The sequence below is a fragment of the Ferroplasma sp. Type II genome (assembly GCF_000496155.1).
Genome location: NZ_KI542699.1, coordinates 48,086 through 138,038, shown reverse-complemented (window position 1 = coordinate 138,038; position 89,953 = coordinate 48,086). Strand labels below are relative to the sequence as shown.

The 89,953-nt window shown below is 37.9% G+C and carries 97 protein-coding genes and 1 tRNA gene; 47 read left to right on the top strand and 51 right to left on the bottom strand.

Annotated elements, in window-relative coordinates; all coding sequences use genetic code 11:
• Positions 1–21: 21 nt before the first annotated feature.
• From AMDU4_RS04300 to AMDU4_RS04285, 4 genes are read left to right on the top strand one after another with little or no spacing between them, the layout of a single operon-like run.
• Positions 22–1,197, top strand: a complete 1,176-nt coding sequence (locus AMDU4_RS04300) for a proton-conducting transporter membrane subunit (RefSeq protein ID WP_021786758.1) — start codon at positions 22–24, stop codon at positions 1,195–1,197.
• Complete coding sequence (locus AMDU4_RS04295) at positions 1,184–2,338, top strand: hypothetical protein (RefSeq protein WP_021786757.1); 1,155 nt, start codon at positions 1,184–1,186, stop codon at positions 2,336–2,338. The genes AMDU4_RS04300 and AMDU4_RS04295 overlap by 14 nt, the downstream gene beginning before the upstream one ends.
• Complete coding sequence (locus AMDU4_RS04290) at positions 2,335–2,934, top strand: NADH-quinone oxidoreductase subunit B family protein (protein WP_021786756.1); 600 nt, start codon at positions 2,335–2,337, stop codon at positions 2,932–2,934. The genes AMDU4_RS04295 and AMDU4_RS04290 overlap by 4 nt, the downstream gene beginning before the upstream one ends.
• Complete coding sequence (locus AMDU4_RS04285; RefSeq protein ID WP_021786755.1) at positions 2,931–4,676, top strand: proton-conducting transporter membrane subunit; 1,746 nt, start codon at positions 2,931–2,933, stop codon at positions 4,674–4,676. The genes AMDU4_RS04290 and AMDU4_RS04285 overlap by 4 nt, the downstream gene beginning before the upstream one ends.
• A 317-nt stretch (positions 4,677–4,993) precedes the next feature.
• Here AMDU4_RS04285 and AMDU4_RS04280 read toward each other — a convergent pair whose 3' ends face one another.
• Positions 4,994–6,148: an alanine--glyoxylate aminotransferase family protein gene (locus tag AMDU4_RS04280; RefSeq protein WP_021786754.1), complete on the bottom strand. Its 1,155-nt coding sequence runs from the start codon at positions 6,146–6,148 to the stop codon at positions 4,994–4,996.
• Positions 6,149–6,276: 128 nt separating this feature from the next.
• On the opposite strand from AMDU4_RS04280, the gene AMDU4_RS04275 reads away from it, so the two are divergent.
• From AMDU4_RS04275 to AMDU4_RS04240, 8 genes are all read left to right on the top strand, one after another.
• Complete coding sequence (locus AMDU4_RS04275; RefSeq protein WP_290704161.1) at positions 6,277–6,471, top strand: hypothetical protein; 195 nt, start codon at positions 6,277–6,279, stop codon at positions 6,469–6,471.
• A gap of 87 nt (positions 6,472–6,558) precedes the next feature.
• Positions 6,559–7,920, top strand: a complete 1,362-nt coding sequence (locus AMDU4_RS04270) for an ATP-binding protein (RefSeq protein WP_021786752.1) — start codon at positions 6,559–6,561, stop codon at positions 7,918–7,920.
• 33 nt (positions 7,921–7,953) lie between these two features.
• On the top strand, positions 7,954–9,999 hold the full coding sequence (locus AMDU4_RS04265; protein ID WP_021786751.1) for an ATP-dependent DNA helicase: 2,046 nt from the start codon (positions 7,954–7,956) through the stop codon (positions 9,997–9,999).
• Between the two features lie 5 nt (positions 10,000–10,004).
• A complete protein-coding gene (locus AMDU4_RS04260; protein WP_021786750.1) occupies positions 10,005–10,934 on the top strand; it encodes a class I SAM-dependent methyltransferase family protein in 930 nt (309 codons plus the stop codon).
• Positions 10,935–10,962: 28 nt separating this feature from the next.
• Positions 10,963–11,739 carry a polyprenyl diphosphate synthase gene (uppS, locus tag AMDU4_RS04255; RefSeq protein WP_021786749.1) on the top strand — a complete coding sequence of 259 codons (777 nt, stop codon included), beginning with the start codon at positions 10,963–10,965 and terminating at the stop codon, positions 11,737–11,739.
• Positions 11,739–13,055, top strand: coding sequence for a tRNA(Ile)(2)-agmatinylcytidine synthase (locus tag AMDU4_RS04250; RefSeq protein WP_021786748.1), 1,317 nt, complete (start codon positions 11,739–11,741; stop codon positions 13,053–13,055). The genes uppS and AMDU4_RS04250 overlap by 1 nt, the downstream gene beginning before the upstream one ends.
• Position 13,056: 1 nt before the next feature.
• The gene (locus tag AMDU4_RS04245) at positions 13,057–13,509 is read left to right on the top strand and encodes an adenylate kinase family protein (protein ID WP_021786747.1); all 453 of its coding nucleotides are present in this window, start codon (positions 13,057–13,059) and stop codon (positions 13,507–13,509) included.
• 20 nt (positions 13,510–13,529) lie between these two features.
• Entirely contained in the window at positions 13,530–13,772 is a 243-nt protein-coding gene (locus AMDU4_RS04240; RefSeq protein ID WP_290704158.1) for a hypothetical protein, read from the top strand.
• Between the two features lie 45 nt (positions 13,773–13,817).
• On the opposite strand, the gene AMDU4_RS04235 is transcribed toward AMDU4_RS04240, so the two are convergent.
• The 3 genes from AMDU4_RS04235 to AMDU4_RS04225 form a co-directional block, all read right to left on the bottom strand.
• A complete protein-coding gene (locus AMDU4_RS04235; RefSeq protein WP_021786745.1) occupies positions 13,818–13,964 on the bottom strand; it encodes a hypothetical protein in 147 nt (48 codons plus the stop codon).
• Positions 13,965–14,050: 86 nt separating this feature from the next.
• The gene (locus AMDU4_RS04230) at positions 14,051–14,908 is read right to left on the bottom strand and encodes a thiamine pyrophosphate-dependent enzyme (protein ID WP_021786744.1); all 858 of its coding nucleotides are present in this window, start codon (positions 14,906–14,908) and stop codon (positions 14,051–14,053) included.
• 2 nt (positions 14,909–14,910) lie between these two features.
• The gene (locus AMDU4_RS04225; RefSeq protein WP_021786743.1) at positions 14,911–16,659 is read right to left on the bottom strand and encodes a 2-oxoacid:acceptor oxidoreductase subunit alpha; all 1,749 of its coding nucleotides are present in this window, start codon (positions 16,657–16,659) and stop codon (positions 14,911–14,913) included.
• A 223-nt stretch (positions 16,660–16,882) separates the two neighbouring features.
• Between AMDU4_RS04225 and AMDU4_RS04220 the strand changes: the two genes are divergently transcribed.
• Both AMDU4_RS04220 and AMDU4_RS04215 read left to right on the top strand, forming a co-directional pair.
• Positions 16,883–17,311 (top strand): MarR family winged helix-turn-helix transcriptional regulator, encoded by a 429-nt coding sequence (locus AMDU4_RS04220; protein WP_021786742.1) that lies wholly within the window; start codon positions 16,883–16,885, stop codon positions 17,309–17,311.
• A gap of 50 nt (positions 17,312–17,361) precedes the next feature.
• Entirely contained in the window at positions 17,362–18,921 is a 1,560-nt protein-coding gene (locus AMDU4_RS04215) for a site-2 protease family protein (protein WP_021786741.1), read from the top strand.
• A gap of 39 nt (positions 18,922–18,960) precedes the next feature.
• Here AMDU4_RS04215 and AMDU4_RS04210 read toward each other — a convergent pair whose 3' ends face one another.
• Positions 18,961–19,575, bottom strand: a complete 615-nt coding sequence (locus AMDU4_RS04210; RefSeq protein ID WP_021786740.1) for an alpha/beta fold hydrolase — start codon at positions 19,573–19,575, stop codon at positions 18,961–18,963.
• 501 nt (positions 19,576–20,076) lie between these two features.
• Between AMDU4_RS04210 and rqcH the strand changes: the two genes are divergently transcribed.
• Complete coding sequence (rqcH, locus tag AMDU4_RS04205) at positions 20,077–21,924, top strand: ribosome rescue protein RqcH (protein ID WP_021786738.1); 1,848 nt, start codon at positions 20,077–20,079, stop codon at positions 21,922–21,924.
• Here the strand turns inward: rqcH and AMDU4_RS04200 are convergent.
• The 3 genes from AMDU4_RS04200 to AMDU4_RS04190 all read right to left on the bottom strand — a co-directional run bounded on the left by AMDU4_RS04200 (position 21,916) and on the right by AMDU4_RS04190 (position 24,637).
• Positions 21,916–22,833, bottom strand: coding sequence for a bifunctional phosphoglucose/phosphomannose isomerase (locus AMDU4_RS04200; protein WP_021786737.1), 918 nt, complete (start codon positions 22,831–22,833; stop codon positions 21,916–21,918). The two genes, rqcH and AMDU4_RS04200, sit on opposite strands and share 9 nt — an antisense overlap.
• Positions 22,834–22,876: 43 nt before the next feature.
• Positions 22,877–24,097: an MFS transporter gene (locus AMDU4_RS04195; RefSeq protein WP_021786736.1), complete on the bottom strand. Its 1,221-nt coding sequence runs from the start codon at positions 24,095–24,097 to the stop codon at positions 22,877–22,879.
• 96 nt (positions 24,098–24,193) lie between these two features.
• Positions 24,194–24,637 (bottom strand): hypothetical protein, encoded by a 444-nt coding sequence (locus AMDU4_RS04190; protein WP_290704156.1) that lies wholly within the window; start codon positions 24,635–24,637, stop codon positions 24,194–24,196.
• 105 nt (positions 24,638–24,742) lie between these two features.
• On the opposite strand from AMDU4_RS04190, the gene radB reads away from it, so the two are divergent.
• Positions 24,743–25,453: a DNA repair and recombination protein RadB gene (gene radB / locus AMDU4_RS04185; protein WP_021786734.1), complete on the top strand. Its 711-nt coding sequence runs from the start codon at positions 24,743–24,745 to the stop codon at positions 25,451–25,453.
• 2 nt (positions 25,454–25,455) lie between these two features.
• Positions 25,456–26,475, top strand: a complete 1,020-nt coding sequence (gene fen, locus AMDU4_RS04180) for a flap endonuclease-1 (protein WP_021786733.1) — start codon at positions 25,456–25,458, stop codon at positions 26,473–26,475.
• On the opposite strand, the gene AMDU4_RS04175 is transcribed toward fen, so the two are convergent.
• From AMDU4_RS04175 to AMDU4_RS04160, 4 genes are read right to left on the bottom strand one after another with little or no spacing between them, the layout of a single operon-like run.
• The gene (locus AMDU4_RS04175) at positions 26,472–26,750 is read right to left on the bottom strand and encodes a hypothetical protein (protein WP_021786732.1); all 279 of its coding nucleotides are present in this window, start codon (positions 26,748–26,750) and stop codon (positions 26,472–26,474) included. The two genes, fen and AMDU4_RS04175, sit on opposite strands and share 4 nt — an antisense overlap.
• The gene (locus AMDU4_RS04170; RefSeq protein WP_021786731.1) at positions 26,751–27,740 is read right to left on the bottom strand and encodes a tyrosine--tRNA ligase; all 990 of its coding nucleotides are present in this window, start codon (positions 27,738–27,740) and stop codon (positions 26,751–26,753) included.
• A gap of 32 nt (positions 27,741–27,772) precedes the next feature.
• On the bottom strand, positions 27,773–27,955 hold the full coding sequence (locus AMDU4_RS04165) for a hypothetical protein (protein ID WP_021786730.1): 183 nt from the start codon (positions 27,953–27,955) through the stop codon (positions 27,773–27,775).
• A 30-nt stretch (positions 27,956–27,985) separates the two neighbouring features.
• Positions 27,986–28,114, bottom strand: coding sequence for a hypothetical protein (locus tag AMDU4_RS04160; protein WP_290704153.1), 129 nt, complete (start codon positions 28,112–28,114; stop codon positions 27,986–27,988).
• Positions 28,115–28,351: 237 nt separating this feature from the next.
• On the opposite strand from AMDU4_RS04160, the gene AMDU4_RS04155 reads away from it, so the two are divergent.
• From AMDU4_RS04155 to AMDU4_RS04140, 4 genes are all read left to right on the top strand, one after another.
• Entirely contained in the window at positions 28,352–29,158 is an 807-nt protein-coding gene (locus AMDU4_RS04155; protein ID WP_021786729.1) for an AAA family ATPase, read from the top strand.
• Positions 29,127–30,533 carry a chromosome partition protein smc gene (locus AMDU4_RS04150; RefSeq protein WP_021786728.1) on the top strand — a complete coding sequence of 469 codons (1,407 nt, stop codon included), beginning with the start codon at positions 29,127–29,129 and terminating at the stop codon, positions 30,531–30,533. Before AMDU4_RS04155 ends, AMDU4_RS04150 begins: the two co-directional genes overlap by 32 nt.
• Before the next feature lie 85 nt (positions 30,534–30,618).
• A complete protein-coding gene (locus tag AMDU4_RS04145) occupies positions 30,619–31,824 on the top strand; it encodes an AAA family ATPase (protein ID WP_021786727.1) in 1,206 nt (401 codons plus the stop codon).
• Positions 31,811–32,581 carry a hypothetical protein gene (locus AMDU4_RS04140; protein ID WP_021786726.1) on the top strand — a complete coding sequence of 257 codons (771 nt, stop codon included), beginning with the start codon at positions 31,811–31,813 and terminating at the stop codon, positions 32,579–32,581. Before AMDU4_RS04145 ends, AMDU4_RS04140 begins: the two co-directional genes overlap by 14 nt.
• On the opposite strand, the gene radA is transcribed toward AMDU4_RS04140, so the two are convergent.
• On the bottom strand, positions 32,578–33,573 hold the full coding sequence (gene radA, locus AMDU4_RS04135; RefSeq protein WP_021786725.1) for a DNA repair and recombination protein RadA: 996 nt from the start codon (positions 33,571–33,573) through the stop codon (positions 32,578–32,580). The two genes, AMDU4_RS04140 and radA, sit on opposite strands and share 4 nt — an antisense overlap.
• The gene (locus tag AMDU4_RS04130; protein WP_021786724.1) at positions 33,574–34,587 is read right to left on the bottom strand and encodes a type II glyceraldehyde-3-phosphate dehydrogenase; all 1,014 of its coding nucleotides are present in this window, start codon (positions 34,585–34,587) and stop codon (positions 33,574–33,576) included. It abuts the gene before it with no gap.
• 100 nt (positions 34,588–34,687) lie between these two features.
• Between AMDU4_RS04130 and priS the strand changes: the two genes are divergently transcribed.
• On the top strand, positions 34,688–35,830 hold the full coding sequence (gene priS, locus AMDU4_RS04125) for a DNA primase catalytic subunit PriS (protein ID WP_290704150.1): 1,143 nt from the start codon (positions 34,688–34,690) through the stop codon (positions 35,828–35,830).
• On the opposite strand, the gene AMDU4_RS04120 is transcribed toward priS, so the two are convergent.
• The 8 genes from AMDU4_RS04120 to AMDU4_RS04085 form a co-directional block, all read right to left on the bottom strand.
• A complete protein-coding gene (locus AMDU4_RS04120; RefSeq protein ID WP_290704148.1) occupies positions 35,827–36,006 on the bottom strand; it encodes a hypothetical protein in 180 nt (59 codons plus the stop codon). The genes priS and AMDU4_RS04120 overlap by 4 nt on opposite strands.
• A gap of 55 nt (positions 36,007–36,061) precedes the next feature.
• The gene (locus tag AMDU4_RS04115) at positions 36,062–36,805 is read right to left on the bottom strand and encodes an IS200/IS605 family accessory protein TnpB-related protein (protein WP_021786722.1); all 744 of its coding nucleotides are present in this window, start codon (positions 36,803–36,805) and stop codon (positions 36,062–36,064) included.
• Between the two features lie 190 nt (positions 36,806–36,995).
• Positions 36,996–37,469: a GNAT family N-acetyltransferase gene (locus tag AMDU4_RS04110; protein ID WP_021786721.1), complete on the bottom strand. Its 474-nt coding sequence runs from the start codon at positions 37,467–37,469 to the stop codon at positions 36,996–36,998.
• 128 nt (positions 37,470–37,597) lie between these two features.
• Positions 37,598–38,701, bottom strand: coding sequence for a molecular chaperone DnaJ (gene dnaJ, locus AMDU4_RS04105; RefSeq protein WP_021786720.1), 1,104 nt, complete (start codon positions 38,699–38,701; stop codon positions 37,598–37,600).
• A 6-nt stretch (positions 38,702–38,707) separates the two neighbouring features.
• Positions 38,708–40,588: a molecular chaperone DnaK gene (gene dnaK, locus AMDU4_RS04100; RefSeq protein WP_021786719.1), complete on the bottom strand. Its 1,881-nt coding sequence runs from the start codon at positions 40,586–40,588 to the stop codon at positions 38,708–38,710.
• 6 nt (positions 40,589–40,594) lie between these two features.
• Positions 40,595–41,107 carry a nucleotide exchange factor GrpE gene (locus AMDU4_RS04095; protein ID WP_021786718.1) on the bottom strand — a complete coding sequence of 171 codons (513 nt, stop codon included), beginning with the start codon at positions 41,105–41,107 and terminating at the stop codon, positions 40,595–40,597.
• A 1-nt stretch (position 41,108) separates the two neighbouring features.
• Positions 41,109–41,297, bottom strand: a complete 189-nt coding sequence (locus tag AMDU4_RS04090) for a hypothetical protein (protein ID WP_021786717.1) — start codon at positions 41,295–41,297, stop codon at positions 41,109–41,111.
• Between the two features lie 133 nt (positions 41,298–41,430).
• Positions 41,431–42,396, bottom strand: coding sequence for a thiamine-phosphate kinase (locus AMDU4_RS04085; RefSeq protein WP_021786716.1), 966 nt, complete (start codon positions 42,394–42,396; stop codon positions 41,431–41,433).
• A 94-nt stretch (positions 42,397–42,490) separates the two neighbouring features.
• Between AMDU4_RS04085 and AMDU4_RS04080 the strand changes: the two genes are divergently transcribed.
• Both AMDU4_RS04080 and AMDU4_RS04075 read left to right on the top strand, forming a co-directional pair.
• A complete protein-coding gene (locus AMDU4_RS04080; RefSeq protein ID WP_021786715.1) occupies positions 42,491–43,066 on the top strand; it encodes a chorismate mutase in 576 nt (191 codons plus the stop codon).
• A gap of 1 nt (position 43,067) precedes the next feature.
• Entirely contained in the window at positions 43,068–43,703 is a 636-nt protein-coding gene (locus AMDU4_RS04075) for a prephenate dehydrogenase/arogenate dehydrogenase family protein (RefSeq protein WP_290704146.1), read from the top strand.
• Here the strand turns inward: AMDU4_RS04075 and AMDU4_RS04070 are convergent.
• On the bottom strand, positions 43,689–44,744 hold the full coding sequence (locus AMDU4_RS04070; RefSeq protein WP_021786713.1) for an archaeosine biosynthesis radical SAM protein RaSEA: 1,056 nt from the start codon (positions 44,742–44,744) through the stop codon (positions 43,689–43,691). The two genes, AMDU4_RS04075 and AMDU4_RS04070, sit on opposite strands and share 15 nt — an antisense overlap.
• Before the next feature lie 536 nt (positions 44,745–45,280).
• Here AMDU4_RS04070 and AMDU4_RS04065 point away from each other — a divergent pair.
• Positions 45,281–45,838: a hypothetical protein gene (locus AMDU4_RS04065; RefSeq protein WP_290704143.1), complete on the top strand. Its 558-nt coding sequence runs from the start codon at positions 45,281–45,283 to the stop codon at positions 45,836–45,838.
• Between the two features lie 216 nt (positions 45,839–46,054).
• Here AMDU4_RS04065 and AMDU4_RS04060 read toward each other — a convergent pair whose 3' ends face one another.
• Complete coding sequence (locus tag AMDU4_RS04060; RefSeq protein ID WP_021786711.1) at positions 46,055–46,516, bottom strand: Lrp/AsnC family transcriptional regulator; 462 nt, start codon at positions 46,514–46,516, stop codon at positions 46,055–46,057.
• Positions 46,517–46,675: 159 nt separating this feature from the next.
• Between AMDU4_RS04060 and AMDU4_RS04055 the strand changes: the two genes are divergently transcribed.
• The 8 genes from AMDU4_RS04055 to AMDU4_RS04020 all read left to right on the top strand — a co-directional run bounded on the left by AMDU4_RS04055 (position 46,676) and on the right by AMDU4_RS04020 (position 52,748).
• Entirely contained in the window at positions 46,676–47,512 is an 837-nt protein-coding gene (locus AMDU4_RS04055; protein WP_021786710.1) for an APC family permease, read from the top strand.
• A 28-nt stretch (positions 47,513–47,540) separates the two neighbouring features.
• Complete coding sequence (locus AMDU4_RS04050; RefSeq protein WP_290704140.1) at positions 47,541–48,143, top strand: hypothetical protein; 603 nt, start codon at positions 47,541–47,543, stop codon at positions 48,141–48,143.
• A 15-nt stretch (positions 48,144–48,158) separates the two neighbouring features.
• The gene (locus AMDU4_RS04045) at positions 48,159–49,529 is read left to right on the top strand and encodes an aspartate aminotransferase family protein (protein WP_021786708.1); all 1,371 of its coding nucleotides are present in this window, start codon (positions 48,159–48,161) and stop codon (positions 49,527–49,529) included.
• A gap of 11 nt (positions 49,530–49,540) precedes the next feature.
• A complete protein-coding gene (locus tag AMDU4_RS04040) occupies positions 49,541–50,605 on the top strand; it encodes an iron-containing alcohol dehydrogenase (protein WP_290704137.1) in 1,065 nt (354 codons plus the stop codon).
• 12 nt (positions 50,606–50,617) lie between these two features.
• Positions 50,618–51,934, top strand: a complete 1,317-nt coding sequence (locus AMDU4_RS04035) for an aldehyde dehydrogenase family protein (RefSeq protein ID WP_021786706.1) — start codon at positions 50,618–50,620, stop codon at positions 51,932–51,934.
• Positions 51,935–52,008: 74 nt separating this feature from the next.
• Positions 52,009–52,080: transfer RNA gene (locus AMDU4_RS04030), tRNA-Val, on the top strand.
• A gap of 26 nt (positions 52,081–52,106) precedes the next feature.
• Positions 52,107–52,307 carry a hypothetical protein gene (locus tag AMDU4_RS04025; RefSeq protein ID WP_021786705.1) on the top strand — a complete coding sequence of 67 codons (201 nt, stop codon included), beginning with the start codon at positions 52,107–52,109 and terminating at the stop codon, positions 52,305–52,307.
• Between the two features lie 258 nt (positions 52,308–52,565).
• On the top strand, positions 52,566–52,748 hold the full coding sequence (locus AMDU4_RS04020; protein WP_021786703.1) for a hypothetical protein: 183 nt from the start codon (positions 52,566–52,568) through the stop codon (positions 52,746–52,748).
• Positions 52,749–52,990: 242 nt separating this feature from the next.
• Here AMDU4_RS04020 and AMDU4_RS04015 read toward each other — a convergent pair whose 3' ends face one another.
• From AMDU4_RS04015 to AMDU4_RS04005, 3 genes are all read right to left on the bottom strand, one after another.
• On the bottom strand, positions 52,991–53,413 hold the full coding sequence (locus AMDU4_RS04015; protein ID WP_021786702.1) for a hypothetical protein: 423 nt from the start codon (positions 53,411–53,413) through the stop codon (positions 52,991–52,993).
• Positions 53,414–53,523: 110 nt separating this feature from the next.
• The gene (locus AMDU4_RS04010) at positions 53,524–53,784 is read right to left on the bottom strand and encodes a type II toxin-antitoxin system RelE/ParE family toxin (RefSeq protein ID WP_021786701.1); all 261 of its coding nucleotides are present in this window, start codon (positions 53,782–53,784) and stop codon (positions 53,524–53,526) included.
• Positions 53,778–54,059 (bottom strand): AbrB/MazE/SpoVT family DNA-binding domain-containing protein, encoded by a 282-nt coding sequence (locus tag AMDU4_RS04005; protein ID WP_021786700.1) that lies wholly within the window; start codon positions 54,057–54,059, stop codon positions 53,778–53,780. The genes AMDU4_RS04010 and AMDU4_RS04005 overlap by 7 nt, the downstream gene beginning before the upstream one ends.
• Before the next feature lie 264 nt (positions 54,060–54,323).
• On the opposite strand from AMDU4_RS04005, the gene AMDU4_RS04000 reads away from it, so the two are divergent.
• Positions 54,324–54,806, top strand: coding sequence for a carboxymuconolactone decarboxylase family protein (locus AMDU4_RS04000; RefSeq protein WP_290704134.1), 483 nt, complete (start codon positions 54,324–54,326; stop codon positions 54,804–54,806).
• Positions 54,807–54,875: 69 nt separating this feature from the next.
• On the opposite strand, the gene AMDU4_RS14060 is transcribed toward AMDU4_RS04000, so the two are convergent.
• Together AMDU4_RS14060 and AMDU4_RS03995 are read right to left on the bottom strand one after the other, a co-directional pair.
• Complete coding sequence (locus AMDU4_RS14060) at positions 54,876–55,001, bottom strand: type II toxin-antitoxin system HicA family toxin (protein WP_342765601.1); 126 nt, start codon at positions 54,999–55,001, stop codon at positions 54,876–54,878.
• A gap of 87 nt (positions 55,002–55,088) precedes the next feature.
• On the bottom strand, positions 55,089–55,304 hold the full coding sequence (locus AMDU4_RS03995) for a type II toxin-antitoxin system HicB family antitoxin (RefSeq protein ID WP_021786698.1): 216 nt from the start codon (positions 55,302–55,304) through the stop codon (positions 55,089–55,091).
• Positions 55,305–55,495: 191 nt separating this feature from the next.
• Here AMDU4_RS03995 and AMDU4_RS03990 point away from each other — a divergent pair, with 191 nt between their 5' ends.
• Positions 55,496–56,011 carry an IS200/IS605 family accessory protein TnpB-related protein gene (locus tag AMDU4_RS03990; RefSeq protein ID WP_306766117.1) on the top strand — a complete coding sequence of 172 codons (516 nt, stop codon included), beginning with the start codon at positions 55,496–55,498 and terminating at the stop codon, positions 56,009–56,011.
• Positions 55,987–56,253, top strand: a complete 267-nt coding sequence (locus AMDU4_RS03985; RefSeq protein WP_021786696.1) for a hypothetical protein — start codon at positions 55,987–55,989, stop codon at positions 56,251–56,253. Before AMDU4_RS03990 ends, AMDU4_RS03985 begins: the two co-directional genes overlap by 25 nt.
• 81 nt (positions 56,254–56,334) lie before the next feature.
• Here AMDU4_RS03985 and AMDU4_RS03980 read toward each other — a convergent pair whose 3' ends face one another.
• The 4 genes from AMDU4_RS03980 to AMDU4_RS03965 form a co-directional block, all read right to left on the bottom strand.
• On the bottom strand, positions 56,335–57,135 hold the full coding sequence (locus AMDU4_RS03980) for a class I SAM-dependent methyltransferase (RefSeq protein WP_290704131.1): 801 nt from the start codon (positions 57,133–57,135) through the stop codon (positions 56,335–56,337).
• 326 nt (positions 57,136–57,461) lie between these two features.
• Positions 57,462–58,673: an MFS transporter gene (locus AMDU4_RS03975; RefSeq protein ID WP_021786694.1), complete on the bottom strand. Its 1,212-nt coding sequence runs from the start codon at positions 58,671–58,673 to the stop codon at positions 57,462–57,464.
• Between the two features lie 423 nt (positions 58,674–59,096).
• Positions 59,097–60,362: an alkaline phosphatase family protein gene (locus tag AMDU4_RS03970; protein WP_290704128.1), complete on the bottom strand. Its 1,266-nt coding sequence runs from the start codon at positions 60,360–60,362 to the stop codon at positions 59,097–59,099.
• 11 nt (positions 60,363–60,373) lie between these two features.
• On the bottom strand, positions 60,374–61,138 hold the full coding sequence (locus AMDU4_RS03965; RefSeq protein ID WP_021786691.1) for an HAD family hydrolase: 765 nt from the start codon (positions 61,136–61,138) through the stop codon (positions 60,374–60,376).
• Positions 61,139–61,272: 134 nt separating this feature from the next.
• Here AMDU4_RS03965 and AMDU4_RS03960 point away from each other — a divergent pair, with 134 nt between their 5' ends.
• Genes AMDU4_RS03960 through AMDU4_RS03950 form a run of 3 tightly spaced genes read left to right on the top strand, consistent with a single transcriptional unit; the run spans position 61,273 to position 64,585 of the window.
• On the top strand, positions 61,273–62,049 hold the full coding sequence (locus AMDU4_RS03960; protein ID WP_021786690.1) for a hypothetical protein: 777 nt from the start codon (positions 61,273–61,275) through the stop codon (positions 62,047–62,049).
• The gene (locus AMDU4_RS03955; protein WP_021786689.1) at positions 62,046–63,632 is read left to right on the top strand and encodes an ABC transporter ATP-binding protein; all 1,587 of its coding nucleotides are present in this window, start codon (positions 62,046–62,048) and stop codon (positions 63,630–63,632) included. The genes AMDU4_RS03960 and AMDU4_RS03955 overlap by 4 nt, the downstream gene beginning before the upstream one ends.
• Positions 63,629–64,585 carry an energy-coupling factor transporter transmembrane protein EcfT gene (locus tag AMDU4_RS03950; protein WP_021786688.1) on the top strand — a complete coding sequence of 319 codons (957 nt, stop codon included), beginning with the start codon at positions 63,629–63,631 and terminating at the stop codon, positions 64,583–64,585. Before AMDU4_RS03955 ends, AMDU4_RS03950 begins: the two co-directional genes overlap by 4 nt.
• A gap of 234 nt (positions 64,586–64,819) precedes the next feature.
• Here the strand turns inward: AMDU4_RS03950 and AMDU4_RS03945 are convergent, their stop codons facing one another.
• The 3 genes from AMDU4_RS03945 to AMDU4_RS03935 form a co-directional block, all read right to left on the bottom strand.
• Complete coding sequence (locus AMDU4_RS03945; RefSeq protein ID WP_021786687.1) at positions 64,820–65,275, bottom strand: hypothetical protein; 456 nt, start codon at positions 65,273–65,275, stop codon at positions 64,820–64,822.
• A gap of 136 nt (positions 65,276–65,411) precedes the next feature.
• A complete protein-coding gene (locus tag AMDU4_RS03940; RefSeq protein WP_021786686.1) occupies positions 65,412–65,741 on the bottom strand; it encodes a hypothetical protein in 330 nt (109 codons plus the stop codon).
• Positions 65,742–66,180: 439 nt separating this feature from the next.
• On the bottom strand, positions 66,181–66,681 hold the full coding sequence (locus AMDU4_RS03935) for a hypothetical protein (RefSeq protein WP_021786685.1): 501 nt from the start codon (positions 66,679–66,681) through the stop codon (positions 66,181–66,183).
• A 631-nt stretch (positions 66,682–67,312) separates the two neighbouring features.
• On the opposite strand from AMDU4_RS03935, the gene AMDU4_RS03930 reads away from it, so the two are divergent.
• On the top strand, positions 67,313–68,095 hold the full coding sequence (locus tag AMDU4_RS03930) for a carbon-nitrogen hydrolase family protein (RefSeq protein ID WP_290704125.1): 783 nt from the start codon (positions 67,313–67,315) through the stop codon (positions 68,093–68,095).
• A 7-nt stretch (positions 68,096–68,102) separates the two neighbouring features.
• On the top strand, positions 68,103–68,342 hold the full coding sequence (locus tag AMDU4_RS03925; RefSeq protein WP_021786683.1) for a hypothetical protein: 240 nt from the start codon (positions 68,103–68,105) through the stop codon (positions 68,340–68,342).
• 1 nt (position 68,343) lies between these two features.
• Here AMDU4_RS03925 and amrS read toward each other — a convergent pair whose 3' ends face one another.
• A complete protein-coding gene (amrS, locus tag AMDU4_RS03920; protein ID WP_394324940.1) occupies positions 68,344–69,351 on the bottom strand; it encodes an AmmeMemoRadiSam system radical SAM enzyme in 1,008 nt (335 codons plus the stop codon).
• Between the two features lie 109 nt (positions 69,352–69,460).
• A complete protein-coding gene (locus AMDU4_RS03915) occupies positions 69,461–70,276 on the bottom strand; it encodes an MEMO1 family protein (protein ID WP_021786681.1) in 816 nt (271 codons plus the stop codon).
• A gap of 71 nt (positions 70,277–70,347) precedes the next feature.
• Here AMDU4_RS03915 and amrA point away from each other — a divergent pair, with 71 nt between their 5' ends.
• Positions 70,348–70,902, top strand: coding sequence for an AmmeMemoRadiSam system protein A (gene amrA, locus AMDU4_RS03910; protein WP_021786680.1), 555 nt, complete (start codon positions 70,348–70,350; stop codon positions 70,900–70,902).
• Between the two features lie 38 nt (positions 70,903–70,940).
• Here the strand turns inward: amrA and AMDU4_RS03905 are convergent, their stop codons facing one another.
• Genes AMDU4_RS03905 through AMDU4_RS03890 form a run of 4 tightly spaced genes read right to left on the bottom strand, consistent with a single transcriptional unit; the run spans position 70,941 to position 75,769 of the window.
• Positions 70,941–71,927: an acyl-CoA dehydrogenase family protein gene (locus tag AMDU4_RS03905; protein WP_021786679.1), complete on the bottom strand. Its 987-nt coding sequence runs from the start codon at positions 71,925–71,927 to the stop codon at positions 70,941–70,943.
• A 2-nt stretch (positions 71,928–71,929) separates the two neighbouring features.
• On the bottom strand, positions 71,930–73,009 hold the full coding sequence (locus AMDU4_RS03900) for an acyl-CoA dehydrogenase family protein (protein WP_021786678.1): 1,080 nt from the start codon (positions 73,007–73,009) through the stop codon (positions 71,930–71,932).
• Positions 73,010–74,185 carry an acetyl-CoA C-acetyltransferase gene (locus tag AMDU4_RS03895; protein ID WP_021786677.1) on the bottom strand — a complete coding sequence of 392 codons (1,176 nt, stop codon included), beginning with the start codon at positions 74,183–74,185 and terminating at the stop codon, positions 73,010–73,012.
• Positions 74,186–74,191: 6 nt separating this feature from the next.
• Complete coding sequence (locus AMDU4_RS03890; protein WP_021786676.1) at positions 74,192–75,769, bottom strand: long-chain-fatty-acid--CoA ligase; 1,578 nt, start codon at positions 75,767–75,769, stop codon at positions 74,192–74,194.
• A 213-nt stretch (positions 75,770–75,982) separates the two neighbouring features.
• Between AMDU4_RS03890 and AMDU4_RS03885 the strand changes: the two genes are divergently transcribed.
• Together AMDU4_RS03885 and AMDU4_RS03880 are read left to right on the top strand one after the other, a co-directional pair.
• Positions 75,983–77,911 (top strand): 3-hydroxyacyl-CoA dehydrogenase/enoyl-CoA hydratase family protein, encoded by a 1,929-nt coding sequence (locus AMDU4_RS03885; RefSeq protein WP_021786675.1) that lies wholly within the window; start codon positions 75,983–75,985, stop codon positions 77,909–77,911.
• Between the two features lie 39 nt (positions 77,912–77,950).
• Positions 77,951–78,736, top strand: a complete 786-nt coding sequence (locus tag AMDU4_RS03880) for a hypothetical protein (RefSeq protein WP_021786674.1) — start codon at positions 77,951–77,953, stop codon at positions 78,734–78,736.
• On the opposite strand, the gene AMDU4_RS03875 is transcribed toward AMDU4_RS03880, so the two are convergent.
• From AMDU4_RS03875 to AMDU4_RS03835, 9 genes are all read right to left on the bottom strand, one after another.
• On the bottom strand, positions 78,704–79,771 hold the full coding sequence (locus AMDU4_RS03875; protein WP_021786673.1) for a M20/M25/M40 family metallo-hydrolase: 1,068 nt from the start codon (positions 79,769–79,771) through the stop codon (positions 78,704–78,706). The genes AMDU4_RS03880 and AMDU4_RS03875 overlap by 33 nt on opposite strands.
• Entirely contained in the window at positions 79,768–80,616 is an 849-nt protein-coding gene (gene lysX, locus AMDU4_RS03870) for a lysine biosynthesis protein LysX (protein WP_021786672.1), read from the bottom strand. The genes AMDU4_RS03875 and lysX overlap by 4 nt, the downstream gene beginning before the upstream one ends.
• On the bottom strand, positions 80,613–82,031 hold the full coding sequence (gene iscB / locus AMDU4_RS03865; protein ID WP_290704122.1) for an RNA-guided endonuclease IscB: 1,419 nt from the start codon (positions 82,029–82,031) through the stop codon (positions 80,613–80,615). Before iscB ends, lysX begins: the two co-directional genes overlap by 4 nt.
• A 30-nt stretch (positions 82,032–82,061) precedes the next feature.
• The gene (locus AMDU4_RS03860) at positions 82,062–83,258 is read right to left on the bottom strand and encodes an aspartate aminotransferase family protein (protein ID WP_021786670.1); all 1,197 of its coding nucleotides are present in this window, start codon (positions 83,256–83,258) and stop codon (positions 82,062–82,064) included.
• Positions 83,248–84,012, bottom strand: a complete 765-nt coding sequence (locus tag AMDU4_RS03855) for a [LysW]-aminoadipate/[LysW]-glutamate kinase (protein WP_021786669.1) — start codon at positions 84,010–84,012, stop codon at positions 83,248–83,250. Before AMDU4_RS03855 ends, AMDU4_RS03860 begins: the two co-directional genes overlap by 11 nt.
• A 4-nt stretch (positions 84,013–84,016) precedes the next feature.
• On the bottom strand, positions 84,017–85,090 hold the full coding sequence (gene argC / locus AMDU4_RS03850) for an N-acetyl-gamma-glutamyl-phosphate reductase (protein WP_021786668.1): 1,074 nt from the start codon (positions 85,088–85,090) through the stop codon (positions 84,017–84,019).
• On the bottom strand, positions 85,065–85,238 hold the full coding sequence (gene lysW/argW, locus AMDU4_RS03845; RefSeq protein ID WP_021786667.1) for an alpha-aminoadipate/glutamate carrier protein LysW: 174 nt from the start codon (positions 85,236–85,238) through the stop codon (positions 85,065–85,067). The genes argC and lysW/argW overlap by 26 nt, the downstream gene beginning before the upstream one ends.
• Before the next feature lie 294 nt (positions 85,239–85,532).
• Complete coding sequence (locus AMDU4_RS03840) at positions 85,533–85,889, bottom strand: cupin domain-containing protein (RefSeq protein ID WP_021786666.1); 357 nt, start codon at positions 85,887–85,889, stop codon at positions 85,533–85,535.
• Positions 85,890–85,931: 42 nt separating this feature from the next.
• Complete coding sequence (locus tag AMDU4_RS03835; protein ID WP_021786665.1) at positions 85,932–86,717, bottom strand: SDR family oxidoreductase; 786 nt, start codon at positions 86,715–86,717, stop codon at positions 85,932–85,934.
• Between the two features lie 191 nt (positions 86,718–86,908).
• On the opposite strand from AMDU4_RS03835, the gene AMDU4_RS03830 reads away from it, so the two are divergent.
• The 3 genes from AMDU4_RS03830 (at position 86,909) to AMDU4_RS03820 (ending at position 89,678) form a co-directional block, all read left to right on the top strand.
• A complete protein-coding gene (locus AMDU4_RS03830) occupies positions 86,909–87,766 on the top strand; it encodes a ParA family protein (protein ID WP_021786664.1) in 858 nt (285 codons plus the stop codon).
• On the top strand, positions 87,756–88,121 hold the full coding sequence (locus AMDU4_RS03825; protein WP_021786663.1) for a hypothetical protein: 366 nt from the start codon (positions 87,756–87,758) through the stop codon (positions 88,119–88,121). The genes AMDU4_RS03830 and AMDU4_RS03825 overlap by 11 nt, the downstream gene beginning before the upstream one ends.
• 186 nt (positions 88,122–88,307) lie before the next feature.
• The gene (locus AMDU4_RS03820; protein WP_021786662.1) at positions 88,308–89,678 is read left to right on the top strand and encodes a transposase; all 1,371 of its coding nucleotides are present in this window, start codon (positions 88,308–88,310) and stop codon (positions 89,676–89,678) included.
• Positions 89,679–89,953: the final 275 nt, after the last annotated feature.

Sequence of the window (89,953 nt, the reverse complement as noted above, 5' to 3'; positions counted from 1 at the left end):
ATCTAGAGGATCCCCTTCTTCGTGGACCATGTAACATACGTTTTCATATTAATGGTAAGCTCTGTGTATCTCATGTCTCTTATATATTCCATTAAATATATTCACAACATAAAAAACAAGGGAATTTCAGAAAATGTGTATTATATGCTCATGGCTTTCTTTTACGTTGCGATGGAGTTTGCTCTTATGGTAAATAATTACGGCTTCATGTGGGTTGGAATAGAAACCACAACCATATCTTCTGCACTGTTGCTTATCACAGAAAAATCTGATATTTCACTGGAAGCTACATGGAGATATATTATAATTGTTTCGGCAGGGGTTACGTTCGCTTTTATCTCAGTGATATTAATCTATTATTCATTCGGTACACTTACTGTTACCACAATAATTTCATATGGAGCAAGAGATACAATAGCAGTAAGGCTTGCTGTGGGCATAGCCCTTGTGGGATTTGGAACTAAGGTCGGAGTATTTCCTGTACACACATGGCTTCCTGATGCACATAGTGAGGCTCCAGCACCAGTAAGTGCAATGTTTTCTGGTGTCCTTCTTCCTGTTGCACTTTATGTTTTATACCGGATTTATGAGATATTTCCCATGAGAGAACTCTTTGTCTGGGCAGGCACCATATCAGTACTTTTTGCCGCCATATTCCTTGGGTATCAAAAAAATTACAAGAGAATGTTTGCCTATTCCACAATGGAGAATATGAATATAGCATTGATAGGATTGAGCACTTTCACAGTAACAGGGATTATAGGAGCTCTCCTGCTCTTGCTTGCCCACAGCTTTGGAAAAGCCGGTGCATTTTATTCCTCCGGAAACATTTATGAGATGTCTGGCACAAAATCCATAGACGGGGTTTCAGGGCTTATTAGAAACAGGGCAAGTGCTGCCTCCATGCTTCTTTCCTCCTTCGCGGTCACTGGAACACCTCCATTTGGAACATTCTTCGGTGAATTTCTTATACTATATTCAGTACTTTCAATTCATTTCTATGCCCAGTTTATAATCATAGTACTGTCGCTATTCCTTGCATTTGTCTCTATTAATTTCAATGTCTCGAAAATGATTTTCAGGGGAAAATCCGAGTATAGCCAGTCAGGAATCAATACGGCCTTGCCACTCATAGCCGCGATATTATCCATATTCATAGGAGTGGTATTTCTGGTGATGTATCATGCAATATTATAATTTCGGAGAAAGGTCAGGACGCTATATTGGCAGAAGCCAAAAATACGACATATATGCTTCCTCAATAACTAAAATAACGGAAATCCCAGATGAATTTGAGATAAAGAATTCAGGGGAAATATATTTCAATTATGGACCCTCGGCAGGTGGGCTCAGGGAATCGGTGAACTTTAAATTACTTACACCTGGAGAAAGCATAAGAGATGTGGTGATAAATCCGGAATATAAACAACGTGATATTAAGATTCTCGGTGATGATGTTGCCAGGGCATTGTTAAAGGTGGAAAGAATAAATGGATTCCACGGGGCATCTAATAGCATAGCATATATTCTGGCGGTTGAAGATGCCCTAAACATAGAAAATTCAGAATTGAACAAAATGAGGATAGTGGAGTTAGAACTGGAAAGGATAAGGTCAAATATAGATGTAATAAAGGGACTATGTGAATCTGCCGGCTTTGCAGTTCCAGAAAAACAGCTTCTTTATCTAAGGGAGGAAGTGGCGCGGATAATATCCAGGGCATTCAGCCACAGATATTATTTCTCAGCCAATGGGATAGGATCAATAAAGGGAGATTTTTCCACCATTAAATTGAATGGCATTGAAAAGAAATTCAGGAATATCTACGATGGGTTACTTTCCTCAAAGATATTCCTTGACAGGATTCAGGAAAATGGAATCGTTAAAAATGAACAGTCAACAGGCCCTGCGGCAAGGGCAGCAGGATTCAAATTTGATGCGAGAAAGGATTCTAAATCACTGGATTACGGGCACTTCATACCCATAACCGAAACTGGAGGGGACTCATTTTCAAGATTTGTTGTGAGGGCAGAGGAAATATTTGAATCAATAAATATAATAGATTCATATAATATAAAAAATGCAGAAACTGGAAAGAAAAAGGAAGTGTCAGGTTCTGGGGAGGGAACGGCCCGCATAGAATCCCCTGCAGGTGATATTTTTTATTATGTAAATATAGAAAATGGAAAATTAAGGGATATACAGACTGTGTCGCCAACATATCTGAATTTAAGGCTATTCAGGCAGGCACTAAAAAACAATAATATATTCACTGATTTCTTCTTTGTATGGGAAAGTTTTGGAATATGGATTTCTGAACTGGAGGTGAATTTTATATGAACTGGTTCATCAATGGTGTTAAAAACAGAATAAAAACCCAGGGGCTTGAGGATTATACAGTAGAACAGCCATCATTTCTCCAGGGCACAAGTAATTATGAATGCCCCACAAATGCACTGGAAAATGGCAAATGGATTATGAACAAATGCATTTTTTGCAGAGAGTGTGACCTCACTGCAACCGGAAAACAGAACATATTCACGGTTAACACTGAACTTCCGAACATGTTTAAAAAGTCCCTGTATCTGTATCCCATAGATTCTGGCACATGTGGTGCCTGCAATGTGGAATTTACAACACTGTTTTCTCCACAATATGATACAAACAGGTTCAAAATTTTCATGTCCAACACACCCAGGCACGCAGATGCCCTTGTTGTAATGGGTGTATACACAAAGGGAATGGAAAAGGTTCTTAAAGAAGCATATGAAGCGATGCCGGCACCAAAAGTTGTCATAGGTATAGGCGCATGTGCACTCTCTGGTGGAATAATAGGAACCAGTGCTATGGAAAAGTATGATATAGAGGTTGCAGGATGTCCTCCAACTCCCGCTTCAATAATAAAGGCAATAATAAAAGCAAGAGGTGTAAAATGATACTTTACTACCTTCCATTGATTCTGGTGTTCCTGTCAACTTTGATTTCCATTAAGTACAGAACAGTAGGGTATATACTCACTGCAATAGCCTCTGCAATATTCTTCCTTTTCACATTCAGGATATATGATTATATAACGTATTTCTATCTCATTGCCGCAATAGTATGGATAATTACTTCCATATATTCAATATCGTATTCCAGGAAATACGGCAAATGGCTGGCGCCTTTATTTATTCTTACTATAGCAGGAATGATGCTTATACTTTATTCTACAAATTTTCTCCTGTTTATCACAGGCTGGGAAATAATGTCCATACCTGCATATGTAACAGTGGCGGTAAACCGGAAAAATGATATTGAAGCGTATGTTTTCATGTTTTTCTCTGAAATAAGTACCATACTGATAATCACTGCTGCAGTCATTTCCTATTTTTATACCGGAACTTTCAATTTTTCAAGGCTTACAAACGATACAGTGCTACTCATATTTGCAATAGGTGCCATGTCAAAAATGGGTTTAACGCCCTTCATGATAAGCGAATGGCTCCCAATAGCACATGGCAGTGCACCGGCAAACTCTTCGGCTATATTCAGCGCAACCATGACATTGATGGGCGTATATGGGATTATCAAAATTGCATTGCTTTCAGTTGTTTCAATAGATATAGGTATTATATTCATAATAATAGGGGTAGTATCGGTTTTATTTGGGGCTTTATATGCTTACATATCTGAGAATATGAAATCACTTGGAGGTTTCAGCACCATAGAGAACAATGGTGCCATAATGGCTACAATAGGGCTATTTGTAGCCGTAGATAACAGTGTTTTCAGGGAGTTTATTCTTATATCAATAGCAATATTTGCCATGGCCCATTCAATAGCTAAAACTGGCTTGTTTATCACGGTTGGGCATACAGGTGTGGAATATTTCAGTGCAGTTAATGGTGGAAAGAGCACAATAAATCAAATAGGGAAATTTTTTGCACTTTCCTCCCTGTCTGGCTTATTTCCTTCTCTTGGGGGCCTTGGAACCTGGATGGTACTTGAATCCTTTTTTATGGGTGCATATTTATACGGACCACTGGGAATAACATCTATCATAGCCGGATCACTTATAGCTATGGGTGAAGGCTTTGCAACCGCTGCTATGCTGAAAGTATTTTACTTTACCGATAATCACCACAAATCCACGGGAAAGAATCTGGAAAATTATACTATTCTGGCTACAGGTTTGATTTTAATCATTCTTTTTGCCATATCATCCCTTATTATAGGTAAAGAATACATATCCGGAATACCCTCTATACTAGTGTTCAATGGATTAATGATAGAATCACGGCTCGGTCCTGCAGATTTCGGGCTTATAACACCGCTTTATATCTTTGCTTTTCTAATACTGTTCAGCCTGCTTGTATACTTTGTATTCGGAAAACCCAATGTAAGAGTTGCAAGAAGATGGAATGGGGGGATTGAGCATCAAGAATATTATAATTCATTTAACTATTCAAACAATATAAGGTTGATGCTTAAAAGGATACTGAGAACATCATATAGTAACCAAAACCAGTTAGAAACAGTAGATATTTTCTGGCTTGTAATGATAGACATAGCAAAGGAATATAGAAAATTTTCAAGATACGTAGCTTACAAAATTATGAACAGTTCCATATCATATTACATTATCTATATGATTACTGCATTTATTCTTGTGATTATAATCGTTTCTATAACATAAAATGTTTGTAAACAGGTAAAGGCGTATCCAAGTTGCACGTAGACATGGAATGCGTCCAAATGGAGCACTGATCCCCCTAAAGAGGCCACGCTGTAACCGGTAACGACCTTAAGACTTAGTAATAAGTTCTTGCAATTTATCCACTGAGATAATGACTTCCATGGAAAATATAACTGGAGTCAGATACACTTTTAGTGAAATTAAAAAGAAATTTATTGAAATATCATTAAAAAAATTTAACATATAAGCGGGAAGCCCCATGCGTTAGCTTGGAGAGGATGTCACTGCTGTTGACTATGAAATTAAGAAGGACATGATTATTTAAACTTTACAAGATATTTTTGTGTTGCGTTTAAACCGGAACCTAAATCTATTGGTTTACCGAATTTTATTAAAGCCCTTTCAATTACTGCAATTGTTGATATTGCATCATTTTCATTAATCCATCCCATATGTCCTATCCTCACATATTTACCAGCAAATTCCGGTATTATCCCAGTTGCCATTTCAATACCATTTTCTATACAATAGTTTAAAAAATCATTCATATTGATACCAGCAAGCATCATTGCAGTAACAGTATTACTTCTACAATTTTCCTTAGCCATGATTTCCATTCCAATCTTGGAAATGCCTTCTCTTATTGAACTGGCAACCATTTCATGTCTTTCAACTCTTTTTTCAATTGTTTCTTTTTTGATCAATTCAAAGGATTTCTCAAGGGAGAATATTAAATGCACCGGTAACGTAGTGAAATAACCCGATTTGTTATTTTCAAAATTATCCATAACCTTTAACCATGAATTAAGATTTGTATAAAATCCAGATACTGAATTGTCTGATAAATGAGAGATTGCATTGGGAGATAAAACTAGTAAAGCTGCTCCCGGGGGTGAGGCAAGGGCTTTCTGGCTGCCTGTCAGGCAAACATCAATACCCCAATCTTGTACCTTTAATTCTTCTGCAGCAGCACTGGCAACGGCATCAACAACAATTATATCGGTCTTATTTCTAATCTTCTCAGCTATTTTTTTTACTGGAAATCTTGCCCCTGTACTGGTTTCTACATGGGTCATTGTTACCATTTTATAATGCTTTTTTTCAAGTTCTTCCATAATTGCATATTCGTCTACTATTTCTCCTGGTGCGGAGCGTAATAACTTATAATTAACAGGATATCGTTCAAATATTGATTTCCATCTATCCCCAAAAACACCGGAACTTGTTATTAAAACATCATCCCCCTTTTTCAATAGTGAAGTTATACTTTCCATTCCTATTGTTCCGCTTCCTGGAAGAATAAAAGGTGTATAATCAGGAGCTTTCATGACATATTTCAATCCATTTAGGGAATTTCTCATGGCAGAAATAAATTCGGGCGATGCAAAACCCGTATTATTCCTAACCCCGGAAAGAAGAACGTCCAGATCTATCATTGTTGGACCCACATGCATCAATAACTTTCTGTCCATATAATTATAATGTAAAATATTATATAAATATATTTCAAATGAACATGGCAATGGTGTATTATGCCAAATCGAAGAACATTGATACCATTATCATAGGTCACATCAGTGCCTGGAAATAGGAAGTGAACATGGGAAAGAGAAATAACCAGAACTTTGTCCAGATACCTTTCAACACCATGATACATGCAGATCTCAATGCGGCTTATAACATCATAAAAAAAGCAATCCCCGAAGCATTTGCGAACAGGATAGGGGGTAGGGCTATACCCCCAAAGTTTAGGCATCAGGCAGATGATAACATGGCGACTCCTATTGTCATCTGATAAACAACTCTATTGGCAGGAGAAAATTTTTATTTATATGTCATCCATAATTCTTATATATTTTGTTGTAATAAAATTATAATAATTATGTTACAACAATTTATAAACAGAAAATATGAATTAGAATTCCTTAATGATAAATATAATGAGAATAAAAGGGAGTTAATAATTATTTATGGGCGCCGGAGAATTGGAAAAACCATGTTGATTAAACAGTTCATTGAGAATAAAAAATATATTTACCATTTATGCACACTGGATAGTATGGAAGACAACATAGATTCCCTAAAAAATCAATTTTCCATCATTACAGGAAAAGGTTATTTTAATGACTTAAAATCAAATTTTTATGAAGTTTTTAAGTATTTCATAAGGGAAATAGAATCAGATAAAATAATAATTGTTCTGGATGAATTTCCTAATTTAATAGCGCTGAACCATGGTATTATATCTATAATGCAGAAAATATTTGATGAATTAATGGATACTACAAGGCTATACATAATATTATCAGGTTCAAGCATAAGTATGATGGAGGATGAATTATTAAGCTATAAATCTCCATTATACGGAAGAAGAACCGGAAGCTTAGAAATCAATGGATTTAATATAAACAATATAAAATATTTTTATAATTCAAATATAGATGATCTAATAAAAATAAATGCCGTATTTGGGAATATTCCATTTTATCTTTCTTTAATAGATAAAAACAAAAGTATTGAAGAAAATATCAAACACAAAATATTAAAAAAAGGGGAAATATTATATGAGGAGCCCAAAATATTATTAAAAGAGGAATTTAAGGAGCCAAGAATATATGAAATGATTCTGAGGCACATTTCACTGGGACATAATACATATGGTGAGATTGTCAACGGAACGCATATGGACAGGGGAAATATATCAAAATATCTGGAAACCCTGGTTTCAGTTAAACTTATTAACTATATACTTCCCTTAAATCAGAAACGTCGTGGCATTTATGAAATAAATGACTATTTTTTGAATTTTTATTATAATTTTGTATATCCTAATTTGTCTGACCTGGAAATAAACAGGGTGAATGATGTTATGGAAATTATAAGTAGAGATATCAATACATATTATGGCCATGCGTTTGAGAGGATAATTATTGATATGATAAGGAATAATATAATAGAATTGCCATTTAAACCATTGTATGTAAACAGATTCTGGCATAAAGAAGTAGAAATAGACGCCATTGCAGCAAATGATGAGACAAAAGAAATGGCGTTTATTGAATGCAAATTTAAGGATAATATTGATGGCACCAGAATTTTTAATGATTTAAAATATAAATCCTTAAAGGTTGATTATAATAGAAATAAAGAATATTATATAATAATAGCAAAATCATTTAAAACAAAAAGTGATGGTGCAATTAACATTGATTTTAATGCTTTAAAGAATCTGGTCATTGCGTAGATACATATTTAAAACATATTATAATAATCTCCTATGAAGTTGAGTGAGATTACTCCGCCTGATTTCCTGAAAGTCACTAACAATAATGATTTTACACTATATGATCATCAGAAGGAGGCAGTTTTAAAGCTTAGGGATAACAAAAACGTCATAGTTTCTGTTCCTACTGCATCTGGTAAAACACTAATAGGATATATTTCAATTTATGATACATATTTAAAGGGAAGAAAGTCTATGTATATAGTTCCATTAAGATCACTGGCAATGGAAAAATTTACCGAGCTTTTATCCCTCAGGGATTTAGGATTAAAAGTAACAATGTCAATAGGAGACTATGATGTGCCACCATCCTTTGTCAAAAATTATGATGTTATAATAGCCACATCAGAAAGGGCTGATTCAATGCTTCACCGTGACCCTGACATACTGAACTATTTTGGGTTGGTAATAATTGATGAAATACACATGATATCTGACCCATCAAGAGGGCCACGGCTTGAAACTGTAATATCATCCATGTTGTACCTGAACCCTGAAATATTACTTTTAGGTCTTTCCGCAACGGTTTCAAATATTCACGAACTGGCAGAATGGATGAATGCCGATACAGTTATCTCAAATTTTCGCGCAGTTCCACTGGAAACGGGAATAGTATTTAAGAACAATCTTATAGTAAACGGTGAGAAAAAACACTTAGGCAGGGATGATGAAGTATCACTAATAAAAGAAAGTTTAGAATCTGGTGGGCAGGCACTAATATTCAGGAATTCCAGGAGAAATGCAGAAAAATATGCCCAGAGCATGGTTAACTTTTTTGACTTTCAAAATGATCTCGAAACTCTGGAAATCCCTCCAGATTTATTCAATGAAGCGCAGGCAAATATGATTTCCCATGGCGTAATGTTCCACCATGCCGGTCTTTCAAATGACCAGCGCACAGAAATAGAAAAACTTTTCAGAGAAGGATATATACATATTCTTGCGGCTACTCCAACACTTGCCGCAGGTGTGAACCTCCCTGCAAGAACTGTTATTATTCGGGATATAACAAGGTTTTCAGATGGCTATAGCAAACCAATCTCCGGAATTGAGATACAGCAGATGATAGGCAGAGCCGGTAGACCCAAATACGACAAAAAAGGATTTGGATATATTTATGCTGCATCGGCAGGGATGTTCCATGTAGCAGAGGGATATCTCACCGGGGAATTAGAACCTGTTATATCAAGAATGGACTCAAACAGTCTTATTAGATTCAATATACTGGCATTAATATCTTCCGGCATTGCCAGGGACCTGAAGGGCATAGAAGACTTTTACGGAAAAACACTTTTGGCTGTCCAGAATGATATAGATGATTATGGCCTTTCATTTGAAAGCGCCATATATTTTTTAACAGACAACGACTTTATAACAGAGGAAAACGGGGTTTACAATGCCACAAAATTTGGCAGGCTTACATCCGATCTTTATATAGATCCGGTTACATCCCTTATTCTGAGGAAATGCCTGGACCTTGAATTTTCAGAGGAGCTTTACCTCTATTATATTTCCAAAACACCTGATATGATAACTTTTAATTACCGTGCCAGTGATTATGAATACATGGAGGAATTTCTGGACAGGCATAATATAAATGATTTCAGTGAGGAATCCATGAAAGCTGCCAAGACTGCAATAATATTGAATGAATGGATCAGTGAAGTTCCCATAAATACTATAGCAGACAATTTCGGCATAGGTCCGGGCGATATTCAGGCAAAGGCATCATCCGCTGATTGGATATCATATTCACTTTACAGACTGGCAGGTATGTTTGACAAACTAAAGGAGAATAGCCTATTGCATCTTAATATCCGGGTAAAGGAGGGAATAAAGGAGGATATAATAAGAATAATAGAAATACCTCAGATAGGGCGTGTCCGTGGCCGCAGGCTATACAACAATGGCTTTACATCTGTAGAAGCAATAGCCGGTGCCAGAGTAGAAGATATTGCACGGATATTTGGATTTTCGACAAAGCTGGCGAGGGACATAATTGAAAATGCTGGTAAATTAAACAAAAGATATTACAGGTAAAAACCATGTTGCATGTCAGGGTGGAAAAGAGGAAGGGGCAGGAAACAATAGATACACTGAAGAATTCCGGTTTGATCAACAGGGAATACAAAATAATCAAAGACAATGAATATATATACATACCAGTAAAAGAAAATATTTTGAATTTTGATACTGTTAACATGGACGGTGTTCCGTCTGCAAGAATAGAACCGGAAAAGGTTTCTTTCTCATACGATATTATAGGAAGCATTGCCATAATAAAGGGAAAATCACTGGAAGAAGCGAAATATTTATCGGATTTCCTGAAAACAAGAAAGAATATAAAGACTGTATATCTTGATAAGGGCATATCTGGAGAATTCAGAACAAGACAATTGGTCCTAATTTATGGGGTTCCAGTATACAGCACACTATACCAGGAAAATGGCATCAGGCTCCGTGTCGATATTTCAAAGGCCTATTTTTCTCCCAGGCTGGCAAGTGAGAGGCTCAGAATAGCAAAAGAAGTTTCAGACGGTGAAACCATAGTAGATATGTTTGCAGGCACAGGTCCATTTTCATTGCTCATAGGGAAAAACCGGGAATGCAGAATAATGGCAATGGATAAAAATCCGGATGCCATTGCATTACTCAAAGAAAATCTAAAACTTAACAGATTAAAAGGCTCAATAATACCCATTGTGGGGGATTCTGGGCAGTTGATACAATCATACCACAATGTTGACCGGGTTATAATGAATTTGCCCCATGATGCATGGGAATTTATAGGAATGGCATATAAATCCCTGAAAACAGGCGGACTCATAAATTATTATGAGATATCTGATCTTACAACGCTCGAAAGCAGAATGGAATCTTTCAGAGATATGGGATTAGAAATAGTATACAAAAGGATAGTCCACGGATTTTCAAAATATCAGAACATGTATTCTATTGAAGTAAAAAAAATATAAATAAATACTTTATAATGATTATAAACGGATGAGTATTGCCCATAAGATAGGAGATATAGCCTCAGGGGTTTACGAGCAGGCTTTAATGGAGGAAATCAAAAAAAATAATGTGCCCCTTCATCTTGGAATTATAACAGATGGTAATAGGCGATATGCAAGAGAGGTCGGGTTATCTACAAATGAGGGGCATGTGAGGGGAAAAGATAAATTAGAAGAGGTCCTTGACTGGGCTATGGAGGTTGGAATCAAAATAGTTACAGTATACGGCTTTTCAACAGAAAATTTCAAAAGGGATACTGAGGAAGTAAGGTTTCTTTTTAATTTAATCAATGATTCCCTGCGGGGCCTGTTAACGGATGACAGGATATACAAAAATGAAATAAAGGTCAGGATAATAGGAGATTTCAAAGGACTTCCACAGTACCTTATCCAGACCATTAATGATGTGGAAAAATCCACGGCCAGATTCAGCAAATTCAAGTTCAACCTTGCAATAGGGTACGGCGGAAGGCAGGAAATAATCAATGCAGTGAGAAATATAGCATCAGATGTTGTTGCTGGAAATATTAAAATTGATGATATAAATGAAAAGCTGTTCCGGAATTACCTTTACGATAACACTCTTACCGATCCCGACCTCATTTTAAGGACAAGCGGTGAAGAAAGAATTTCAAATTTCCTGTTATGGCAATCGGCATACTCAGAACTGTATTTCTCAGATGTGAACTGGCCGGATCTTAAAAAAATTGACTTTTTAAGGGCGATATATTCTTATCAATCAAGGAAAAGGAGGTATGGTAAGTAATGTATGTGGCCATAGATGATACAGACAGCCAGGACAGGATGTGTACCACTTATCTAATCTATGAGATAATTTCAAAGTCAAAGTATGATGTTATAGGAGACCCTGAACTTGTACGGCTTAACCCTAATATAGGGTATAAAACACGTGGAAATGGTGCACTGAACATTAATCTGGGAAAAGGGACAGGAAAGAAATCCATAATTGGAAAGGTAAATGGAAAATATGCCTATTCCTATGAACACATCCTTGAGGAACCTGAAAAAAATGAGCTTATGGATTTTATTTCATCAATTGTCGAGGATTTCTATGTAAGGGATAATGATAAAACCAATCCAGGAATAGTAATCTCGGAAAATAGGTTCCATAAAGCTCTTTATGAAAAGGCCCTTCAGGAAGATATAGGAATTGATTTCATAGAAGATTACCTGACTGGCAGGGCACTGTACAGGAAGATCGGAACTGGGCGTGGAATTATAGGGTCATCTGCCTCTCTTGCATGGCCAGGAGAAAAATACTCATATGAATTGCTTGATTATAAATATCCTCACTATGGAAACATTAGCCATGGGGAGAAAATGGAAATATCCCTCGTTCCAGAGAATTATCGGTCAACGTTCAATAATATAGATATTAAAAATAGGTATCCTGCCATATTCCCCAAACCAAAAACCCCTGTTATATTCGGAATCAGAGGGGTGGTTAAATCTGACCTTGTGTCTATTTACGATAGAATACAAATGGATCATAAAATCGATGATCAGGGATATGTTATATACAGAACAAACCAGGGTACTGATGACCACATAATATCTGAACCGGATTATCTCTCCAACATGGGGTCATACTCCATAACTGGGATAATTTCAGGAAATCCATATACCATAAAGGGTGGTCACAGCTTTGTTGCCATTAAATATAAAAATATGGAAATGGAACTGGCCGCATTTGAACCCACAAAAGAATTCAGGAATGTTATAAATTCACTTATACCAGGAGATATTGTAAATGCATTTGGGTCATATATGAATGGAACAATAAAACTGGAAAAAATCGCAGTTATCAAAAAGGCGAAACTTTACAGAAAGGACCCGCCAATATGCCCGGAGTGCCATGTAAAAACGAAGTCTAAGGGGCAGATGGATTACCGCTGCCCAGTATGCAAAAAAAGATATAAAAATCCTGCATTTTTTGAGATAGACAGAGATATAGAGGAAAAGTTCTACGAGGTGCCTGTTATAGCTAGGCGTCATGTTTCCATGCCTCTGAAACTTGCTTCATATTTTTCAGGTCAGCCACAAATCAGCGGAGTCTCATAAAATGATATGCATAACAGGAATTCCTGGAACAGGAAAAACAACAATTTGCAAAATGCTCAATGAATATGGAATCAAATGCACTGAATTAAACAAAATTGCCGGTGAATACGGGGCAATTAAAGGGGATACCGTGGATGTTGACACCCTGATAAGTCAGCATATAAACTGTGACGTGATAGAATCACATTATTCACATTTGCTGGATTGCCAGTATGTCATTATTCTGGAGGATGATGAAAACAGATTAAGGGAGAGAATGGTATCAAGGGGATATATACAGTCCAAGATAGATGAAAATATCGATGCCCAGCGATCCGGAATAGTTTATTATGAGGCGGTTGATAGACTCCCCAGAAATCATATCTTCATTATAAAAGAAGATTCAAGAGGCATAGATGAGGTCTTCAAGGATGTTCTAAATATAGTATTACTGCTTCATAAGAAAGTTAATTAATGTATTTTCTTTTAACAAGTATGTACAGATGTAATGAAATAAAAGAAATTAGGATCCGTTATATGGATGATACGGACAGGGAACTAACCGCTGAAGAAATCACTGAAGTGTGCAAGAATTCGAACGAAAATCAGGATTCAATCGAAAGGGTTCTCAAGAAAAAAGAACAAAAGGAAGTGAGATATGTGGAAATAAATCCAAAAAAATACAAAACACTCATGAATGACGAGGGTACGGTTCTTAAGCCAATGCCACCCTACTAGTTTTAAAATTCTTAATTTTCCTAACCACATTATCTACAGGAGATATTATTTATCAAGTTTTTTCTTTAAGTCGTTTATTTCAGTCTGAATGGATTTATCCATAGGATTTTTTCTTGCTTTCTGCTCAAGTTCCTCAATCTTCATTTCAATGCTTTTTTTCTTTCTATTTAAATCTCTTTTTCCAAGCCCCATTATTTATGATATTAACATTGTATAAAAATATTGATTAAAATTAACTTTAGATTTTAAAATTAATAAAATAACGAAAAAAACAGATTTTAATAAAATTCTTCCAGGTCAGATTCTGTTAATTTATAGGGTGCTGTATCTTTTAGGTTGTATGCTGATAGTGTTTCATCTGCATCTTCATAAACAGGCGCATCAACATCATACAATATGCCTATGGGTATGGAATGTGGTTCATCTCCCCATTCAGATGCATGTTTAAATGCTTCAAAGAAATCCTTTCTATTGTTGTCTTTCAGTTCATATGTGTTTTTCCTGAAGAAATCATAACCTTCTATCTTGTTATATGTAACACATGGACTAAACACATCAATGAATGAAAAACCCTTATGCTGTATGGCTGCTTTTAATATTTCCGTCAGCTGTTTTATATCGCCAGAGAGTCCCCTTGCCACAAATGTTGCGCCCGCTGTCAAAGCATAATGCAGAGGATTGAAAGGCGGTTCAATATTCCCATCCGGTGTGCTTTTGGTGATTCTTCCTATTGGTGTTGTGGGCGAAGCCTGCCCAGTTGTCAGTCCGAAGACCTGGTTATCAGATACCATATAGGTCATATCCACGTTTCTTTTGGCTGCATGATAGAAATGCTGTGTTCCCTCAAAGAAACCGTCACCATCTCCACCATAGGCTATAACAGTCAATTTTTTGTTTGCCCATTTTATGCCCTCAGCAACTGGAAGCGATCTTCCGTGCAGCCCATGAAATCCATATGTGTTGATGTATTCAGGCATATTACTGGAACATCCTATTCCTGATGAAATCACAGTATTTTCGGGTTTTATGTCAAGTTCAGACAAGGCCATTGTAATTGCCCTCAACTGCGAGAAATTCCCGCAGCCCGGGCACCAGTCAGGAACTACTTTCCCTTTATATTCAGTTACAGGTATCATTTTTATTCCTCCACTCTAATTTTCTTTCCAAATATCATTTCTTCCACTGCCAAAGCCAAATCCACAGGGAAAAATGCCTCACCGTCATATTTTCCAAGGAACTGGGTTTCAACAAGGAATTCCTTTCTTATAAGTCCATTCAACTGCCCTGAATAGTTGTTTTCAACTACTATTATTTTCTTCTTCCCGGCCAGCAACTTTCCTATGTCATGATTCATCGGGAATACATGATTTATTTCTATTGCACCGATTTTCGTGCCATTCTTCCTCATGCAGTCAATGGCTTCTTCTACGGCACCTCTGGTTGATCCCCACTGGATAATTACATATTCCGCATCCTCCATCCTGTATGTTGGCGTAGGCGGCAATTCTTTTATATATGCATTAAGCTTTTTCATCCTCTTTTCCATGGATAGCTTTCTCTGTGTTGGGTCAGTTATGGCGTCGCTTACTACTGCACCATATTCATTGTGTTCATCTGAATCTTCATTGTGCATTAAACCGGGCTGGCCGGGAAATGCTCTCTTGGAGACTCCGTTTTCCGTGAATTCATATCTCTTGTAATCCGGTTCATTGTCCTTAGCCAGAAGTCCTCTGTCAATCTTGTATGAAAGGTCGAAATCAACAGTTTCATCATGTTCAGCCAGATACAAATCAGTAACAACGAACACAGGAAGCTGGAATCTTTCTGCAAGATTGAACGCCTCCTTTGTGAGATCAAATGCCTCCTTAACGGTTCCTGGAGCCAGGACTATCCTGGGCATATCTCCCTGTCCTGCTCCTAAAATCTGATTAAGGTCTCCCTGTTCTGTTTTTGTTGGAAGCCCTGTTGATGGGCCAGGTCTCTGAGCTTCGTATATGACCAGTGGTACTTCGGTCATTGCAGAAAGACCAACTCCCTCAGTCATCAGTGCAAAACCTCCTCCGGAAGAGCCTGTTGCGGCCCTTACTCCAGCATAATTGGCACCTATTGCTGCGTTTATTGCACTTATTTCATCCTCAGTCAGCTTCAGGAAAACATGGTATTTTTTGCCATGTGTGGCTATGAACTGCAGAAAAGATGATGCAGGGGTCATTGGATATGCAAAATACATCTGCATGCCTGCATTTATGGCACCCAGTGCAGCCGCATCTCCACCCCCTATTGTATATAATTTCCTGTCAAATGTCTTGAGTTTTCTGTACACCTCATAATTCTGAAGATAGTATTCATACCCTTCCTTTGCTGCGTTTATATTGGACTCCACAAGTTTTCCCTTTTTGTTGAATACTTTTTCTATAATGGCGGAAAATTCGTTGAAATCAAGTCCGAGAGATGCAATAACAGCTCCAAGTGCCACAGTGTTTTTCAATAATGGATTGGCATCATATTTCATTGCGATATCCCTCAATGGGACAGGGCAATATTTTACCTCTTCATATTTCTTAAAATTTTTTATGGTTCCCGGGTCATATATCGCTATTCCAGTAAGGGGAGATGCTCCCCCCTCATTTATATTTCTGTTTGTATGCCTTTCCAGTGCATCAGCATTCAGTGCAACAAGAACATCTAAGCCGCTTCCCTGATTCTTAACTTTTTCATCTGAAGCCCTTATCTGATACCAGCCTTCTCCTCCTCTTATAAGGCTCTGATAGTAATTATAAGTGCTAATGTATAAGCCGCTTCTTGAAAATGTTTTTTCCAAAGTTAAACCGGCGGACTGCACTCCATCTCCGGCTGCTCCTCCTATTCTTACAATTATTTCATCCATGTCCCTGCTATTTAGAAGTGCCGTATAAATTTTTTTATGAAAACGGAAATTAAAATTAGTCTTTTGTCGAAAAATAGTAAATTTTTGAAAATGCAAAATGATAAAACACATTGAACATTCGGATTCATGAAAGAGAAACATTTAACAATAAATGATTTAATAACTAATTATTTAGCTTATAGAAATCATAAAATACCTTTATATTATTAAACTAATGATATAAATGAACAAAATCAGCGGTTACGATGTCTGGAAAGAATTCCTTAGAACCTGGAAAACCTGGTACAGGGCTTCAGAAAAAAATCTTATTTCAATGGGTGTATCCACAGTTGAATACAGAATACTGAAAAATTTAACAGAAAGGGGCACCCTTCCCATGATTGAATTAGCAAATATAAATATGGTAACTCAGGGGTGGATTACTGGAGTTATAGATAAACTGGAGGAATCATCATATGTAAGGCGTGAAAGGAGCGAAACCGACCGCAGAGTAATCAATATAAATATCACACCAAAGGGGAAATCGTTCTTTAAGAAAATTGAAACGCTGCATCTGAAATTTATTGATTATACATTAAGAAATTTTACCGACGAAGAAAAATATAATATATTGAATTTCCTTAAAAAGATAGAGACAAATGTTGAATCATGAAAACAGGGCATGAAAAAGATTATTATTAATGTTTAACTATGAGTTTATCCATGAGTTATAATGAAATATTTCTGATAATACTTATCGTACTTTCCTGGACAATAATAATTATATCGCTGGCACCGGAAATTAACAAAACAAAACATTTTTCCACACTTGGTCCGGCCTTGATGATTAAATCTACAAAAAATGTGGGAATTCTTGATTCTATTGCAAAACGTCTTCCGGCAAAATTCATAGGAAAAATTTCAACTATACTGGTGATTTTTGGTGGTCTGCTGGCATTTGGAATGCTTTTATATGAAGCTATTTTGCTGACAATAATACATATTCCCACAAGTGCCGCACCGCCGTTGAATGAATACCTTGCCCTGCCTTTAATTAACCCATTCATACCACTGGGATATGGAACTGCAAGCCTCGTTTTTGCTGTTGTGATTCATGAGATGTTCCACGGAATTGTGGCCAGAAAGCAGGGTATAAAAGTAAACAGCGTAGGTGGCCTGTTTTTTATTATACCCATCGGAGCTTTTGTGGAGCCAGATGAAAAGGAAATCATGGCAGCGGATCCTGTAGTAAGAAGGAGGATTGTTGCAGCAGGTCCGGGAATTAATCTCATAATAGCTGCCATTTGCATAGCCTTACTTGTCTTTGTTATGATGCCGGTTTCGGCTCCATTGCATAATGGAATATATGTTGAGAATTCCACCACACTGTACAGTGGGCATGCAATACCAAAGGGCGTGGAAATCACGTCATACGGCAACTTAACCGGTAAACAGCTTAATAACCTGGGAACAACATCCATGATTACTCCGGGCATGGCAAACGTTACATTGTTTAATGGCAAAACAGAAAGTATTCAAAGTGTTCCCACGGGAGTTGCCATAATGGATCTAATTTCAGGGTGTCCGGCTGAAAACGCACATGTCCCTGCCAATTCTATAATATACAACATTAGCGATGCTGCAGGAAGCCATGTAATATACAACATAAATACCCTCGGAAATGTTCTTGATAATATTAAACCTGGAACACAGATAAATATGACTGTAATAACATTCAAGGGGGGAGAAACTTTCAAGACCTATTCTATGCACACCGTTTCAACATATGGCTATTATGCAAAGCACGATCCTACGGCAAACAGGGCCAGTTATAAGAATGAAAGTTTTATAGGCGTCCAGATAGGTTACTCAGGCATTGGATATGCATCCATTGACAGTATGCATAGCTTAGTTTTTGGAGGCCAGATAACAGGACCCGGGTTTTATGAAACTCTTGGGCTCCCCCTTCTTGGTCTTTCACCAATACCAGGGTCTCTCGCCCACATGTTTTCAACACCTTTCAATTCATATATATTCTTTGGAATAGCCAACACCCTTTACTGGATATTCTGGATAGATTTCCTTCTGGGAATTATGAATGCACTGCCATTATCCATACTGGATGGCGGGCAGTTCTTTAAGGATACTTTGAACATAGCATCCAGGAAGGAGAGATTAAAATTCCTGAGGGACGAGAACAATGTTAAGAAGATATACTATGCAATAGGCATATTCGTATTCATGCTTTTGATGTACATTATAATAGCGCCAAGGGTAATATAATATTCAATATGTGGCATAATAAGCCCAACTTTGAATTTATCAGAAATTCTTTATAAATTTTTTAACGTTATTAAAAAATATATCAGGTTTTTCCAGCTGAATGCAATGCCCGGCACCATCTATTTTAACAAAAGTCGAAGAGGGTATAAGATCATGATACTTTATTCCGTGATCCACTGGTACAACGTTGTCTTTCCCTCCCCAGAGAATTAGCACGGGCCTGTCTATACGGTTCATTTCATTGAGAATGCGATCAACACCAAGTCCTCCAATTATTATTACTGAATTTATTAATTCTGGATAGTCAATAATACTTTTTAAAGCCGTACCGGCAGAGATCGAGGGTCCTACAATGTTTATTGATGAAAGATACAGCTTTTCGGCAAAATCCCCGATAAAGGACGCACCCTTTGAGGGGGATGATCCAAAATTATAACTGTCATTTGATTCTGACTTGCCAAATCCGGGATAGTCGGGTGCATAGACATTGAAACCCCACTGGCCGATTTTCCGCAATGCATCTATACCAGCCCATGATGCTGAAGTCTGCCTTGAATCGTGAAGAAGAATGAAATTACGCATGTTCCCCCGTTCATATGAAAGATAATAAATTGATTTTCCACCTATGCATATTTTATTTTCCTTTACTTCCATAACCCATAATTTAACAATAGTTCTAAAAACATTCGGATTTTATAAATAGAAAATAAACGACTGAAATGGTGCTCGCTACCTGTGGAGTACATGGAATTTAAGCCTGATGGAGATAATATCTCTGCACTCGAAGGATGTAATACAAGTCCCTATGCAAGTGTAAGTTCTGTCAGTGAAACATGCAGCATCTGTGCATTGGCAGGAGGCAGCTTATCTGTATTGTGGCATGTAATCTACTTTAATTTTTTGGATCATAAGCATTCTTAAGTCCATATGGTATTGCTTTCAGATTTTATATAACAATGGGCAATCTGTATCTTAGCTCTGGCGTATATTCTTAATTCATCCAATCGTCCATAGTTTACACCTTTCTATATGATTTTATTATACTGTTCCCTATGATGATTTTTGCCCAGGCAAATAAAAATTTTCATCTTCACCATTACAGAAGACATTTTATTTTCAGTTAAGTTAAAATAAGAGCAATCATTAGATAAATCCATGAAACTTAAAGAATCGTCGCTGGATTTTCACGCTTTCGTTTCAATCTACGGTGACACCATATTAAACTCGTTTATCAAAAAAGTATACCAGGTAAACCAGAAAGAATTTGTGCTTCAACTTTACCGGTCCGATGTTAAAAAAAGGGATTTTTTCATATCTTTAAACAAAGGCATAGCATTTTATGATGCTGAAAAACCAGAAGAGGCAACCCAGCTGTCAATGCTGTTCAGGAAGCAGTTGTCAGAGAAGCGGATAGTAGGTATAGAACAGATCAACTTTGACAGGGTTGTAAAGATAACACTGCATACTGGCCAGGAGATAATACTGGAATTATTTGGTGGAGGAAACCTTATTCTTACAGACAATAGCAAGATTGTATTTGCAATGGACCAGCATGTATACAAAACGAGAAAGATACTAATAGGCGAGGAATATATACCCCCTGCAGTTATAAATCCTATAAGCGACCTTGAAACATTTTCAGGCATTCTTGACGCCAGTAAGGCATCAATTGTAAAGACACTTGCCACCCGTGCAAACCTGGGAGGAGAAATAGCTGAAGAGGCATTGCACAGAACAAATATGGATAAAGATAAAATGCCTGGGGAAATCAGAGAATATTACGGTGCATTATATGATAATATAATGGAAATAGTTCGGGAATCCGAAAAAAATAAAGCGTTTTATTACGAATCTGACGAACTCCTGTCACCAGTTCTATTGACTGCCTTAGGAAAAGACCCTGATGAGAAATTTGAGGATTTTAATGTGGGAATTGACTTTTATCTTAAGCATTATCCAGAAACCGATAAGAACAAATCCAGTGTTGAAAGAAGAATAGAGTCGCAGAGAAGGTCAATAGAAGAATTTAATAAACTAATGCTGGTATACAATGAATTTGGGAATTATCTTAAAATGAATTTTCAACAGCTCCAGAAATTGATTAACATAGTTTACAATAATGTAAGGAAAAGCAATTTGAATAATTTTGTTTTCATGGAACTGGAGATAAGTGATATAAACCCTGCAAAAAACACATTTGCAGTAAACTATAACGAAACAAAAATTGTCCTGAATTACAGGGATTCTGCAGGTAATAACATAAATCATGTGTTCAATACAGCAAAGGAATATAAGAGTAAGATCGAGGGTGCTGAAAAAGCAATTGAGGAAACAAAAAAGCTCATAGTTAAGGAGAAACAGAAAGCTGGCAAGAAGAAGCGTGTGAAACACTGGTTTGAATCCTACCACTGGTTTACATCTTCTGCAGGAAATATGGTCATGGCAGGGAGAGATGCTAAAACAAATGAAAAGCTTGTCAAAAAACACATGTCAGAAAATGACATATATGTCCATGCCGATATTTATGGAGCTCCAAGCACAGTAATAAAAAATGAGGGAATAGATATAACAGAAGATACAATAAGAGAAGCCTGTGAATTTGCCGTTTCACTTTCACGTGCATGGCCAGCAGGCATCGGTTCTGGAACAGCATACTGGGTATATCCATCACAGGTCAGCAAAACTCCAGAATCCGGCGAATTTGTGTCAAAGGGGTCATGGATTGTAAGAGGGAAAAGAAACTATGTTCTTAATCTTGCGCTGGAATTGAAAATATCGCTCATTGATTATAAGGGCAATACCATACCAATGATATCTCCTGCGGAAACTGCTACAGACTCAAAAAAATGGGTAATAATAAAACCTGGCAATGAAAAAAGGTCGGTAGCTGCAGAAAAAGTAGCAAAAATACTTGGTATTGAAAAATCAGAAATAGAATCAATTTTACCTCCAGGAGGTTCTATAATTGTGGAAAATTCAAAGGAAATAAAGGAATTAAGCTAATTTCTGTTTTAATTCCTCTATTGTTGAGACATCTGTTGGATCAACATTTCTTACCAGGGCCAGTTCATATGTTACGTAGTCCGCATAATGGATAAGGTAGAACAGTTTGGTGAAATAATCATTTGACGGTGATTGTATCACTGTGAATCGCTCTCCAGTAACCTCCTGCGTTATGCTTATTCTATGGTTAATCCTTGTATTGTCTGATTCGAATGCATAAAACATATACTCATTTCTCCTGTATGCCGATTTAAGTGGCATTGTGTCATTATGGTTAAGTTCAGGAAAGTAGCTGTAAAACGCAAAGGTTTTTGCATTTTCGTTAAACTGGGTTTTCCATCTGTATGCAACAGACTTGAATGGCTTGGAACCGTATATTATAGGAATGGAGCTGTTTTCATATATTTTAAACGCCTCAGATTTCATTTCTGCGTGATTTTTGTCCATGTCGCACAAGATATCGTATGTTTTATTTATTACTTCATCACTGAGTGGTGCAAATGTATTATAGAAAGGCATAAGCATGTATCCCAGTGCTGATCTTGGCTGGAGTCCTGATGGTATAATTATAGCATCATCAACAATTGTAGCAAGCTTGCCGCCTGATGTGATAGCTCTAATATGGGCGCCCTTCTTCTTTGCATCCTCCACATTGCTGATAGTTTCTTCGGTGTTTCCTGAATAACTAACAGCGATAAACAGTGTTTTTTCATTTACGAATGCGGGTATCCCGTAATCACCTATAGATATAACGGGCTTAGAAGTATAATATTCCTGGAATATACTTCCAACAATTCCAGATCCACCCATACCTGATATTACAATATTATCGAAGTTGAAGTTCACATCAAATTTATCCTTTGATTTTATTTGTTCCTTCAAATTTTTTAATTCGTCCAAAAAATTCATAAAACATTAGATAAAAATAGCATATTATTTTTTCTGTTTTCTTTCATTCTGAATTGCCAGAAAGGCCAGAGAGATACGATGTGGATTCTTTTATCTTTTTTATTGTGACGCTGGTTATAAAAACTGATAGCAGGCATACAAGGGTTGTTATATCGATAATTAATATAAACCGGCTAGTGCCCACTATTCCACCGATTATACCTAACAGAACGGACATGAGTCCACCGAATAATGCCCCAAAATTATATGATATCCCGGATATAACCCCTCTAACTGCTGGATTTATTCTGTTCATTAAAAGCAATGGTACTAATGGCATTGAACCGATACCGAAGGTAAACACCAGCATTCCTGGCAATGCAAGGAATCTGATCTGGTCAAAATATGGCATGGTAAGCCATGCAAATACCATGGCAATAATAGATCCTCCCATAATCAGGTGTTTTTTCCGGAAAATCGAGGCTAATCTTCCGAATATTATGAACCAGATAGCTATTGTAAGGCTTGAAATTATCATTATTATCCCAACTAGCGACCTTGACAGCCCGAATGATGGGGCTATTGTGGGATAAAAGGAGAGAACGGCAAAATATGCAGAGAAGAATCCAGACATCATTATCATAGATTTAATCATTGGAACTTTATAGTCCCAGAGATTTATTTTTTCCTTTGGTTTTTGAATCTCTTTTTTATCACGTGGAATTTTCAGCATTGTATATGGAACTATAATGAGTGGAATGGTACCTGTAATAAGGAAGTATCGCCATGTAACAGCTATTGTTGGTAAAAATAGGATGTATGCTACCCCGGTAAGTGCATATCCAATGCCATATCCGCTCTGAATGAAACCAAATATTGTGCTCCTTATGTTAGCAGGTGAAAATTCGTATCCCAGCAGTGTACCTGAAGTCCATTCACCACCCATGAATATGCCCTGTATAAATCTGGCGGACAAAAGTATAATTACATCTGGAGAAAAGGCCATAACACTTGCAAAAATAGCATATCCGGCAGTGCTCATGGCCATTACGCGCCTGGCCCCTACTTTGTCGGTCAGGTTTCCCAGATACAGGCCACCGAAAAATCGTCCTATTAATCCCAGGGCAAATAGAAGGGATACTACACCTAAACCTACATGGTATGATTTTTCCAATTCCGCATAAATATATGTTACGAGAGTAAGATCGTAAATATTGCCTATCCATGAACCTGTTGACGCAAAAGCTGCATGGACATAGTCCTTCATATCCCTTAATTTAGGCATTTAAGTTAAAGTTTCCCTGACTATAATTGGCATACATTTAAGAAATTTGCTATATGTTGCCACCCTCTTATAAGGCAAAAGCCAGATACCATTTTATCAGTTAAAATCAATTTTGACTTTCCAGCTTGACCTTTCCTGCACGGCGGATGCATTGACACCCCTCTCCTTAATAAGTTCAACTAATTTTTCAGCCCGGTCCTGCCTGTTGAGATCTATATAAATGGCATCAAGCCCGAATTCAGGCATTGTTCCCTGGGATGAAACAAGATCGTTTATCTTATTCATTACAGAAATAAATTTATCCTTATCGATATAAAATGTTCCTTTTTCTATTTTTAAAATTCCTGCCTGGATAATTCCGTCATAGGTAATACTTGAAACTTTTTTATTAACATGCCCGGCTGACGTTCTATAATAAAGAAACATCAGTACGATGAAAACAATCAAAAGAATTATCCCGAGAGAAAATATGCCCAGACCGAAAGAAAGCATGGACATTATAAAAAATATAACCCCTATAGCCAGGTATACATTTGCCATCCGGTATGTATCTACATTTATTATATATAATTTAGTATGGGGACATTCCATAGTATTAATAGGAAGTTTAGAAATATTTTATTACAATATGCAATATGGTAATGAATGGAAAAAATTAAACTCAATGAAAACGAATGCAAAACCATTTCAGGATACCCATGTATTGACACTTTAATGCAGGGGGGTATAGAACCAGGAATAATTACTGAATTTTACGGTGAAGGAGGGGCAGGCAAGTCAAATTTAGCCATGATATATTCATTTTCCGTATTAAAAAACAACCATTCGGTTATCTATGTGGACAGTGAGGGATTTTCCATTGAAAGATTCAGGAGCATTGCAAATAATGATATGGAATCCATAAATCACATGAACATTTACAGGGTAAAATCACTTGATGACCAGTATTTAGCATTAATAAAATCTGATAAGTTAATAGGAGAAAAAACAGAGTCCAAAAATAGTTTTGGGATTATGATTGTTGATTCATTTACAAATTTCTTTAGGATGGAGACAGGAAAGGATCCATCGGCCAGGATGGAGGGGTATGAAAAGCAGCTTAACATACTCTCTGGCATAGCTCTTAAATATAAAATTCCAGTAGTAATAACAAACCAGATATATGAGGATGTGAATAATAGCCAGTTAGAACCCTTTGGCGGATTTTTCATAGACCATGCAATGAAAGCCATATACAGGGTAGAAAAATTTCCCGGTGGAAAACGCAGAATAACAGTAGAAAAACACAGGTCAATTTCTGAAGGGACATATGCGAATTTCAGAATAGTTGATGCCGGGATAGAATGTGAGGTTTAAAAATGGGGGTAGATATCTCAGGAATACTGGTAAAACATCCAACAAGTATAAAAGACAACAGTGGAATTACTGTGTCTGTTGATGCATTTAATATAATATACCAGTTCCTGAGCAGCATACGGGGAGAGGATGGAGAGCCGCTTAAGGATGCATCAGGAAACATTACCTCGCACTTATCTGGAATCTTTTACAGGACAGCAACACTGTTGCAGAACAATATAAAACCCGTGTATTCCTTTGATGGAAAGCCATACAGGCTTAAGAATGAGACATTAAAGGAAAGAAAAGCAATAAAAGATAAAAATATTGCAGAATTAAATATTGCAATAGAGGCAAAGGATACCGAAAGGATAAAAAGCCTGTCATCAAGAATTAATTACATTACTGAAGGCATAGTTTTAGAGTCCAAGAAGCTTCTTGACCTTATGGGCATACCATGGGTGCAGGCACCCAGTGAAGGGGAAGCCCAGGCTTCCTATATGAGTCGAATAGGAAAAGTCGATTCTGTAATATCACAGGATTATGACTGCCTCTTATTTGGTGCAAAAAGAGTTCTAAGGAATTTTACCATGTACGGAAGGAGGCGGATATCTGGCACGGGCAAATTTATAAACATTACTCCGGAAATTATAGATTTGAATGAAAATCTTGAACGTAATGGAATTACACAGAGCCAGCTTATTGATATAGGAATTCTCGTGGGAACAGATTTTAATCCCGGCATAAGAGGGATAGGAGCTAAAACAGGGCTTTCACTTATAAAGAAATATGGAAATATAGAGACCGTGTTAAAGGAGAAGGGAAAAACAATAGAAAATCTGGATGAAATTAGAAATTTTTTCACGAATCCACCAGCTGCAGAAGTAGGTGACCTTAAATTTCCTGCTCCAGACAGGAATGGAATAATTGAATACCTCTGTAAGGAACATAGTTTTTCTGAAAACAGAATAAACGCAATTCTTGACCAGATTGCAAAAAATTATTCAGGTGCGAACCAGTCGAACCTTGACAAATATTTCTAATTGTGAATCTCCTGTTCAGACACCATAACCTTATGGGACCGTGGATATTCCAGGTCTATTATATCTTTCATAGTTTTCTTTAGAGATTTTTCATCTATTGTGAAGTTCTGGTTTCTAAAACCCTCCTCAATAATATTGAACTCCCCGCCAGATTTTTTCACAGTGACTATACGATCCTTCTTGAAACTTTTTATTGTCAGTATATGGTTGTCGTCCATCTTCATCAGCATGCTATGAACATGCTTATCAACACTTCTTATTGGTATCCATGGCATTTAATCACTGTTAAGTTTATTGCTTATGGGCAATATAACATTTATCAAGATTTCAGTAAGGGCCTTTTTTAAATCCATTGGATGCACTTCCGAATTAAGATATTTTGATTCAAGTTCCCTGAACGAATGTATTGTGTATGGCCCACCATGCGATTCTGATCTCTTTATTTCTATTTCTCTGGCATAATATGGAAATATGAGGTATTTCATTATATCTATTACAGGATTGTTTTCAACAATTCCCATGGGACAGAATGCATTTTTGATTTTTCTCCTGATATCATTATCTGTATCAGTGAGGAAAAGTGCCGATTCGGGATCGCTCTTGGACATTTTCTTAAAGTCGTCCATTCTACCCTTTCCTTTAAGTGATGAAATCAGTGGCATTTCTAGCAGAACTGGTTTTTTTCTTCCCATTTTTTCTGCAATATCTCTTGCAAGCATGTATGCATGCCTCTGGTCAGTGCCTCCCAGTGCCAGATCAGAATTAAGATAAAATACGTCTGTTACCTGCATTAGCGGATATATGTATTTGCTGAAATCCTTATCCGCATCTTCCTCTGTTCTCCCCATTATAGGCAGTGCTCTCCTTATCCTCAACAGTGAAGAATTTTTTGCAATTTGAAGAAGTAACTCCCAGTAATCCGGATTTGCTACAAGATCTGTGGCCCATATGAATTGAACATCCTGGTTGAGGCCTGCGTATAGCATACTTTTTCTAAGTCTTTCACCACTTTCTCTAATTAGATTGATGTCACCACCAAGTTTATCATTGACCCTTGCATGCCAGTCTGCCAGCAGGACCTTTACCCTGAAGCCAAGTTTTACCAGCTCATTTATCTTGTTTACATAGATTAATATGGCTATATGTGGAAGTCCTGAAGGTTCAAATCCTATATAGGCTTCCCTGTTTCCTGAAAATAAATCTTTTGATTCCTCAAGCGTTACTACTTCAGATGTATTGTTTTTTAAAATTTCAACATTTTCCATCTGGCCTTAATAGCATAGTATTTTATTAATTTTTATTTTTTAAGTAGTTTATCAAGCAGAGATGAGGCTTCCTTCTTGGTCAATTCTTCGAGAGAACCCTTTTTTAATGATTTCACATAATCATCAACGACTTTTTGGTTTGAATCTTCCCGTTTTATCAGGTCATTGACAAAAGAAAGCTGTTTCTTTGTTATGTTATCGTCTTTATTATACATGAATATGTAATACAACAAATGTACATAATATTATTGATGTGTTTTCTGTGGGATAACATCCCCTCTCCTGTTATTATGAGACAACCTTTCTTCAGTGGAACTTCTCTGGCAATTCATCCCTGCTCCTGATCCGAAGTTTGTAGCAGTTCTTTCTTCCATATATGGAAAAGGATTCCATCTGGCTGGAAGGGTGCTAATAGTTCTTATCCCCTGGGCAAACCTGGGGGAACAAAGGCATTCACAATACCAGAGAAGAATTTCACGCTGAACTGATTAGATGTGGCAATATTCTGCACAGCTGTATGACACAATATACTCTATATGGGTCTATTTTAGAATAGTGAACCATATTTATTTAACGAAAAAATAATATATGTATGCATATTGTCATACACAATGATCGTAGACTCTATTGAAATGGAAAATTTCAAATCATATGGAAATAAACAATATATAAAAATAAACAACGGATTTACGGTCATCATAGGACCTAATGGCGCCGGCAAAAGCAATATAGGAGATGGAATGCTATTTGTCCTGGGCATAAGATCCAACAAAACTGTCAGGGTGGATAAACTGGAGGATTTCATCCATAAGACAGATCCACCGAAAAAACACTGTTATGTGACGTTGAACGTCATATCTGATGATAATAATACGTACTCCATAAAAAGGGAGCTCATTTACAACAGGGGAGAATACAAATCCAATTATTATATAAATAACAGACGGGCAACAAGAAACGACGTTTTGAAATTGATTGATACCTTCCATATTTACCTTGATGCCTATAGCTTTGTCCTGCAAGGTGATATAAATAACCTTGTTAAAATGAGCGGAACCGAAAGAAGAAAGCTTTTTGAATCTATTGCAGGAATAGAAAGCTATAAAGAAAGAATAGAAAGTGCCCAGAATGATATAAATGGATTGAATGAAAACCTTAACAGCATGGATGCAGTTCTCATGGAAATAAAAACTGTACTGGACACACTTGAGGTCGACAGGGACAATGCAATCAAATACAATAATATAAACAGGGAGTTAAATGAACTTAAACTGTTCCTCAAGGTCAAAGACAGAGACAGAATAAATCAGGAACTTTCCATGTACAGAGACAATATAGAAAAAAATAAGTCGGAAATAGAGGAACTGGAAGAAGAAAATAAAAAACTTGACCAGAACAGAGAAGAGGCTAACCGATAAGATTAAGGAAATAGAGGACAAATTGGATGCTATGGGCGGGCAGGAGGTCCAGAGAATTAGAAAAATTATAGAGGAACTGAATATCAGTATTTCTGAATTTGAAACCAAGATATCTGTAACAAAGGAAGCAAAAATAAATTCAGAATCAAGATTAAAAACCTCTAAGGATGCATATGGCTTCAATCAGGATCAGCTTGAAAAGAAAATAAAAGAGAAAAAGAACTACGAATCATACCTGAGAAACGCAGAAAACACAATCAAAAAAATTAATGATGAACTTGAAAAATTCAGGCAGGAAAATTATGAAAATTCAAGAACTGCGCGGGAGATAAACGGAAGGCTGGCGTCCATAGACAGTGAAGTTCAGGAAATCAATAACCAGATCATCAATGACAGTGACATAAGTAATATAGAGCTGGAATTGTCTGGATTTGCCAAGGAAACCACAATGAATGAAGAAAAAATAAAAGATGAAACTATAAAGGCCAAGGATTTGAAATGGAAAATTGATAATCTCAAGAACAACATAAAACAATATAATGACGAGATCAATGAAGTAAATAAGAAATTTCTGGAAGTACGAAATAAGCTGAATGACCTCGTGTCTATAAAGAATGACAATGACATAGAGATAAGGAACAAGGAAAAGGAGTTACGGGGACTGAACTTCAGAAGCAATATTTCACCTGCACTCAGGGAAATAAATACCATGATGGAGGATGACAGGGGAATTTATGGCCCCCTGAACAAGCTTATAGAGTATAAGGACGAGTATGCAAATGCAATTATGGTTGCCGCAGGAGGAAGAATGAATTCAGTAGTAGTTGATACCGATTTCACAGCCCAGAAATGCATACAGGCATTAAAATCAAAAAAATTAGGGCGGCTCACTTTCATACCATTGAATAAAATCATCACGCCCAATGACAGGCAAAAGGCAGTTGAACTGGTCAGTTCACATGATGCTATTGACTTTGTCAGGAATTTGATAAACTATGACTCTATGTTCGAAAAGGCTGTTAAATATGCCTTTGGAGATACCATACTGATGGATACAATTGAGAGGGCAAGGAAACATATGACTGGAGTCAGAATCGTTACACTGGCCGGCGATGTACTGGACCCCTCAGGCGCTATGACAGGCGGATCAGTTAAAAATGACGAAGTACTGGCAAACCGTCTGATAAAAGCAATATCAGAACTTGAGGAACATAATGAGATTCTAAAAAGTGAAATAAGCTTTAAACAGAGAGAGAATACGGATATTTCTTCCAAACTTGCAGAACTTTCAAGAAAAAGAGATATTTCAACAACTAACATAAATAATTACGAGGTACAGTTAAAGGAATCTGAAAATTCCATTAAGGGCTTCTGAAGAAAAAATAGAGGATTTAAAAACCAGGATAAAAGAGGCTGAGGAGAGAAAGAATAGCTTTGAATTCAAGAAAAACGAAATAAAAATGAAGTTGTTCAAGCTAGAAAAAGAACGGGACCAGCTATTTAAAAAATTAAAAGAACTGTCTCCTGAAAATGTACAGATAGAGAAGGATATGGAGGGCGAACTATCACAGGCAAGAAAAAGCAAGGAGAATTATTCAAATACTCTTGCCCAGATTGAGACAGAAATCAAACATTTAAGTGAAAAAAGTGAAGATTTGCAGGAGAAAATAGGGTTACTTGGGGATGATATTAGAAAATACGGGGAAATGATAGGAGAATATGGGGAAAAAGTTGAAACCATGAAATCTGAACTACAAAAAAATAGGGAGAGGGAGAATGATATTGATTCAAAGTCAAGGGAACTTTATAATGAAAAGACGCAGGTATCCAGTACCATAGATAAGATTTACGAGACTATAAGGAAAAACGATGATCTGATTAGCAATAAAAAAACTATAATAGCATCCCTGTCAACAAAAATAGAAAATATGGCACTCCAGCTGGACACCCTAAATTATGAAATAGAAAATGGCAACATTGAATTTAAGGATTTCAAGATGAGCATCAATGAAGTAAAACAGAAAATAGAGGAGAATAACAGAAAAATCGAGGATCTTGGTGCTGTCAATATGAGGGCGATTGAACAGTATGACCAGGAATTGAATAGGTATAAGAGCACAGACGAGAAATATAAAATTCTGCTCTCAGAAAGGAATGATCTTATTGAACTGCAGAATCAGATCATAGAGGATGAGAAGAGAATTTTCCTGGAATTGTTTGATACTATCAATACCCAGTTTCAGAAGATATATTCAAGGCTATCAGAAGGAGGTGAAGCTAATCTGGAAATTACCAGCAGGGAAGATCCACTTAACGCTGAGGTTTATATAAAGGTAAAACCAGTCGGTAAACATATGATAAAAATAGATGCACTCAGTGGGGGAGAGAAAAGTGTCGCAGTTCTTGCGCTTATACTTTCATTTCAGATAAAAAATCCATCACCCATATACTATCTTGATGAGGTGGATATGTTTCTTGATGGGCATAATGCAGAACATGTTGGAGAACTGTTCAGGGAGAATTCTAAAAGTTCACAGGTGGTCATGGTTTCCCTGAAAGGTGCTGTTACAAAATTTGCAGACAATCTTATAGGCGTTACTATAGATAATAAAGGGAATACGAAAATAGTCCAGAAGAGAATAGGTGATGATCTTGGAGAGAAATGAAATACTCAGGGCAATGATAACCCAGAATGTAGGCGATGACCTCCTTTATTATGAAGATATCCTTAATGGTGTTGAAGAAAACATAAACTATCCTGATGTTTTTTCCGAAACTGTTTCCAAGATATTCAGTCTTGTGCTTTCGGGAAAACTGGATCCATGGAGTGTTAATATTTCAGAGTTCAAAGATCTTTTTGCCAGGGAGCGGAACGAGAATTTTGAAGTGGCAGGGATATTGATTTCCAGTGCCTGGCATGTGCTCTATGAAAAGAGTATACAGATGATGCGGTATGCAATCAACGAAGAGACCGATTATCCTGAAGAGAATACCGGTACAGATGATGAACAGGGTATATACGATTCCGATGATACCACCATAGGAGCAATGCCGGATCTCAAAATTCCGGTTATGCACAGGGAGGCAGCAGAGGTTACATTAACAGAGTTTCTGAATGCGATGAAAAGAGTATACAGGACAAAGGAAAGGAAAAGGGAATTTGATCAGCCAGATTATCCTCCAGATATTGATGAAGAAATCATTTCAAAATCTAACACAGATTCTATTGATCATGGAATAGAAGAAACATTACAGCAAATATCACATTATATGAACCCATTTTTCGTGGAAGACTACTGGGGTAATACAAGATCACAAAGAGCAAATTTTATTTTATTTTTACTCTTCCTTGAAAGGGCAGACAAAATAAGATTGACCCAGGAAGAGCCATTTGGAAATATACAGGTTATAAAATTATTTTAGGTACCGTCAATTATTCCGTCTTCTGTGAGGGTGATAACGGCTTCCCCCTCTGGAAGGTATGGTGAGTCAATAAGCCTTGCTATTCTTTTTCCTGCCTTTGCCTTTCTAAGATATATTCTAAAGGTTGCTGTATGCCCCACTATGTTACCGCCTATAGGTGTCATTGGGTCTCCAAAGAACACCGCAGGATTTGCGGATACCTGATTGGTTACTGCTATGACAGCATTGAATATGGTGCCAAATTTTAACAGATCATGCATGTGCTTATTCAACAGCTGCTGTCTCTCAGCAAGTGAACCCCTGCCAACATATTCAGAACGGAAATGGGATGTCAGGGAATCGACAATCAGGAGTTTAATAGGGAACTCCTTTGCTATATCGGCCGCTTTTTCTGCCAGAAGTATCTGATGATGGGCATTGTATGCCCTTGCCACATGTATTCTCTTCAGGGTTTCGTCAGGATCCAGGTTTTTGGCCTTAGCCATCTGGATTACCCTTTCCGGCCTGAATGTATTTTCAGTATCTATCATTAATACATCAGAATCCAGGCCGCCCCGTTCCTTCGGTATGGTGGCATTCACGGCCAGTTGCAACATTATCTGTGTTTTTCCAGAACCAAATTCACCAAAAAATTCTGTTATGGATTGGGTTTCCAGGCCACCGCCTATAAGATTGTCCAGTCCCTGTGCGCCCGTTGAGAGCTTCAACACTTCTTTTCTTCTCTGTAAAATTTCCTCTCCCGTTTCAAAATTACCCACATCTGCATATTTTCTTGCAGCGTTTATTATCTTTACAGCTGCGCCTTCTGCTATGCCACTGATATCAGCAAGGTCCTTGGGTGAAGCTACGGCAATTGCCATAATATCATCATATCCATTTTCCCTGAGCTTTTCAGCCGTAGCCTCTCCGACACCGGGTAAATCCTCTATGGTAAGTTTCTTGTTTTCAGTTTCGCCTTCTATTACATCATCAATTTTTTTTTCTTTTGCCATTCAATATTCAACTCCTTTTATGCCTAGGGAGGCATCAGTTTTATTCTCAGATACAATTTGGTCTACACCGAACATAGCTCTAATGGCATCAATGTTTTCCGGTATAACATCACTTTCCTGATGTACTGCCTGGATATAATGCACTTTATTCTTATAAATATTTACACTCTCTTTCCAGACAGCTATTTCGTAGAGGTCTGACCTGTTTCTTGAGAGCTCTCTTGCATAGTCCATAACCTGTGCCGTTGAATTTATTTTTTCACCGGCGTTGAGTAGTATCAAGCGTCTTTTCCCTGAAAGTGCTGATACCAGTTCATCTTTATCCGGTTCAGTGTTTAATTCAAGATTTATAACATGAACATGCATAAGTGTTGTTGGAACTTTTACCGCTGTTGTTTCTATATCAATATCTTCCATAACTGTCTTCAGATCTCCAGCGTGGTGAGATGGATATGTCATTGACGGCTCTATTGCATTAATGGGACCCTTTTTGCTGTCATTAGGGTCAGTGGCACGGCGCATTATTGTTGCATTGACACTCTGAATTCCGAATTTTTCCTTCAATGGAGACAAAGACCTCGCAAGGGCAGTTGTGTTGCATGACACAACCCGTACATAATTTTTGTTAACAGAATGTGAATAATTTGAATAAGCATTAAAGCTGGATTCTACGACACTGCTGCTCTCCCCACCTTCCAGAACTGCTTTTATTCCATATTTCCGGTATGCCTTTAAATTTTTCTCACCATTGCCTTCAGGTGTCCCGTCGACAACAATATCTGACTGGGAAAGAAGGTCTTCCAGTGTTCCCTTTACTTTTATTCCGTTTGCCTCAAATTCCTTTTTTTTCTCATTATCTGGGGCGTAAATATTAAAATTCCTGGATGCCAATTTTGTAATATAATCTGGGGAGTTTTTGACAATGCCTGTAACATACATATCATCCTGCATTGACACACCATAGGCAACTCTCCTGCCTATTGTTCCATAACCGTTTATAGCTACTCCTATCATTGAAATACGATTGTGTTGCATATTATAAATTTATTCATTGATAACTTTCTATATGCATTTGCCAAGGAAACTGTTATATTTATCAGACTGATTGGACATTGTGGTAACTACTAGATTAATGAAATATTTCCGGGAATACTATTACAAAAGCCCTCTGGGCATACCCGATATGTTGTTTCAGAGAGAAATAGGATTCATACCATTTAACGGTACAATGACACGCCACAGGAAATTCAACGGACAGGCAGAAATCGAAGACTTTGTTCGCAGATCGGTGCCTAGACATTTATATTATTCTTCCTCCTATTACCGTTTCCCTGATCAGCATAAAATGCTTGAAAAGGAATGGCTTGGGGCTGAACTTATATTTGATCTTGACGCAGACCACATTGAGGGCGCAGATAAGATGACATACATGGAAATACTTGCGGAGGTAAAAAAGCACACACTGAGACTGCTGGAAATGCTCATGGATGATTTTGGATTTGGAAATAAGAATATCAAGCTTTATTTTTCAGGTGGGAGAGGATACCATGTTCATGTGGAAAGCGACAGAATATACACCATGGATTCTGATTCAAGAAGGGAAATAGGGGATTATATACGAATTGAAGGATTGAATATGGAAGACCTGAAAATGCTTGATGACAGCTATTTTGAATTTGGCATACTTAAAAAATTCAATATTTACATATCAAATTTCTATATAAATTTGGATGAAAATTATATAAAAAATGTATTTGGTAAGGCATGGTGGAATTATATTAATTACCTGGAAAAATTTTACAACGGAGAGAAAATTATAGATTTTCTGCGAAATGATAAGGGAAATAAATTCAAATTGCTGATAAAACAGAATAAAAGCAATGAAAAAGCCTCCATAGATTATGACAGGATAATGCTTGAAAAGATCCTTGAGGATTTCAAAAAAAGTGCACTTGCCGAGATAGATGAGCCTGTAACTACCGATATACACCGACTCATAAGATTTCCATACAGCCTGCATGGCAAAACAGGGCTCATGGTGAAGCCCATTGCTATAGATGATTTAAAGTCCTTCACCCCTCTTGACGAAGCCATACCTGATATTTTTCTGGACAGGGAGGCAAAAATCAATTTAAAAATAGACAAGTTCTCCATTAAAATGAATAAAGAGAATTACAACATATTTAGGGGTGAAAATTCAGTACCTCTATACGTGGCCATATTTACGAATGCCATTAACGTTGCTGAATTTATTTAGTCGGTGAGGTCAAGACTTTTTAACCTCTTAAGAAAATCTCCTGGATTTGTGTCAAATAGGGATACGAGCTTAATCAGGTCTTCCCCTTCTATTAGCTCTCTGGTTTTATCCTTGCATGGTAATAGGTTTGCTTTTTTCAGTATACCGTTCTCAAAACATTGTGCAATGTTGTGCACCTGTCCAGTTCGTAGCGTAGGCAGTCTCAGTCGAACCTGCTTCAGGGATCTCAGGTTAATCTCTGATGTACAGGTATTCATTCTTCATAGATTGCCAAGAGGCCAACGCACTCACGGGGAACGGGTCTCCGCACAGATCGATGCCACGGAGGGTTATGGCCAGTGAAGCCAACCTGTCCCTGTCGTAGTCCCGGTCACAGTTGTCGCATTTAGATATCTTCCACGCAGGGTGCTTTACCTTTTCACCGCATACGGGACACTCTGAGGAGGTCCCTCGTGGATTCACATATATTGTCTTTTTCTGCGATTTGTATTCTATCATCTTCTGGAATTCAGAATATGGCCATCTGTTCAGATGTGTCCTGAACTTCTTCCCCTTATCCTCGCCACTTTTTCTTATGCCTTTCATATCCTCGAGGACAAAGGAGGTATCAGGATGTTCTCTCACTATTGTGGTGGACTGTTTGTGTAAAGCATCCTTTATCCTTCTTCTCTGTCTTCCTCTGGCCTGCTTCAATTTTTTGCTGCGCTTCTGTGGATTCCTGATATGCTTCTGCAATTTCTGAATCTGCCTGTCCAGATCGGCTTTCTGATCATGTGAGGATACCCTTGCATAGATGAAAGACATCCTGTTATTTTTTATGCCGAGTATACGATTGATCTCGCTCTCAGGCACACGCCGGAAGTTATTCGAGAGCCTGACACACCTGATCTTTCCTTCCCTGTCCCACTTCCTGAGTGTGTTCGGATTGAGTTGGAGTATTTTACAGGCATCCCTTATGGTATAGAGTTTTCCCATGATACTTATGACAACATATTACAAATATATATAATACTATTTATTAACTGTTTGAACCCCATGATGGAAAGAATACCTAAATTATCCATAAATTAATTTTTTAAGAATTCTGTAATCTTAGCCCTAAAATTTTATTTTTATGGTTGATTAAATAGTATCTGTTTAATTTTTAAGGTATTTCAAAGAGGAATTATTTATTATAGTATTTTTCTATTATATAATCCTCATTATCCTCCTTTATTATTTGAAAACCAAGTTTTTTGTAAAATGATATTGCATTATAGTTTAATTGATTTACATATAATTCAATGTTGGAAATTTTTTCGGCCATGATGATTTTTTCTACTGTGTTAAATAGTTGAGTGCCGTATCCATGTCCTATATAGGTGGGTTCCAGATAAAATCTTAGCAATATTTTATTGATTTTATTTATTTCTATAAATCCTACAAGCACATTACGATCAAACAGTCCATAAAATAAAGGATTGGTATTCTCAATTGATTCTTTTATCTCAGTTTTTATTTTGTTTACTGCATAGTATTTATTTATCCAGTACTGTATATACGCATCTGTGTATATGCCTTTATAAGCATATTTCCATGATCTCTCTGCAACTTTTATTATATCCAGTTCATCTCCATTTCTAACTGGCAATATTTCCATTGATTGTGATAATTGAAGGATATTATAATTTTATCCTGTAGTATTGCCTCTAGAAAAATTAAGCTTTAAAATCAATAGTGTGAATGACAGGTATTGCTTAATATTATAAATGGTAGAAAAATTTATTTCTATATGTGGAACCATGACTTTTTAACCGGTTCACTCTTGAGGTCTTCTATTAATTCTTTTTCCCTGGATGTAAGATGCTTTGGAACCTGCAATTTGAGGACAACAAGCAGATCACCACTTCCGCGGGAAGTTAGTCTGGGCATTCCGGCGCCTTTAATTCTTAAAACATCATCAGGCTGGCTTCCAGGCGGTATGTTTAAAGTGAATTTTTCTCTGAACAGAGGAATTTCTATGGTCCCGCCAAGAGCTGCTGTGGGGAAATCTATGGCCTCTTTTAAGTATAAATTGTCTCCCGTACGTTTTATATTTGGATTTGGCTGTATATATACCACTGCATAAAGATCTCCAGTAACTCCTCCGAGGGAATTGCCGAGCTTCTGTGTTCTCAGCCGGGTATTTGTGTCAACACCCTTTGGTACATTTATAGAAATGTTTTCTATTTTGGGCACATATCCTTTGCCAGCACAGGTCCTACATGGTGTTTTCGGTATTTTCCCTCTGCCATTACATGTGCGGCACACAACTACCTGAACAAAGTTAAAAAATCCCTGACCACGGCTTATCCGCTCCTGGCCGGTACCATGGCATGTGGGGCAGGTTATCAAAACTCCGCCCTCAGCACCGCTTCCATTACAGGCTTCGCACATAGCGTTTCTTCTGAATTTGATGGGCTTTGATGCCCCATAGTATGCATCTTCCAGTGTTACATTAACCTTTATATAGATATCAAGGTCTGGTTGGGTGTTATATCCGCCATAGAATCCTCCAGAATTGCTTCTGCCAAATCCGCCACCAAATATTGTATTAAATATATCGTTAATGTCATCAAAGTGTGAGAAGTTTTCCCAGTTGAAGCTTGACCCTCCTGCTCCACCTGCATCTCCGAAGGTAGTGGAACCGGTAGCGTCATATTGCTGCCGTTTCTTTGGATCAGACAGTACCTCATATGCCTCTGCAATTTCCTTGAATTTCTGTTCAGCTTCCTTGCTGCCGGCATTGACATCAGGATGATATTTCTTAGCCAGTTCCCTGAACTTAGCCCGAATTTCATCCTGTGATGCGGTCTTGTCTACTCCCAGCACCTTATAATAATCTTCTGACATTTTAACTCATTGGTTTTCTTTATAGTCTGTATTTACCGTATTGTCATCAGAGTCCTGACTGCCACTGTCCTTTTCCTGGGAAGATTCCTGGTTCTGTTCTTCCTGCTCTTCTGATTGCTGATTTGCATCCTGGTTAGGTTGCTGTGCCTGAGCCATCTTTGTATATACCTCAGTCATCTCTTTTGTCAGTGTTTCGGTTAGTTCCTTTACCTTTTCTGTGTCCTTCTTTTCAACAGCATCCTTAAGATCTTTAACAAAGCCCTTCATTTTATCCTTTGTTGCATCATCGAGCTTGTCTCCAGCTTCGTTTATTGTTTTTTCTACTGTATATGCCAGTGATTCTCCGTTGTTCAGGGTTTCTATTCTTTCTTTCTCCTTCTTATCATCCTCTGCAAACTGTTCAGCTTCCTTTTTCATTTTCTCTATTTCATCCTTTGAAAGTTTGTTTGAGGCACTGATTGAAATACTCTGGGATTTTCCTGTACCCTTATCCTTTGCAGAAACATTCAGTATGCCATTTGCATCAATATCAAATGTTACTTCTATCTGTGGAACTCCCCTTGGTGCTGGTGCTATGCCTGTAAGTACAAAATTGCCCAAAGACACATCATCTTTTACCAGCGGCCTTTCTCCCTGTACTATATGAATTTCAACCGAAGTTTGCATATCAGCTGCAGTTGAAAATATCTGTGTTTTCTTTGTGGGTATTGTAGAATTGGCACTGATCAATGGAGTCATGACACCACCAACAGTTTCAATACCAAGGGTAAGTGGAGTTACATCCAGAAGCACTATGTCTTTTATGTCTCCCATCAGGACTCCACCCTGAATTGCTGCACCTGTTGCTACTGCCTGCATGGGGTCTACTCCTCCTTCCACCTTCTTGCCAAAATAATCTTCAACGTATTTCCTCACATATGGCATTCTGGTAGGCCCTCCAATGAGTATGATTTTGTTTATATCACCCTTAGAAAGTTTTGCCCCCTCCAGCGCTTTGTCAAGGGATTGGGAAGACTTTCCGACTATAGGGGCGATAAGTTCCTCCAGCTTTGCACGGGTTAATTTGTATTCCAGATGCTTTGGGCCATCCTGGGTTGCAGTTATATAGGGCAGGTTTATGTCGGATTCAAGAACTGTGGACAGCTCTATTTTTGCCTTTTCTGCCGCATCTCTTAGCCTTATGTATGCAGATTTATCCTTCCTGAGATCAATTCCTTCCGTTGATTTGAAATCATCTGCCAGGAAGTTCACTATGGCTTCATCCATATCGCTACCACCAAGTTTTGTATCTCCTGATGTAGACATTACCTCAAAAACACCCTGCCCGAAATCCATTACTGTCACATCCAGCGTACCACCACCAAAATCATAAATAAGAATTTTAAGCGTTTCATTAAGTTTGTCTATTCCGTAAGCCATGCATGCGGCTGTAGGCTCATTTATAATCCTCTTCACATTTAATCCAGCGATGGCGCCTGCATCCTTTGTTGCCTGCCTCTGGTTGTCATTGAAATATGCTGGGACAGTTATTACTGCATCGTTTACAGGCTCACCTAGGAATGATTCAGCATCCTTCTTAATTTTCTGGAGTATAAATGCTGAGACCTGCTGCGGAGTATATTCTTTTCCAAATATTTTGTATTTGAAATCTGTTCCCATTTTCCTTTTTGCACCATATATTGTACCTTCTGGGTTAAGGAGTGCCTGTCTTCTGGCTGGTTCTCCAACCAGAAGTTGTCCATCCTTCGTGAATGCCACATAACTGGGAAAAGATTTCCCACCCAATGAAACTCCTTCCGCAGCCGGAATGGTTTCAGGCTTGCCGGAAATAACAACAGCTGCTGCCGAATTACTTGTACCAAGATCTATACCTATTATTTTACTCATTTTACTTCACCTTTTTGAAACTATTACTTTTGATGTCCTTAGAACATCACCATTAAGTGTATAACCTTTCTGAACCTCTTCCAGAACGGTCCCGTCCTCTCCCTGATCAAGCACACCTACTGCCTCCTCAAGATTCGGGTCATATTTCTTCCCTTTTCCATCTATTACCTGCAACCCGTGTGACTGTAAGACTTTTAGCAATTGTGACCTTACAGGTTCAAGTCTTGGGTCGTGGGTAACGCCTGCATCCAGTGTGTCCAGAACAGGCAAGAGTTCCTTGATAAGATCGCTGCTGGCATTTTTGCGAATGTTGTTTATTTCTCTTTCCTTGTATTTTGAATAGTTTTCCATCTCTGAACGCTGGCGTATATATAGATTTTTGTAATCGTTGAGGTCAGCGACTGTATCTGTATATAACTGCTTATATTTTTCCATTTCTTCCCTGTCCTTCATCTTATTTCTCTTCTTTACCTGTTCTATATCGAATTCTAGGGGCCTATTATATTCTTTGTGATTCATCTTACACCACCAATGAGACCCCATACGAAAGTGTGGGGGGGGATTCTGCAGTGAACCCGAATCCTTTGCCGTATTTTATCGGTTTGACATTCTTCGTGCTTATATCCATATTCTTTTCTCCTCCTTTTATACGGATTGATTTCCCAGATGCGTATGCATCTCTCCGGTCTAACTTCTGACTTTCTTTCATGTTTTTCACGGCCCCCTAATAAATTCCTGTGCTATTTCTCACAGAACAAATCCTTCAGGCAGAGGTAGTTGACGACACATACATTTGTTCTTCTATATAAATATTTTCTATATAAATATTTACATTTTTGATATTATTTATTAAGGGGAATTTTGTTGAAATGTTCATATCCTACATTCTTTATTGGAACCCATGATTTGTCATAAATTACGTTATCCCCATTATATGTTTCGCCTATGCAATGAACCTCTATTTTTTCCCTGTCCATTGCCTGTGTAAACTCTTTAATTGAAGATTTCTCCACTGTAAACATAAGCTCGTAATCTCCACCGAAGGATAATGCTATATCATCAATGGAAAAGCCTGAAACGGCTGCTGCGGCTTTAACGTCTTCATCGATCGGTATTTTATTTCCATAAATCTTAAAACCGACTCCAAAATCCATTGAAACCTGGTGTATTGATGCAAAAACTCCATCTGACAGATCCATCATGAATTTTGCACCCCCCGCACTAATTTTTAACGCTTCATTTATCCTTGGTTCCACATCAAGCATCTTCTTGATTCCAAGTTCCCTGTCAATTCCGTATGTATAATATATGTATCCGGCACCAGCAGAACCGAGAGAGTTTGTTACCAGGAGATACTGTCCCTCTGCTATGTCAGACCTTCTCCTTACAAGATCAGGGGACTGCTTTCCCACTATGGTGCCTGAGGCTGTAAAGTCACAGCCTTCCTTTGTGTCCCCGCCAATGATTGAAGCATGAAATTTTCCAAGTTCATGTCTTATTCCTCTGTAAAACTCCTGAAGGTATTCAATTTCATATTCAGGGGAAACGGAAAGTGAAACCAGAAATCCCAGAGGAATTCCGGCCATTGCTGCCACGTCGCTTAGATTTATTGCCGCAAAGAATTTCCCTGCCAGAAATGGGTTCGTACCTTCTGGTATGTGTGTTTTCCTTGTGATTAAATCTGTTGAAAGAAGGATATATGAGTTCCCATACTCTATCAGGGCACAATCATCCTTCTCCTCCAGGCCGGTTTCTCCATATTCTAATATCTCTATAATTTTCCTTTCCCCGAGGTCCTTTAATTTCAATAAGGTTGTTATAAATTCGTTTAATTTAAAGTTTATTATATATCTCTATTAGGGCTGAAAAATTTTTATATATGATAGACATATTCTAGCATAGGTGATAAAATTTATCAATGACCTGGATACATTACGGGATGAACTTTATGATAACTCGAAAGAAATTCTTCGTTTACTGGAAAAAAGAAAACAAATAGCTATGAGAATAGGTGAATATAAAATTGCAAAAGATTTGAAAATTAGAAACCGTGAAAGGGAAATAGAAATATTAAAGTCGCTTTCGGATGACCAGTTCAAAGAAGCAGTGCTTAACATACTTTTTGAATTTTCAATAAATTATGAGGTTGAAAGGGAACATGCTGTAAGTCCTGTAAAATATTCTAAAATGATCAATGGTATTAAATACGTGGAATATCGGGGTGAAATAGATAATTTGATATTTATTCTCTCAAGAATTTTTAATCCCGGAACATTAATATTATGCAGGTATAGCAGTATATGTGAAATCTTCGGCATGGGGGGTCACCATATAACAGAAAGGATTGAAATTCCTGACCTCACCATATATCTTGACGGACGTGAAAATCAGGATATAATAATAGGGGAAGATTACATGCTCATATCTGAAAAATTCCTTACAAATAAAGGAAATATATATAAAGTGGAAATAAGGTAACATGCGCTTACTAGTTATGGGGTCAAATGGACGACTTGGCAAAACACTTATGAAAATTTTTCCTGATGCTCATGGAATTGATATTGAAAATTCCGGCCATATGGAAGCAGAACTGAAGGAAGCAGATTTTGCATTTCTGGCATTGCCAGTGGAAGCCACATTGAACATTGTAAAACGTTTCCCGGAATATGGAGGGTTCATAGACCTCACATCTGTTAAATCAAAAATGGTAAGCTTCTCAGGGCATATAATCAGCCTCCATCCTCTCTTCGGCCCTGAGTCCTATGAAAAGAATAAGTCTATTATATTTATTAATGACATATCAAGGATTAATTCACTGGATGATATAAAAAATATGTTTCCAGGCTACAATATAATCTCTATGGATGCAGAACAGCATGACACCCTGATAGGTGAAATACTTGTAAAGCCATATATATTGTCCTATATATCTGAGTCCTGTAATTCGGATATTGTGACAGGGTCCTATTCCAAATTTCTAGAAATTGAAAAAATAAAGTATAAGGAAAATCCCGGTGTTCTTATTGATACAATAAAATATAATGCTAACTCCAGGGAAATAATAAATGAAATTGAAAAAAAACTTCAAGATTTAAAAAAATTAATAGGTGATTGACGAGCCTGCCAACCTGTTTACAAGTGTGTTGTAATCCCCCTGGAAGAACATTCTGTCCTCAAGTTCCAGATCGTATTTAAAGTCCTCAAGATCAAGAGAATTGTAATATTTTGAAAGTTCGGTAAAATTATGGTCCAGGGATGACTGCATAATAAGGTCAAGTAGCTTCCCATCATACTTATCATTGTGAATTCCCCTTTCCTTATTTCCACCGGTTGGGTATGATAGAACTGGATATTTATCGCCTAAATCTATAAGTATCCTGGCAAGTGAATAAAGTCTAGGTGGCCTGTAGAGCCCTTTTTTCCATAATCTTTCAACAAGGGTGTTTTTCTGTATATTCATCGGATTTATAGATATATCAGCGGAGTATGGTGCTACAATCGCAACTGATTTTTCAATATCTTCTATTGCCCTTTTTTCCGATATAAATGGGGGTTTGAACAATAGATATGTCCGCAGTTCTATTTTTTCTCTCTGGAGAATATTGGCAGCGTCAATGAATTTCTTCAATGTGCTCCCCTTGTTCACCGAATATTTCATGATATAATCATCGGCACTTTCAAGCCCAATTGCTATTCGCATGTCAATTCCTGCTTTTTTGAACGGCTGCAGAGTTTCAGGACGAATATACTCCGTTCTTGATTCAACCAGAAGTTTGTCTATCTTATCCTTCATTCTGTCAATGAAATAATCCCTGACCGCTGGATGCACCTCATTTGGGTCTAAAAAACTACCAGAAGTAAAAATTTTTAATACTTTTGTGTCATTTAAAGAATCATATAATGTATCTATTTGCCTCATGAGATTTTCATCTACTATTTCCGGTGAAGTATCGTTAAAATAGCCACACATTGAACAGGCCGTGAATTTATACCATGCACATCCTGTTGTCCTGAAAATGCATACCATCGTTTTTTCTGGTGTTCCTCTTAAGCGGTCCAGTTCCTTCCATATGGATACAGGTTTATCAACGTCATTTTTTCTATCATTTTCATGCATCAAACTTTTAATATAAAGTGAATAATCTCTGGTTACCATTCCATTTTATATTGATTCTATCTATATGAGCATTGTTGTTTCATATTTCCGGGCAGGAATTCCTCTTGCAGAACACTCAATCAAAAATTACCCGACTGTTAATCCTGGTACATGAATCATATATCGGCAACAAAGATACTGAGGGATTTGCCCTATTTATGGGAATCAGTGAGCGAAGGTAAGGAACCATATCATAAATCGGAGCCGCAATGTATTGTTGCAGATCAATCATGACCTCATCGGAACTATGATAAAGAGGAGATGGAAGCGAACCATTTTATATCCCCATGACATAATTTATCCACTAACAGACAGGAGCGAAATCGATCTAACAGGATATTGCTTCATGCGTACCTGCATCCGTAAAGTCGGATAGCTTAGCATGAGAAATATAGTACCTCCAGGCGGAAGGAAATTAATGCCATGAAAATTCCTTTAACAATCTTTCCAGGGTAAGATTACTGAGAAAGTTTTGAGAGGATGTAGCCAGGTGTCCTGTGTTCTGGATTCAATATTACTATGTGGAGGAGGAGTCTATGCAACAGAAAAAAATTCGTATATACAGGTTTAGAATCTCAATGAAGGGAAGAAGAGGTATATGGCGTAAAATAGAGATAAAAGGTGATCAGACATTTGGAGACCTTGACCGGATGATCCGAATCTCGTTCAACCTTGATACATTTGACCACCTTAGTGAGTTCTATAGCGGGAAGAAATGGTACAGATCCGGCTTTGGAATAATCAAACCAATAGGCCAAGGCGAGGGAGCAGATTTAAGAATTGATTCTATTGGAATAGGAACTGGTAGCAAATTTGGATACGTTTACGACTTTGGGTCTGAAGTACATTTTTATATAACCGCCCAGCAGATATTGGAAGAAGAATTGAGTGACGAGGATTTTCCAAGAGTAGTATCTGAAAATAAAAAAAAGGATTATTATTGCTCAGATTGTGCTGCCTCTGGGAAAAAAACAATTGCCAGCCTGGAATGCTACGTTTGCTCAGAGGAAATGGGCAAGTCTGTATATCTTTGTGATAAATGTGCTGAAAGTGAAAAGCATGAGGACCATTTTACGGGCGACATTATGGAATGAATGCGTTTCTGCCATTCTTTTCCAGAAGGATATGAGTCCCGGTTCATCACAACAAATGACGGTACCATAACACTTGGGTATGAACAGGCTGTTCCAGGGCTTTTCTTCCTGCAATATACCATAGACTATCTCCTGGATCGTGGACTCTGTCTGCAATCATCTGCCGGAATAATTTTTTGATCTGCTTGTTAGCTCGGTGTGTCACCAATTGAAATATTATTTAATTTTAATAGCCCCAAAATCTATATCCTTAATGGCATAGGCAACCACTCTGGAATCACTTCTGTCAATTTCTTCCATTTCCGTCAGCGCCTCCATGACTTTTAAAAAGTCCGATCGATCCTTATTGATATTGAATACTATGAAATCTATATCTCCAAGAACAAAATATATGGCTATGACATTTGGAAGTTGCTTCAGCTTATCACCAATGGACGAGGCATAGTTTTTTGAGTATTTAGTCTTGATTAGGATTATTGTCATAAAATCAAATCCCAGGCGCTCATAATCAAGGATAGCCACTTCCTTTTTAATGATGCCTGATTTCTTCATATCCTTTATTCTCTTGCTAACCGCTGAGGGTGAAAACAGCCCTATGGCATTTCCTATGTCCTTTAGCGGCATAGCCGAATCGTCTTTTATAATGTTAAGTATGCGCTTATCAAATTCGTCAACCATTATAGTATATTTTCAGGATATATTTTATCTTTTATGTTTAGTTTTGGGTTTACAAGAAAAAAATACGTTAAAATATTTAATTTCCAAAAATTTTTCGTTTAAACTATCTTTATCAAATATTATAGAAGAAATAATATACAAGTAATTATTATATTTGTTATGAAATCAAACTCAGAAAACAGTTTGAAAAAAAATGAAGTCGGTACAATGCAGGGAATTTTCCAATCTCTTTCATATGTTGGACCGGCTGCGGACGTTGCCATATTGCTTCTTGGAACTGTTGAATTTGCCCTTGTGGCTTCTCCACTGGCTATAATAGTTGCCTGGCTTTCCTATGGGCTTTTTATGATTATGCCCTATGAGTTCTCGAAGTATAAGGCCAACGCAGGGAGCTATTACGCATATGCTGCTGGCAGTACAAAGAACGGAGTATTCGGGCCAATGGCACTATTCTCCTGGATGGGGGAAAATTTTACAGGCCAGGCTTTTGGTATTCTCGGGTTATCAGCATTTGTCTTTGCCATATCTACCTATATAAGCAAAATTCCCTATCTCTGGGTTGTTTTCGCAGTAATAATAACCTTGTATATGTTTATACTGCCATATCTTGGAATTAAAATATCAACCAATTATATGGCAATCACAGGATTAATGGAGGTTTTACTCCTGATCGTTGGATCCTTCTTCATAATAATAAGGCTAGGATCCGCAAATTCTTTAAGGCCTTTTTATCTTCCAACCGGAGGAGCCCTGGGAGGATTCTTCTTTGGTGTTATATTCTCCATAGTGGATTTCACCGGATTGGGGACAGTTACCACAATTTCAGAGGAAATGAAAAATTCAAAAAGAAATGTGAAAAAATCCATATTAATAGCATGGTTGCTTGCAGGACTTGCCTTAATTCCTGCAACATATGCGCTGGTTGTCGGGTGGGGGCTTCCATCCATTGCAAGTTTTGCTGTGATCACCAGATCCGGGGTTGTTAGTTTTCTATAAATTTATGGGTCCTGTAGGATTTGTTCTATTGATTATTTTCACTGTGAACAGCTATTTTTCCTATGCAGTGTCCAAGACAAATGCAGTGAGCAGGATATGGTACTCTGCGGCCAGGGACAAGGTAATATTCCCAAAATATATAGGGCAGCTTCATAAGGTGCATAAAACTCCTGGAAATGCCATGCTTGTATGGCTTGCAATTTCATTTGTGCTTGATCTTATAATGGGCGTCATATTTGGGCCGGTAAATGCTGCACTGATACTCCTGACAATGACTGGAATATGTATAGTTACTGTCCATATTATAGGGAACACTTCTCTCACATTCTTCAGCCATAATACTCTTAAAAAAACTGGGGAATCGAATCTATTGTACCATTACATAGCTCCTACCATAGCGAGTATAGTAGGTCTTGTCATAATATATTTCACAATAGAGACAAATGTTGTAGATTACATTGCCGCCCCCACAATGCTGAACCTTGCATTTTTCATCATATCAATAATAGGATTTCTATGGATAGTGGTTGGAGCTGTGGCGGTAACATTATACTATAAGTACAGGCATCCAGAAACATTGGAAAATGCGGGCAATTATGATGCAGAGGTAGATATTGCGGAGAATAGTTAAAAATAGGTGAAAAAAATGGAAAAATACGATTTAAGCTTTAAAAATGCACCGGATATCAGGACAGAACTTCCCGGGCCAAAATCTCTGGAAATGCTCAAGGAACAGGATAAATATGAAACAAATACCAGGGTTTATACTGATATATTTAAATTGGCTGTGAAGCGTGCAAGTGGATCAACAATAGAGGATATGGACGGAAACATATTCATAGATTGGTTTGCAGGGATAAGTGTGCTGAATCTGGGCCATAATAATCCCATAGTAATAAAGGCCATGAAAGACCAGCTGGAGAAACTTGTACACATAAATGAGGTACCCAGTGAGGCAAGAATAGAATTTATGAAAACCCTGAATTCTGTATTGCCTGTTGAAATGAAAAACAGGTCAAAGGTTATGTTCACTGTAACGGGTGCTGATGCCTGCGAGGCTGCGGTTAGCCTTGCCAGATATGTTTCAAAGAAAAAAACTATGGTTGTATTTGGTGGCGCCTATCATGGAGTTGCCGGAGAAATCGTAGGGGCCACGGCAAATTACCATTACAGGGATTATGCCGAACTGTCGCCAACAAACATATACCACCTCCCATTTCCCTATTCCTACCGGTTTCCCATAAAAGTGCCTGAAGAGGATATAAGCAAGGCAGTTGTTGACCAATTGGAATACCTTATAAAAGATCCACAGGCTGGTCCGGGTGCCATTGGTGGTGTCATGGTGGAGCCAGTACAGGGAGAAGGAGGTTATATAGTGCCACCTGATGATTTCCTGCCCATGCTGCGGGAGGTTACAGAGAAATACTCTGTACCCCTTATATTCGACGAAATCCAGTCTGGGATGGGAAGAACAGGAAAAATCTGGGCAAGTGAACACTATGGCGTGAGTCCAGACATTATGTGCATTTCAAAAAGCGTGGGTGGTGGGATACCAACTTCCATGATAGCATACAGAAGCGATTATGATATGCAACTGCCAAAGGGTTTTCATCTAGGCACATACAGGGCCAATCCTGTTGCTCTTGCAGCCGGCACAGCAATTCTCAATTATCTGAAAAATACGGATATACTTGAGAGGGTCTCTTCCAAGGGGCAGTATATAATGAAACGGCTTAATGAAATTCAGGATTCAAGCAGGTATATAGGGGAAGTAAGGGGAAAAGGGTTCATGATAGGGGCGGAACTTGTTAAAGGCAGGAAGACAAGGGAACCTTCACAGGAAATGGCAAATATGGTAAAATCCTATTTATACAGGCACGGGGTCCTAATGCTTACCTGCGGGCATTTTGGAAATGTTATGCGCTATATAGCACCTTTGACAATAGAGGATGAACTCATAGATAAGGGTTTAAGTATTTTCGAAGATGCGGTTAAGGAACTGGAGCACATATATTAAAGGAGGCAATTGTGTCGCAACAATTTAAGTTTATGAAATTCTCAGCCAATATTCAGGCTGGTTTCGGTTCCCTTAAAAACATAGGAAATGAGCTCAAAGAAATGGGTATTCGTGGTCATATAATTATAATTGCGGGTGAAACTTCTTTCGCCGTTGCCGGGAAAATCATTGTTGATTCCCTTTCGGAAAATGGATATCAAATAGACACATTAATTGAAAATCATATAGAGCCAACAGTTTATTTTGTGGAAAACCTCAAGGCACGTGTCAGGAATTTATTGATTGGGGATGATTCATTACTGCTTGGGATAGGTGGAGGATCTACACTGGATGTGTGCAAATATATATCATACAAACTGGATTTGAATTTTATAGCAGTTCCAACGCTGCTTTCCAGCGATGCGATTGCCACAGGTTACTCTGTTTTATGGGATAATAATAAAAATAATGCAATTCCAACAAAACCTCCCTTTTTAATAATAGGAGATTACGAAATATTAAGCAAACAACCGAAGAAATATGTTGCAGCGGGGGTAGGCGACATGCTTTCCAAACTTTCCGGCCTTTATGACTGGCGCCTGTCATTCTGGCTCGGTAATGAGACATACAATGATTTTGCCATGAACGTTGCAAAATCTACAACGGAATTGCTGGAAGCCAGGATGGAGGATGTGGCAAAGATGAATTATATAGGGATGGAAACCCTATTCCTGGCCGAAGTAACAGATGGCTATCTGATGCAATTATCTGGCACAACAAGGGTAGCAGCTGGAAGCGAGCATCTTTTCACATTTGCACTTGAGCAGGTACATGGAAAATCAAATCACGGTGCATATTGTGGGCTTGGAACAATTATGATGTCTTACCTTCAGAACAGGGGCGAGAAGATTGTCAGGAATCATTTAATAACGGTTGGTGCTCCGACCTGTGCGGCGGAAGTGGATGTAAAGCCTGGTGATATAGTAAAGGCACTAACCATGGCACATAAAATGCGAAACTGGTATACAATATTGGGTACCAACGGCCTGTCTGAGGGATCTGCAGAGAGGTTGGCAAGGTATTCACAGGTAATATAAGGAGGAATAATCATGACAATAAAAACTATTAATCCGTATACGGAGAAAGAAATAGGAAGATATGAAGAGGATAGTATAAGCACTGTGAAGGATAAAATATCTGGAATACGGCAGGCACAACTGGAATGGAAAAAGTCAATTCATGAGAGGATTGATTTTTTAGGCAACGTAGTCAACAAAAACCTAAGGGACAGAAAAAAGGAAATAGCAAAATCAATAACCGATGAAATGGGAAAGCCCATAAGCCAGAGCATTGCGGAAGTTGAAAAATGCATTGATACCATAGATTACATATGTCAACATTACTCAGGATATCTTGACAGTATGCCGGTGGAAACATCTACTGGGAAAGCGTATATTCGATTTGACCCAATCGGGGTTGTGCTTTTAATAATGCCATGGAATTTTCCACTGTGGCAGGTTGTCAGGGCTGCAGTTCCAGCAATGATAGCAGGAAACGGCATAGTTCTGAAGCACGCATCCTCGGTGACCGGGACATCAAAGATCATTGAGGAAGTATTTGAAACAGATGTTTTCAAATCCATTGTTTTAAAGGGAAATAAGTCATTGTCAGTTATCCAATACGTGGATGGTGTTTCCTTTACCGGGTCCACAAATGCGGGATCACTTATAGCATCCGAAGCTGGACAGAAGATTAAAAAATCAGTACTGGAATTGGGTGGTTCTGACCCCTTTATCGTACTTGCCAGTGCTGACATTGACAGGGCTGTTAAAAATGCCACTATTGGAAGGCTGCAAAATGGTGGCCAAAGCTGCATAGCATCAAAACGTTTCATTGTGGATAGCCGCATCGAGAAAGAATTCGGGCAAAAACTTGAAGAGTCGTTTGCAAATATAACCCCAGGAGACCCTGAAGACAATAGTACGTTCCTGGGCCCTTTATCATCTTCTGACCAGTCAGATATAGTAACTGAACAGGTTTCAACGCTAAAATCCATGGGCAAGGTAATAGGAGGTGGAAGAACTGGAAATCTGATTGAACCCACAATTGCTTATCCGGGCAAATTATTTTACAATGAGATTTTTGGCCCGGTGGCTGTGATTAAGCCATATAAAACTGATAAGGAGGCTATTGATCTGGCAAACGATTCACCATATGGTCTTGGAGCTTCCATCTGGGGCAATCCTGAAGATGCTGAAAAACTTGCTTCAGAAATTCAGTCAGGCATGGTGTATGTTAACAAACTCGTTGCTTCTGATCCACGGGTTCCCTTTGGAGGAACGAAAAATAGCGGGTACGGAAGAGAACTTTCACAGTTTGGTGTCAGGGAATTCACAAATATAAAAACTGTGTGGATTGAAAAGTAATATTTTTCAATATTTTCACTATTCTAATATTCATAAAGTAAAAAATTATATATCATCTCAAAATCAACCTAAGAGGGCTCGTAGTCTAGTGGTATGATGTCTCCCTGACACGGAGAAGGTCACCGGTCCGAATCCGGTCGGGCCCATTTTCAGTATATAGGTGAATATTAACATGATTAATAAAAATCAGAATCTATCCATTCATCAGGGAGGAACATCCCCAAATCTGCTCAAAGGCATGAGTTTAGCAATTGGCAGGATTGATTCACGAAGTTATCCAGGTAAGAATGTGATTTTATTTACAGAAAATGGAAAGAGGGCTACTGAGAAGTTTAAGGAAATTGAGGAGATTTTCGGAGGGCGGTTGAATTGACTCCACTTTCGAACAAAATAAACATTCCTCTTCTTATTATTGCAACTGCTGTTTTGATCTATTACTTAATTGCATTGATAACTATACTTTCTGGCGTAGATTTCTTGGTTGGACCAATATATCCACTGTATATTACCACCGGAGTCATTGTATTGTGTATAATCGGTATTCTGGCATCCATAAGGGCTAGGTACAGATGGGAAAGAGATCATAATGTAAGTAAGTGAGATTGAGAAGATTCTGTTACGGAGATAAAGGATGAAGCAAACTGTTATGTGGGAAAAACTTAGCGGTGGAAGGATAACGGGAATTGAAAGAGTTAACATTGAATTCTCTGACCCTCTTTCTGTGGAAAGTTTATCGTTTAACTCAGATTCTGAGGATAGTAGTTGGGCTCTTGAGTATTATGGCACAATAGACAGGACATTATCCTTTGAATGATATATATTTATTTCAATAATGTTAAAATAGTCGATTCTTTTGAAATTTTCCATATGTGGAAAAACCCTAAGCAGATTGGGGTTATGACCACAGATCAACCCCCTTGCAAGTAGCATCAGTAGTATCTGCTACCCTCTCCAGTTCAAAAGATGGAGCCTAAGCCAGAAAAACCTTTCCCTGCTTTCATCAAGATGTTGGACTGCCATTTATGCTAAATCTAAATGTGAAAATGGGACAGAACCTTAACTTATAGAAATACCTGGAAATGTAACGTAAACTGGTTTTAACTTCTGCCTCATTATACTGTTTTGAAGTTCCACTAGGTTTATGCAAATAGGTTTCAATTTTGATTTATTAAACCCCCATTTGACATTGCAAAGCATTTTGTAGTTCCATTTAGAAGCATCAGTTGGTTGTCTATTCAAATTGTCTTCACAAAGGGAAGTATAAATTAAAAGACTTCCAACAGCAGGAATGTTGTCCAAAAGTGCGTCTGAGTATCTACCTGACCATGGTTTCAATTGGTTTGCAGAATAGAAAGGGACGTTATACTGATTATTCTTATCGTTGTCTAGGATTGGTCCGTTAATATTGCCATCCTCATATACTTCTTCATATGTCTGCAAAAACGCCCAATTTGAGTAGCGCTCATTAATTCTCTTCACATTTATTCACAAACTACAAGGGCGACCAGCGATCAAAGTTGCTCTGCAACTCTCAAATTCAACTTCCAAACCAGAAAATACCTTAACATTCATACTCTTCTAAATTCCCTTTAATCATAGACCCTGCTCCTGTTCTCAAACCGTAAAAGAATTAGAGTGTTTTCATTTATTGCATAAATAAGTCCAAATGGCGGTATTCTAACGGTTCTTTCTCCATTGAGCACATAACTGAGAGGCTTTCCAATTTCTGGATTCTCTACAATTTTCCTTATGTTTTTCTCTAACCTATCTTTCACACTTTTATCCTTTATCCTCTTCACATCATGTTCGAATTTAGACGTGTAGACGATTTCGTCTATGCGTATTACCATTCTCTGAACTCTTTGAAGAATTCGTTTTTTGAACGGACTTTGTATTTTCCTTTATCGATGTCCTCCCATGCTTCCTCAATAAGTTTGAGTGTCATCATATCTTTAGAAGATATATTAGAACTCACTTTTTTCAATATAATCAAGTCATCTTGTGCGGTGACCGCGAGCAGGCTCCCGCTACCAATATTAAGCTTCTTTCGTATCTTTGAAGGGATCACTATTTGTCCCTTTGAACTTGTTTTAGTGAATTCCGTTTCAAACTCATCATCAGTCATTATGTAAGAATTTCTTACTTATATTTAAATATGTCCACCAATGAAGGTAATGTCATCTATTCTCAATTTTTACCTTTTTACTTCATTCAATGGAGGTTGATATTTTTATTGCTATGAAAAGGTCCACAAGATTATAATTCACCGAAGGAGTGTAACATTCTAAATTCATAGCATGTTGAAGTTCACTGAGAGTGGCATCACAAATTTTGTGTAATTTCTTGTCAAAATGTTATTATAGGAATGAATAATAATTTAATGGATTTCATGTTTAGAAGGATTAACTATAAATCGGTGTCTCCAGAGCTATATGAAACAATGCTTGGTTTTTCAAGGTATCTGGGTAAAAGTAGCCTTGAACAAAGCCTTATAGATCTAATAGAAATAAGAGCATCCCAAATAAATGGTTGCGCATGGTGCCTTGATATGCATACCAAGGATGCTATTGCATCTGGTGAATCTTCTCAGAGGATATTTCTTTTAAACGCATGGCAGGAATCCCCCCAGTTCACTAACCGTGAAAAAATGGCACTCAAATGGACAGAGGCAGTTACTCTGATTTCTGAAGGCAACCTAAGTGACGAACTTTTCAAGGAAGTCAGTAAAGAATTCAATGAAACTGAACTTGTAGAATTGACCGGAGCTATAATATCTATAAATTCATGGAATAGAGCCAACATTGCATTTCAGATGATCCCTGGAGAATATGTATCAAAAAGGAAGAAAGATAAGGGCAATGGCAAGAATTAGTTAATACACCAATTATTACCCAAATGTTTTGAATTATGGATTTTTGCATTCAGAGGATCTTAACATAATTTATAACAACTTGATAAATTCCTCTACAGTAAGATCACACTGCCGGATTATTGCTCTTAGCGTGCCCTTTGGCAATTCGTCATGATTAGGTATCGTCACTCTTCTGCCATCTGATTCCCGTTTCATTACCATATGGCTTCCTACTTGCCTTTTAATACAAATCCAATTTTGGAAATGGCTTTAACAGTGTCCATTCCAGAAATAGAGGGGAGTTTAGGCATTCAGTTCAACGTTTCCAATGATGTCGATGTCATGGGGGATGGGCTCTCCGTCTGATTTCATGTCATCTATATACCCCTGTATTGCCTCCTTTATGTTTGACATGGCCTCCTCAACTGTTCGGCCATCTGATATGCATCCTGGCAAAGCAGGAACTGTAGCCACATATATGTTATCCTCATCTTTTTCCAAGACTACGGTAAATCTCATGTGTTTTAAAGTAGAATTCTCTTTATAAACCTTTCGGATTATTTGCTGTCATCAGAAACGAAATTGAATAATTTCAATATATTGAACGCGTCCGGTCGCGTCCATTGACGGTCGAAATCTCAAGGCATAAAATAGAGTTGGTAGAGTAACATTGAACCTTGTCGGGATTAAAGAATTCTGATAGTTAATGAATAGTATCATATATATTTGTAATATGTTTTCATAAGTATCATGGGAAACTCTATACCATAAGGAATGCCTGTAAAATACTCCAACTCAATCCGAACACACTCAGGAAGTGGGACAGGGAAGGCAAGATCAGGTGTGTCAGGCTCTCAAACAACTTCCGGCGTGTGCCTGAGAGCGAGATCAATCGTATACCCGGCATAAAAAATAACAGGATGTCTTTCATCTATGCAAGGGTATCCTCACATGATCAGAAAGCCGATCTGGACAGGCAGATTCAGAAATTGCAGAAGCATGTAAAGAACCCACAGAAGCGCACCAAGAAGCTGAAGCAGGCCAGGGGAAGACAGAGAAGAAGGATAAAGGATGCAATGCACAAACAGTCCACCACAATAGTGAGAGAACATCCTGATACCTCCTTTGTCCTCGAGGATATGAAAGGCATAAGAAAAAGTGGCGAGGATAAGGGGGAGAAGTTCAGGACACATCTGAACAGATGGCCATATGCGGTGAAAATGTAAAGCACCCTGCGTGGAAGATATCCAGATGCAACAACTGTGATCGGAACTACGGCAGGAACAGGCTGGCCTCAATGGCTATAACACTGCGTGGTATCGATCTTTGCGGAGATCCGTTCCCCGTGAGTGCGTCGGCCTCTTGGCAGTCCATGAAGGATGAATACCTGCACATCAGAAATAAACCTGAGATTTCTGAAGCAGGTTCGACTGAGACTGCCTACACTACGAACAGGACAGGTGCATAACAATGCACAAAGTTTTGAGAACGGAATAACCAATACTGAATTGATACATTGGTAGTAACAATTATGTGGAAATTCGCAGACTCATGGAGAGGTCTTTTGCTTAGCAACAAATAACTCAAATAGATATCTCTTTTTGATATATCCAGCATATTTCGATTCAATGATTTCAGCTATACAATCTAGAAATGCTTTACGACTTTTTTCATTCATTGCTAAAACATCGGAATAGGTTCTCAACAGCTTCTGGTATTCTGCAGTTGAGTACTGAACTTCCTGCTCATAAACCCTTGAAAGTACTGTACTGAAACATTTTTTCGTCTCTTCCTCGTATTTTCGTGTGATAACTTCAGTAGGGTCTGGAAGTTGGAAAGTATCTGAGGTGTTTGGGTCATAGAGTTTATAACAAGTTTGACTATCTATAAAAAACTGCTTTGTACCACCGTTTATATGATGGGTTTCAATTAATACTAGATAGCCGTCCTCGTGTAAGAGACGAGCAACTCTAGGAACGCGTTTTTTTGGATCGACCCACTTGAAAGAAGTGCCAAAAACTGCAAGGTCATAGTAATTTGCTTTGTATTTCATCTTCTCGAAGTTTCCGATTTTGATCCTGATGTTGGGAAATTCAGAAAGTCTGGATCTTGCTATTCCTGCAAGTTTTGACCCAATCTCAACGCAATCAATATTAAGCCCTCTCTCAGCCAAACTCTTTGTTAGCTGTCCAGTTCCAGGCCCGATTTCAAGAATTTTACCGGATCCTTCAAGATGGCATGCTTCTTCCAAATCATCAATCAATGACCTGGGATACCGTGGTCTAACTAAATCGTAAATTTCGGCTATTGTGTCGAATAAGAGTCGTTTGTCTGCATCATCCAAGTTCATTTTGTATCCCTCCAGCAGGTGAGAGGTATATAGCCAAATTCGCTGCGTCATAGGATTCTTCTTGAGAATGTCAGGAATCATCTTGAAATATTTCTCGTTTTTCTGTAAATATTTGTTCTATTAAATCTGTTATTTCTATATCTTCTAACTTTCCCATGCGATATACGCTTTTTAATTTCCTTTTCTTTATTAAACTTACTGAAATTTCTTGAATAGTTTAAGGGATTTATGCCCATTAACTATGGGTAGGATTCGTTTAAAGGTTTAAACATGCTTGGATTGTCCTCTCATATTTGTAGGATAGACTCTATCCTTGGGATATGCCTTTAGGCATTCTGTACTGTTGTCGTTGCAGATAACTGCATTATTGACGGGATTATAATTGGAAAAACTATGCTGAAAATTGTAATGAGAATGCCAGAAATTATGAAAACAGAATGTATACCATAAGCCAGGAACAGGATTGGGAAAAATACTGATCCAAGAACGGTGGCAATACCCCGAAAAGTATATAAGTTTGATGCTGTCCTGCCAATAATCTCTTTCGGTGTTACAATTTTGAGATAAATTCTATAAATTGTATAGTATGAAGAAGAGAAGAATCCAATTAAGAACCAGAAAAGTGTATCCAGTATAATCAAAGAGCTTAAAACAACAGCAGCGACTAGAAGAATACCCATCACAGCGAGAGAACCAAACATGGCCTTTCCCACAAATCTTAAGGGAAAATATTTTCCAATTGCTATACCAGAGAACATAGCACCCACATAAAATAATGAAAACATGAGAGAATAATATAGGCTAGAACTGGATGCAAATATGTAAGTTATTCCCAACACAGGGAGCAGGGAAAAGAACGAGAAAATGGATATTATAATAGAGAGAATTAAAAGGTTTGAATTGCCTTTAAACACGTATCTCCAGCCACTAATTAACCCGTCTCGCATTTTTCTCTCTCCCTTCGTGAGCGCTATGGGCATGACTAATGTGAGAAATGATCCCGCAAACAAACAGAGCGAATAGAGTACCATAGAAAAAAATGCGTTGAATACTATTATGAGAAAGCCTCCAAGCACAAAACCCACAGTGGAACTGGCATTTCCGATTGCATTTGAATAGCCATTTGCCCTGGGAAGATCTTCTTTATCCACTATAATTGGAATCACAGTCCAGTCGGCAGTCCACATTATATCGTGTCCGATGGCCATAAATGCAACAATTGCAATAAATATGTATTCGTTTAGCCTCCCTATGTGTATAAGCAGAGCAAGAATGAGCGCTGATATGCCAATAACAATCTCAGAAAGAAACATTATATATCTTCTATCCTCCACTTTATCCACAATCGGGCCCGAAAGGAATGTTAACGTATATATGCCGTATTCAACGAACAGAATGATTCCTGTGAACACTATACTGTGGAAGTAGATGAATGAGAAAAATGGAATTGTAATTTGGTATAGGTTATAACCAATATTCACAAAGGAATTTTTGGAATTATAAAGAATGAATCTTCGGTTATGCAGAAGACTGGCCATTTAAACAAATAGGGGAAAATCATATAAAGTTTTTTGCTGGAATTTCCTTTCCAAAACAGTTCAGAACTCTAAGGATATTATATATCTTTTTGTTTTACAGGGGAATCAGGCCTAATTCTTTCAGGGAACTTAGTGCGCTATAACATCAACAGGGATATAATAACCGGAAATCTAATTTATTCTGTGTTTCCTTCCTATAGTACCTTTTAAATGTTTATCAATGAAGCCCTGAATAGTCAGATATCCAACAGTTAACACTGGCACATATATGCCATACCCTTCATTATCAAGAATAACTGAGTATTTCATAAATACGAAAATAAATAGCTAGGATGAAATCTTCTCAAACCCTGTTGCACGTTCCATAAGGTTACTTATAGGTAACTGTATATCTCCAGGCCAACTTTAAATTTCATTTAACTTTTATGAAATTTCCCGGGCAAAAAAAGGTACAAGCATTTCGTCACAGCTCAACCCTCCATGCATGCCTATCAAAGTATTGGCCTGATTTCCTGGGTCAATAAGTTTTAATGAAGAATCAAAAATACTGGTAGAATTTCTTGAAATTAATATAATGTCTCCCAGAAAGCTTGTGTCTCCATTCACACTTTTTGGAGTTCCAAAAAATCCTTCTGCCAGCATTTGTTTACTCAGAACTGGAATAAAATATTTTTCATATTTTTCGGTTAGATAATCCATTGTAGTTTCTATCATCCCATCTTTTACCCTTAGAACGGATGCTCTTGGATCTCCTACGACAGGTGTATTCAGGAAGGACTTTAATTTTCGATCAACTGAAAGGTCTATTTTCTGGCCTTCCTCAGGAACTGTATGTCCATGATCTGCAGATATTGAGATGAATGTATCTTCAGGGAGATCAGATGCTTTTATCAGCTGTTCTTCAAGCAGCATGAAAATAGATTCTATTTCCAGGGCAGTGTCCTGTGTATAGGGTCCGATCTTGTGCGATATAGTATCTATAGTGGGAATGTAGCAAAAATGAAATGTTCTCCCCTTCGCTGATGACAGATCCCGCCTGAGAGATGTAAGCATTTGAGAAACCGAATAATATGGTGAAATTTTTGCGCCATTTCCGGTAATTCTTGTGAGACCGCTATTTCTAATTGCATATGGTAAATAAAAAACAGAATCAACGTCATTTTCCTGGAGTTTATTGTAGATGGTTCCGTGATGTTCGATCCACGGCATCTCATAACCATTATCCAGAAGGCAATGTTCCTTTTGCCCAAGCGGCGTCAATGAGATCATGTTGCACACGGTGCCTGCTTCTGGAATATATGAGGTATATCCCACTATCCGGTGCTCAACCGGGTGCATGTTTGTATGATATGAAACGGTGGCAGTTGATGTGGTCGATGGAAAAACACTGGTTATCAATTTCACTCCTGAATTATCGGCAAAGTTATTAAGATGCTTCATGCTGTGTTTCTTCAATGAGTACTTAATTGTGGAAAAACCAAACCCATCAAGTAGCAAAAATATAAAATGATCATGTTTTCCTTCCATCAAACTCCTATGATTTTTTGTCTCTTGCCCTGTACTAATACCAAAATTTGCCAGTATCTGCCCTGGTATGTCAGCAATACACCCATTTCCAAAAGCTGGTTTCAGCAGATCCTTGTAACTGTTCCATCTATATCCATCAATCACTCCGTTAAAGTCTTCCATTAGAATATTTTTCACTGTATATCGCCTCCTAACTGGAGCCTTTCCAGAAGTTCTGTAAAAGATGTGATTTCAACAACATTTACATCTTCTGGTTTTTCTTTACCTAAACTGTTGAGCCAAACGGGAATAATCCCAGCATTTACGGCTCCGATTACATCACGTGAAAAAGAATTTCCCACCATGATAATCTTTTCTGGATTCACCCCCAGGATCTTCATCGCCCTATCAAAGAGGGTATTGTTTGGCTTCATTTCATCAACATTCCCTGGAGTAAGAACAATGTTCACGTAATTATGAAGTTTTAAACGGGACATTGTTTTGCGCTGCATTTCTGGATTTCCATTTGAAATAATAGCTACCGGTATATGGAGGTTGTTGCATAATTTGAGGAGATCAATCGCCTCAGGCAAAAGCTTTCTATTTTTCCAAAAGGTTTTCCAGTATAATTTATCTAACTGTACTATCTCATCTTCAGTTGTGTTATGGCCATGCCGGTCTAGGATTTTTTTCATTCTTACTCTAACATCATCTCTGTATGAAATCTCTTTGTTGATTAAATGTGGCATGCTTTCGGAAAGTAATTCCATGAAATCTTTCACCAATTGCTCCACATCTGTTTCATTGAGCTCTGAAATTGTCTCCCTGACAGCATTAAGGCTTGCACGGACTGGTTCCCTGTAGCTTACAAGAGTATCATCCATGTCAATAAACAGGGCATGTAGATCCGTTATATTCGGGACTAACTCGCTACTTGAAGTTTCGTCTTCAAAATTCATATATTGAGAACAGTAACATATTTATTTAATGTTTTGTCTATATAGAACATAGTCCTAATTATACATATATATATCTATATAATATATTTGCCAAAAATATATATATAGTTAAATTTATAATCAATTGAGAAAAAATGGGTTTCAATGGAATATCTGGAGTATTGAATGCCCCGGGAGAAATCCCGTGGGAACTGGTTGTGTTATTTTTTGGTGCTGGATTGATTTTTGTTTTCCTTTGGGGAAAAAAGAGCGGCGGATTAGCTAAGTTTACAACTGTTGATCTTATTTATATAGGTATTGGTGCTGCCTTCGCCGTTGTCTGGGAATTCTATATTGGTGCTTTCCTAGGGAAATTTATTCCCTCAAATCCCTTCTTCGGAGTAGGATATATGGGTAGGCTCATAGCACTACTAATAGTGGCAGGGCTTGTAAGAAAAGTCGGGGTTGGAATGGTTTCGATGTTTATATTCAACCTTTTGAGTGACCTGATTAGCTATGGTTTCAGTGGAGAACCGATGTACTTCATGTACGAGATGCTAACTTATGGTCTAATGATGGATATAGTCATAGCTATTGCAGGAAAGAACCTCTTTGGAATAAGATCACCACCAAGAAAATCTGCGGTAGACAAAAGTAAAACTGATGCAAGTAAAAATTCCTCCTCATCACACTATCTATCAAAAATTCCTGGAGTTTACCTCGCGGCTATAGAGGGCCTGGCAATTGGAGTTTTCTGGGCAGTTCCAGAACCTCTTTTCTACAGTGGATTTATAGCTCCATTTCTATATGGCGGCGTGGTTGATTGGCAGAAAATAATTTTTGGTATCCTGGCATTTATCCCATCTGCAATAATATTAGGAGCTATTGGGGGGGTTATCACACTAAGGATAGTTAAAGCGGTGGGTCAATGAAAGCGGTCGAAATACATAACCTAAAATTTTCTTATTTAGGAAACGAAGAGCCCTCTATTGAAGTGGAGAATCTTACTATAGAAGATGGCGAAACAGTACTTATAACTGGGCGATCTGGAGGGGGCAAATCAACACTTGTAAATTGTATCACGGGAATAATACCTCATATAACTCATGGTGAATTAGAAGGAAGCGTTAAGGTTTATGGTAATGATGTAGCAGAAACATCACTTGCAAAGCTTTCATCTGAGGTCGGTATAGTTCTTCAGAATCCTGAAACACAGGTAATGAACTACGGGGTGGAAGAAGAAGTTGCTTTTGGGCCTGAAAACCTTTGCCTAGCTCCTGAGGAGATAGTTTCCAGAGTAGACGAATCCATGAAAACTACCGGCATATCTGAAATAAAAGATAGAGAAACTTACACATTGTCAGGTGGGGAGATGCAGAGAGTGGCAATAGCAGGTGTCCTCTCAATGAGGCCAAAATTGCTTATACTCGATGAACCAACTTCTAACATCGATCCAGAGGGAACTGCCAGGGTTTTTGACATTCTGGAACAACTCAAGGAAGAAAAGACACTAATTGTTGTAGAACATAAAGTTGAAAGAGTGCTACCTTTTGTTAATCGTATTATAGTGGTTAACGATGGAAAGATTTTCCTTGACATAAGTAGCCATGACTTAATCCACCATATTGATGAGATGCAGGAAGTTGGGATTGAGGTTCCAATTCACTTTATCTACGCAAGAAAATACGGGATAGATTTAGAAGATCTTGAATCAATCCGTGAAAAATTACTGGAGATCAAAGCAATTCCCACTGCACCATCTAGATCGCCTGAATCTAACACACTAATGAAAACCTCTGTGCGTGTAACAGCCCCTAATGGCACAGAACTGGTAAAAGCAAGTATAGATCTTCAAGAATCACATATATTAGCGCTTATGGGAAGGAATGGAGCCGGCAAATCCACGTTTCTTAAGGGAATTATGGGATTTCTTGAGATTGATTTAAAATCGGAAATTAATGTGGTGCTTGCTGGAAAGGACATAAGCAAAGAACACATAATGGACCGGGGGCGCGAGATAGCTTTCGTTCCACAGAACTTTGACCTGACGCTTATAAATAAATCAGTGGAGACTGAAGTCGCTTATTCAATCAAGAAGAGAAAAATCAGTGAATATAAAAAACGGGTTGATGAGATAATGGAATTGTTTTCCCTATTAGATTATAGATATCGTGACCCACTGGGGCTGAGCCTGGGACAGAGAAGAAGGGTGGCAATGGCATCGGCTATTGCATCAGGTGTTAAAGTTCTGATGCTTGATGAACCAACATCTGGACAGGATTATTTCCACAAGGAAATTCTTGGCAAAGAACTTAAGAGGCTTAAAGACCTTGGATATTCTATACTTATTGTAACTCATGATTCACGTTTTGTATACAAATATGCCGATCGTGTTGTTGTTTTCGACCATGGAGAAAAAGTGCTTGAAGGTGTACCGGAGAAGGTCTTTCGTGAATCGGGAAAATTTTCTGTTATACCTCCATCTGATTTTCTGCTAAGGGAGGGATTAAAATGAATTGGTTAATTGTTAACGTGATTAGCTGGCTCCTTTTCTTCTTTGGGGCGGCATTTCCCATATTAATTGTATTGAGGGTAATAGGCCTTACTGGGTTTATGAGAATTACTAGATTTGAAAGTTTTCATACATTTTATTATCGCATGAATCCATCCATAAAAATAATGTTGGGTCTTGTAGTTACGATTGTGGCGGCAGTGACAATATGGTGGATTGGAGCAATAATGACAGCTGTTATTCTTCTAACATATTTCACCTTGAAGGACGGAAAAAGAAAATTCATTACTGGATTTTTCCTCACAATGATTACGATCATCGGAACGACATGGGCCTTTGCACCATACACACCATATACAATTCTACAGCAGGCATTCCATGTCACTGCACTTACAGGAATATGGGCATGGCCGTCATATTTTACGGTAATGGGATACCAGCCGGAACTAACTATGCAGGGTCTAATATATGGATTCCAAATTTCAATGAGGTTTACTGCAGTTTCCCTTATAAGCCTTGTTCTAGTCATGACTAGCACTCCTTCACAGGTACTAAGAGCTCTCAACAAAGTTGGAATTCCTATTTCTATCACATTTTCCCTTGTTGTAGCTATGAGAACTATCCCCAGAATATTTGAATACATTGATACATCCGTAAAAATTCAGTTTATGAGAGGTTTGGGTTCAACTGCTCCCAAAATATTTAGGCCATTTTATATGCTGAAAGGTGCAATTTATGCCATAGTCCCAGTTATTGTATTCCTGGTCAGGGGAGCTAAGGATACTGCTATTTCAGCCGATACCAGGGCTTTCCGCGCATATCCCAAAAGAACTAACATGTACCCAATTACCATTGGTTCGGTAGACAAAAGTGCGCTTGCTGTTATGACACTTGTTATGCTTATAACCATAGTAGCTGTGATTATGGGACTGGGAAGGGCCATACCATATTCATGACAATTTAGGCAGTTTGTTCACTGGGATTCCATAACATATTATAATTTTCTTAATTTTTTCAAATTTTAGAGTAATAATTTTTTATAAAAAATTCTTTTAGTTAACTATGGCTGTGGGTTGAATGAACTATCCAGACTTTCCACAATGAACCATGCACAATTTTTCCATAAATAAGTATTGGTGATCTCAATACCTTGGAGGGAGTAATTGGATTTGTAAGCCAATTGAATTCTCTTATAATTTATCTTTTAAATCTAATGTTCTTTTTATACCCAGCATAACCGCGTAATTGCTAATTATGCCTATAGCAAGTGCCAAATGAAGATATGGGGCGTAGGTTGTATATAGTGTACTGGCTCGTCCGGTAATATGAATTATTGGATTAATAGATTTACAGGCGTAGGTTGTATATAGTGTACTGGCTCGTAATGATATAAAGCCCATCCCAATAAGTCCTGTTATGGCAATTAGTGATGTATTTACAGCGGCTAGGGTTTTCAGCCTTTTTATTTCTTTAGTGTATGTATATGATGCTATAGCCAAGATAAAAAGCAGTATCCCCAGCGATATATGAATCAATAGGGCTACAGAATCCATGGGCTTTTCTATCTGTGAAAGATAAAAACCTATCATTATTTGTATAAATGCAACTCCAGAAGTGGCCCATAAAATTTTTTCAGTCCTATCCAAATTTAACTCACGGAAGCCCTATAATTTCAATATAAATAAATGTATTCTATAAGATGATCTTATAGCAAATAGGTTTAGTGAGATCCTTCCCCAACTAACGAAGGGGACTTCTCGCTCACGGTGTTAAAAAAAATTATTAACTTATTGAGTAATACCATGGTGTTACAGAACTAGCGTCTATATAGCCACCGAAAAGAGCACTGTTATATGTTCCATGAACTAATACAATAGAGTTTACTGGTGCTGTGCCATTGTATAGTACAGTAATAGACTTTCCATGATCATCCACAGTAAATGCAGAGTGGTTATTTATGGTTATATCATTTGTTACTTTCCCAGAGATGTAATAAGAGTTATTGCTTTTCATAGCAGATGGGCTGGTGTTCAAAACGGTTGGTATAAGTCCATATACAAGCAAAGCTATAACCACAATTATAATTAATATAAGAAGACCTTTGTATTTCATATTTATCTCTTTACCATTGAAAACTTTCTATTTAAACATATTGTTAACAAATAGTTGAAATTGGAGAATTTCTGATATTCTCCTTCTTGAAGACCTATATTCTTTCATTGTATTATCATAATTGAAGCTGTGCACATTTCGATATTTTTTCATCTTTTTCATATGTCTTTTCGCTTTCAGTTTAGAGTTTTAAACCCCTGAAATGACAGCAATCGCTGTGCCAATTTTCTGGAAAAGATATCTAAATTAGTCAAATCTAAACCTGCTACATCTCTCCTTATATTTTGCATCTGATATGTTCTTTGCTAGATGATAATTCTTTAACTTATTTCCGGCGCATAAATATATTCAGTACACATATGTATAGTAATTGACCGTATTCACTTCCTGTGATAAATTTTCCAACGCCATAAAAACTGGAACCCAGAGTTTCTGTTGATTAACTGCAAATTGTCTGGGTGCCCAGAGTATAGCCTGTAAGTTTATGGACAGTGAAAGTAGTTGATGAATTCAGATGAGGGTTCTCAAGAACAATATCCCACGTACCTGGAGGTATATGGGTGCTAAAACTGGAAGATGAGCCTATACTGATATTGTAATAACTTGGTCTATCCAGACTGGATGACGCACTTGAATTCACATAAGTCGAATATTGGCTCGGATCCATGATGTAAAAATACAGGCCGTTGGTCGAAGCAATGGATCCATTTATAATCGATGATGATGTTGAGGTATATTTAATGAAAGTATAATTAGATCCCGCGAGGGTTATTTTACAACCTGCAGATAATATTTTACCTGTGTCAGAATAACTAGCCGTACCTCCACTGTGGAATAGAGGTAATACAACGAATTGCATTAACACTATTACAACTACAGCTATAATTACAATTGCTATTATTATATCTGGTTTTTTATTTCTTTTTCCGATTGGTTGCACAGGCTGTAAACAATACTACTATTTAAATCTTTTTATAACAATCACGGAAATCCGGAGATATCGTTTAAATACCAACTTCTCCAATTTGCATAATAGGTATCTCAATGGAATCTATTATATTCCTAGTTTTTTAGGTATCTTAGATACATTCCATTCTTTACCGCTTTTCAAAATCCTAATACGTGCAAAGCGAACTATCACATTATCAGGAAGGTACTTCCTGAGTAGTTCAAACTGATAAAGTACTGCAAGAAAAATATTAAAACATATTATGCATAATAACCCGAGTTAAGGATTAATCTCATAATTGAAACATATCAGCGCTCAATAAGAGAGTTGATGCAAGTTGTACCTTTGTCCAAAAATTTCATAGAAAATCCGTTTACATTAATTTTGAACAGATATTTTCATTAATTATCTCCCTTCACTATTCACAAGGACCATTTCTTATGTCTATAGAACTGTGTCAGTGAAAGACAATCCATTCCGACGAGTTATCTTGGCAAGAAAACTCCAATCTTTAGGGAAATGAAGGTTGGATTCTCCGACACTATAACAAAAACTGATGTTATTATCGATTCAAGCGATAATATTTGCACATTATTTTTATATCAGGAGATTATATATAATTATGATAAAAATAGCCCTTACCCAGTTGAGGCCTGTGGCAGACAAAGATATTAGCCTGAGAAACGTGGAGTATTATGCAGGCATTGCAGCGTCAAATTCAGCTGATTTAATAGTATTTCCTGAATATTATATGTTTTATTCACAGTACAAGGAAGTTATAGCCAAAAATTCTGAGCCTCTTAACGGTAATTATGTAAAAAAACTGCGGGAAATCTCCCAGGTAAACAAAATAGGGATAATAACGGGGATAAATGAACTTTATGACCATAACTATTACGACACAGCCGTATTTGTAAACAATGGGGAACTTGTAAATTATTACAGAAAATCCCATTTATATGATGCCTTCGGTTACAAGGAATCCGATATTTATACAATTGGCAACGGCCCGTTTAAAATTTCTAAAATTGGAAATATTAATTTCGGGATGCTAATATGTTATGATATAAGATTCCCTGAGGTATTCCGCAATTATTCTTTGAACGATGCTGATATGGTTATATTGATATCTGCATGGTTTGCCGGGCCCATGAAAGAAGAGCAATGGTTATCACTAGTATCCGCACGTGCACTGGAAAATACAGTATACCTCGCCACATCGAATATGATAGGCGGTGGATTTACTGGGATAACAACGTTTACCGATCCCATAGGTGCAATAAGGAGCAGAGCAGCAGAGGAGGAAGATGTAGTATATGTATATGTGGATCCGGAAAGGCTTGCGGCCGTAAGAAAGAAGATGCCGGTGTTGAAACAGAGAAGACCTGAGATTTATAAACTTTGATTTCAATATGAAATATGTGATATTAAGAAGGGAAATAGCGAAGTATGCCATTTCCAAAATATCCTGCGACCATATGTTTAGCAAAATCGAAGCACTTCCGGATAAAGAAATTATAATTGATTTTCTTCTGGTGTATTATATCAGTAATGAATTTTTAGACGCATATATTGCAAATAAGGCGCTGAGCACTAAACACATTACAGAGAAGAACCTTCCATTGAATGTTAAAAGGATTATGAGGCAATAAATTATTTTATCCTTATACCTGTTTGGAAACCACATTTCAGGCAATTCCCATTGCTATTAAGTCCGGTTACCCTGGAATCAAATATATGCCTGGTTATCAGTAAGTTTCCACAAGCAGGGCAATAGGTATTCTCATATTGTTCCTCAGGAACATTTCCCAAATAGACGTATTTCATTCCAATGGATTTCGCCAGATCATAGTGGTTCTTTAGAGTTACAAATGGAGTTGATGGAATACTCAATTTATAATCAGGATGATACCTGAGAAAGCTTAATGGGATATACTCTCCAGCTATATCCTTTATTTTCTGTATCATGTTTTTTGCCTCTTCAAGGTTATCACCTATTTCGGGAATTATAAGATCTGTTATTTCTGTATGTATTCCATAGTCAAGTGCATTTTTGATAGTCCTGAATATTAGTTGTGGAGAAGGGATTGATATATACCTGTTATAGAACTTTTCCTCTCCATTGCCCTTAAAATCAATGGTAATTGCATCAAGGAATTCTGAAGCCATTGCCATGGATTCTGGAGTTTCGTATCCATTCGTCACGAATATGTTAAAAAAGCCATATTTGTGTGCCAGTACACCTATATCCCTGGCGAATTCCATGAAAATTGTTGGTTCGTTATATGTGAACGCTATACCATCTACATTACTTTTTCTTGCAAGTTTTACTATATCCTCAGGTGTCATATATTTGCCGACAACATTCTTCCTCTGGCTCATTTCAAAATTCTGGCAATATTTGCATGCAAAGTTGCATCCAGAGGTGCCAAATGAAAGTATTCTAGAACCTGGATACATATGCAGGAGAGGTTTCTTTTCTATAGGGTCTATGTTAAATGCATATGGAAAATTGTACACATCAAGATTTAAATGCCCGTTTTCTGCAGTTCTTACACCACAAAAACCACTCTGACCGTCTCTTAATAAACAATACCTTGCACACGCTGTGCATTTTATACGTCCTGATATATTTTCAAAAAGTGAAGCCTGCACATTTATTACAAGTGATTAAGTGTATTTATACATTATCTTGTATAATGATTTTAACCATAACACCATTATGGAAATGATCAGGGAATACTGACATTATCTAACTGGAATGGAAATGTTATTTATATGCTATCATTGCAGAATATCCAACAACTCTTTTTTTATCGTTACTGAAGTCTCCTGAATTGCTGTGGTTTAACAGCTCTATTTTTCCTTTCATTTGTTTTGTGACTATCATGAGTATTGCAATGGCCCCGAAACCACAGGCCGATATTCCGTATTTTTTTATATCCTCATAATATTTCAAAATGTGCAGCCCCTCTATATCATTTATCAAAATCTGGTCAAGTTCATTGTTTTTATCATACTGAAGGTAATGGTTAAAATCCGAACTTATAAGAACAAATGGTTTTTCTTCCAGGCTTTCTATTGTCTCTGCTATGTTCCTTGCAACAGCGGCCCCCTGATTTCCCAGAATTATAGGAGAAAAGGTGAAATTTCCCTTGAATATATACTGTAGAAAAGGTAGCTGGACTTCTATGGAATGTTCTATAATATGGGCTTCCTTGTCATCCTTTATAATATCTGATTTTAAAAGCATCCTGTCCGATAACTCTGAATTTATCCTCGCATAGCCTAAAGGAGTGTTCCAGTAACCATTCCGGTAAATAGCAGGATATGATGGAAATCCTGAATGGTTCGGGCCTATTATAAGAAAGTCCTTGTTTTTATTCTTTTCAATGAGTTTATAGGCATATGCTGCAGTATGACCGGAATACATGTATCCAGCATGTGGAACTATAGCCCCTATGAGCTTTTTGTATTTAATATCCGGTGTCTCTGCATTCATATAGCCTTCTATATATTCCTTAAGCTTTTCATAGTCATCGGGATAGAACGCCCCCGATACATACGGTTCCCTGGTGTTATCCATATTTAAGTATTGCTATAATTTATATAAAGTTTATATAAAAGTTTAAGTTTGAATTATAATTATATATAAATATGGTGCACAATGATATATTCATAGAAAGTTTAACCGAGGATGATGGGAAAATCCTTATCAACATAGCCAGGAACAGCATAATGGGACGTAATACAGGCATGGACAAAATTCCTGAAAAATTCTATACAAAAGCTGGAGCATTTGTAACAATAAATGAAAATAAGTCATTAAGGGGATGCATAGGGTATCTCAGACCTGTAATGCCGTTGAAGTCTGCGGTGGAAAAGGCAGCCTGGAATGCGGCATTCCGTGATCCACGGTTTGAACCTGTAGGCAGTGAGGAATTAAACCGGTTAACAATAGAAGTTACAGTTATTGGCGAACTTAAAGATGTTAAATATGAAGATATACGTACGGAAAAGTCCGGCAAGTATGGGCTGTATATGGAAAACGGGATATATTCTGGGACCCTCCTTCCACAGGTTGCACTTGATAATAAGATGGACATGGAAGAATTCATTATGGAAACATGCCTGAAAGCTGGCATGGGAAGAGACTGCTATAAATATTCAAAAATTTATGCATATGAAGCAAAAATATTTACTGAAAAATAGGATTAAATGCAATGTTAAATATTATAATTTTTATTATTTTAAACAAAATTTATTTTTTCTGAGTATACGTGTTCTGCTAATTTCCTCAATTCCTGATTTCCATAGAAGATAGATTTCATTACAATCGCATCACGGTAGAATTTCTCAACACCAAAATCCTGGAAATAACCATATCCTCCATGGGCATTAACGGAATATCTTGCAATCTCAACTATGGATTCCATCGCTAAATTAAAAACATAGTACGGGTCGGCCTCTCCATAAAGGGCGCTTCTTAAAACCGACTCTGTGGATCGGAATTGGGCAAGCCTGAATGATATGGGTTCAAAATCCTTGAGATAATTTCCAAATGCTTTCCTCACTGAGGTATAATCTATTGCCTTTTGAAGGGCACCAGATATCATTCCCAGTGCAATTGCAGACAATGGGCCATATGATGCTTCCAGTATTTCGCCTTTCCTGTTTTTGCTATCCAGAACGGTAGCAGTGTTATCCAGGGTTATATCACCGAATTTAATTCCGCGGAATCCCATGAAATCACGGTCTGAGTATCCGAATGGACCTGAGATTATTGATGTGTTTTCGTTGAACAAAATAATCTTTTCCGCATCTGATCCAAGTACATTTATCAGTGTTCCTGAAAGTTTTCCGGCATTTTCCTTTATGTCATTTGCCCTATTTATAAAATCCACAGCAACGTTTAATTTGCCTGATGCAGCATCAGACAGCGTTGTTTCTGCGGAAGTTCCCTTTACCGAAGGATAATACAATGAATTTAAAATGAAAATTTTCATAGCTACAGAAGGCGAATTTTTTGCAATCTCCTCAAGTATGATTTCATAGGATGTGTTGTCCAGTTCAGAACCGGAATATTTTCCAGGTATGGTTGCCCCCAGAAATCCCTGGGATGCAAGTAATTCAGTAATCCCGTGGGTTATTCCTTCTGACTCAATCTTTTTTTCATCCAGATTTTTGTCGCAGAACTCAGCTACGGTTTCCTTCAGAATGTTATTTTCCTCTTTCATATTTATTCACCTTTTAATATATATCTTGCAATTACAAGTTTTTCTATTTCGCTGGTTCCCTCCCAGATTTCCATTATTTTAGCATTCCTGAATATTCTCTGGACATCCTCATATAAGGATTTGTCTCCCAGCATTTCCATTGCAGATTCTGCGGCATATACAGCAGTTTCACTTCCATAGGCCTTTGCCATGCTTGTTAACTCCGGCTTTGGTTTAAACTCAAACAGATATGATGCTGCATTATAGGTCATCTGCCTCGTAGCCTCTATATGAGTTCCCACATCCGAAAGCCTGAACATGGAATCTTCGTCCTTAATATCATTCTCTTTTATGTATGATTTAATTCTATCAAGTGCGCCTATTGCTATGCCCAGTGACTGTGCGGCAACATAAATCCTGCTTATGTTGAAAAACATCATGATATAGTAAAAGCCTTTGCCTTCCTCCCCTATAAGGTCATCTTCATTTAGTTCTATGTTGTTAAACTGTAATTCGGCGGTGTTTGTGGCCCTCACTCCCAGTTTGTCAACAAGTTTGTTTGCATTGAAGCCTTTTGATTTTGTATTTACAAGAAATGTGCTTAATCCATGGTGTGGATTTGGATCTTCTGATGTCCTTGCCAAAACGACCAAGTAATCGGCTATTGCGCCGTTTGTTATGAACATTTTAGAGCCATTCAAGATGTATTTATTGCCCTGTTTCATGGCGGTAGTTTTCAGCCCTGCAACATCGCTTCCACCAGATGGCTCTGTGACAGCAAGTCCCAGTATGTATTTTCCCTTATATACATCTTGGAGTATTTCTTTCTGCCTGTCATTTCCGAACAGCATTATGACCTCACTCCCAAAATATGGCGTAGTAACTGCTATTCCAAGGCCGGCATCCACCCTGCAGAGTTCCTCTATGGCAATCATTACCTTTGCCGGGTTCTGCATGTCTATTATTCCAAGGGAAAGAGATTTTTTCCTAAGCTCATCAGGATATTCCTCTTTTCTGTCATACTCTGCAGCCATCTCCTCCGTAAATTCTTTCAGGGCAAATTCCCTGATCTTATTTCTGTATTCATCATATTCTTCAAACATTTAAACACGCTCCAGTAGCATAGAGTATCCCTGTCCTCCGCCCACACATAAGGTTGCTATTCCCAGGTTTCCTTTCTTGTCTTCCAGCGTTCTTGCCAGCGTACCTGCTAATCTGGCTCCAGTAGCACCCAGAGGATGGCCTATTGATATGCCTCCTCCGTGGATATTAACACGGTTAAGATCCAGATTGAATGCATGTACAGCATTTAATACTACCACGGCAAATGCCTCGTTTATCTCCCAGTAATCTATGTCCTCAGGCTTCAGGTTGTTTCTTTTGAGGACTTTCTGGGTTGCCGGCACGGGTCCTTCACCCATTATTGTAGGATCAACACCTGCAGCGGCAAAATCAACTATTCTTGCCATTGGCTTAAGGCCATATTCTTTTAATTTTTCCCCCGACATCAGCATAACGAGGGATGCACCATCGTTGAGTGATGATGAATTTGCAGCCGTTATTATGCCATCCTCGCTGAATGCAGGTTTGAGTGATTTTATCTGTTCCAGTGAAACATCCTTTCTTATTCCCAGATCAGAAGTTATTGTCTTTCCATTCACAGTGACAGGCATTATTTCTCCCTTCATGAATCCGTCTTCATACGCCTTTGCCGCCCTTTTATGGGAGTTATATGAATATTCATCCATTTCATCCCTGGAAATTTTTCTTAATTTTGCTAATTTTTCTGCAGTTAATCCCATATTATAAGACACATTCATATTGAATTTGGCATATTTTGGACTGGCCATTAGTTCCATACTGGGTTTAACAAAAGGATTGTCTACACCGAGAGGCACATGGGTCATATGCTCCATTCCACCTGCCAGTATTATCCCAGCTTTTCCCGCCATGATTTCCAGAGCGCCTATCCCGGTGGCATTCAGCGATGATGAACATGCCCTGTCCATGGACATTGCAGGCACTGAAACCGGAAGGTCAGCAAGGAGTACCGGATGCCTGCCTCCATATGTCCAGTTTTCCCCTGCCTGAAAAGCACAGCCAGTTATGACATCTTCAATTTCAGCCGGATTTATCTTGGTTTCCTTTACTGATTGCCTGATCAGTTCTGAAAGCATTTTATCCATTCTCAAATCATTATACACATCCTTCTCCGGATCCCTCGGGCGTGCTCTGGAAAATGGTATTCTTCTGTAATCAACTATATAAACATCTTCCATTATATTTCACTCCAATTTTTTTCTGAGTACAATTTTATTAATTTTCCCAGTTCCTGTCTTTTCGAATTCGTCAACAAATATATAGTCGTCAGGAAGCCAGAATTTGGCTATTCTACCGGTATCTACGTATTTCTGCATCGTCTTCATTATAGCCTCCTTGGTGGCTGTCCCCTTCACAAAGGCTACAGGCCTTTCCCCCCATTTTTCATCATTCTTTTTTGTTACTGCAACCTCACCGACACCGGGGACAGTGCTTATAAGATCCTCAAGAACCATGGAAGGTATAAACTCTCCACCGGACTTGACTGCATCGCTCTCTCTGTCAACTATTTTTATATAACCATATTGATCCATGGTTGCAAGGTCTCCTGTATGTAGCCAGCCATCTACCCATAATTTAGCAGTCTTTTCTGGATCCTTTATATATCCTTCAGTCAGCCATGGCGCCTGCACTATTATTTCACCGATTTCATTATTATTCTTTTCAACATCCTTTCCCTGGAAAACTACACGAAGATTTACAAAAGGCACCGGAACACCGGTTTTTCTGCGGTATTCTTCTTTTTTCTCATCACTGAGTGCTATTATATCATTGGTATAATTTGCCAGTGTCAGTATAGGTCCTGTTTCCGACATTCCGTATCCGGTAACAAGAGACATCCCAATGGATTCAGCAGTCTTGGCAAGACCCTCGTTCAGAGCCGCACCTCCTATAACTACCCTAAGTTTTAGTTTTCCCATTATTTCAGGACCTCTCTTTGCCTGAAGCAGGAGATACAGTATGGAAGGAACCATTGCAGAATTTGTTACATGTTCTTTTTCCATGGTTTCCAGTATTTTGTCCCATTCGTATTTTCCGGGAAGGATATATTTTAATCCCTTCATAATACTGAAATATGGCATCCCCCATGCATGTACATGGAACATAGGCACCAGTGGAAGCATTACCGCAGTTCTACTGAGTGATGTGGGTTCGTCGGAAAGTGCAACAGCAGTGGCAAGACTGTGGAGCACAAGCTGTTTATGGCTGTAATATACACCCTTAGGCAGTCCAGTTGTGCCGGATGTGTAGAAAAGCGTAGCCATGTCATTTTCATCTGGAGGCATGTCAATATATTCAGCATCTTTCAAAAGGTCGTCAACAAAATATACATTGTCCATTCCATAATCCTGATGCCCGTTTTCCGAATAGACAATGAATCCCTTTATAAATTCAAACATGGTTTTATACTGCATCAGTAAGGGCATGAAATCAGCATTTACCACAATATAAGTGTCCTCTGAATTTTCTATGGTATAGTAAAGAACTTCTGGTGGATATCTAATATTTACCATATGTATCACTGCCCCTATCATAGGAATAGAATAATAACAGTACATGTAATTGATTGTGTCATAGTCCAGGACTGCTATTCTATCACCAGGCTTGACACCTATTTTAACCAGGTTAGCTGCAAAATTCTTTACATTCTTTGAAAAGGATTTATAGGTCAACTGTAAATCATGATAGATAATCTTCTGATCTCCATTGGCTCTTACAGCACTATCAAGTAAATTGTTTATTGTTAACTTATAATCTGCCATGGGTTATAATAATTTATTGATTTATAATCTTTATTATTATAACATTAACATTGTCCGTTACCATATGGTTTTCTATGGAAATGATAACTAATCCATTTTAGAATACGTATTGTACACTCTATTATTTTCAAGGTTATATCATGTATATTGTCTTTTCCGCACTATAATTTTTCTGAATGAAAAAGGCTTTAAAGTTAAAAAATATATAATAGCATGATTAAACAGGTGGCGGTAATAGGCGCTGGCATAATGGGACACAGTATAGCTGAAGTGTTTGCATTAAATGGCTATAAGGTTAATCTTGAGGATTTTTACCCAGAAGTCATTGAGAAAGCAAAAATTGGCATAGATAACAGCCTGGATAAACTTATTGCATCAAAAAAGATTGATGAAAATGGAAAGAAAGCAGCGATTGAGAATATAAAATTTTTCAATAACATAGAGGAGGCAGTAAAGGATGCCGATCTGTCCATTGAGGTTGTGCCAGAGATTTATGAAATAAAGGTAAAAGTATTAAAGGAAATATCTCAACATACAGAGAAAATAATCGCTTCCAACACATCCAACATAAGAATTACTGAAATGGGTGAGGAAATCAGGAAACCTGAAAGGTTTATAGGGATGCATTTCTTCAACCCGCCGATACTTATGAAGCTTGTTGAGGTAATAAAGGGAGACAAAACCTCCGGTGAATACGTTGACGAGATATATGAACTTGCTGAAAAAATAGGCAAGAAACCTATAAAAGTCCTGAAAGATGAGGCGGGATTCGTAGTTAACAGAATATCGGCACCGGAGATGCTGTTGCTCTGCACTGCATATGGAAATAAAATAGCAAAACCGGAGGCAATAGACAAATACTTCAAATCCCAGGGGCTACCCATGGGACCATATCAGCTTTTCGATTATGTTGGGCTTGACACAGTTGTTGATTCACTGAAATATTATGGAAAAGAATTATCTCCGGATTACGGAAAATGCCACGCATTTGACAGTTTCATAGAATCCAAGCATCTTGGTTTGAAAACAGGTTCGGGGATATATAAATGGGAAAATGGAAAGGCCATTATCCCGGATGCTGAAGAAAGTGACAAAATTAATTTAATGGATATGTTTGCCCTGGAGATTAATGAGGCTACAAGGCTTATAGAGGATGGTGTTGCCTCCCCAGATGATATAGAAACAGGAGTCAAATATGGACTTAATCGGCCATTTGGCCCAATAACTGTTGCAAATGGACTCAGCAATGACGAGGTGCTTGAAACATTGAAAAGGCTTTATACACAGTACAACCTCGAAGTTTTCAAACCTTCAAAGACCATAGAAACGCATAAAATGAAGGAGGCTTTCAATAAAAAACCCGATGAAATAAAAAAGGAAGAAAAATCAGAGATTCTTGGTTACAGGATAGAGGGTAAGGTTGGAATAATAACACTAATGAATGGAAAGAACAACCTTATGAGCTTTGAACTTCTAAAGGCAGTGGACAGGCAACTTGATCTCATAGAGGAGGCCAATAATGTAAACGTTGTTATAATAAGGGGAAATGACAGGGCTTTCTCTGCAGGTGCAGACCTGTCACAGTTCATAAGCAATCCATATATGTTCATGAAAATTTCCAGCACAGGAGAAAACATATTCGACAGGATCACCAAAATGAACAAGATTTTCATAGCACAGCTGGAGGGATACGTCCTGGGAGGAGGTTTTGAACTGGCACTTGCATGTGATATAAGAACATCAATAGCAGATTCTGTAATAGGATTTCCTGAAACATCATTGGGGCTCATACCCGGATATGGCGGAAGCCAGAGATTGCCAAATCTTATAGGGATTTCAAGGGCAATGGACATGATATTGACCAGCGAGAGGATTAGCGGGGAAAAGGCACAGGAATACGGAATTGTAACAAGGCTTTTCTCAGATAACCTGGAGGAAAATACCATGAAACTGGCTAAAGACCTTTCAGAGAGGATATCACCAGCTTCCGTATATGTGGCAAAACGGCTTATATACAATACAGCCACAATAAACCTTGATGAAGAGGCATTATCAATGGGCATGCTCTATGCAGGGAATGACCTGAAAGAGGGTGTTAAGGCTTTTCTTGAAAAAAGAAAACCTGATTACAAAGGAAACTGATACCAATAATAATTAATATTTATTTTTTGATACACAACTATGTTTTTTATTTTCAGAAATTCCAATACTGGTAATGATACATGCAATATCAAAAGATCAACCATAGCCAGAATGGGTTCAGATGCTTCACATTTCATATTTTTTATGACCGGGATCAGATCCTATGTGACGCCCGGTTATTTTTACAGACATATGGCCAGAAAAATTCTAAATGAGGAAAATGAAGAATTGGGAAAATTGACCAGCACAGAAAATTTCAGGGATCGGGTCGCAACACTTGCAGTCTATGAATACTCGTCCATAATATACCGTAAACGGCACCGGAACCCAAGAAAGATAAAGTATTTTGCTGGTGCACTGTCCAGGGAAAAAAGGAGGTATAGAATCCTTTCAGATTTCATGGTGCAACCTTTAGTGAACAGCTTTCCTGTAGCAGTGGAATCAGCATTTCAATATTACCAAAATTTTTCTCCCGATAAGAAATTTGAGGATTTATTAATAAAGGGAATAAAACAAACAGGCATGGACAATGATTCATGCTCAAGATTTTTTATGGAGATTATTAATTCTGTAGAACCGGCACCGGCATGGCTCAGGCACATAATTACATTGTCCTCCGAACTATACGGAAATAACAATACTTATATGGATATTTTCAGTTTTTATATTGCATATATTTTTTATAGGCTTAATGGATGCAACATATCACAGGCACTGAATTACATTTATAAAAAATCCTCAGTTAAACTTTCTATGGATTTATACATTAACAGGGAAAAAATAGATGTATATTTAAACGCCCTGAGATTCCATGAATCTCAATGAATCAGATATAACGTCTATGGACTTATAAAGATCACGTACATCTATCACCTCATTCTGGGTGTGTGATAACTGTGTATCGCCGGGTCCATATGTAATTGCTGGAATTTTCCATTCATAACCCAGGGTATTCATATCTCCGGAACCGCTCTTGAATATTAACCGGGGGACCATCCCATTTTGTGATATACTATATTTGAATGACTTTACCAGTGGACTTTTCATATCAGCTATGTAAGGATAGGTTCTGCTTTCTATATCGTAGGAATAATTTTCCTTGAGTATATTTTCCATGTAGGATTTCATCTCATTTACCAGTTCCTCTTCAGATACTGATTTTGGATACCTTATATCTAGGTACATTGATGCATACTCTGGAGTCATATTATCATACTGGCCACCGTTGAATTTGGTTATGCCGGCAGTGACGGAGTTAAAATCCTTGTTGCTTCCATATTTGTCCCTTATTGCAATCCAGAGATTCATGAGAAGATCGATTGAATTTGCCTCCATCCATGAGGAACTGGCATGGTGAGTTCCCGTTTTCATTTCAACCTTCATTAATAACCTTCCCTTATATCCCGCAGTGATGTTCATAGAACCTCCTGGTTCGCCGAAAATTGCATAATCATAACCACTGTAAGTTTTCAATATCTTGTTTATTCCCTTGCTATCGCTTTCCTCACCCGAGGCAGCGGATACCAAAATTTTGCCCTTGAATCCATTATCCATGGCTTTTTTTGCACCAAGAATCAGTGCAAGCAGTGAGGATTTTGCATCTACTGCACCCCTGCCATATACAAGGTTTCCCCTGGATTTTACATCCAGTATTCCGGGCACAGTATCCTCATGGCCGCACAGAAATACTGAGGGACTGCCATTACCGTTTACGGATATCACATTAAGCTGATCATCTATTACAGGGTCCTGGAAATCAAGATTTACCATATACTCCCGAATCAACTTAGCTATTTCTTCCTCCTTGCCGCTGGGGGAATAGATGTTCAGCATTTCAATAAGCATATCCTTTGCATTCATTTTTTTGCCTCGGATATAAGATAATCGGCAATGTAGTCTGGGATATTCACACCTGTAGCAGGCACAGTGTTTTTAAATTCTGTATTCCCATTCACCTCATTCACAAAGTAACCATCCTTTGATTCCAGAATGTCTATTCCGTATATTCCTGGTCCAAGTGCCCTGGATACTCCATCAGCAATATCCTCAATCTCCTTTGTGATTTTAAGTGGTTCAGCCCGACCGCCCAATGCTGTGTTTGTTTTCCAGTCCTCTCCTGATTTGTATCTGTATATGCCTGCAATAACCTGATTGTTTACAATAAATACCCTGAGATCCCTTCCATATTCATTTATGTATTCCTGAGTATAGTTTATCTGATATAATGGATACATGTAATCCCTGTATTCTGATACATCCATTGCTGCATAATAGTCATTAAGCAGGGAAATCATCCTCCCCCAGCTTCCAGTAACAGGTTTTGTTACTGCTCTTCCATTAAAGTCTTCCTTAAAGGATTTCAGGAAACTTTCATTTGAAAATGATACAAATGTTTTCGGAATGGGTATGTTCTTATGGGATAGAAGAAGTGTTGTAAACATCTTGTTTCCAGTAATGATTGTGGAGTTGAAATCATTTATAATCCTGTTGCCTGTGAATTCAACATATGCGGTCGAGTGGAGATTCCTGTAATACCCAGTGCTTCTCTGTAATGAGATATCTCCAAAATCATAGTTTGACTTTTCAAGATTAAGATTCATGTCCTTAACGTTTAAGAGCTGCACTTCCACATTTCTGTCCTGAAGTGATTTCAATATTGCCCTTTCTTCCCAGCGCATTATGTCAAAAAGCATTGAAACTTTCATCTAACTCCCCCCAATGAGACCCCATCCGAAAGGGTGGGAAGGAATTGCGGTGCGAATTGCAATCCTTTTCCATATTTTACCAGCTTGACCTTCTTCGTGTTTATGTCCATCTTCTTCCCTCCTCCTTTTATTACGATTGATTTCCCATAGTTATGCATACCAACAACACTGAATCTCTCATGATCATACACAACTATATCTCCAGGCTGGAATGCATATCTTTTCCTTCTTATTGATGGCCTGAATCCCTTCCTGTTCGTCTGGATGGAACGGTTGTTCCTCCTTCTCTGTGTGATTGTAAATGGAGATGTCCTGGCCTGGTTGGTTCCTCCAGCAATCACAAATGCATCGTTGGCATGACTCTTATCCAAGCCAAGGGATATGCGGTTTTTCTTTGTGATGTACCCGAATGTGTATCCCGCTCCAGCAAGTTGTGTAAGCTTCCACCTTACAGTGTTCATAAATGCTGCATCTCTCATGGTGATCAGTGCTCTCTTCCTCACTTCAGGATATCCAAACTCTTCTGCGGTAAGGTTGTTCTTCTTCTGGTTGCATTCATGGCATGAGATTGCGAGATTATTGACCGTGTCGGGACCGCCCCTTGATCTGGGTGTGAGATGTTCTATTTCAAGAGGCACACCTGTCTTGCCACAATACACACAGATATGATGGAATTTCTCAAGGAGATATTCCCTGATCTCATATCCCTGAAGTTCTCCCTGCTGGTACTCTATTCCACTTATCTCAGGATTCTTCATCTTCTGGGTATCAAAGGATGCAACCTCTATCACTGTGTTTGATACGGGAAGTATTCGCTTCAACTTCTCAATCAATCTTATATGAGTTTCCAGTTTGTGTTCAATGCTTGGTGCGAACCACCCTTCTTTATTATTGCCACGGTTCATGAATCTTGGTTTCCTGTACCAGAGCTTATTTCTCTTTTTTCTGCGGTACATTGCCTTTTCTTCATTGAGCTTCGGTATGTCAGTTCTTATGACCGCTTCTCCTGATATCAGCTCTCTCTTTTCTGTTAATGCAGAGAATCCAATGTGCTTGTATCCCGCATCAATTCCCAATGTTACTGGCTGCTTTGTCTCTCCAGTTGCATATAGAAGTTGTATAGTGAATGGATTTGAGAATGCAACCTTTGCTTTTTTTTCCTTTAATAATTTTCGTGCCTTTTCTGGTGTTGTCGGCATTAAAGGTTCGTCGCGCATGTTTATAACAGGAACCCTCAGGTCCTGTCCAGCCATGCCTGACTGTATGTCCACATCGGGGTTGTTAGAAGGGGTTTTTAAACCATGCACACTGAGAGTTTCCTCTCTGTTTAATGCATGATCACAGTTGCCACGGACTTGTGGAGCATCCGTAGGTGTGTATGTATTTCTCCAATCTAACTTCTGCTTCTCTTTCATATTTTTCTCCATGTCTTTCAAGCCCTTCCGTCAGGGAGGGGTAGTTGACCCAACCACCTTTTTGCTGTGAGATTTTATACCTTGGGACATAATATTCGCAGCTTCTTGGATCTCGGAATCTGTAATAACATATGGCGGCAACATTCTCAATATATTAATTCCAGAATAAAGAGGCAGTACTCCCCTATTTATTATATCCATGAGAATTGGAAGGAATTTAACTTTCAGTTCTATGGCATCCATAAGCCCCAGCCCTCTTATTTCTTTCACAATCTTTGAATCGTCCAGGGATTCACTCAGTGTCTTCCTGAATAGTTCACCTTTTCTGGCAACATCATCTATCAGCGATTGGGATAACTGTTCTATGACTGCACTTCCGGCCGCCATGGAAAGGGGATTTCCTCCGGTTGTGGAAGACTGTTCCCCCTTTGCAAGGTTGTCCATAAATTCAGGTTTGCCCGCAGCTATAGAGAGTGGAAGACCACCACCGATGCCCTTCCCTATTGTGATAATATCGGGCTTGATCCCGAAATGTTCGTGTGCCCACATTTTTCCTGTCCTGCCAAGTCCTGACTGTATTTCATCAGCAACTAGTATTATACCGTTATTCTCGGTAATTTGCCTCAGCTCTTTTACATAATCCCTGTCAGGTATGTTTATGCCTCCTTCCCCCTGAACTGGTTCGAAAAATACTGCAGATATCTCATCATCCCTTTCTATTTTCTCAAGGTCTTCCATATTATTGTACCTTATAAATTCAACATTCTTCATGAGAATATCACCAAAAGATTGCCTGTATTTCTCAGAATATGTGATTGAAAGTGCCCCAGCGGTCTTTCCGTGGTAAGAATTGGTCATGGCTATAATTTTATGTTTTTTTGATGATTTAATTACTGTTTTTATAGCAGCCTCTATGGCCTCTGCACCAGTATTTCCAAGGTAAAATTTGTCCAGGCCCGCCGGGACAATCCCTGTAAGGTTTTTCACAAATTCCTCCCTGGATGCTGTGTATTCAGACGCATGGGCTACTGGTATTGTATCGAATTGCCTGCATACTGCTTCTTTAATTTTATTGTTTCCATATCCCAGTATGGCCACCCCGTAGCCACCCATCATGTCAATATATCTTTTCCCGTTGATGTCATGAAGTATTGCACCATTTCCGTTGAGCACGTTTATTGGAAGCCTCTGGTAAGTATTAGCTATATGTTCATTTTCATAATTCATTACATATCACCGTGCCGCTATAGATGTCATAAAATGGGTTTGAAATAATTACCTGTTTTACACCCATTTCAAGTGCTTCAATTGATGCCATGAGTTTTTTATCCATACCAGTTCCTATATCTTTCAAAATACTCCTGATATATGTTGTATCTGCTTTTTCTATGATATTATTCTGATAGTAAAGTCCGTTGACGTTAGTTAGGAACACCAGGGAATCGGCCTTTAAAGCCCCTGCAACATATGCAGCGGCCCTGTCTGCATCGACGTTCAGATAACTCCCATTCCCATAAGCAATAGGGGATATTACCGGTATATACCCTGCATCTATGACTGCCTTTATGGGAATAGGATCTACGCCTTCTACCTTACCGGTATATCCACCATCTATTATCATTTTCCTGTTTTTCTCATTCATTATTACCAACTTTTCTTTTCTCTTTGCACTGATTATTCCATTTACCGTGATAGCCTTGATGCCATGTTCCTTTAAGTTTAAAACCAATTTCTGGTTAATGAGATTCATAACCATTGTAAATATTTCAAGGGTGTTTCTGTCAGTATACCTGCTTCTTATACCCTCTGGTGACGTTACAAATTTTTTGGTATAATTAAAATTTTCAGCATGGTTATCCAGATAGTTCCCTCCTCCGTGAACTATTGAAAGCTCCCCGTCAAATTGTTCTATGACGGAATGAAGATTATCGTCCTCGAGAAACTTTTCAAGTATGCTCCCACCTATTTTTAATACTTTCATAATATCACACCGGAAATAGTGATGGCATCATCAGGGCTTCGTATTCATTAAATCCGTTCATAATGTTCATTGATTGTACTGCATTGCCCGCAGCGCCTTTTATTAGATTGTCAATAGCCCCGAACGATACTATCCTTTTTATGTATTTATCAATGGCAAATCCTATATCAGCAAAGTTTGACCCTATGACTGTTTTTGGATCAGGATACTTATAATTGCTTTTCCTGTCCATTATAAGCCTGATAAATTTCTCATTTCCATAGAATTTCCTGAGCAGAGCCCATAATGAGATCTCCTCCTCCTCTCCGTAGATGCTAGAGGTGGTTAGTATGCCCCTCACCATATTGACAGAATGTGCAGAAAGGGCAATTTTTACCTTCTTCCCAGAGGCATATTCCAGTTCCTGCTCTATTTCAGGGGTATGTCTGTGGTTCACTGGTTTATACGCCCTGATGGAATCGAATCTCTCTGAAAACACCTTTGATTCATCCAGTCCTGACCCGGAACCCGAGGATCCCACCTTTGCATCCACATTGATAATGTCACTGGACAGATCCAGGGATAGGAACGGGGCAATGCTATAGATGGATGACGATGCTATGCATCCTGGAGTTGCTATGTACCTGGCATTTTTAATCTGATCCCTATGAAGTTCAGGCATTCCGTATACAAATTTTTTTATCAGGTCTGGATAACCATGTTCATATCCATACCATGGCTTATACAGTTCAGGGTTTTTAAGCCTGAAATCTGCACTCATATCTATAATTTTAACTCCCGTTTCAACAAGTTCGGGGACGTATTTGATAGAGGTCCCGTGCGGGAGTGCAAGGAATATTAAATCCACCTTGCCTGCCATGTCCACCGGCGATATATCCTCAAATTTCAGATCCGTTAGCCCGTAAAGATCGGGGTGGATCCTTGAAACTTTTTCACCTCTGTGCCTGGTTGAAGACACTGAGGAAATCTCAATTTCCGGATGCCTGACAAGGAGTCTCATAAGTTCTCCGCCAACGTATCCCGATGCCCCCACAATTCCAACTTTGAGCACTTTATTCTCCCCAGTCTTCCCCCACATTTTCGGCGGGTTTTATACTCACTACATCGGCATTGATTGAAGCAATTTCATAACTCATGCCGCAGGATCCGCATTCTACAAGTTCACCGGCCATTGAATCCTCAGGCAGGCTTATTTTCTCTCCGCATATTTTACACTTTGTTTCCATTTTTTTTCACCTTTTATTATACTTTACAAATAGCTATCAATAATCTGCTATTAATAAATATTTGTATTTTATATTATTATTTTTAACATCTAAAGTTTATTTTCAAACTAAGATGCCATTGTAACGTAATTATTTCATCCTATTTAAAATATACGAATATTGTATTTTTAATCTGAAATTCGTAATTATTATGTTTAACAGGATACATGCTAATTATTTCCCGAACAATTAAGAAAAATTTTGGCGTTAATATTAAAAATTTGTAATAATTATTAAAAATATTATTATCAAAATTTATTTCCGCAGATAGGAATCAGTTCCATTGATCCAGTCTGATCTTACTGGACTGAATATATCAACGTCCAGGGTATCTTCAAGTGCTATAGCTTCATGTTTTATATTTGGAGGTATTATCACTATTTCTCCCTGGCCAACGTCCATTTCCTTTCCGTCTATTTTAAAGTGAAGTTTTCCCTTCATTATCCACGTAATCTGCTCATTTTCATGACGATGCTCTGGTACCACACTGCCCTTCCGTATGTCTAACTGGGCGACCATTACCTTCTCGCCGTATACCATTTGCCTGTAAAATGTCTCTGACAACTTTTCTTTTTTTACCTTATCCCAGCTGTATTTGCTAATCTCTGCCATGATATGATAAATAATATGCGGATATAAATTTTACCAGAAATATCAAATAGATTTTATTGTCCCGCCATCTATGGGTATGTTTGCTCCGGTAATGTATGAAGAGAGTTCAGAACATAGAAATGCAACCAGGTTTCCGATCTCTTCAGGTTTTCCGAATCTGCCTAATGGTATTTCCTTTTTTAGTTGTGATTCCACATCTTCAATGGCCTTTCCTGTAGAGCTGGAAGTTTTTTCCAGTATATTTTTCAGGCGCTGTGTATAGAAATATCCTTGAGATATGGAATTCACATTTATATTATATTTACCCAATTCAATAGAGAGGGTCTTGCCCAGTGCAACAATGCCAGATCGCAGTGTATTTGAAATTGCGAAGTTCTGAAGAGGATTCTTTGTAGTCATTGAAGTTATAAATATTATTCTGCCAAAATTAGACGCTACCATATCTACCATACACATGTCAATCATCCTTATTGTGGACTTGAGCATCATGTCAATATTATAATCCCAGTCAGATTCTGTGAGTTCCATAAAGGGGTCAACTCTCGGGTCTCCATAATTCATGACAAGGAAATCTATTTTTCCGTACTGTGTATGGGCAGATTCCACCACCCTTATAAGGTCATCCTTTCTGGAAAGGTCAGCAGGTAGGGCATTTATCGTAACGCCCGTTTCTTCCCTGATTTCAGCTCTGAGCATATCTATTTTTTCTTTGCTTCTGGAGAAAGTAGTAATGTTAACACCATATCTGGCAAGCGTCGAGATAACACCTTTACCTATTCCAGTACTGCCGGCGCATACTATCACGTTTTTATTTTTCAGACCCTGCATATAAATTAAAACAGTTTTTAGCTTATAAATTTACTGTTTCAAAAAGCAATCTTTTAGGCATGGCAGTGAAATGAAAAACAAACAGCTTATAATGCCAGGTTCCGGGACATGAAATATGAATACCAGAATGGCATTCACTGACACTATTTAATTGTGCAATTATTTAAATACAAATGAATGTTTTACATTAAATGACTCATGTAATCAGTATTATTAATTTAAAGGGTGGAGTTGGAAAAACTCAGACGACCATAGCATTATCGGAATTTCTGGCAGCCAATTACAACAAGAAGGTATTAATTATTGACCTCGACCCACAGACGAATGCAACAGTTTCACTGATGGATGAGAACAGGTGGCTGGAGCAGGATAAAAAAGGCAATACTGTATTTCAGCTTTTCAGCGATAAGGTTTACAACACTAAATTATTCAATATTGATAATTCTATAGTAAAAAACGTTTCTAACATCGACTCTGGGATAAAAAATCTCGATTTGCTCCCATCAAGCCTTCGATTGATAGATATTCAGGACAAACTTCCACTTGTCTCCAATTCAGGATACTTTATAAAAACACCTATAACTATCCTCAAAGAATCACTGGCAAATGTTATAACAAACTACGATTATGTCATTATAGACTGCCCGCCGAATCTGGGTTTAATCACATTGTCCGGGATATTTATATCGGATTATTATCTCATACCCACTATTCCAGATATATTGTCCACATATGGTATACCTCAAATTCTGACAAGGATAAATGCTTTTAAAAATGACGCAGGGATAAACATAAGGCCCTTAGGTATTGTCATTTCTATGTTCAGGTCCAATAACAGGCTGCATAATTCAATCGTGGAGTCACTAAAATACAAGGAAAGAAAAGGAGATTATCCGAGAATTTTTGATACCTATATTCCCCTTAGTGTAAAAATTTCTGAAGCTGCAGAATATCAGGCTGGTGTTAAAACTCTTCCCCAGAAATATGGTTATGAACTTTATGACAGATATAACCATCTTGTTGAAGAGGTGTTAAAATATGTCGAATAAGTCAACAGCTGCTGCATTGTCAGATATACTGAAATATATCGCAGATAAAATAGAGAGAAATCCGGAACTTGTTGAAAATTTCAAAATAGAGATAAAAATTAAGCCAGAGAAAAGGTTGGAAAAAGCAACTGGATTATCGGATTACGATACAGAAGGTGAGCTGTTTAATGCACTTAAAAAGAAAAATATGGAACAATTGAAGTCAATAATAAGGGAAAATAAGCTTGGAAAAACTGCTTCTATTGCAAGTTTTAAAACTAAGGAAGAATTCATAAGATTCATAATTAAGAGGATAAATGATAGATATCACAAGGGTGATTCCTTTGGCCGTGTCTCACCTGAAAAAGTATCATGAGTGAATCCATGATTTCACCATGGCTCTAAAACTATGGAAATTTATATTTAAGTAATAGAGGGAAACATGTGGATTATGTAATCATAAAAATTTCCTAAATTCCCTAATCATTAGGCATTATGATACCACATTCTCCTTTATTTTACGGAACAGTAAAGGTTAAATCATAATGTGTAATTACACATTATGTCTTTCATAAGATTCAAGAAGATTGGGAACAAAGAATATGCCTATGAAGTAACATCATACTATGACAAGATGAAGAAAAAACCGGCACAGAAAAGCAAATACCTCGGGCAGGTTGTTGACAGGGAAAGTAATGAATTCATCAGGCCTGGAAAGGAGAGGATAAAACCAGAGAAACTGATCCTTGATTTCGGTGATTCATACTTCCTGATCAAATTCATGGAATCCAGGATGAAGGATGTCTATGATTTTGCAGTAAAGAACAGTGCACTTCCCCTCATACTGTACCGGATACTTGGAAAGACAGGCATGAGGAGGGCAGGAATATGGTATGAGGGGAATATTGCAAGATATCTTGCACCGGGTGTAATGGACTCACAGAGAATATCAGAATTCCTTGTGAAGTTTGGGAATGAAACAAAGATGAGGGATTTCTACAGGGCATACCTTAAGCAGCCGGAAGAAGGAATATCCATTGACACAACTGCACTTCCCAACCAGATCGATCTGGACATGACACAGTGGGGATATTCCTCAGAGACTGTTGATGAGGAGATCAAGCTTGTACTTGTAATGGACAGGAAGAGGAACAGGCCACTGTATTTCCGCTATATTCCAGGAGGCATCATGGATGTTTCAGCACTATCTGCAACCAACAGTGAGATGGAGAAACTCGGAATAAAACCAGGACTGAGCATAATGGATGCAGGCTTCTTCTCTGAGGGGAATATCAGTTCAATGTTCATGAATAAAATAGATTTTCTCATGAGGGTTCCTGCAAACAGATCCATATATCATGGCCTGATAGAATCTGCAGCAGGTATGGATATCCCTGAGAATGCAGTGAAGTATGGAAACAGGATCATGTTTATCTCATCCTCCCAGGCTGAATTTGCCGGAAATACTGTATTCACACATCTTGTCCTGGATCCAGAGAGGAGGGGCAGGGAATTGAGGAGATATATGCTGAAGCACATGGACGATTATGATCCATTTACTGTTAGGAGGAAGGGCTTTATGGTACTCATGAGTTCACAGCCCATTGAAAGGGATGAACTGATACCGCTGTATTATACCAGGCAATTTGTGGAGAAGGCATATTCATACTCAAAGGATGACCTTTCACTCCTGCCACTCAGGGTTCACAGTGAAGAAACCCTGAGAGGATACCTGTTCATAATATTCCTCTCACTGATAGTATACATGGAAGTACAGAAGGAAATTGGATCTGTTGAAATGTCCCTTGACATATTGAGGAATTTGAAATGCAAGGTATTCGAAAAGGAGATTGTGATACAGGAACTGACAAAGGATCAGAAGAAACTGTTTGAGAAAATAGGGGTCATAGTGCCTAATACTATGGGAATTTAGGAATTTATTTTTCCAAAAATTTTAGTAATGCCTGATAATCCATTGTATTTATCACCCTGTTTTTTGTAAGCCATCCTCTTCTTGCGGTTCCTATTCCAAGTTCCATAAAATCATAGCCATATATGTTGTGGGAATCTGTATTTATAGAATAATAAATATTGTATTTTGAAGTTTTCAGAATATTCTCATCGTTTAAATCAAGCCTTGCCGGTGAAGAATTAATCTCANATGCTGTTTTATACTTTTCACAGTACTTTGAGATCTCATCAATGTCA

Coding starts and splice junctions, on each gene's coding strand:
- AMDU4_RS04295 (WP_021786757.1), top strand. CDS start 1,184: ATGCAATATTATAATTTCGGAGAAAGGTCAGGACGCTATATTGGCAGA.
- AMDU4_RS04290 (WP_021786756.1), top strand. CDS start 2,335: ATGAACTGGTTCATCAATGGTGTTAAAAACAGAATAAAAACCCAGGGG.
- AMDU4_RS04285 (WP_021786755.1), top strand. CDS start 2,931: ATGATACTTTACTACCTTCCATTGATTCTGGTGTTCCTGTCAACTTTG.
- AMDU4_RS04280 (WP_021786754.1), bottom strand. CDS start 6,148: ATGGACAGAAAGTTATTGATGCATGTGGGTCCAACAATGATAGATCTG.
- AMDU4_RS04275 (WP_290704161.1), top strand. CDS start 6,277: ATGGGAAAGAGAAATAACCAGAACTTTGTCCAGATACCTTTCAACACC.
- AMDU4_RS04270 (WP_021786752.1), top strand. CDS start 6,559: ATGTTACAACAATTTATAAACAGAAAATATGAATTAGAATTCCTTAAT.
- AMDU4_RS04265 (WP_021786751.1), top strand. CDS start 7,954: ATGAAGTTGAGTGAGATTACTCCGCCTGATTTCCTGAAAGTCACTAAC.
- AMDU4_RS04260 (WP_021786750.1), top strand. CDS start 10,005: ATGTTGCATGTCAGGGTGGAAAAGAGGAAGGGGCAGGAAACAATAGAT.
- uppS (WP_021786749.1), top strand. CDS start 10,963: ATGAGTATTGCCCATAAGATAGGAGATATAGCCTCAGGGGTTTACGAG.
- AMDU4_RS04250 (WP_021786748.1), top strand. CDS start 11,739: ATGTATGTGGCCATAGATGATACAGACAGCCAGGACAGGATGTGTACC.
- AMDU4_RS04245 (WP_021786747.1), top strand. CDS start 13,057: ATGATATGCATAACAGGAATTCCTGGAACAGGAAAAACAACAATTTGC.
- AMDU4_RS04240 (WP_290704158.1), top strand. CDS start 13,530: ATGTACAGATGTAATGAAATAAAAGAAATTAGGATCCGTTATATGGAT.
- AMDU4_RS04235 (WP_021786745.1), bottom strand. CDS start 13,964: ATGGGGCTTGGAAAAAGAGATTTAAATAGAAAGAAAAAAAGCATTGAA.
- AMDU4_RS04230 (WP_021786744.1), bottom strand. CDS start 14,908: ATGATACCTGTAACTGAATATAAAGGGAAAGTAGTTCCTGACTGGTGC.
- AMDU4_RS04225 (WP_021786743.1), bottom strand. CDS start 16,659: ATGGATGAAATAATTGTAAGAATAGGAGGAGCAGCCGGAGATGGAGTG.
- AMDU4_RS04220 (WP_021786742.1), top strand. CDS start 16,883: ATGAACAAAATCAGCGGTTACGATGTCTGGAAAGAATTCCTTAGAACC.
- AMDU4_RS04215 (WP_021786741.1), top strand. CDS start 17,362: ATGAGTTATAATGAAATATTTCTGATAATACTTATCGTACTTTCCTGG.
- AMDU4_RS04210 (WP_021786740.1), bottom strand. CDS start 19,575: ATGGAAGTAAAGGAAAATAAAATATGCATAGGTGGAAAATCAATTTAT.
- rqcH (WP_021786738.1), top strand. CDS start 20,077: ATGAAACTTAAAGAATCGTCGCTGGATTTTCACGCTTTCGTTTCAATC.
- AMDU4_RS04200 (WP_021786737.1), bottom strand. CDS start 22,833: ATGAATTTTTTGGACGAATTAAAAAATTTGAAGGAACAAATAAAATCA.
- AMDU4_RS04195 (WP_021786736.1), bottom strand. CDS start 24,097: ATGCCTAAATTAAGGGATATGAAGGACTATGTCCATGCAGCTTTTGCG.
- AMDU4_RS04190 (WP_290704156.1), bottom strand. CDS start 24,637: ATGGCAAATGTATACCTGGCTATAGGGGTTATATTTTTTATAATGTCC.
- radB (WP_021786734.1), top strand. CDS start 24,743: ATGGAAAAAATTAAACTCAATGAAAACGAATGCAAAACCATTTCAGGA.
- fen (WP_021786733.1), top strand. CDS start 25,456: ATGGGGGTAGATATCTCAGGAATACTGGTAAAACATCCAACAAGTATA.
- AMDU4_RS04175 (WP_021786732.1), bottom strand. CDS start 26,750: ATGCCATGGATACCAATAAGAAGTGTTGATAAGCATGTTCATAGCATG.
- AMDU4_RS04170 (WP_021786731.1), bottom strand. CDS start 27,740: ATGGAAAATGTTGAAATTTTAAAAAACAATACATCTGAAGTAGTAACG.
- AMDU4_RS04165 (WP_021786730.1), bottom strand. CDS start 27,955: ATGTATAATAAAGACGATAACATAACAAAGAAACAGCTTTCTTTTGTC.
- AMDU4_RS04160 (WP_290704153.1), bottom strand. CDS start 28,114: ATGGAAGAAAGAACTGCTACAAACTTCGGATCAGGAGCAGGGATGAAT.
- AMDU4_RS04155 (WP_021786729.1), top strand. CDS start 28,352: ATGATCGTAGACTCTATTGAAATGGAAAATTTCAAATCATATGGAAAT.
- AMDU4_RS04145 (WP_021786727.1), top strand. CDS start 30,619: ATGAAGTTGTTCAAGCTAGAAAAAGAACGGGACCAGCTATTTAAAAAA.
- radA (WP_021786725.1), bottom strand. CDS start 33,573: ATGGCAAAAGAAAAAAAAATTGATGATGTAATAGAAGGCGAAACTGAA.
- AMDU4_RS04130 (WP_021786724.1), bottom strand. CDS start 34,587: ATGATAGGAGTAGCTATAAACGGTTATGGAACAATAGGCAGGAGAGTT.
- AMDU4_RS04115 (WP_021786722.1), bottom strand. CDS start 36,805: ATGGGAAAACTCTATACCATAAGGGATGCCTGTAAAATACTCCAACTC.
- AMDU4_RS04110 (WP_021786721.1), bottom strand. CDS start 37,469: ATGGAAATATTGCCAGTTAGAAATGGAGATGAACTGGATATAATAAAA.
- dnaJ (WP_021786720.1), bottom strand. CDS start 38,701: ATGTCAGAAGATTATTATAAGGTGCTGGGAGTAGACAAGACCGCATCA.
- dnaK (WP_021786719.1), bottom strand. CDS start 40,588: ATGAGTAAAATAATAGGTATAGATCTTGGTACAAGTAATTCGGCAGCA.
- AMDU4_RS04095 (WP_021786718.1), bottom strand. CDS start 41,107: ATGAATCACAAAGAATATAATAGGCCCCTAGAATTCGATATAGAACAG.
- AMDU4_RS04090 (WP_021786717.1), bottom strand. CDS start 41,297: ATGAAAGAAAGTCAGAAGTTAGACCGGAGAGATGCATACGCATCTGGG.
- AMDU4_RS04075 (WP_290704146.1), top strand. CDS start 43,068: ATGCGCTTACTAGTTATGGGGTCAAATGGACGACTTGGCAAAACACTT.
- AMDU4_RS04070 (WP_021786713.1), bottom strand. CDS start 44,744: ATGGTAACCAGAGATTATTCACTTTATATTAAAAGTTTGATGCATGAA.
- AMDU4_RS04065 (WP_290704143.1), top strand. CDS start 45,281: ATGCAACAGAAAAAAATTCGTATATACAGGTTTAGAATCTCAATGAAG.
- AMDU4_RS04060 (WP_021786711.1), bottom strand. CDS start 46,516: ATGGTTGACGAATTTGATAAGCGCATACTTAACATTATAAAAGACGAT.
- AMDU4_RS04055 (WP_021786710.1), top strand. CDS start 46,676: ATGAAATCAAACTCAGAAAACAGTTTGAAAAAAAATGAAGTCGGTACA.
- AMDU4_RS04045 (WP_021786708.1), top strand. CDS start 48,159: ATGGAAAAATACGATTTAAGCTTTAAAAATGCACCGGATATCAGGACA.
- AMDU4_RS04035 (WP_021786706.1), top strand. CDS start 50,618: ATGACAATAAAAACTATTAATCCGTATACGGAGAAAGAAATAGGAAGA.
- AMDU4_RS04025 (WP_021786705.1), top strand. CDS start 52,107: ATGATTAATAAAAATCAGAATCTATCCATTCATCAGGGAGGAACATCC.
- AMDU4_RS04020 (WP_021786703.1), top strand. CDS start 52,566: ATGAAGCAAACTGTTATGTGGGAAAAACTTAGCGGTGGAAGGATAACG.
- AMDU4_RS04010 (WP_021786701.1), bottom strand. CDS start 53,784: ATGGTAATACGCATAGACGAAATCGTCTACACGTCTAAATTCGAACAT.
- AMDU4_RS04005 (WP_021786700.1), bottom strand. CDS start 54,059: ATGACTGATGATGAGTTTGAAACGGAATTCACTAAAACAAGTTCAAAG.
- AMDU4_RS04000 (WP_290704134.1), top strand. CDS start 54,324: ATGTTTAGAAGGATTAACTATAAATCGGTGTCTCCAGAGCTATATGAA.
- AMDU4_RS14060 (WP_342765601.1), bottom strand. CDS start 55,001: ATGAAACGGGAATCAGATGGCAGAAGAGTGACGATACCTAATCATGAC.
- AMDU4_RS03995 (WP_021786698.1), bottom strand. CDS start 55,304: ATGAGATTTACCGTAGTCTTGGAAAAAGATGAGGATAACATATATGTG.
- AMDU4_RS03985 (WP_021786696.1), top strand. CDS start 55,987: ATGGCCATATGCGGTGAAAATGTAAAGCACCCTGCGTGGAAGATATCC.
- AMDU4_RS03980 (WP_290704131.1), bottom strand. CDS start 57,135: ATGAACTTGGATGATGCAGACAAACGACTCTTATTCGACACAATAGCC.
- AMDU4_RS03975 (WP_021786694.1), bottom strand. CDS start 58,673: ATGGCCAGTCTTCTGCATAACCGAAGATTCATTCTTTATAATTCCAAA.
- AMDU4_RS03970 (WP_290704128.1), bottom strand. CDS start 60,362: ATGGAAGACTTTAACGGAGTGATTGATGGATATAGATGGAACAGTTAC.
- AMDU4_RS03965 (WP_021786691.1), bottom strand. CDS start 61,138: ATGAATTTTGAAGACGAAACTTCAAGTAGCGAGTTAGTCCCGAATATA.
- AMDU4_RS03960 (WP_021786690.1), top strand. CDS start 61,273: ATGGGTTTCAATGGAATATCTGGAGTATTGAATGCCCCGGGAGAAATC.
- AMDU4_RS03955 (WP_021786689.1), top strand. CDS start 62,046: ATGAAAGCGGTCGAAATACATAACCTAAAATTTTCTTATTTAGGAAAC.
- AMDU4_RS03950 (WP_021786688.1), top strand. CDS start 63,629: ATGAATTGGTTAATTGTTAACGTGATTAGCTGGCTCCTTTTCTTCTTT.
- AMDU4_RS03940 (WP_021786686.1), bottom strand. CDS start 65,741: ATGAAATACAAAGGTCTTCTTATATTAATTATAATTGTGGTTATAGCT.
- AMDU4_RS03930 (WP_290704125.1), top strand. CDS start 67,313: ATGATAAAAATAGCCCTTACCCAGTTGAGGCCTGTGGCAGACAAAGAT.
- AMDU4_RS03925 (WP_021786683.1), top strand. CDS start 68,103: ATGAAATATGTGATATTAAGAAGGGAAATAGCGAAGTATGCCATTTCC.
- AMDU4_RS03915 (WP_021786681.1), bottom strand. CDS start 70,276: ATGGATAACACCAGGGAACCGTATGTATCGGGGGCGTTCTATCCCGAT.
- amrA (WP_021786680.1), top strand. CDS start 70,348: ATGGTGCACAATGATATATTCATAGAAAGTTTAACCGAGGATGATGGG.
- AMDU4_RS03905 (WP_021786679.1), bottom strand. CDS start 71,927: ATGAAAGAGGAAAATAACATTCTGAAGGAAACCGTAGCTGAGTTCTGC.
- AMDU4_RS03900 (WP_021786678.1), bottom strand. CDS start 73,009: ATGTTTGAAGAATATGATGAATACAGAAATAAGATCAGGGAATTTGCC.
- AMDU4_RS03895 (WP_021786677.1), bottom strand. CDS start 74,185: ATGGAAGATGTTTATATAGTTGATTACAGAAGAATACCATTTTCCAGA.
- AMDU4_RS03890 (WP_021786676.1), bottom strand. CDS start 75,769: ATGGCAGATTATAAGTTAACAATAAACAATTTACTTGATAGTGCTGTA.
- AMDU4_RS03885 (WP_021786675.1), top strand. CDS start 75,983: ATGATTAAACAGGTGGCGGTAATAGGCGCTGGCATAATGGGACACAGT.
- AMDU4_RS03880 (WP_021786674.1), top strand. CDS start 77,951: ATGTTTTTTATTTTCAGAAATTCCAATACTGGTAATGATACATGCAAT.
- AMDU4_RS03875 (WP_021786673.1), bottom strand. CDS start 79,771: ATGAATGCAAAGGATATGCTTATTGAAATGCTGAACATCTATTCCCCC.
- lysX (WP_021786672.1), bottom strand. CDS start 80,616: ATGAAAGTTTCAATGCTTTTTGACATAATGCGCTGGGAAGAAAGGGCA.
- iscB (WP_290704122.1), bottom strand. CDS start 82,031: ATGAAAGAGAAGCAGAAGTTAGATTGGAGAAATACATACACACCTACG.
- AMDU4_RS03860 (WP_021786670.1), bottom strand. CDS start 83,258: ATGAATTATGAAAATGAACATATAGCTAATACTTACCAGAGGCTTCCA.
- AMDU4_RS03855 (WP_021786669.1), bottom strand. CDS start 84,012: ATGAAAGTATTAAAAATAGGTGGGAGCATACTTGAAAAGTTTCTCGAG.
- argC (WP_021786668.1), bottom strand. CDS start 85,090: ATGTGGGGGAAGACTGGGGAGAATAAAGTGCTCAAAGTTGGAATTGTG.
- lysW/argW (WP_021786667.1), bottom strand. CDS start 85,238: ATGGAAACAAAGTGTAAAATATGCGGAGAGAAAATAAGCCTGCCTGAG.
- AMDU4_RS03840 (WP_021786666.1), bottom strand. CDS start 85,889: ATGGCAGAGATTAGCAAATACAGCTGGGATAAGGTAAAAAAAGAAAAG.
- AMDU4_RS03835 (WP_021786665.1), bottom strand. CDS start 86,717: ATGCAGGGTCTGAAAAATAAAAACGTGATAGTATGCGCCGGCAGTACT.
- AMDU4_RS03830 (WP_021786664.1), top strand. CDS start 86,909: ATGACTCATGTAATCAGTATTATTAATTTAAAGGGTGGAGTTGGAAAA.
- AMDU4_RS03825 (WP_021786663.1), top strand. CDS start 87,756: ATGTCGAATAAGTCAACAGCTGCTGCATTGTCAGATATACTGAAATAT.
- AMDU4_RS03820 (WP_021786662.1), top strand. CDS start 88,308: ATGTCTTTCATAAGATTCAAGAAGATTGGGAACAAAGAATATGCCTAT.